We start from the raw sequence: 115,343 nt of genomic DNA on the forward strand, positions 1-115,343 counted from the left end.
TAACAGCCTGATCATGGGTGATTTTCTGGACCTTAGCTTTCAACTTGAAAGTGGCCGAACCCTGCCCGTTCTGTCCCGCTTCGAAGGCCCGATCACCGTCGGCGTCACTGGCCGGGCGCCCGCCCGGATGCAGGCGGATCTAGACCAATTACTGATGCGCCTGCGGCAAGAGGCTGGGATCGATATTCGGCGCGGCGCGTCTCCGTCGACCGGGCGGATCAGCGTTGAGCTTATCCCCAAGCGTAAACTGCAACGGCATGTGCCCCATGCAGCCTGTTTCGTCGCGCCAAACGTAACCGGGTGGGATGACTATTTGCGCAATCGCGGCACTGCGCACACCGATTGGACACGGCTGCGCCAACGCAAACAGATGGCGGTGTTCATCCCGTCAGATGTCAGCCCACAAGAAATGCGCGACTGCCTGCACGAGGAAATCGCCCAAGCGCTTGGCCCTGTGAATGACCTGTACCGGCTGGAAAACAGCGTCTTCAACGATGACAATTTCCACACGGTTCTGACCGGGTTCGATATGTTGATCCTGCGGGCTTACTATGCGCCCGAAATGCGCTCGGGCCTGTCGCGGGCGGAGGTGGCTCAACGACTGCCCGCTGTACTTGAGCGTCTGAACCCTGCGGGAGGGACAGGCACCCCGCGCCTGACTCCCGGCACCCCGAGCGCTTGGAAACAAGCCATCGTGGATGCCTTAGGGCAAGGTCGATCGCTTAACGCACGTCAGGCAGCCGCGCGGCGCGCAGTCTCGATTGCGCGCCAGAAAGGGTGGCGTGATACCCGTTTGGCATTCAGCCTGTTTGCATTGGGCCGCCTGAACATGAAATCCGATAGTCAGGCCGCATTCGCAGCCTTCAACGAGGCTGAGGCCATCTATCGTGACCGTGCTGGTACCGGCCTTCATGCCGCACATATGGGAGTGCAACTGGCGGCATATGCCCTATCAGCAGGCCATGCGGATCAAGCCATCACAACGATTGACCGTCACTTGCCCGCAGTCCGGCAGGCCCAGAACGCCGCCCTTTTGGCCACGCTTCTAATGATCAAGGCCGAGGCCCTGAATCATCTGGGACAATCAAGTGACGCTGCGCGCGTACGGCTCGACAGTTTGGGCTGGGCAAGGTATGGCTTCGGCTCGAACGCCCAAGTGGGTGCGCGGCTTCAGGAAATCGCAGCCATCGCACCCGGTTAGGCATGACGACAAGGCCTCCTGAAGGTTGAGGGGGCCGTAAGCCAGGGATGCGAAGATGATTGTGATTGTGGCCTTTCTTGCTGGCGCGGTGCTTGGCGCGCTTCGTGCAAAAAAACGGGGTGGAAACCGGCTGGACATGGCGCAATATGGCGCGGTCTATGGGATCGGCTTTGCGCTGATCACCATCTTCCTGACCATCGTTTTCGCCCGACCCTAAGGCCCGACCATGTTCCTTCCCTTCTTCGAAAACCTCCGCGCGGCCAATGTGCCGGTATCCTTGCGCGAATATTTGTCCTTTCTGGAGGCGATGAAAGCCGGGCTGGTCACTTATGACATCGAGGGTTTCTATTACCTCGCCCGCACCGCCATGGTGAAGGACGAGCGGAATCTGGACAAATTCGACCGCGCCTTTGCGGCCAGCTTTGAGGGGCTCGAAGCGATCAGCTCAGAACAGATGCTGGAAGCCGTTGATATTCCGCAGGAATGGCTGGAAAAGATGGCCGAAAAGTTCCTTTCCGAGGAAGAAAAAGCCGAGATCGAAGCGCTTGGCGGCTTCGACAAGCTGATGGAGACGCTGAAAGAGCGCCTGAAGGAACAGGAAGGCCGCCATCAAGGTGGCAACAAGTGGATTGGCACGGCTGGCACCTCTCCCTTCGGCGCCTATGGCTATAACCCTGAAGGCGTGCGCATCGGTCAGGATCGCTCGCGCCATCAGCGCGCTGTAAAAGTCTGGGACAAGCGCGAGTTCAAAAACCTCGACGACTCGGTCGAGCTGGGCACGCGCAACATCAAGGTCGCCCTGAAACGCCTACGGAACTGGGCGCGTGACGGGGCACATGACGAACTGGATCTGGACGGCACCATCCGCGCCACGGCCGAGCATGGCTATCTGGATGTGAAAACCCGACCTGAACGAAAGAACGCCGTCAAGGTATTGTTATTCCTCGATGTTGGCGGCTCGATGGATCCGCATATCAAAGTGGTGGAAGAATTGTTTTCTGCCGCCCGGTCAGAGTTTAAGCACCTGGAATACTACTATTTCCACAACTGCCTTTACGAAGGCGTGTGGCGCGATAATTCTCGCCGCTGGACCGATCAAATCCCCACATGGGACGTGCTGCGCACTTACGGATCGGACTACAAATGTATCTTCGTCGGCGATGCCTCGATGTCGCCCTACGAGATCGCCTATCGCGGTGGCGCCAACGAACATTGGAACGATGAGACGGGTCAGGTTTGGCTGGAACGCGCACGCGAGCAATGGCCGGACAACATGTGGATCAACCCCCTGCCCGAACAGCACTGGCGCTATACGCAATCAGTTCAGATGATCAACCAGATCTTCGAAGGGCGCATGGTTCCCATGACCATCGACGGGATCGAGCGCGGCATGAAAGAGCTGGGGCGCTAAACTGCGTCCTGCGTCCGGACGGCCTCTTCTTCCCGTTTCAGATACGGATCGTGCACGAAGGTTCCGAAGGGCAGAAGGCTGGCCAGAATGGCCCAGTTCACGCGCGCCATCGACAGACCACCGTATGAGGACGCAAAGACAAGCACGCCCATATAGGCGATGAACAACCAACCATGCGCCATCCCAACCATCGGGACGAACTGGGGCATTCCGGCCCAGTATTTCAAGGGCATGGCAACAAACAGCAGCAGCAGATAGCTCCATCCTTCGATAGAGGCGATTTTCCGAAACAACCAGATGGAACGGGCCTTGGTCACATCCATGATCCTTGCAAGTTGGGGTGTGGCGGGCATAAACGCGATAAGGGTTACGGAGAAATCTGGCGAAATGTCGCACAGATGGCGACGGAAAGTCTGACGACGCCCGTAAAACCATGACAGGAAGGAGAAACCCAGTGATCGCATCCCTTCGTCGCATGTGGACCGCTGCCCCATTCGCTACGGTCGTTCTGCTCGTTGCCCTTGCGGCTTCGGCTGTCTTTGGCGTGCGAACAATCGGAAACTGGGTTTACTGGAATGATCCCGATCATATTGATCAGCCGATGGCGGGTTGGATGACCCCGCACTATGTCGCGCATTCTTGGGACGTTCCGCGCAAAGTGATGATCGAAGCTTTGGCCATGAACGACAAAGACCCGAAAGGGCACAATCTAAAACACCTTGCTGAAGCACAGGGCATCCCGCTTGAAGAGCTGATCGCACGAATTGAAGCCGCAATCGAAGCGCATCGCGTTACCAAGCCCAATGATAGCGGGCAGCAATGATTTCAACCGAGCTCGTCTTCACGCTTTTGTCCGATTATGGCCCATGGGTGGTGTTCGCCTCGGCCTTTCTGTCCTGTCTCGCCCTGCCCATCCCGACCTCGCTGATGATGCTGGCGGGCGGAGCCTTTGCCGCAACCGGGGATCTAGAGCTAACAAATGTGGTTGCAGCCGCCTTTATTGGGGCCGTGATCGGGGACCAGACCGGTTTTGCCATCGGGCGATTTGGTGGCACCCCGGCACTTGAGAAACTGGCGCGCAACCCCGCCCGAAAGGCAGTGTTGGCCAAGGCCCATGCCTTCGTTGACCGGCGAGGCGGTACTGGCGTGTTCCTGTCCACATGGGCGGTTGCGCCGCTGGGTCCGTGGGTGAACTTCGCGGCAGGCGCGACGGGTCTTGGCTGGCTGCGGTTCGCCGTCTGGGACATCCTTGGCGAAACCATCTGGGTCACGCTTTACGTCGGTCTTGGCTTTGTGTTCGCTTCGCGGATCGAGAGCCTCGCAAGCCTGATGGGCAACATTGCCGGTCTGCTAGCAGCCCTTGTGGTTGCCGCTGGAGCGATGCTGTGGATCAAGGCCATGATCCGAGCACGCGAACGGCAAAAGTTGACCGATGCCACCGTTGCGAGCACCTCCTCATAACCTCTTCCATGGCGGACGGTTTATCCCCATATAGGGGACATGACCAAGCTTCTGCCCATCCTTCTTCCCATCCTTTACGGCCTGATCCTGTACCGGTTCTCGGTCTGGCGCACCCATCGCGAGCTGGACTCGAAATCCACACGGCTCGCAGACCCGAAACTGAAGGCGTTGACGGACCGGATGGCGGCCAGTTTGGACTTGGCGGACATCCCAGTACACATCTATGAAATCCAGCCTGTGAACGGACTGGCGGCCCCGGACGGCCGGATATTCATTACACGGGGATTCTATGACGAGTACCTGAAGGGCCGCGTCACGGGCGAGGAATTGGCCAGTGTCATTGCACACGAGCTTGGCCACGTCGCATTGGGTCATGCCCGCAAGCGGATGATCGACTTTTCTGGTCAAAACGCGCTGCGCACGGTGCTGACAATGATGATCTCTCGCTTCCTACCCGGTGCAGGCGCCTATGTGGCGCGTATCCTGACGCGTTTGGTGGCGGCGGGCCTAAGCCGCAATGACGAATACGAAGCGGACGCCTATGCGACGGCGCTGTTGATTAGGTCGGGCATCGGGGCCGACGGGCAGAAAAGCCTGTTTGGGAAGTTGGACGACCTGACCAAGGGACGTGGTGGTGTCATGCCCGCTTGGTTGATGAGCCACCCAAAAACCGCTGACCGCATCGCCGCGATCGAGAAAAATCAGGCGAACTGGGTGTAAGCGGCGTTAGGCCATTGCCTCCAGCGCTTTTCCCAAGCGGGGCAGCCGTGCCTTTTTCATTAGTTTGCGCAGGGTCCAACTGTCGTCACCCGACAGGCGGATGGCTTCGGACAGCACTTGCTGGGCAAGTGCCGCCATGTCACTTGGATGGCTGTCGACAAAGCCCCTTAGAAACAGATCCGGGCTTTCGCGACGCAGCCCTTCTTCGGCCAGCGTATGGCGTGGGAAATCGGCGTTGTTCAGGGTCAAAAGCACATCCGCCCCGCCCGTAACCGCTGCTGCAAGAACATGAATGTCGTTCTGATCGGGTAGCCACAGACGCGCCTCGACACCCGCGCCGGGCTGGATGCTTGCCTTGGGCCAGTGGGCGCTCAGAAGCGCGATCTCTCCGCGCGCGAAGGTCTCTTGTTCTGGGCCAAGACGGGCCGCTGCGCGCGCCCATTCCTCAAGAATACGGGGGGACCAAAGCGGGGTGAACAACCCCAGTTTCGCCGCGCCCAGCACCATCTCTCGCATGACGGTTGGGTAAAGGACGCAAGCGTCGATCAGAACCTTCACGGCAGGATCCGGAAGAACAGCGACTTCAGATAACCGCTTTCGGCCAGTTGCGGATGCATCGGATGATCCGCCCCCGCAAAGCCCGTATGGATCAATTGGCTGGCGCGCCCTGCTCGCCCGATGCCCCGTATCGAGGCATTGCGGAACTTATCGATCGTCGCCGCATGCGAGCAAGAACACAGACCCAGATAGCCCCCCGGGGCTACCAAGGTCGCCGCCAGCCGGGCCACACGTTCGTAAGCACGCAGGCCGGGTTCCAGCGCCTTCTTTGACGGCGCAAAAGCGGGCGGATCGCAGATCACCACGTCGAACTGTGCGCCCTCGTCATTCAGGGCCGTCAGCACGTCGAACGCATCACCTTGGCGGATCGAAAGGCGGTCAGACGCGCCCATCGCATCTGCTCCGCCTTCAGCCAATGCCAAGGCCGCAGCCGATCCGTCCACTGCCAAAGCCGAGGACGCTCCTCCAGCCAGTGCAGCCAGTGAAAACCCACCTACATGCGAGAACACATCCAACACCCGTGCATCTTTCGACAGGCCCGCCGCAAAGGCATGGTTGGGGCGCTGGTCATAAAACAGACCCGTTTTCTGCCCGCCGGTCAGGTCCGCAAGATAGGTCGCGCCATTCATTGGCACGTGAACAGGCGCGTCAGGAGCAGCGCCGCGTAACACGGCGTTTTCAGCGTCCAACCCTTCCAGCTGCCGTGCACGGCCCGAGGCGTTTTTCAGAACAGATGTGACACCCGTGACCTGCACCAACGCTTCGGTCATTAGATCCAGATGCGTTTCAGCCCAAGCTGCATTGGGCTGGATCACGGCGGTATCTCCGAACCGGTCGATGATAACGCCCGGCAGCCCGTCCGCCTCAGCATGGATAAGACGATAGAACGGCGCATCGAAAAGTCGTGCGCGATGGTCCAGCGCGGCCTGAAGCTTTGCTTTGAACCACTCCGCATCAATCTGCGCTGCGGGATCGCGATCTAGGATCCGCGCGAAAATGCGAGAGCTGGGTGTGACGGCGACAGTGCCGATCACTTCGCGCCCTGCATCTTCCAGTGTCGCAATGCTGCCTGCCGCAATCTTCTTGGTGCGGCGATCCGTGACCAGCTCGTTGTCATAGACCCAAGGTGCTCCGTGCCGAATGGCACGCGCGTTGGCTTTGGGCTTAAGGCGGATCACTGGGCGGTCAGTATCATTTGTCATTGGTGGCCTGCAAAGTTCAGTGCGTTGTTGGCCTTCCCTAGCGCGTGGTCGGGACAACGGAAAGGCAAATTCCATGACGCCCCTCCGCCCTACAATCTGCCCTCACGGCAAATCCAGCTATTGTTAGCGCTATCACTTTCTGTTATCTGGGGCGTGAACGCGGTATCCTGACCGTAATGCGCAACCGTAAGCACTTGGAAAGGCACAATATGGCCACCCATCCGACCCTTACAGCTATCACTGACCGTATCTCGGAACGCTCGCGCGACAGCCGCGCGACCTATCTGAAAAAGATCTCCAACGCGATCGAAGACGGCCCGCGCCGCGCGCATCTCAGCTGTTCAGGTCAGGCCCATGCCTATGCTGGTGCTGGCGTAGATCAGGCGAAGCTGGCGACAGAACGCGCGCCCAACATCGGAATTGTCACGGCGTATAACGACATGTTGTCGGCCCATGCTCCCTTTGCAGCCTACCCAGACCTGATCAAGCAGATCGCCCGTGAACAAGGCGCGACGGCTCAGGTCGCAGGTGGTGTGCCCGCAATGTGTGACGGGGTCACGCAGGGCGAAACCGGGATGGAGATGAGCCTCTTTTCCCGCGACGTGATTGCAATGGCTGCTGCCGTCGCGATGAGCCACAACACCTTTGACGCGGCCCTTTATCTGGGCGTCTGCGACAAGATCGTGCCGGGGCTGATCATTGCCGCTGCCAGCTTTGGGCACATCCCGACGCTGTTTCTGCCCGCTGGCCCCATGACATCCGGCATCTCGAACGATGAAAAAGCCGAGACACGTAAGAAATTTGCCACTGGAGACGCCACGCGAGAAGAGCTTATGGCGTCCGAAATGGCGGCCTATCACGGGCCGGGCACCTGTACTTTCTATGGCACTGCAAACACCAACCAGATGCTGATGGAGTTCATGGGGCTGCACCTGCCCGGCGCATCCTTTGTCACACCCGGCACGCCTTTGCGCGATGCTCTGACTGCCGAAGGCACCCGACGTGCGCTGGACATCGCCCACGGCACGGATCAGTTTACCCCCGTCGGACATGTGCTGGATGAGAAAGCCTTTGTGAACGGGCTGGTCGGCTTGATGGCGACCGGCGGCTCCACCAACCTTGTGTTGCACTTGCCCGCCATGGCGCGTGCGGCAGGTGTCATTTTGACGCTGGAAGACTTCGCAGATATCTCGGCGCTGGTGCCTCTGATGGCACGGGTCTATCCCAACGGACTGGCTGACGTGAACCATTTCCACGCCGCAGGTGGTCTGGGCTACATGATCGGAAACTTGCTCGAGGAAGGTCTGCTGCATCCTGACGCGACCACCAATGCAGGCGACCTGACCGCCTATGCGCAAGAGGCCAAGCTGGACGGCGACCGCGTTCGCTGGGAACCTGCGCCGCGTGAAAGCCTGAACGACAAGATCCTGCGCCCCGCCAGCGACCCCTTCCAGAAGACCGGTGGGCTGTCGCAACTGTCGGGCAATCTGGGTCAAGGTGTGATCAAGATCTCCGCCGTGGACCCCGAGCGCCATGTCATCGAGGCTCCTGCTCGCATTTTCCATGATCAGGAAAGCGTCAAAACGGCGTTCAAAGCCGGTGAACTTGAAGGCGACATCATCTTTGTCCTTCGCTTCCAAGGCCCGCGTGCCAATGGCATGCCCGAATTGCACGGGTTGACCCCGGTCCTGTCAGTCTTGCAATCGCGCGGACAGCGGGTTGCGCTAGTGACCGACGGACGTATGTCGGGCGCGTCGGGCAAGGTGCCCGCAGCCATTCACGTCGCCCCTGAAGCGGCAGATGGCGGTCCGATCGCGCGCATCAAAGACGGCGACATCATCCGGCTGGACGCCACAAACGGGACGCTGGAGGTCTTGACCGAAGGCGCCACAGACCGCCCCGCCGTTCAGGTGGACCTAAGCGGAAACGGCGATGGCTGCGGACGCGAACTGTTTGAAACCTTCCGCCGTGCTGCCCGCCCGGCGACCGAAGGCGCAACGTCGATTTTCTAACGGAGACAGCGACATGACCCCCGAAATGGCAAGTACTATCGCCGAAGAAATCTGCCGTCTGGCACCTGTTGTGCCCGTGCTGGTGGTGAAAGACGTAGCCCACGCAGCCCCGTTGGCACAAGCTTTGGTCAACGGCGGCCTTCCCGCCTTGGAAGTAACACTGCGCACCCCTGCAGCGCTTGATGTGATCCGCGAGATGGCCCAGATCAAGGGCGGCGTGATGGGCGCTGGTACGCTCCTGACCTCGGACGACGTAGAGAACGCTAAGAAAGCAGGCGCGACATTTGGCGTGTCGCCCGGTGCCACAGATCGATTGCTGGACGCATGCGAGGCCAACGACCTGCCGCTTCTTCCCGGTGCAACGTCTGCGTCTGAGAGCATGCGCTTGTTGGAACGTGGCTACTCCGTGCAAAAGTTCTTCCCTGCAGAAGCTGCAGGCGGTGCACCATTCCTGAAATCACTGTCCTCGCCCCTGCCCCAGATCCGCTTCTGCCCGACTGGAGGCGTCAGCTTGAAAAATGCTTTGGAGTACCTGTCGCTGCCAAACACGCTTTGTGTGGGCGGATCGTGGGTCGCTCCGGGCAACTTGGTTGAAGACGGCGATTGGGCCGGGATCGAAGCCTTAGCCGCAGAAGCCGCCGCGCTTACGGCCTGACAGCGTCGGCTCAACCTGATATGAACAGGCATGTCCGCAAAATATGACCGCATTGGCATAGATTATGCCCAGCTGCGCAAGCCTGATCCGCGTATTGGCGCACGGATTGAGGCCGCTTTGGGCGACGCGAAAACCGTACTGAATGTAGGCGCAGGCACTGGGTCTTATGAACCCGCTGGCCGCACCCTGACTGCCGTCGAACCGTCCGCAAAAATGATTGCGCAACGACCAGCCTCGCCCACCCGCGTCGTGCAGGGTGTCGCGGAAGATTTGCCCTTTGCAAATAACAGCTTCGACGCTGCGATGGCGGTCCTGACGATCCATCACTGGACAGATCAAGCCAAAGGCCTGTCCGAGATGCGACGCGTGACCAAAGGTCCGCTGGTGATCCTGACCTATGATCCGTCGTTTCGTGATTTCTGGCTTCTTGATTATGTCCCGCAACTGGCTGCGCTGGATGACGGGCAGATGCCCCCGATGGGGTCCTATGCAAAGTGGCTGGACGAAGTCGAAATTTCCGAGATACCCATTCCCCATGATTGCACTGACGGGTTTCTGGCCGCCTATTGGCGCCGGCCCGAGGCCTATCTGGACCCACGCATTCGCGCCGCTATGTCGTCATTCCATGCCATTGGAGATGTCTCGCGTGAACTGTCACAGCTGGCCAGCGATCTTGCCGACGGGACATGGGCACGCAATCACGCGGACCTATTAGAGCGAGACGAACGGGATTGCGGGTACCGCCTTGTAACAGCGCATTAACCCGCCATCGCTTCTGACCCTTTGCGCCGCAACCAGTTGCGAAATGTCGCGGCATTCTGGGTCAGAGCTCCGGGTCGGGTCACGATGTAATACCCAAGTTCGGTCTGCATAAAGCGGTGCAGCGACACGACTGTTCCTGCCTTAATCTGTGCCTCGATCAGAGATTTGGGTTGTACGGACACGCCCAACCCTGCAGTAACCGCCGACATCACCAACCCGCTGGTTTGCATGGTGGTCAAACTGACCAAATCCAGATCAATCCCTTCTTCTTCGACGATCCGGCGACGTTCCATCATGTGGCTTTCCATCACCCAGGGCAGGTCCACCAGATCTGACAGGCTGCTCACCTGCCGCCCCCGGACCAAATCAGGGTGGGCGACTACGACAAATTCGCCGTCGGTCAGAAGCTCTGTTTCCACACCCGGCCAGTTTCCGTCCCCGTAACGCACCGCCAGATCAACCCCATCCCGACGCAGATCAACCAAATCCATGCTGGGGTTGATATTGATCGTGACCTCGGGATACTCGGCCCAGAACGACCCGATCCGCGGCATCAGCCAGTGGGATGCGAAGGCGGGCGTGACCGAGATCTGAACCGCCCTGTCCTGTCCGCGTTGCCGGATCTGATCGACCCCGTCAGCAATGGTGGCAAATCCATTGCCAAGGCTTTCTGCCAGCAAACGCCCCGCATCGGTTAAGGCCATACCGCGCCCCTGTCGTAGCAAAAGTGGCTCGCCCAGTTCTTCTTCAAGCCTGCGGACATGTTGGCTGATCGCCGCATGGGTCACATTCAACTCGCGCGCAGCTTGGCTGAGGTTTTGGTGCCGTGCCGCGGCCTCGAACGCGCGCAGCGTGGCAAGGGATGGCAGAGACCTCCAATCCATATTGTTACCTCAACTTACATTTTGAAAATCATACTGCTTTGCCTGAAACAGCATTTCAACCCTATTTTCATAACAAGACACACACAAGAAGGAGAGAGAGTATGATCTCGATACTATCAAGTTCGTTTCGCACTGCCACCCGGATGGAACGCCGGACCGACGGTCAGAAACCTGTCTTTCGGGACGAACGGAAGACCCAAAACGACAGCCAAAAACGCGCCAAGCAAGAGCTGCGTCGCTGGCATCAAAGATGGTACATGGGCTGATTAGATGGTGTGCTTACCAGCCGCCGGTCAAACCCAGCCACACCATACGGCCGCGCCGGGTGATCTCGGCGCTGCCAAGCGCGCCTTCTGCCACAAGAACGGGCTGTTTGGCCGCTTGCTTCAGTATCCCTCGCGACCGCCACGCACTACGTAAGGCAGGGTTACCCCGACGCCCCAATACCGCGCGCGCTGCGTTAAGCCGTTCGAGGCTGCCTTCGCAGAGCGTCTGAATGGTGTCTGCATCCGGAACCACATGGCCCCGCCCTGCCTTAGTAAGCGCAGGCTGCGCCAGCAGCCAGTTGGCCAAACCCGCCGCTTCACCCAGATCTTCCAGCGCAGTATCGACCTCGAAATCGCCCGCGAATTCGGTCATTCCGCACAGCTGACCACCTGCCAGCATCAGTGCACCTGAGGTCGCGCGCAGATAGGCGCGGATCTGTTCCATGTCTTGGGGTTGGTTTCCCTGCACATCGCCTTCTCGCGCTTCGATAATCCGAAGCAAAGGGTCCGCCCTCATATCGCCCCAGATCACCAACTGAGACAGCGGCGTAGCCACATCGTGGCGTGGCGCCTCGGTCCCATCGGCCGCTGCTGTAACGACGTCACGCCAGAACTGAAGTCGGATCAAGGCCACCATCGGTTCTTGCGACATGTAAGGTGCGCGTGCGACTTCCAGATTAAACGCATAGAGAGGGAAAAGCCGCTTTCGTTCCTCCACCGTACCGCTCATCGCGGCCAGAAAACGATCCGGATCACCCTTCAGAACCTGCTCGGCACAGGCAGCAATGGGATCATAATCTTCAGGGGCGGATGTCATGCGGCTTGCGCCCCGTCACGCAGAAGCTTCCAGATGATCGCGTCCAACAGCGCCTCGAACGAGGCATCGACGATGTTCGGGCTGACACCGACCGTGGACCAGCGGTGCCCGGCCCCGTCTTCGCTGTCGATGATGACGCGGGTCTGTGCCTCGGTCCCGCCTTGGGTGATACGCACCTTGAAGTCGACCAGCTGCATATCTTCGATGATTGCCTGATACGGGCCCAGATCCTTGGCCAGAGCTTTGGCCAACGCGTTCACCGGACCACGATCGGTGCCGGACGCATCCATGCTTTCCGACACGGACAGCTTCTTGTCGTCGCCGATTTTCACCACGACGATGGCCTCGGACAGGCTGATCATCTGGTTGCGCTTGTTCTTGCGCCGCTCGACCGTGACTTTATAACGTTTCACTTCAAAGAACTGCGGCAGTTGGCCCAGAACGTCACGCGCGACAAGCTCGAAACTGGCTTGAGCACCGTCATAGGCATATCCCTGATCTTCGAGCTCTTTCACACGATTGAGGATGTCACCCAGACGCGGATCGCCCTTTTCGACCTCGATCCCGGCCTCTGCCAGACGGGCCCGCAAATTCGATTGCCCAGCCTGATTTGACATCGGTACGATGCGGGTGTTTCCAACGGTTTCGGGCGGGATGTGCTCGTAAGTCGTAGGGTCTTTCAGGATCGCGCTGGCATGCAGCCCCGCCTTATGCGCGAATGCCGAGGCACCAACAAAGGGCGCGGATTTGTTCGGCACACGGTTCAGGATGTCATCCAGCTGGCGCGACATGCGGGTCAATCCAGACAGCGCGTCATGGCCAACACCCGTTTCAAACTGGCTGGCGTAAGGTTCTTTGGTCAGCAGTGTCGGGATCAGTGTCGTCAGGTTGGCATTGCCACAGCGCTCGCCGAGCCCGTTCAAAGTGCCTTGCACCTGACGCGCGCCCGCGTCGATGGCGGCCAGCGAACACGCCACCGCATTGCCGGTGTCGTCATGGGTATGGATGCCCAGATGGTCGCCAGGGATTCCCGCAGCAATGACCGCCTTGGTGATCTCGTACACTTCATGGGGAAGCGTGCCCCCATTGGTGTCACACAGGACCACCCAACGCGCGCCCGCATCATAGGCGGCTTTCACACAGGACAGCGCATAATCGGGATTGGCCTTGTAGCCATCAAAGAAATGCTCGGCATCATACAGCGCCTCGCGCCCTTCCTTGACCATGTAAGCCATTGTCGCGCTGATGTTTTCGACGTTTTCGTCCAACGTGATCCCCAACGCCGTGGTGACGTGGAAATCGTGGCTTTTGCCCACCAGACAGACCGCAGAGGTGCCTGCGTTCATCACGCCCGCCAGCACGTCGTCGTTTTCTGCCGAGTACCCTGCCCGCTTGGTCATGCCAAAGGCAGTGAACGTCGCGCGGGTCTTGGGGGCGGCATCGAAAAAGTCGCTGTCGGTCGGGTTCGCACCGGGCCAACCGCCTTCGATGTAATCCACACCAAGCACGTCGAGAGCTTCAGCGATTTGCTGCTTTTCGGTCAGCGAGAACTGCACGCCTTGGGTTTGCTGCCCGTCTCGCAGGGTGGTGTCGTAAAGGTAAAGACATTCGGTCATAGCAGACCCTCCAGCTTGGAAGCATCAAAGCCCACACCGGGTTCAAGCTCGACCCCTTCCTTAGACATGCGGATTTGAACACCTGCCTCGGTCAAGGCGGCTTTCAGCGCATCCACACCCGAGAAGTCTTTGGTTTCCATCGCAGCCACTCGGGTCTCGTGGAGTTTTTCCGAAAGCGAATCCAGAACTTCTTTTTCACTATCGAGAATGACCGACCACATCTCATCGTCTATGGTTCGCAGCCCCATGATTTCCAGCCCCGCTAGCAAGCCCGGAATGTCTCCCTGCTTCTCGCATTCACGCAACGCAGTTATCGCCTTCGGAGTGTTTAAGTCATCACATAGAGCATTTAGAACACCAGCCGGGACCTGTCCGGGAGAGTTATCACCCTTCATGCGATGCCACTTTCCAAGTTCCTTTAGTGAGGACGCTGCTTTTTCCTCAGTCCAGTTCATCGGCTTTCGATAGTGGGTTTGAAGCAGGACATATCTGATCACTTCACCCGGATATTTGGCGTCCAACAGATCACGTACCGTGAAGAAGTTACCCAATGATTTGGACATCTTCTTGCCTTCGACCTGCAACATCTCGTTGTGCAGCCAATAATTGGCAAAGCCCGCATCGGGATGGCTGCATTTCGACTGAGCGATCTCGTTTTCATGGTGTGGGAACTGAAGGTCGTTGCCGCCGCCATGGATGTCAAAAGACGCCCCCAGCAGGTCATGGCTCATGGCGGAACACTCGATATGCCAGCCTGGGCGACCTCGGCCCCACGGGCTGTCCCAGCCGGGCAGATCATCCGTGGACGGCTTCCACAGCACGAAATCCATCGGGTCGCGCTTATTGTCCGCGATCTCGACACGCGCGCCGGCAATCATGTCATCGACGGAACGACCCGACAGCTGACCGTAGTCGTCATAGCTTTTCACCGAAAACAGCACATGCCCTGCCCCGTCCGGGTAGGCATGCCCCTTGGCAATCAGGTCCTCGATCATGTCGATCATCGGCTGGATGAACTCGGTCGCGCGCGGCATTTCGTTGGGGTCCATCGCCCCCAACGCGCGCATGTCGTTCAGGTACCACGCGATCGTCTCGTTCGAGCGTTCATGCACCAACTCTTCCAACGTGCCGGAAGCGCCTGCTTCCTTGCGGGCCAGCGCGGTCGCGTTGATTTTGTCATCCACGTCGGTGAAGTTGCGCACATAGGTCACGTGATCCGCCCCATAGACATGGCGCAGCAGGCGATAGAGCACATCGAACACCACCACGGGGCGCGCGTTGCCCAGATGGGCGCGGTCATAGACCGTCGGCCCACAGACATACATGCGGACGTTATTGGGGTCGATCGGGGTGAAGTCCTGCTTCGCCCGCGCCATCGTGTTGTAAAGCTTGATATCCGTCATGTTGTCCTCGTGCGTCCGCGCATACGTGTTCCCACAGAATTTCCCGTGCGGGCTTACCAAGTTCCTGACATGTATGGAATAGAAGAACGGCCCGCCTGACGATGTCAGTGGGTAATGCAGCAGATAATGATGATGCTTGTCCGTTTCATTGCAGCGACGCTATCACTCTTCCCCGCACCTGCCAAGCGGGTTATCGTCATGGTATGACACGTGATGCAGTGAACAAGATCTGTGCAGCCCTTCCCGGTGCGAACTGGTCCGAACCTTTTGGTCCAGGGAATGACGTGTGGAAAGTGGGCGACAAGATCTTTGCGGCGATCGGTGCGAAGACACCCGGCGTATCCGTCAAAACGCCAGATATCGAGACCGCAACGATGTTGATCGAGGCTGGCGTCGGCGTCAAAGCGCCCTATTTTCATCGCTCATGGGTGAACCTGCCATTTGATGCAGACCCGGATGAGTTAACTCACCGGATCCGCCGATCTTATGCACTGGTGCGCGGTAGCTTAACCAAAAAGGCTCAAGCCGCCCTGCCTGCGTTTGAAGATTAGGCCTGAGCGGCGTTGGTTTTCACGGCCAACACCCCTTTGGACCACATCATCAGCACTTTATAGACGATGGGCGGGATAATCAGGCTGGCCGCAACAAGGCTCAGCCCAGCTACAACGCGCAGAATATCAGATCCGGTGGTTACCGCAGCGATCTGCATTACGGTTGAAAATGCCGCCAGCGGGAAGGTGAACGCCCCCCAAAGCGGGCTGAATCCAGCGGCGGTCAACCAGCGCACACGCACAATCAAAACGCTTAGGATAACAACCGCCAAGACGCAGAGCGGGTACGCGACCTCAGGTTTTCCAAGAAGGAAAGCGACTGTGGGCAAAACGCTGGCAGGTGCCAAGTGAATGGCAAGCAGCGGTCTAAGCGGTGCGGGCACGTCAGCGCGCAGGAATTGCGCCAAGCTTGCCCCCCAAATCGCAAGCGCAGCTACGAAGCTGCCCCAAAAGACGATGGTTGAGTAGGTCTGAAGACCCAAAGGGAGCGCAGCCAACGGGCTTAGGATGAAGCCCACAAACAGCAGGTGCCAAACTGGCGTAACAGATCGCGCCTCGACCGGACCGGTGATCAGGGTGAATGCGACGCGCAGGACCACGATGACTTGCGCGAAGATCGCGATGGCCAGAATGACGCTGGCCACGGTGGTCGAAAACGGGATCATCGTTGCAGACAGAAGATAGCCAGACAGAACCATGGCGATGATGCCCGCACGACCCGGAAGGATCTTAAGGTCTTCGAAGAACGTGCCGGGTCTTTGGATTAACTTTGCGATGTAAGCAACTAGGCAGAATAGATAAAGTATGGTTACCGCGCCAAGGATTGCATCTCCAAACGCCATTGGAACACCAAACACATCCGCCGCGCGTCGCCATGCCAGACCAAGCCCAAAAGCCCCCATGATCGGCGGAAAGATCGCCGGAGGTGTACGCTGAAACAAGCGCGTCTTTTCGGGAATAGGCGGCGGGGGCGGGAAATATGGCGGTTTGGTCATCTGGGATCCTTTCGGCTTGCCTTGATGTAACGCGCGCCCATGATTTGCGAAAGCCCACCCAAGGCGCGCTATTGTCGCATCCCATCACGACTATGTCAGCCGGTCACCGCTTTGCGCGCGTCCGAGAGTGTTTGATGCACCGCCGCCCTTAAAAGCGAGGCCTCGGATCCGACACCAAGGAACGTCACACCAAGATCGCGGTAATAGGCAAAATTCGTGCTGTCATAATGCAGGATACCAGCAGCTTTTCCTGCCGCCCGGATCGTGGAAACGCCGTCCGCGATGGCTGCTTTCACATCCGGATGGCCGGGATTGCCGCGATGGCCCATATCGGCGGACAAATCCGCGGGACCGATGAAGACGCAATCGACGCCGTCCACAGCCGCAATTTCTTCGAGATTCTCCATTGCGACACGGGTTTCAGCCTGCACGATCAGACATATCTCGTCATTGATGTTGTCTCCATAGTCCGCATTGCGTCCCCAGCCCGAGGCGCGCGCCACAGCAGCGCCCATACCGCGACGCCCTTCGGGAGCATAGCGGGTGGCAGACACCATTTGACGGGCGTGCTCGGCGGTATCGACCATCGGAACCAAGACACTTTGCGCCCCAAGATCAAGGACTTGCTTGATCACCCAGTCTTCGCCGATTGGGACACGTACGATAGGGCTGCTGTCATACCCGGTCATAGCGCGCAACTGGTTCTGGATCGTCACCGGATCATAGGGCGCGTGTTCACCGTCGATCAGGCACCAGTCATACCCCGCCGCCGCCGCAATTTCTGTGGCCGAGACATCGCCAAGGTTTAGCCACAAGCCGATTTGCATATCGCCTGCGGCCAAATTCTTTTTCAGCCTATTGGGTGATGCCGGCATTGCGCCCTCCATTGCTTAACATCGCAACAATAAAGGTAGAGCATCCCCGCACCTGCGGCAAGCCCTTCTGAAATCAGTTCAAATAATCAGACCGCTGCAAACCGTATTTCGCCATCTTCTCGTTCAACGTCCGACGCGGCAGACACAGCTCGTCCATCACGCCCACGATCGACCCTTTGTGGCGACGCATCGTGTTGTCGATCAGCATCCGTTCGAACGCTTCGACGTACTCTTTCAAGGGCTTACCCTCGGTCGTCATCACAGGCTGAACTTCATCATGGTCCGACATCAGAAGCGACGAAATCGTGCCCGATCCGCGACGCGACTGAAGAACGGCACGCTCTGCGATGTTTTCCAGCTGGCGAATGTTGCCGGGCCACGGCGCTTGAAGAAGTTGGGCGGCCTCTTGCGCGCTGACGCCCGGTGCAGCACAGCCGTACTCGTCGGCAAACTGATCCGCGAAGACCGTGAACAACATCAGGATATCTTCGCCGCGCTGACGCAGAGGCGGCAGAGTGATTTTCATCGCCGCAAGGCGATAGAACAGATCCGGGCGCAAGCAATCCTCGCAGGTTTTGCCCTGCTCTTGCAGGTTGCAGATCGCAACCACGCGAGTTTCGGCCGGGCTGCCTTGGTCATTCATCCAAGTCAGCAAACGGGCTTGAAGTCCCATCGGCATGCTTTCGATATCTTCCAAAACCAGCGTGCCCCCGCGGGCTTCCTCGACCAGCGGGATCGCCCCGCCTTCGTCAATTGGACCGAAGAGACGCCGGGTCAGCTCGTCTTCCTCGACACCCGCGCACGACGTCACAACGAAGCGCTTACCCGCTTTGGCCCCGACAGCGTGCAGCGCGTGGGCCACAAGGGTCTTGCCGGTACCGGTTTCGCCCTCGATCAGCACGTGACCGTCCGACTGACCGATATCAAGAATGTCTTCACGCAAGCGCGACATGACCGGGGACGCCCCGATCAACTTTTTCATGATCGTTGACCCATCGCCCAGTTCACGCCGCAGGGCGCGCGCATCCATCGCCATACGCCGTTTATGGGTCGCGCTTTTCACCAGCTTGGTCAGCTGATCCGGGTTGAACGGCTTTTCAAGGAAGTCATACGCGCCGACACGCATTGCTTCGACTGCCATTGGCACATCGCCGTGGCCAGTGATCATGATCACTGGAAGGCTGCTGTCTTGGCTCATTAGCTTTTTCAAAAATCCCATGCCATCCAAACCGGGCATGCGAATGTCAGAGACCACAATACCCGGATACTCGGGTCCAATGGCCTTCAGGGCCTCTTCGGCCGAGGGGAAAGTGTCGGTCTCAAACCCCGACAGGGACAGCCACTGAGAAATGGACTGTCGCATGTCCTGTTCGTCATCGACGATCGCGACTTTAATTGCCTGTGCCATGGCGCCCTCCTGCGTGCGCTTCTTGTTTGCTATTCAGCAGCTTCAATATCGGCGTCTTCCGCTTTTAAGATAGGAAGTTCGACCTCAAATACAGCCCCCCCGTCCTGACCATTGCGCGCAATCAAGCGCCCGCCAAGGTCCGAGACGATGCCCGACGAGATCGCCAGACCCAACCCAACCCCGTCTCCCGGGGCTTTGGTCGTGTAGAAGGGTTCAAAAAGACTGTCCAAATCATCTACGCCGTTTCCGTTGTCCCGCACCGTGATCAAGGCGTAGTCACCAAGGCTGACAATGATGTCTACCTGCGGCAGCTCGACCGACTTGGTCGCGTCCAATGCGTTTCGCAGCAAATTGATCAGGACTTGCTCCAAGCGCAAGCGATCTCCCATGACCATCACCGGATCGCGCGGAATATTGCGCGTGATGCGGACTTCGCGGCGTTTCAGCTGCGGTTCCATCATCGACAGGGCTGAGGATACGCAGTCGCGCACGTCCATCGGCTCGAATGAATCGCCCCCTTTACGGGCATAGGATTTCAGTTGGCGCGTGATGGCGCCCATGCGGCCGATCAGATCATCGATCCGTTGGAAGCTGGACAATGCCTCATCCGGACGCTTGCGCTGCAACAAAAGGCGCGCGCCCGCCAGATAGGTCTTCATGGCCGCAAGCGGCTGGTTCAACTCGTGACTGACTGCTGCGGACATTTCCCCCAATGCTGCCAGTTTCGAGCTTTGCGCCAAAGTCTGCTCGGCCACCTGCAGGTTTTCCTCGGCGCGTTTGCGTTCAGCAATCTCGCGCTGAAGGGCAAGGTTAAGCTGGCGCAACTCGGCTGATTCCTGTGCAAACTCGGCGCTGCGCCATTGGGCGCGGCGGCTGATCAGGTAGAACAGCAGAGACAAAAGCATAGCGAAAGCCATGATTTCCAGGGACAAAACCGTGTTCACCTTTTCGCGCACGGATGCGTAAGAGGTGAAAGACGTCATCCGCCAGCCCTGAAACGGCACGCGGGTTTCGTGACGCATCACAGCTTCGCCCAGGTATAAAACGTCAGTTGGCAACCCGGACCAGTCTATGGCTTGGCGTGCCGAGCGACGGATAGCTTCGGGCGCGGACACAGTCGCCAGCGCTTCGCCCTCAAGCTTACCGCGCCAGCGCGGTTCGGTGGACAGAATCACATTACCTTCGCTGTCCGTGACCAAAACCGCGTCCGAAATCCCGGCCCAACTGGTTTCAAACTTGCGCAAATCCACGCCCACGACGATTACACCCAACAAGCGGCCCGCCTGCTCGATTTTGCGCGAATAGGTGAATACGTATTGCCCAGATTCGGTTTGAACTGTGGTGAACACAGTGTCGTTGCTGCGCAATGCCTCGATGAAATAGGGGTCGGATCGGTGTTGAGAGCCTAAGATTTCGCGGTTTGTCGTCGCCACCGCCCGCCCGTCACGGTCAAGAAGCAGAAGCGATGCGGCTTCAATCTCATCGAGATAGGAAATCAATCGCGCGGTGCTTTGCGAATAGTCCGAGCTGTTCAGCGCCGAAATCAAAGCCGGATCGCGTGACAGCAAAAGCGGCACGACGGAATTTCGCTGAAGTTCGCTGATCAGGTTGCCGGAATACAGCGCCACACGCAGCTCGGCGCGGTTGCGGGTGGTTTCAGTATAGCGCTCGGTCAGAAGGTTATTCGAGACATAGACCACCGCCACGGCGAATGTGATCAGGGCGATCAGCACCAGCCGTGCGCGCATGCTGACCCCGGGGCGCGGTGGCCGCGGGGCGGGCATGGTGTTTGTGGTCTCATCCCCCATAGGGGAAAGATAGGGCGCTTCAGGCCCCATCACAATCAGGCAGCGACGACGCTGTCCACCAACGAGCGGAACATTGCCACCCCGTCAGTGCCGCCATGAAGCTCGTCCACACAACGTTCCGGGTGCGGCATCATACCAAGAACACGGCGGTTCTTGGAAATCACGCCAGCGATATCGCCGGTCGAGCCGTTGGGATTGTCGGTATAGGTGAACGCGATGCGACCTTCGTCGCGCAGCTGTGCCAGCTTCTCATCCGTGACGTTGAAGTTGCCATCATGGTGCGCCACGGGGACGGTGATCTCTTGTCCCTGCTCATAGCCGGACAGGAAGTCACAATCGGTGGTTTCCACTTTCAAACCAACGGGTTTGCAGATGAACTTCAGGTTTGCGTTACGCATCAGAGCACCGGGCAGAATGCCGGTTTCAGTCAGCACCTGAAAGCCATTGCAGATACCGATGGCATAACCACCACGTTCGGTGTGCTTGATCAACGAACGGGTGATCGGCGACTGCGCCGCGATGGCCCCGCAGCGCAGGTAATCCCCGAACGAGAAACCACCGGGAACGCCGACGATATCCAGATCAGTCGGCAGCTCGGTTTCCTTGTGCCAGATCATCTGGACCTGTGCACCGGCGCGCTCGAACGCGACTGCTAGATCGCGGTCGCAGTTAGAGCCGGGAAAGACAATGACACCGGCCTTCATCACAGCACCTGAATGGCGTAGTTTTCGATCACGGTGTTGGCGAGAAGCTTCTCGCACATATCCTTGATCTGCTCTTCCGAGGTGCCGGGGGCGACGTCCAGTTCAATCACTTTGCCCTGACGGACTTTTTCGACGCCTTCGAAGCCCAGATTGCCAAGCGCGTGGCGCACGGCCTCGCCCTGAGGGTCCAGAACGCCGGTTTTCAGCATCACATCAACACGTACTTTCATCGGTACACTTCCTTAGTTGATCAGGGTCGGTTTGGTGGGGGCGTGGGTCACGTTTGAGGGCAGAACCCCCAGTCGACGCGCGACCTCGGTATAAGCATCGTTCAGGTTACCAAGATCCTGGCGGAATACATCTTTATCCAGCTTCTGGCCGGTCTCGATGTCCCACAGGCGGCAGCTGTCGGGGCTGATTTCGTCGGCAACGATCAAGCGTTGGAAATCGCCGTCGTAGACACGACCAAACTCGATCTTGAAATCGATAAGCTTGATGCCAACGCCATACATTGTGCCAGACATGAAGTCATTGACGCGCAGTGCCATGGCAACGATGTCGTCCATGTCCTGCTGCGAGGCCCAGCCAAAGGCAATGATATATTCTTCGGGCACCAGAGGGTCGCCAAGTGCATCATCTTTATAAGAAAACTCTACGATGGGGCGCGGCAGACGGGTGCCTTCCTCGAGCCCAAGGCGTTTTGCCATGGATCCGGCAGCATAGTTGCGCACGATCACTTCCAGCGGCACGATTTCGGCCGCACGGACCAATTGCTCGCGCATGTTCAGGCGTTTGATGAAGTGGTTCGGCACGCCGATCTGGGTCAGACCGTTCATAAAATACTCGGACAGGCGGTTGTTCAACACGCCCTTGCCGTCGATCACGTCTTTCTTCTCGGCATTGAACGCGGTGGCGTCATCCTTGAAATACTGAACGATGGTTCCGGGCTCGGGGCCTTCATACAGAACCTTTGCTTTGCCTTCATAAAGCTTCTTGCGCCGTGCCATGTGGTCCCTCACGTCAGGTTTGACGGGTATGCGCGTCCCGGGCCCCCTGCCCGGTCGCGACTCCGTTGTTGCCCGCCCTATACGGGAAAGGCCCATGTGGGGCAAGAATATCGCCCCCAAGAAACACCACAGAAACAACAAATACAGGAAATCACCCCCGTGAGAGCGCTAGCGGGGTTGCGATGCGCGCCTGTGATTGGCATATCAGACAGGAACGCGGACGCAGGCGCCTTTCGCTTGCGCACGGTAAGACCAGGACCCCGCCAGTTGATAAGGGAACACCATGACCACCTTTGACGATCGCGAAAGCGCCTTTGAAGCCAAATTTGCCCACGATGAAGAAATGATCTTTAAGGCCGAGGCCCGCGCCAACAAGAAACTTGGCCTTTGGGCTGCCGAGAAGCTGGGTAAGTCCGGCGACGATGCCGAGGCCTATGCCCGCGAAGTAATCGTATCGGATTTCGAAGAAGCAGGCCACGAAGACGTAGTGCGCAAGGTCACCGGTGACCTGAGCAGCGTCACGGCAGACGAAGTTCGCGCCAAACGCGCAGAACTGCTTGCTCAAGCCAAGAACGAGATCATGAACGAGGGTTAAGCCCACGTTTCACCGGTTTAGAATTCTGAAAGGCGCGTTCGCAAGACGCGCCTTTTTCACAAGCCGGGACCTATTTCGGCCGTCAATGCGCATGGCTGGCAAAGTCCTTAAACTTCGAGACGTTAAGACTTCCTTCGTCGCAATCCTTCATGCTGGTCAACGGTACGTGGGACACGAGTGGGGATTTGGGTATGAAACACGCAAGGGACACAACAGACGGCACCGCCAAACGCGGGCTGGCGGCAGCAATTGCGCGTGGAACTGAAAGCGGGCTGGACCTGCGCCGGGCCGCGCTGCGCCAACTGTTGCCCTTTGGTTTGACGATCGGACTTGTTGTCTTCCTGTGGCAACGTGCAGACGGGCTGGATCTGGACTATATCTATGCGTCGTTGAAAACCGTCTCTCCTGTGCAGTGGTTCGGAGCAGCTCTTTTCTCGGCCATCTCGTTCTGGGCATTGGGGAAATACGATGGCGTGGTGCACCGGTTGATCGGTACCGGTGTATCGTCCAAAGCTGCCGAACGCGCTGGGATCACCGCCATCGCGCTATCACAAACCGTTGGGCTGGGCGTAATCTCGTCTGCGTTCGTACGCTGGCGCATGTTGCCTGACCTGTCTTTGATGCAAGCCATGCGGATCTCGGCGATTGTGGCCGTGTCTTTTCTGTCGGCATGGGCCGTCGTGGCGGCGCTGATTGGCCTGACCGTCCCGATGACTTTGCCTTGGGCAGGCTGGATCGCCTGGACTGTACTGTCCTCTGCCGTCGTGTTTGCGGTCCTGTCGGTTATGCGCCCCTCATTCATGGCAGCGCTTCACATCCCCCCATTGCGCGCAATGGGGGCGTTTCTGGCGCTGGCCTTAATCGATACCGCTGCGGCAGGGGCTGCTCTTTGGATGGTCCTGCCTGACGGGTGCGAGGTTGCACTTTTGCCCCTTGTTGCGGCCTATCTTTTGGCTTTGGGTGCCGGATTGATCAGCAGTTCGCCCGGCGGTATGGGCGCATTTGAACTTACCTTGCTGGCGCTCCTGCCCAGCCTCGATGCCGAGCCGCTGTTGGCAGCCATTCTGGCCTTCCGCACCATATATTACGCCGTCCCTGCCCTGATCGCGGCGGCGATCACGATACGTGGTCCGTTGGCTAAGCGGCGTGAAGATGTTGATCAAAAGGAACCACGAATTCTGCCAACGAAATCTGCCCCCAATCTGCCAGCCCACATGACTCAGATCATTGCCGAAGCTCCCCGGGCCGAGGCCGGGTTGCTGCGTCACGGACGGTTGTCACTGTTATCCTCGCGCAACGGAGTTCCCGCTGCGATGGGGGCGTCCTCTGGACAAAGCCTTCTGATCTTGTCGGATCCGTTGACAGCAAGGGTTGACCACACAGCTTTGCTTTTAGATCTAAACAAGCTTGCCACACGCAGCTTTCTGTCTCCATTCCTATATAAGGCGGGTGGCCGCTGGGCCGCTGCCGCGCGACGCGCCGGCTGGCAGGTTTTGCCCATCGCACGCGAAGGATGGATCAACCCGACCGGTTTTACACTGGACGGATCAAACAAGCGCCAATTGCGTCGAAAACTTCGACAAGCTGATGCGGCGGGCCTTTCCCTGTGCGAAGCCGGTGCGGACCTCCCCCTAGATGAGATGCAGCAGATTGCCGATGATTGGCGCAAAGTCCGCGGTGGAGAGCGGGGCTTTTCGATGGGAAAATGGCATCCTGACCATCTGCCCCATGCCCGTGTTTACTTGGCGCGGCGGCAAGAATGTCTTGTGGGCTTCCTAACTCTTCATGAAAACGCAGCTGAACAGGCGTTGGACCTGATGCGATTGCGCGCCGATGCCCCCGATGGCACCATGCACGCATTGTTGAATTTCGCGATCACGCAAGCCCGGCAAGCGGGATGTACACGACTGTCGTTGGCAGCGGTTCCGTTGGATGAACAGTCGGGTGAACCTTGGGTGTTCCACCATGCACGTTTGAAGTTGGATCAGATCAGCGGGGCTGCCGGGCTGCGCCAATTTAAAGCTGCTTTCGCGCCGCGTTGGGAAACCCTCTACGCCGCAGCCCCCACCCGCTTGGCACTGGCGTTTGGCGCGCTGGATGTCACGCGTGAAATCTGCCGCAAGCTGGAAATCGGCATTTTGAAACGTCGCTCTTAGACGGTCTTGGCCAACCCAGAAGACGGGCAACCTGTACATGTCGCGCGCACCTTCTGTGCGCAAGCTTGAACGCGGCTCAGATGCAACATGAACGTATTGCATTTGCACCGACGGGCGTTCCGTGGCAGGTAGCGCTGAGACCAGCGGTGAACGGAGACACCCATGACAGATGCCCTAACGAAACTGATGAACGAACGCGATTGGCTGATGGCGGATGGTGCCACCGGGACCACCCTGTTCAATATGGGGCTGACTTCGGGCGACGCCCCCGAACTTTGGAACGTCGACAAACCGGACAATATCCGCGCGCTTTATCGTGGCCCGGTCGAAGCCGGATCGGACATTTTCCTGACCAACACATTCGGCGGCAATGCCTCGCGCCTGAAACTACACGATGCACAGGATCGCGTACGCGAACTGAACCGTGTGGGTGCCGAGCTTGGTCGTGAAGTCGCCGATGCTTCGGGTCGGACTGTCATCGTTGCTGGCTCGGTTGGTCCAACTGGCGAGATCATGGAGCCCATGGGCTCGCTGACTTTCGACGGCGCGGTCGAAATGTTCCACGAACAGGCCGAAGGCTTGAAAGAAGGTGGTGCGGATGTGCTTTGGGTCGAAACCATCTCGGCCCCTGAAGAATACAAGGCTGCTGCTCGCGCTGCCGAACTGACCGGCATGCCTTGGTGCGGCACGATGAGCTTCGACACCGCCGGACGCACCATGATGGGTGTTACCTCGGCCGATCTGGCGAAGATGGTTGAAACCCTGCCAAACCCACCACTGGCCTTCGGGGCCAACTGTGGCGTGGGCGCCGCAGACCTTCTGCGTACAGTTCTGGGCTTCGCTGCCCAAGGGTCGGAACGCCCGATCATCGCCAAAGGAAACGCGGGAATTCCGCAATATGTGGACGGTCACATCCACTATGATGGCACACCCGAGTTGATGGCAGACTATGCCGTTCTGGCGCGCGACTGTGGCGCTAAGATCATCGGCGGCTGCTGTGGCACGACACCCGAGCACCTGAAAGCCATGCGCGAAGCCCTAGAGACCCGCCCGGCAAGTGGCTCGCGCCCGACGCTGGACCAGATCTCGGAAGCGATTGGTGGGTTCTCGTCCGCCTCGGATGGTACTGGCGACGACGCGGGGCAACCCGCACGCCGCAACCGCCGCCGTCGCGGTTAATCGAAAAATATCCCAACTGGCCGGGCGCTCGCGCAGCGAGCGCCCCCTGCCCGCCGCAGGCGCTGGTCCGTCCGCGGAACTAGAACAAGCTCAACTGATCACCCTGCTGTAAGGGCGGCTTGAACAGATCAAAGCGCATGGCCGGCAAGTCTTTGACCAGCCCTAGCCGCTGACAGGCCTTTTGAAACCGCTGCTTTAAAAGATCGGCCACCACCCCGCGCCCAATAAAACGCTCGCCGAATTCGGACTGGTATTCCCGCCCGCCCCGCATTTCGCGGACACGATTCATGACGCGTTCGGCGCGATCTGGATAGTGCTCGTCCAGCCAATCCTGAAACAGTGGGGCGACCTCGCCCGGCAAACGCAGCACGATATAGCTGGCTGCCACCGCACCCGCGTCACGCCCGGCCTGCAAAATCGGTTCCAACTCATGATCGGTCAGCCCCGGCACGATCGGCGAGGCCATGACGCGCACCGGGATACCGGCCTCCGCAAGGTTGCGGATTATGCGCAAACGTCGCGCCGGACTAGGCACGCGCGGCTCCATCTTACGAGACAGATCCGCTTGCAGGCTTGTGACCGAAACCCCGACCTGCGCCAGCCCCTTGGCGGCCATGCGCGAAAGGATATCCAGATCCCGTTCAATCAGTGTGCCCTTGGTGATGATCAAAACGGGGTGCTGAAATTCTTCAAGCACCTCAAGTACCTGCCGGGTGATCCGATACTGTCCTTCAATCGGTTGGTAGGGGTCAGTATTTGTCCCCAAAGCCAAAGGAGCCACCTGATACCCCTTCCGTCGCAGCTCTTTTTCCAACTGGGAAGCTGCATCCGGGCGCGCGATTAGACGCGTTTCAAAGTCCAACCCGGCGGAGTACCCAAGCCACGCATGGGTCGGGCGCGCATAGCAATAGACGCATCCATGCTCACATCCACGATACGGATTCAGAGAGCGATCAAAGGCCAGATCAGGCGAACTGTTGCGGGAGATGACCGAGCGCGGCCGTTCGACAGAAACCTCGGTTCGGAAGGGCGGAAGAGGTTCTTCCGTCCAGCCGTCGTCGACACGCTCGCGCTGAAACTCCTCGAATCGACCCGCGTGATTTGTCGCTGCACCGCGACCACGTCGGCAATCTGCATCAATTCTGTCGGAACCCATCTTTTCCATGAGACCAAAATAGGAACATTTGCAGAACAATCAAATGAAATTCACATTAATAGCGCGGAATATTCATTTGCCATCAGGTCGGTGAAAGGGCACTCCATGTCGCAAATTGTCCAGACCTATCGCGCCAAGTTGTCGCATTAGGGATTATGAAACAGTCCTCCAGCCAGGGAAAGACGCACATGTCTGATCAAGAAGAAGATATCATCCTGAGCGAACTCAATGATGAAGAGTTGGTGCAGCAAATGCATGACGACCTTTACGACGGTCTTGCTGAAGAGATCGAAGAAGGCGTCAATATCCTGCTGGAACGGGGCTGGCAGCCCTATGATGTGCTGACCAACGCGTTGGTTGGTGGCATGACCATCGTGGGCATCGACTTCCGCGACGGCATCCTGTTCGTTCCCGAAGTGCTTCTGGCCGCGAACGCCATGAAAACCGGTATGGCGATCCTGAAGCCCCTGCTGGCCGAAACCGGCGCACCGCGCATGGGCAAGATGGTAATCGGCACCGTGAAGGGCGACATCCACGACATCGGCAAGAACCTTGTTTCGATGATGATGGAAGGCGCCGGGTTCGAGGTTGTGGACATCGGCATCAACAACGCTGTCGAAGCCTATCTGGAAGCCTTGGAAAAAGAAGAGCCCGATATCCTGGGCATGTCGGCCCTGCTGACGACCACCATGCCGTATATGAAAGTGGTGATCGACACGCTGGTCGAAAAAGGCATCCGCGACGATTATACCGTTTTGGTTGGTGGCGCACCGCTGAACGAAGAGTTCGGCAAAGCCATCGGCGCCGACAGCTATTGCCGTGATGCAGCTGTCGCCGTTGAAACCGCTAAGGAATACATGGCCAGCAAGCACAACCAGCTGGCCGCTGGCTGATCCCATGCGGGTTCATCCTGAGAATTTCGGCCTCGCCAATTGGCGGGGCCTTTTCTTTTGCCCTATCCGCCCCCAGATTGTTCCTATGAGCAAAATGCGTTTCATCTTTCTGATTTCGATGGTGATCCTTGCCGGGGGTCTAACGGTTCTGGTGGCCGGATGGGCGGCGACAGCAGGGCAGTTAAACGGTCAGCTGGCCATGGCGCTTTTGCCGCTGGTGATGCTGGCGTCCATCGCATGGCGGGCCTTAAGTGCAGGACGGGACGACTGATGCTGAGTGATGACGCACTTACCCATGATGGGCTGGATGTGACCCAAACGTCCGGTTCTGTCCTGATATTGGCCTGTGGCGCCCTGGCGAACGAGATCCTTGCCTTGATCCGAATGAATGGTTGGGACCACATGAGCCTGACCTGCCTTCCCGCCATCCTGCATAACTCGCCCGAAAAGATCCCTGATGCGGTGCGCGACGCCGTTGGGAAACACCAGGGCGATTATGATCACTTATTTTTAGCCTATGCAGATTGTGGCACCGGAGGACAGTTGGAAACGCTGTGCGAGGAGTTGGGGATCGAGATGATCAGGGGCCCCCATTGCTATTCCTTCTTTGAAGGGAATGATGCGTTCAACGCGCGTGCTGAAGGCGAGATTGATGTGTTCTATCTAACTGACTTTTTGGCACGTGGGTTTGAGAGTTTCGTAATTAAGCCGCTTGGTTTGGATCGGCACCCACAGCTGCGCGATATGTATTTCGGGCATTATACAAAACTTATGTACTTGGCGCAGACCGACAATCCCGAGCTGGATCGGATGGCGGAAGCTGCCGCCGAGCGCCTGGGGCTGGCCTATGAACGCCGTTTCACCGGCTATGGAGATCTTAAGATCGCGTTAGACGGGCTCACTTCGTGAGCCTGTGGGGCTCTGCCCCAGCGTCTTTGACGCTTCCCCGGGATACTTACTGTAAGAAAATAAGAGGTCAGGCGGCTTCTGAGGCGTATTGACGGATCCGCTCGACCATGGCGCGTAATCCGTTGGAGCGTTGCGAGGAGAGGTGTTCGTTCAGACCAAGACGGGCAAGTTCGGCAGGCGCGTCGGTCTTGACAACCTCGGACAACGGCAAATCGGTATAGAGCGCTGAAAGAACTGCGATCAGACCCTTTACGATCATAGCATCGCTGTCGCCTGCGAAGCCAAAGCGGCCATCAGTGATTTCCGGGTGCAACCAGACCTGGCTTGCGCAGCCTTCGACTTTGGTGGCAGGCACCTTCAGGGCGGGATCCATGTCCGGCAGAGATTTCCCCATATCGATTACGGTCGCATAGCGATCTTCCCAATCATCCAGGAAGGCGAAATCTTCGACAAGCTCTTCAAATGCCGGGCTGGCCATGGGGGATCCTTTCTTGCTTTTGCCATGACCTAAGCGCTGCGCGGCCAAAGGTCCACCCTTGGTGCGGATTGCTGTCTTTTCAAAGGCGCTTACATGGGCTAACCCTTTGGGCAGAGAAAGAGGAGCCGACATGATTTTCCGCCGATTTGCCGCCCCTGCCCTGCTGACCGCGTCCTTGTTGGCGCTGACGGCGTGCGGTGGAAATGTGAACGTGAACCCGTTCAACTGGTTCAACTCGAACCAGGTAGAGCAGGTCGCGTTGATCCCTGAAGGCGGCTTCTTGGATGATCAGGAAAACCGGGGGCTGGTGACCAATGTGGTAGAACTTCAGATCCTGCGTGCTCAGGGCGGAGCGATTATCCGCGCCAAAGGATTGCCACCGCGTCTTGGATATTGGGATGCCGAACTGGTACCTGAGAACTTCGAGCGGCCTGAAAACGGTGTTTTGACCTATATGTTCCGGATCACCGAACCGTACTATCGCACCCAAACCGGACGCCCGAAACAGCGTGAAGTTTTCGTGGGACACTTCGTGTCTGATATCAAGCTTCAGGGCGTGCGCACCATTCGCGTAGTCGGTGCAAACAACAGCCGGACCGCCCGCCGCTGATCTAGTCTTAGACTTCGAAAACCTCGACGCGTTGGCCTTTGGCGGCCAGCGCTAATTTGCCTTCGCACAAGCGCAAAGCGTCGTCGCCGAACACTTCGGCACGCCAGCCGGTCAAGGCTGTCACATCGCGCTTTCCGGCAGCCAAAGCGTCCAGATCTGCCGCCGATGCGATCAGTTTCTGAGCGACTTTCTCCTGCTCGCACCGCGCTTTCAAAAGCACGCGCAGAAGATCGGCTAAAGCAGGGTTCACTTGCAGCTTTTCTTTTGACCGATCCGGTGCCTTCGGCAATTGATCCTGCGGCATCTCGAGCCCTACTGCGATGGCTTTCAAGATTTCTTCGGCCACTTCACCTTTGCGCGCTTCGCGTAGAAGCAGGCGCGAGCGGCCAAGTTCCTGAATGCTGCGCGGCTTGGTCGAGGCCAGTTCTAGCAGCGCGTCGTCCTTCATCACCCGGTTACGTGGAATGTTACGCGACTGGGCATAGGCTTCGCGAAAGCGCGCAAGCTCTTTTGCTACACCGAGGAAACGGCCCGAATTGGTGCGCGTTTTCAAACGCTTCCACGCATCGTCCGGGTGAATAATATAGGTCTCGGGGGTGGTCAGACTGGACAGTTCTTCCTGAACCCAGTGGGCGCGTCCAGATTTTTCCAGCTCGTCGGCGAGGTATTCATAGATCCCACGCAGATGCGTCACGTCGCCTTGCGCGTATTTCTTTTGTGCGTCGGTCAGCGGTCGGCGCGACCAGTCGGTGAAGCGGCTGGATTTGTCCAGCTGCGCCCGTTCGATTTTGCGCACAAGGGTTTCGTAGCCCACTTGATCGCCAAAACCGCAGACCATCGCAGCAACTTGTGTATCAAACAACGGACGTGGGAATACGCCGGCTTCGACAAAGAAGATCTCGAGGTCCTGACGAGCGGCATGGAACACTTTGACAACGCGCTCATCGCGGAACAGCTCATAGAGCGGCTCTAGCGACAAGCCGTCCACCAAAGGGTCGACCAGAACGGCATCTTCTTCGTCATTTCCCGGCACGGCAAGCTGGATCAAGCACAACTTCGAGTAATAGGTGCGTTCGCGCAGGAACTCGGTGTCTACGGTCACATATGGGTGCGAGGTTGCGCGGATACAGAATTCTTCCAAGGCCTCGGTGGTCGTGATCGTGATCATAGATATCTACCTGCTTTTTACCGTACCAGATACGGGTTTCGCCCGGGTTTAAGGGGAAACGCATCGAAAGGGAAGCCTTGCGCCAAGAAGCCGACGTCCTGCGACTTTAGGGCAGCAGGATCGGGGTTTTGTCCCCGTCTGCAAAACGTCGCAGCACCGCCGGATACAGCTTGTGTTCCTGCACCAGAACCCGTGCGGCCAGCTTTTCCGCTGTGTCGCCGGCTTCGACCGACACACGGGCTTGACCAAGGATCGGGCCACCATCCAGTTCGGCTGTGACTTCGTGTACGGAACAGCCGGCCTCGGCATCGCCCGCATCCAGCGCCCGCTGGTGGGTGTGCAGGCCTTTGTATTTCGGCAGAAGCGATGGGTGGATGTTCAGGCAACGTCCGGCCCAATGGCCCGTAAAGCCTTCTGTCAGGATGCGCATGAAGCCCGCCAGACAGATAATGTCGGGATTAGCATCGTCCAGAACCGCGTTCAGAGCCGCCTCGAACCCTTCACGGTCCCCTTTGTAATCCCGGTGATCCACTACGGCGGTGGGGATGCCCATTGCTTCGGCCTTTGCAAGGCCACCCGCGTCCGGTACGTTCGATAAAACCAGACAGGGACGCGCCGGGTGATCGTCGATCATCGAGTTGGCCAGCGTCACCATGTTTGAGCCGCCCCCTGAAATCAGGATGGCGACCCGTTTCTTAGGGGTGTCGCTCACAGAAGCGATCCCAGATAGCTGACGCCCTCGCCCTTCTGGATACGGCCCAGCTGGGTCACGGTCTCGCCTGCGTTGGTCAGAAGATCGGTCAGCTGTTGCGCGGCCTGTGCGTCAACAACCAGCACCATGCCTTGGCCCGAGTTGAAGGTCTTCAGGATTTCGGCTTCGGACATCTGTCCGGTTTCCGCCAGCCATTTGAAGACGGGCGGCAGGTCCCATTCATCCAGATCAACCAGAGCACCCAGCCCTTCAGGCAGAACACGTGGCAGGTTCTCGGTCAGGCCACCGCCGGTAATGTGGGCCAGCGCATGCACGCCCCCTGCCCGTACAGCTTCCAGCGCCTGACGGACGTAGAGGCGGGTTGGGGCCAACAAGGCCTCTCCCAATGTGATGTCGCCATCCCACGGACAATCTGCATCCCAGCCAAGGCCCGAGACCTCGACCAACTTGCGCACCAACGAATAGCCGTTCGAGTGTACGCCGTCCGAGGCCAGCCCCAGCAGAATATCACCGTCTTTGACGCCTTTGGGCAGATCTTCACCACGTTCCATCGCACCGACCGAGAAGCCAGCGAGATCGAAATCACCGTCTTCGTACATGCCCGGCATCTCGGCGGTTTCGCCACCGATCAGCGCGCAGCCCGAAAGCTCACAGCCTTTGGCAATGCCTTCGATGATCCGCGCGGCCTTGTCGGTTTCCAGACGGCCCGTCGCGAAGTAATCGAGGAAGAACAGTGGTTCCGCGCCCTGACACACAAGGTCATTCACACACATGGCCACCAGATCGATGCCGATCGTGTCCACGTTGCCGGTGTCGATGGCGATGCGCAGCTTGGTGCCAACGCCATCCGTGGCCGAGACCAGAACCGGATCCTTGAACCCCGCGCCTTTCAGATCGAACAAAGCGCCGAAGCCGCCAAGCCCGGCCATCACGCCCGGACGGTTGGTACGTTTGGCGGCCGGTTTAATGCGCTCAACCAGCGCGTTACCCGCGTCGATATCCACGCCTGCGTCTGCGTAAGTGATGCCCTTGGATGCGTCGCTCATGTCTGTCCCCCATGGTGGCTGTGGTCGCGCGGCAAATTTTCTGCGCCTGCGATAGCGTAAGGGGCAGAAAGAGTCTACGGCTTGCTTGACGCTGGCGGCCAGTTTGCTAGCAATGGCGCCACCGAGAGTAACAGTGGGCCTGTAGCTCAACGGTTAGAGCAGAGCGCTCATAACGCTTTGGTTGGGGGTTCAAATCCCTCCGGGCCTACCACAACTTATAAAAACTCGGATTACGGATGCGAGACATCCAAAAGAAACTCTGACATGTTCTATTCTTTAAGCATCGAAACGGGCGATAGCTGCATTTCTCGCGTCAAGACAAACAGGAGCCAACCATGCCTCAATCCGGATCAATCAACCGTCGCATCGTCCTTGCCGAACGCCCAGTTGGGCTTCCCAATGAAAACACTTTGCGCCTTGAAGAGGCCAGCCTTCCGACACCCAAGGATGGCGAAATGCTGCTGCGAACTGAATATCTGTCCATTGACCCCTATATGCGCGGTCGCATGAACGACGCCAAATCCTATGCTGAACCGGTGAAAATTGATGACGTGATGACCGGACAGGTCGTCGCTGAAGTCGTGTCTTCAAACCTTGACGGTTTTGCCGTGGGGGACCGCGTGCTCGCGGGCAGCGGGTGGCAGGATTACGCGATTTCTGACGGGACTGAGGTCGTCAACCTGGGCGCTTCGCCCAGCAATCCGTCATGGGCGTTGGGTATCCTCGGCATGCCGGGATACACCGCCTATGCCGGGCTTCTGAAAATCGGTGAACCCAAACCCGGAGAAACCGTCGTGGTCGCTGCAGCCTCTGGACCGGTTGGGGCCACCGTTGGTCAGATCGCCAAGATCAAAGGCTGCCGGGCAGTCGGAATCGCCGGAGGAGCCGAGAAATGCGCGCATGTTGTAAACAACTTGGGATTTGACGTTTGTATCGACCACAACGCCGATGATTTTGCCGAGCAACTCAAAGCCGCCTGCCCTGACGGCATTGATGTCTATTTCGACAATGTGGGTGGCAAAGTGCTTTATGGCGTCCTGCCCCTGCTCAATCCGTTCGCACGTATGCCAGTTTGCGGCGTAGTGGCATGGTACAACTTGACGGGTCTGCCGGACGGTCCAGACTTTGGCCCAATGATCATGAGCACGATCCTGCGGATGAAGGTGAAAGTGCAGGGTTTCATCATTTTCGACAGCTTCCCAATCAGCACCTACAAGGAGTTTGTGCAGGATATGACTGGCTGGCTGTTCGAGGGTAAAATTCAGTATAAAGAACAGGTTATAGATGGAATTGAAAACGCGCCCCAGGCTCTGAATGACGTTTTGCTTGGCAACAGCTTCGGAAAAGTGGTTGTGAAAGTCGCCCAGTAATCTGCAAGTCAACCCCTTCGTGATGGCGCATCAAGCGCATCACGAAGGCCACTTATTCAGCTGAGTTCACGACGCGTAGTTGCTGCCATCCTCGTCCAGAATGGCCTTGAGTTCCGCCATATGCCGGTCCCCCTGCTCGGGGTAATTTTCCAGCTCCTGCGCGGTTTTCTCGGCGATCTGGTCTGACAGTACGCGCAAGGGCTGGCCGGTTTGCAAGGCGCGGATATAGGTCTCGGCCGCGCGTTCGAAATAGTAGAGCCGGTTGAACGTGTCCGCCACGCTGTCTCCGATCACAAGCACGCCGTGATTGCCCATGATCATGACCTTCACTTTCGGGTCGGTCAGAAGGGCCGCGCAGCGTTCGCCCTCGTCCTCGAACGCCAATCCGCCGTAACCGTCATCAATCACATAGCGGTTGAAAAACGTCGCGCAGTTCTGGTCGATGGGCGGCAGGTTGCTGTCTGCCAAAGACGCCAGAACCGTCGCGTGGATCGAGTGCACATGCATCACGCAGCGCGCGTGCGGGCAATGGCGGTGCACGCCCCCGTGCAGCCCCCACGCGGTGGGGTCCGGCGCGTCGGGACGGTCCATCGTGGTGGGGTCATCCGCATCAATCTCCAACAGATCCGAGGCCCGGATCCGCCCAAAATGCATCTGGTTCGGGTTCATTAGGAACTTGGTTCCGCTGTCATTCAACGCAAGGCTGAAGTGGTTCGCGACTCCTTCGTGCATGTCCAACCGCGCCGTCCAGCGAAAGGCGGCCGCCATATCAACACGTTCGTTCCAATGGGCGATATTGGGCATGGGGACAGTTAAGGTCATCTGGAATCCTTTCGATTGGGTCCAGAAAACAGATCTGATCACGACCTGTCGAGCTTGTTTGCGACCACCTTATAGCGGAAGTACCAGTTCCACTTTCAAACCGCCAAGATCCGCGCTTTCACCAAGGCGTAAATGCCCACCATGACCTCGGGCGATATCACTAGCGATGGAAAGCCCCAGACCAACGCCCGAGCCTTTGTTTTGATTGCGGGATTTGTCGAGCCGCGCAAAGGGTTTCAGCGCTTCTTCGCGGTCTTTAACGGCAATGCCCGGCCCGTCATCTTCGATGACAAACCTTAGGTCGCCGCGCCCTTGGATCAATGACAGACGCGCACGCGATCCATACCGTGTTGCGTTCCCCAGCAAATTGTCCAAAGCCCGTTCCAATGACGCCCGCCGAAGAGGTCGTTCACCGGGATCTGCGATCTCGCCCAGTGTTACATCCATACCCGCGCGCTGCGCGTTTCCGGCCAAATGATGGATCAGTTCGACAGGATCCACTTGCTCGGGCGCGTCTTCAAGCGCGTCGGCTTGCGCGAACCCCAGAAAGCCATCGACCAGACGCTCCATATCATCGACGTCGCGCTCAAGATCCTCGCGGGAGTCATCCTCGAGCATAGACAATCCCAGACGCAACCGGGTCAACGGGGTGCGCAGATCATGGCTGACGCCGGACAACATCAAGGTACGCTGTTCGATCTGCCGATCAATGCGGGAACGCATGTCCAGAAAGGCCTTACCCGCCGCGCGCACCTCGGTTGCGCCTGCCAAACGATAGGGCAGCACCTGCCCTTTCCCGAACGCTTCCGCCGCGCGGGCCAGACGCCGGATCGGACGCAACTGATTGCGCAGAAAAAGATAGGCGATAAGCGTCATCAAGAAGCCGGTCACGACCATCAGAACAAGCAACTGATGCGGATTCGTGGCTGAGACACGGTCGCGATCCAGCACAACGCGCAGGGTGCCGTAATTTGTGCCTACGGCCAGTGTCACTAAGGAACGATCACTGACCAAATCCACTCCGATCAACGTCGGCAACCCCTGCTCCAACGTGCGCTCGACACGCGATCCGGTGAAATCCGAAAATCGCCGTTGCGTTGTTATGAGATTGGCAGGTAATGCGACCCGTGCGTTCAGTGGTCCTGCAATTCTTTTGGCAGCTGAAAGCGCCTCGTCCACAGCTTCAGAATCATTTATCTGGCTGACAATCAACGAGACTTCGGCAACCACTGCTTCGGTCATCTGGACGGTAATCCGGTTGAAATGCCGCTGAATGAACACGACCGACACCACCAGTTGCAGCGTCACGATCGGTACAATCAAAATCAATGCCGCCCGCCCATAAAGCCCGCGCGGCATGAACTGCTTCAACCATGCAAAATCGCGCCAGCTGGCGCTATGGGGACGGTTCGTCTGCGACATGGCCTGACCCTATGACGCGGCGACGCGCTTGCCAAGCGATGGGTGCAGCGTCAGGAAGGTGAATACGCAAAGAAAGGAAAGCTGATGATATCCGACCCCACAGAGCGCCCCGCCGCAGGTATCATGCAGCAGATGGAATCTGGCATCCGGCGGATCATCGCCCCTAACCCCTCGCCCATGACCTATTGGGGTACAAACACCTTTGTACTGGGCGAAGGCGATGTGGCGGTAATTGATCCCGGCCCAGCAGACCCTTCGCACATGCAAGCCATTCTGGACGGATTGGAACCCGGCGAGCGGATTTCCCAGATTCTTGTCACCCATGCACATCTGGATCACTCGCCGCTGGCAAGGCCGCTATCCGAGGCCACCGGCGCACCGATTATGGCCTTTGGCGACGCGCTAGAGGGGCGCAGCACGGTGATGCGCGATTTGGTAGCACGCGGGTTGACGTCTGGAGGCGAAGGCGTGGATGCCAGCTTTACCTGCGACATCTCGCTTTCTGATGGCGAGCGTTTCACTGCCGGCGGATTGCAGATCGAAGCGATCTGGACCCCGGGACACTTCGCAAACCACCTAAGCTTTGCTGCGCAAGACATTGTTTTTACCGGAGATCACATCATGGCGTGGGCCAGCTCACTGGTCTCACCACCAGATGGAGACCTAACTGCCTTCATGGCGTCCTGTCGCAAGTTGGCTGCACGCCAGGACCGTGTGTACTACCCCGCACATGGCGATCGGATCGACGATCCGGCCGCGCGGATGAGCTGGTTAATCAATCACCGCCAGGCTCGCGAAGCCGAGATTTTAGCCACACTTTCAGACCTACAGGACACGACTGTCCCCACCCTGACCCGAGAAATCTATACAGAGACGCCCGACGCCCTGATCCCTGCCGCAGAACGCAATGTCTTTGCCCACCTCATTGATCTTGCCATCCGCGAAATCGTCACCGCCACGCCGCAGTTGGAGGCAAACGCAGTTTTTCGAATGAAGGACGAAAAAAAGTAATTTCGCCTCTTGCGGCCCGGAATCGCCCTTGCTATATCGCCCCACATGTTCCGGCGTAGCTCAGCGGTAGAGCAGTTGACTGTTAATCAATTGGTCGTAGGTTCGATCCCTACCGCCGGAGCCAAATCTCCCCTAAAGGGCTGATTTCAAAAGAAAAAGCGACCCAGCCTGGGTCGCTTTTCTCGTTTCGGGAACATTGAATGGCACTCCGCGTGGCACATGCTGGCACAAAAGGAGTCACACCATGCCTCGGAGTCGAAGAATCCCCCATCTCGAATACCGGAAATCCGGCTACGTCTGGCGCCGCCGTCTTCCGCGGAGTCTGCAACGGCTATCATTGCGGAGTTTTCGCGCGCCGACGTTCCAGTCGATTCGGACCAAACAGGACAAATCTTCGGAAATCCCCTACTTGCATTTATCCAGAAATGATGTCGCACCTGATTCAGAGCCCGAAATTTGCGGAAATCCCCTACTGGTGTTTTCCCTGAAAACCCATTCCTTTCCCGCAGCACAGGAGTTGGCCAGACGGCTGACGTCCTACAGCAATCTCGCTTTTCACTACGCGGCAATCGACATGACTCTGACAACAACTGAAGTCTCACAGATCCTTACAACCCTGGTCCGTTTCGATATCGCGGCAACTGATCAGGCTCGGGCTCTGGAAGACCTGCGCACACCAGAAATCGCAGAACAGGCTTTGCAGCGCGAACGCTCAATCCAGGATGTGCTGCGTCGGGCCCTGTTACTGCGTGACCGTGAGGTGGCCCGACAACCTCTTCGCAGAGTCGCAACGCATCTCGGTATCCAACTCCCCGAGAGTGGAGAAGATTGGAAACTGCTGGCCTATGAAGCCACCCGTGTCCTTCTCGATCTCAGCGAAGAGCGGGAGCGCCGGGAACGCGGCCTGTTCAGCGGCCCCAGCTCCTATTTTGCCCAAGGAATCGCCCAGCAAGCCGCTGATACCACGTCCTGTTCTCTGGACGCGGACACATTGGGTGGCGTTGCGTTGGCAACAGCCCAATCCACAGCACAGAAGCCACATATGAACCTATCCCCAAGAGCTCCCTGGCAATGCGCACCCGCCTTCTTCCCTGCGACACCGTCCGAGCAACCTGCCTTGAAACCGATGCAGGAACCGGTCTCAAAGCCCGTGGTGGCGGTCGAGAAAACAACCCCAGCTACAGCACCAAATCAACAAACCAAGTCCGAAGAAAACGGACCGCTCGCCATCGCGGCCACGCGAATTCTACTGAAGAAATGTCACCCCAAGACCATCGCGGCCTTGAAAAAGGGTCAGAATATCAGGATCGAGGAAGGCTTCGACGTGTACTTCGACCTTAAACTCCAGGGATATGGTGAGGATTGGGAAAAGCAGCAAAAGCCTAATGCTTGCGCGGGGAAGCGCTGGAAGGAAACGACCCTGCCGGGCCTGAGGGTCGGGAAAAAAATCTGGGTTGACCTTCAGCGCAACAAGCGCTTCCGGGACGTTCGGGAAGATGATGTGGTCGATTGCATCACCGTGATCCAAAGCATCCCAAAATTGCACGGCAAGTCCAGTGCGCTTTCTGCAAAGCGGGGGTTCCGAGACCTCGTGGAGCGGGTTCCCTTCATCGAGCAAAAGCAGATGAATGACGCGGAGCTGGCCCTAAAAAGGAAGGGCGAGTCCGACCAAACTGCGATTGAGGCCGCCCGACTAAAGGAAGCAATCCCTCCCCTGCGGGCTGAAACCTTCTTCAAACATGTGCGCGCGGTAAATAGGGTTGCCAAGATGCTGATCGGGTTGGGCGTCATACAGGAAAACCCATTTGCGAACTGCTCGTTCACGAATGCGGAGGAAAAAAGCTACAAGGCTGGTGAAGCGAAGATGGCACGGCAAAGCTGGGACGACCGCGCTAAAGACCTTTTTGCAACGCCCATGTTCCAGGGCGAAACCCGTGACGAGGGAGATCCCCTGTTCTGGTCCCCGCTGCTCGGCTTCCTTCAGGGCCTCCGCGGAGAAGAAGGCCTGCAACTTGGCCCGGATGATTTCGGCAAGAAAAATGGGATCGACTACATGCGCATCCACAATGGTGCGGGGAATTCGGTCAAGTCGGAAGCGGGAGAGCGCGTCCTGCCCCTCCACCCCGCCCTGGTCGAACTCGGGTTACTGGACCTCGTCGAGCTGCGCCGCAAGCAAGGCAAACGACGTCTCTTCAGCAACCTTAGACGCGGCAAGACTAAAAAGACCTACACCGAGCTCTTCACCAAGGAGTTCACGCGCTACCGTCAGGCTCAAGATGTCTACTGGCACGGTCTGGACCTGCATGCCACGCGGACAACCTTCCACCACGAACTGATGGATCTCAGCACGCCTGGCTACATCCGCCGCAAACTCATGGGCCACGAGCCGCTTGATGAGGGCGAACGCTCCTATGCGCAGAACGGGATTTCCCTGGCGACCTTGCACGAGCACGTTTCCCGGATCCGTTTTAATGCCGCGGCGATCCAGAGCCCGATCCGCAAGTGTGCGAAGTCCGGGACCCTGAAACGGGCCCAAGAACTCGGCCTTCGGGCGATCTGATCCTTGGGAGGCCCTGTACCAGGCAGGGCCTCCAAGCCTCACCACTCAAACACACCACAACCACAAATCTACCGACATGGGGGTGATCTCTCAGCAAGCAACACTCAGACCTTTGCCTGGTCAAACCTCAATCCAGGAGATCAAGATGAACGAAGTGCAAATCCGTGTAAACGCGAGCGACCACACACTCAAGAATGCTTTTGCTGAGATCATGTTAGACGACGGTGTACGCTTGAAGCTGGCGCTCTATTACAAAAGTGGAAAAATTGACGCTCTCTGTCACCAAGTGCTTCAAAAGGCCACTCGTTGACTTCCAGACGCTGAAACTCCCTCTGTTCGTAGACAGCAACTTCTCTGGCAAATTGCTTCGACTTCAGTGTTTTATCGATCGGTGCGAAGCGGTTTTGCCGGAGATAATTCGGTTCATGAGATCTTCTGCAAAACAACTACGACTGCCGGAAGTTCAATGCGGAGAACTCGTGGCAAACATCAGACTCCTGGAAAAGCTTAGCGACGACGATTTTGCTCTCAACCATCTTCGGCGAGAGCAGAATGTAGCTTGGAGCATCAAGGCTATTCAGTCAAAAAAGGACAACTTTTTGAAATCAACAATTGGAACAAAATCCAGCTTGCCGCTGCTCGACGCCACTAAACTGGACGAGTCTCTGGAAATTCCAGACCGCCCCACCGTTGGCAGGTTAGTTTTCGATGTATGAAAGATTAAAGCCTTAATTCACGAGATGGAGCGTCGAAAAAACTCCTGCCGCAAGAAGGAAATGCCGACTTAACCAGGTCTCCCGTGGAACTTCATTCGATGAAGTAGGTGTTTCATCGATCTAACCGCTGCCTATGCAATTACTAAATAACTTGAGAATAGAACGAGGCGCCGGGGATTTTGAATCTCCGGAGCCGTCTTAGTTTCGATAAAATCCGATCCCGTCCGGGCCTTACCCTGCGCCTTGTTTGCAGCGTGCTCTCGCATGGCACTCGAAGCAGGTTGGCGGTCGTGCACGACAAAGCATTGCTTCCTATGAAAACAACGGAAAACCAACTATATTTCAGTTATATCGCCCTGCCAGACTTAGCTGATGACTTTATCGTCAAAACCCAATGTGTTGGCGTTCTCTGTCAAGGTTCTTACCACCGATTTATCAAGTCCAGACGCCACCTCAGCATCTATTTCAAGTATCAGCGAGACCTTCGCTCCTGGAAGATCGGTAAGCTGTTCGACTATAGCCTCCACCACTTGGCGCATTTCATGGGCAGGTCGATCTGAAGAAATCTGAACACTGCCGGTAAAGCGCGTCGGCAAAGCCTCAACCTCCTCGCCTTTCGCACCATCGCCGGCCCCTTCAGAAGGCTTGTCCTCTGACCCTCCTGGGTTCGCTGGGCTTCCGCCGTCCTGGTCACCATCGGGTTTTTCTTGAGCCGCCAGCTTTCCAAATTCTTCTTCAGCAACATCGGCAGCGACCAAGACGCTTCGATCGTCAATAGCTACAATCGCGTGACCCGCGCTCTGCAAATGTAGGCCTTCGTAACCTGTTCCTTCATCATAGCTTTCAGCATAGGAAAATGGCCCTGGGACAATCCCTGAAATGGCGGCTTGAACACAGGCGATCAGAACCGTTCGGCTTCTAAGTCTCGGAAGGTAGATATAACGGTTAGAATACTCCCAGATGTCCTTTAGAGGCAGCTGGCTTCTTCCATTCCAAATGTACTTCTCGAGCTCGCGGTTTAGTCGAGCTGGCCCCAATTCTGTGAAAAGCCCTTCATCGCTGACAAGCTTCTTGCTGGCGCGGGCCAATAGCCCCTCTTGTGATGGAATCTTCGCAGATGACCATTCCATCTCAGAGGTTGCGCTGTCTTGGGTCGGGAACAGAAGGTAGCACCATGCTTCTTTGAGCCTTGTTGCAACAGTATCTTGAGCCTCGGACACCTTTTCTTTCGCCAATGAGATATCGCTCTGGCGAAGGTTGAGACGATCCGTTTCATTCAAAATGCTGTTCCAAGCTCGCGACAGCCGTATGGCTTCCTGAAGATTGTCCAATTGGCGCCGGTCTGCCGCAAGAAATACAAGAGTATTACTATACACTCGAGGCGAAGTTCCACGATGAGCCAGAATGTCCTTCGCTTCGACTTCCGCTTCCGAGCCAGGGCGACCGTTATGAGGGTGTTTGACTCCAAGGACAACAACTCTCACACCGCCAGGCTCATCGGGAACATCCAAAGAGTTACTTGGGCAAACCTGAACGGCGTCGAAGAAACCTCTATCGCCGATCCCACCGATATAGCCAGCCAATGCCTTGTCGACTTCTACCTGGATAAGAGCATCTTCGATCTCCGCTGCCCGGTCTGCTGCAAGCCTGTTGAGGCTGGCGGACATAGAATACCAATACCGCCCCATGTCTCCGTGCATAAATCTGGCGTTGTTGGCCAAACGGCGAAGTGCGTCACTGAAAATGGCTGCCTTTTCTCCAGGCTGCACAACACCCAAGTTTATCCGACGGTCATCAAGACCGCGATTCTCCTGATCTCTTGAAGGTGCAGTTGCCAGGAACACCGTTCGAGCAACTCGCCTGGTCGCGGAGAACCTGTTGAGATTTGGAGCGGATTGATCGATCTTGTAGGGCGTGGAGTTCACGCCATCGACGTCACCATCGATAATCGATTGCCAAGCAATGTCGAGATAATGAAGTAGCTCTGGTTCCACCCGCGGCGAGCTAATTGCAATACTGCCGGGCATGATCATTACCGACGGGTCATTGTTCATCCACAGCTCATGAATGACCTGTGCCATTAGGCGCAGCACGCCCCTTGTACGCTGGAATTTCTCCAATGCCCCCCAACTCGTGTAGAGCTGATCGAAGACCTCAGGGTGGATGGGATAGGCTTTTTCCAACTTTCGACGATAATCCTCGTCTGCACAACCTTGAGGGAAATCACTGGCGTTCTCCCGATAGAGCTTGGCAAATTGCTTCAACGTGTTGTCGCGATGGCGGAAGTTGTCGGCAGAAACCTCTTTGAACAGGCGGCGCCGTACGATCTCGTAGCTTTCTTCCTGAGACGCCGGGCGCCAGCCTGTTCCAACCCGAGAGAAGGTTTGCTTGAGACGAGCCAAGGCCTCTTCACCACCGGTTCCGCCCACTTCGATTTGGGATTGGGGCAGAGAGGCAACCAATAGCGTCTGGGGGCTGGTTTTTACTGCTTCGGTCAATGCTTGGACAAAGAATAGGTTGGCATCGAAAGATCCCGAAGGAAGACCCTCGACGTTGTAAATTTGACGAAGGTAGGCAACCCACTCATCGATCAGGATGAGCGAAGGCCCACATTTGCGGAACAGCGCTTCGAGAAGGTCGGAGCCGGGAGCAATGCCCTTGGCATCATTTTCCGCCACCATGGCAAAGGCCTCGGCACCTCCCAGCTGCCAAGCCATTTCCCCCCAGGTGGTCCGGATTTCCTGCCCAGCTTCGTTCTTGATGACCTCCTGAGGGCCTCGCGCCGTGCCAACCAGAACAGCCCGACTGATGCCATCAGGTACGGAGTTGCCCCCTTCGGACAGCAGTTGATCCAAGCCTGGAAGATCTGAAATCCGGGTCTTTCCGGCCATGTGGTACAAGGCCAGCATCGAGTGCGTCTTTCCGCCACCGAAATTCGTTTGGAGTTCGACAACCGGGTCTCCACCCGTCCCTGACAGGCGCTTAGCGGCCCCTACGAGCAACGCACTCAAACCGTCAGTAAGGTAGGTCCGACTGAAGAATTCCTTCGGGTCACTGTATTCAGAGGGGGCGCTGCCGGCGTGAACCTTTCCCAGATCAGCCGCAAACTCTGCTTGTTGGAAGTTCCCGGTGGCAACGTCCTCATGAGGTTCGACCACTTCACGCCAGGGCAAAAGCCCAGCCACTGTTTCCGCGGAGATCGAAGTGCTGGCCGTCTTCCGACGCTCTTCATTGCGCGCCTGTTCAGACAATTGGGTGCGGATGATGGTCTTCCTCATCGCACCGATGGTCTCTGCCGAGTTCAGCGCCTCGGTAGCCTCAAGAAGCCTCCGCATACTGTCCAGGGCACGCTCTGCATCGTCATAGGAGAACTTTCCATCATGGGCGAGCTTGTTACGCACATCGATCAGCTCGTTGACGATCGAGCGATGCGTCCGTTCAAGATCGTTCCGGAAAGCATCATTCCAGAACCGCTCCATGATCTTCAAAAGTTTCTGGGTATCGAGCGTGAATTTGCCATTCTGCTCTGGCCGCCATTCCGGAAAGCGGGAGATCACCTCCTGCGGCCAGCCTTTCCCAAGGCCAGCCTCAAGGGCTCGCATCACGAAGGGATGCAGCCCCTCTTGCATGTGCTCCATGCCTTCAAAGACATATTGGCGAGTACTCTTTGCCATCTCGAATTACCTCAGACTTCAAATCTCATTTGCCGGTCTTTGCCGACGTAATTGATGGTGGCGGCCTGACGGGTCAGTTCCGTCCAATCCGCGATCAGGGCGTTGTAGGAGCGCGCCTCGGCGGCATCCTGGCGCTTGTTCGCGCTGATGTCATACAGGCAGTAGGCCAGATCTTTGACAGCTTCAGCCTTCTCAGAGCCGATCCGCTTCAAGAGCTCAGCCGCCGCATAGGAGCCGTCATTTTCCAGAGAGCGGATCAGATACTGGCAGCATTCCCAGATGGTCAGGTGAGAGTCTGTTTCTGGTTCCCAGTCAGGATCCATTTCCTCACGCTTCAGGATCCGGACTTCACCAGCGGCACTTTCCACGATCCCTGCGTGTTTCACACTCTCAACTGCAATACCCCGAGCCATTGCGATGTTGTTGGCGGTGCCGTAGTCCCCCTTGCCCATACCGAAGAGCTCGAACCATTTGATGGCAAAACCCGTGTCAGCATCGAAGTCGCCGATCACACCATCCAGGTACTCGCTGAGTTCTCGGTTGATGAGCTGCAGAGCTGTCTTCACAGACATATGGCTATCGTCTGCTTCAAGAACGGCCTTGTAGCGCGAGAACACCCCCATACCAGGGCCAATGGCCGACTGCGGCATGTCCGCAGGAGAGATATTCGCTTCCTGAAGTTCTTCAATTGCAGGGGGCAACTCTCGCCGCAATGCTCGTACGAACTCAGCGCGTGTAATTACTTCAGCCGCAACCTCCCTCTTGCGACAAACAAGCACGACAGAGTTGGCAAGAGCATTAGTACCAGAAGCGACCATTCGGTTTGCCATTTCAGTGCGAAGCGGCCAAGTCCCTACTACAGCGAAACCGGCCTCAACTACCGCCTGCAAGAAAGTAGCCCAACCAGTCGAGCTAATGCCTTCTTGATCAATTTCGCTTTGTTTGAATGCGTAGTAAATCGTGGCGGGAAAGTCATCAGAAGACTGAGTTGCCATATTCAATATTGCGGAACTCATTCCGTTTAGGAAAAACTCTTCCGCTCTCTCCCGCCCTCCGTGCCGAAAGGCTGTGGCTACGAGTTCTTCGTCTTTTGGCGTCGCCAGAATACCAAATATCCTGGGAAACACGCTCTTTAGTTCTGGTTTCATCCAGCAAAAGAAAAAATCTGAGAGGTCAGCGTATCCAATATTGTCGTAATAAGGCGGATCTGAAGAGATCACCACGTTTTCTGGATAGGTCAGAGTCTGCGCATCATGCTGAATTTCCACCCCATTTGATGCTGGCACAAATCTTTGGATCGACTTTTGAACCCACTCGACATTGTTCAAAAAATTTCCGCTTGCCGATGAGAACGGGTTCCCCTCCGCAAAGTCCCAGGTCATTGGTAAGGCTTGTCGGCCAAACGTGTTTCTCAATGCCTCCATTTTGGGCGAAGAATCCCAGGTGCAAATCGTTGAACCGCGATCAACTGATCGGTTGATCGCAAACGCCAGATAGATGCTTATAGCTTCGGCATAGGCCCTTGCGGAAAATACTCCATCTTGCAAGCGCCCTTGTTCTCGAAATAATCCGGTGTTCAAAGCATCCGCTTCAACCCGATCTCGCAGGTCATCAAGCAATTCCACGAATGTTTTGAGGGAGACAATTTGTCGGTCAGTGAATAGTTTTCCCCAAGTATCCAAACCATACCCATGACACGTGCCTCCTGTCAGGCGCGCAGGTGTTTCTCCAGTCAGGAAGTGTTGTCGAAAATCTTCAGCGGTCTCGTGGAGCATTGGTGACTGCGCAGTACCAGAGTGCTGGTTTGAGGGTTGAACATAAATTCTTCGACCCTTGCCTTGCGCTACTATCGCAATCAACTCTTGGCCGAGTTTCCCGTTGATCGCGACCTCTTTGACATAATCAGTCGTGATTGCGGCACCGGAAATCAAACACCGAAAGCTTCCCCTGCCAGCCTTTGTGCCATTTTTGGCCAGCCTAATGTCCTCAGGTGTTCCGCCGTACCGGATTTTGTATGTAATCGTCTTACTCTGTTTGTCGACGATAGGTACAATGCTCGCTTCTTTGCCTTTTTTTGATCCCAACAAAAAGCTGGAAGCTATAGGAACTTGAACGTCTGAGAACGCAGGGTCTGGGCTGGGCACCGTGCGAGACCAAATCCAAGCAATTGCTGATGCTTTCCCACCCCCAAATTCTTCAGGAAGATCAACTTCTGGGTAAAGATGCCCTATGCTCTCGAGGGCTCTATCGCGCATCCACTGACCATAGAATTTCACGTCTTCCGCGAGACCTTCCGTGTTTCGGTAATGGTTCAGATTTTTCAACCCAGAGTGGATAGGATCCAGGTCTTTGAACATTGGCGGAATTTCAATCATCGCCTTCCCGATCATGACTGCGACCGGGTTCAGGTCTGACCCATAGGCAGGCAGCCCTAAGCGCTGTGCTTCGAGCGGAATTGAACCTCCACCCGAGAAGGGATCATAAATCGGTGGCAGTTCTCCCCCGCAACTCTTACGGATTTCGACCCGCGCCCGTTCCAAAACCTCATCGTTAGTCGAATTCTCCCACTTCACCAAATCTTCGATGATCTGGAATAGCCGGTTGCGCTCGGCCTCCTGATCTTCATGCGTCGTAAATTTGTCAGGGTGGCTGGAAGGGTCGTCCACCAACTGAGCAAACAAAACCGCCCTACAGGCCGCCAGAGGCCTCCTGGCCCACCACAGGTGCAATGTAGAGGGGTGACCATGCCTGATCGACTTCTCCCGCGCAGAGGCCGCATTGATGGCTTCCAGGGGGATGGCGACTTCGATCAGTTTCTTTTTATAGGGTTCAGTCATGGTCCGAATCTTTTGTTGTTATTGCCTCGGCTGGGCCATCAATAAATCAACGCCGAGCCCGATGCGAGCGAGTTCCCGGACGACCAAGAGCTCGGTCGTGGCGTGTTGGACCCGTTCTACGTCGTCAGGCCGAGCAACATCTTCCGCTCTTTCTTCAAGCGCAGAGCGCCTTTCCAGAATTCGACCTCGGAGTTGATCTTCCGCCTGGCGAATAGAGCTTGGTAGAAATCGATCGATCTTTCGCCTCACCTCTTGGATGCTGCCCTCGAAATCAGTGTCTTTGCGTTCTGTCAGCCGATTTGACAGCGTCAAATCAAGGTTGTCATAGGTGTTCAGTTTCACCTCTTTTGGTTCCGAGCAGCGCCATGCCAAGATCGACCCGGATGTATAGGCCACCGAATGAGACTTGTTGTCAGGAAGTGGGCCGATGTCATTAGGGGAGAAAAGCGCGGTTTGCTGATGAACGGAGCCCGCGCAATAGGCGGTGTTGAAGTCGCCGTTGGTTTCCAACAATGGGGATGCGTAGAACACAGCCCCTGGGAAGTCCCTCTCAAGCGCGATGAGATGGGCGTGCTGATCCGACTGATCCCGCCTCATGAGAGGCATTCGGAAGAACGGTGTGGACAGCCCCCGTAGTCGGAGGGTTGCAATCTCTTTTGCGGTGTCTCGGACCATCAGCTCAGGAAGCTTGAACTGGAAAAATACTGGCACGCCTGGGTAGTCGATCCGGACGTCGTACCCAAGCTGCGCCTCTTGCACCAAGTTGGGGAATACCGGTGCCCCAGACGGCCGTGTCGCCGAAGCCCGCACCAGGTTTTCCGTGAAGGCATAACCGAAAGAGAATTCCGTGTACCCGAGTTTCAATTCGGCACCTCCGATCGTTCCAGCAACCCCTTCAACTTGAACTGAATGGCCGTTGTATCGAAGCTGGGTTCATGCTCCTGGAGCGCGCCCCGAACATATCGTGGCTCTTGCGCATACCCCTCTGTGATTTTCACAATTGCGAGAATGTATTTGTCCGGCTCATGCAGAGAGGTGATGATTTCCTGCCTGGTAAGCATCACCGTGTCAGCACTGTCGATGCGACCTTTCACCTCGATGAACCTGAAATGACCAGTCGTTGGATCAAAGGATTCAATATCATACCCGACCTTCTGAGCCGAAACATCTTTCGGCTCGTTGCCGAGAGCTTTCTCAGCAGCCGTTACAGCTTCCATGGCTTTGAGTTCAATTTCCCGCCTTGCCACAGGATCTTCGGAGAACCCTCCTGTGGCCCCAAACGAAGAACCCTGTTGATTGGCAGCAATCAATCCCTTCGGCAGCACAAGCATGCCACCACGGATGTTTGGCGGAACCGACGATAGAAACTTCTCGCTCTCGAGCGCTTCCAGCCTTCTCTTTAGACGATCAGCAAGCTCCTCGGCCCGACGTTCAGCATTTCGCCAGTTGAGACGCGTTTTCTTTCCCGCTCTCTCATCTTCCCGAAGCTCAGCTGCACGATTGTCCCAAAAATTGATCTCCTTCCTGAGACGTGTTCTGACCTCACGCTCAACCTTCTCGATTTCAGGAATCTTTCTTTCTCGAACCTCTGACAGGTGTTTCTGGGCCAACTCCAACGTGGCGTATTCGATGACCTGGGTCTCGATGCCGCGCTTAAACCAATCAATCGCTCCAGCACCCTCTGCGATAGCAACCTCTTCATCGGTTGCAGGCCGAAAGTTGAGATGAGGAGCAATACCCGCACTCTCAGTAGTCCCCTCCTGATCTACCGAGACGAATTGAAGTTTTTCGGAAACAACATGAGGCACTCCGTCAGCGGTAAAACTGGCATCTTTCACAGCGTGATCGAGGAGGAAAATCGCCGAAGGCACATCACCTTCATCGGTATCGTCTATGAATATCGACCCCTGTTTCAGGACGTGACCGTACTTTTCACGCAGGATGCTAATCAAAGACTCGAGCAATGGATGTCCTGGGCAGACAAATTCCGCGACCGGCTGCTGATTGATTTTCGACTTCTCGAAACAAACCCTTTCATACTTCTTTTGCAGAGGTGCTCCCAGTCCAATCTGTCTATCACGTTCACGAAGTACAACTGGAACGTGGTGCAGTTCAAACCGACCTACTTCCCGCTCTGTCAGCTTCCCACCCAGCCTTCTGAAGCCTTCAACGAAGAAACTTTGGATGTGATGGGGCTGCAACCTCTGAGCCTCGGCTCTTTCGATCTCCTTGCGAATTTCTTCAACCTGCGCAGCAGGCATCGTTTCGTTGGTAAGAGCCCTACGTTTGAGTAGATCCAGAAGATGGCCTTGGTCTACTGCGCCGTCTACTTTTTGAAAGAGTTGGGCTTTCACATCTGGTCGTTCACCATACTGAATTGCTTCGAACAGCAGATCTCGAAGCGCTGTGCCCTCGAAGAGTTCACCCAATACGTCATACACTCGACCGCCAAGAGCTTCGCGGGCTGCCTCCAATTTGTCTAACAGCCGAGCATATACTTCACCCTCCCTGGTATCGGCTGCTACTAAATTCCAAAGATGGCAAACTTCTGTTTGTCCGATCCGGTGAATGCGCCCAAATCGCTGTTCGATTTTGTTGGGGTTCCACGGCAGGTCATAGTTCACCATTAAATGACCCCGTTGAAGGTTGACCCCTTCACCCGCCGCATCGTTGGCAATCAAGACAAGAAGATCCTTGTCCTGCATGAACCGCTCTGTGATTTTTCGCCGTTCTTCGCGTGTTACACCACCATGTATAACTTCAACCGCTTCAGGCTTTCCAATTCGTGATCTCACCTTTTCCTGGAGATAGAAAAGAGTATCTTTGGGTTCCGTGAAAATGATCAATTTTCGCCTGTTGCCTTCGTCGTCAGACATTAAATTGTCATCGAGGATCTTGTTGAGTTGGGACCACTTCGTATCTCTGCCCGAACTCAAGACTTGAAGAGCCTTTTGTTCCAGCCCCTTTAACGTCTCCACCTCTATTTCCAGCTGCTCGATGCTTTCAGCGCTTGTGGTCGACGAAGTCAGCTCATCCTCAATATCCTCAACTTCATCGTAGCTGAATTCATCAATGTTTCTCAGGACTTCTTCTGACGCGATCTCAACTTTCCAGCGTGCACGTGTTCCGCTCCGCTGAATTTTCGCCTCCCCCAACTCTGCTTCCAATCGCTCTCGGCGGCGTTTCAGTGATTGGAAGATTGCTGCAGGGGACGACGCCAATCGTCTTTGAAGAATCTGGAGAGCGAACCCCACATTGTTGCGTTTCTTCCCGTCCCCTTCAGCAAATCTCATGACTCGGTTCATCTCATTTCGAACGTAGTCCGAAACAGCTGCATAGAGACTCGCTTCGAGATCAGACAACTCGTATTTGACGGTGTAGGCGCGTCTTTCCGGAAACAAAGGCCGGCCGTCGAATTTAAGAAGTTCTTCTTTCGTCAATCGCCTCATCATGTCCGTGGTGTCGGCAAAATGAACACCATCTCGAAATCGGCCTTCAAAACGATCTCCGTCCAGAAGAGCCATAAAGAGTTGAAAGTCCTCCTCCTTACCGTTGTGCGGTGTTGCTGACATCAACAGAAAGTGTCGGCAAATTGTTCCCAGGAGTTGCCCTAACTGATAGCGCTTTGTGTATTTGACATCCCCACCGAAGAAGGTCGCGGACATCCGGTGAGCCTCATCACAGATAATCAGATCCCATTCCTCTGCCTTTCGCAGCTTGTCCTGGAGGTCTTCATTTCTGGCCAACACATCCAGCCGCGCAATGAGTCGTTTACGGTCGTTGAAGGGATTTCCTGAGCGCGACGTTTCGATCATGTCTCTCGACAGAATATCGAACTCGAGATGAAATTTTTCACCAAGTTCATCCTGCCATTGTTCGACGAGGCTTCCAGGAGCGACAACCAAACAACGGTCAAGATCACTTCTCGCAATCAGCTCCTTGATTAGGAGGCCAGACATGATGGTTTTTCCTGCACCAGGATCATCAGCCAACAGAAACCTGAGCGGTTGCCTGGGAAGCATTTCTCCATAAACCGCTGAAATCTGGTGAGGCAGAGGTTCAACAAGGCTCGTATGCATCGCCAGAAAGGGATCAAAATGATAGGCCAACTTGATCCGGTTAGCTTCTGTCAACAGACGGAGCAAAGAGCCGTCACCGTCAAGGGCCCATGGTCGACCAGCCGAAACAACACCTAAGCGGGCCTCGTCATCAGGGAACAGAGTTGTTTCCGAAACAACGCCACTTTCATCTCTGTACACAAGATTCACCGCCTGCTTACCGATCCACGAAACGGCAACCACGTGAACGGGAGCCTTGGGGTTAATCCCAGTTAAGACATCACCGGGCCTCAGATTGTTGAGTGCGTACATTTTTTGTTCCGAACAACATTACAACTATGGAGGCAAACTGACGCACAACCAGAAGATTATCCAGATCAAATTGAAGCACTGCGTCAGCACTGGAAGCGGCATCAGATCGCCCTATCACGTTGACACACCCCATGATGAATTCATCAAAGAAAGCCGTCAGCAATCGACAACACGAAGACTACCCCAGAGACGCTCGGCATTTTCTGCTAAGCCTTCTTCTCCAAAGAACAAAATAGCCGTTTCTTCACGTGCATAGCGAATTTTCCTCTTGAAGGAGATCGTTCCTATCCGCCCGTCGTCACAGAGCCATCTGCATCTTCCATCGTTAAACTCTTTCTGAGGCCGGTGCCTCTTTAGAAATGTACGGGCAGCTTCCAGACTCGTGAAGATTTTGGGTGCGGCATGAACTAATCCATCCGGCGACAACCTAATACCGCCCTTTTCGAGGAGACCATCCGTAACCGCCGCTTCAATCCTATGCGGAGACAAGTCCTGCCAGGAAATCAATTCATCAACCGGCATTCCTGGGATCGGTATGTTGCACCCAATGAGCACTCGTTTGCGATAAGACGATCGAGCCAAACGAAGGCGTTCAATCAACTGCCGAGAGGAGTATTCGCGCGACTGCAACTGCAAACGGCGGACGCGCCGGTCCGGGTGGCAAGGTGTCTGGACTGCCTTGGCCGATCCATCTGCCATTTCGTAGGCAACCTCTACGGCAGGCATGCGCATCAATCCTGTCTCATCTGGCTCTATTAGATCAAGGGGCATACCCGGTGTATCTCCCCAAAGCGCCCGTGCCTGATCCTCCAGCGCCGTTACCGGCAACTCCTCTCGTCCCATGACAACGACACTCGAGCAGTCCTTGTACCTGTTCGAACCAAGCGCGCGACCGCCGAACCAGAGCCAATCGGCCCCTTGCAGCTTTGTTTCGAGCATGAATTCGGAAACCTGTTCTTCGGTCATTCCATCGAAGGAGTGCCCGGCATCCTCGAAGAACGCACGGACGACCTTGCGTGTCGCGCCGACCAACACGCCACTATCGTGTCCCAACTTGTCGATGAGCACTTCCCGGGCGATGATCTGCCGCCAAGTTTCCCGAATGCCTGGCTTGGTCAGCAGGCTCCCATTCGTCATGCGACGATCATGAAGCTGTGTGATTTTTGCATTGGGACGAAGCGCGACTTCGTGCTTTGTGCGTACATCACAGCCGAGGGCAGAAAGGATGTCGTCGTCGGCATCCGCATCAAGCACCAGCATTGGTTCGGAATGGTATAGTTCCTTGCGGCGCAAGACCCGGATGAGATATCTTTCGCCATCCGTGCGAAGTCGAAGCCGCTCTGTTTCTGAAAGGCCGGCCTCCTTTGCAGCAGCTAATACAGACCAAATCGCCGCGAACCTGGAAACTTGGCGAAAGCAAAATTCGGCACGTTTCAGTAGTTGGTCTTGAAGAACACCGCTCTGATCAGGGGCCAAATTCGGGTCTGGCGCCTTTCCCTGCCACTCCAACGCGGCAAACTTTGAATAATCCTCGGATGAAAACGACAGGGATAGCGGAGAAGCCCCGCCAATCAACGCCGCCGCGACCTGCTTCGCTGCATCCAGAAGGTCCGCATGGTCGCAGGCCATCGATCTTGGAAAGAAGGTGCGGGGTTCGGTGAAGGCCGCAACTGGGACATCCCTGATCGACAAGAACTGCTGCCAAAATGTTTCATCGACGATCCGCAAATCGCATTTCTCAACCGGATCTGGTAGGGAAAGATAATTCGTGGCGAGGAAAGCGTGTTCCGCTTCGGTCCGGAATTGTTGCAGATACGCGCACTGGGAAAAGTGCTGACACCGTATTTCGTTCCCATCCTCTTCGACGCGCCTGCAAAAACTGTCACGGACACCGATACCCAATCGGCTGGCGCGTTCAACAAGATCGACCTTAACGCACATCGTTCCCAAGCCATCCTGGCGCTTAGCAGAACGGCCACGTATTGCTTGCGCCTTAAGGCCAAGATCGCAAGCCTCGTTGGCGGCTTCCTCGGCAAGATCCAAGGTTGGCAAGTGGAATGACACGCGGCATTCATCGCCCCGGCGCGCCTTTTCCGACATCAATAACCTTGCCAACCGGCTTTTCCCTGCACCTGGGCTTGCGCGACATACGACGGTAGCAACGCCACAGGTTGTTTCGGCACAGCTTGCGAGAACCTCATAGGCGCCTTCCAACGCTTCGCGCAGATCACCGTCCACCTCCGTGAGTGTGGTGAATTTTGTCATGGGTGCTGGCAAGCCGCTGTCGAATGCGCCCTGCCCCGTAAACCTTCCAGATCCGTCCCTCAGAGCGCCGGTCGAGGAGAAATTCGTGTTCATCGTCAGTTTTCCGTTTCATTTCAACTGACGGGGAAGTCGGTCTGTTGCGGAAACCACGGAAACAGCGGTTTGATCCGGAAGACTTGGGGCAGACCGGAAATAGGTTTCATATTACTGGCGTGACCCATTTTTCGGTCACAACAAAGCTCCGACAAACAAATCTCAGCGAACAAGAACGTAAACAATGCGCTGCAGTTATTTTATTTCTTATAAAATTTCCGCTCGGCGCTGCAGGGAACCATTTCCTCTCCAGAAAAAGGGAGGAAACCAATGAAAACACCAATGTACTATTCAACAAACGAAGTCGCCGAAATATTCAAGCGCGACCCGCACACGATCCGGGACTGGATCAACCACGGCTGCCCGACACCGAACGGGCCGGTCAAGCTGCAAGCGGCGAAACTGGGAAAATCCTGGACAGTCAAAGACGAGTGGCTCGCGGTCTTCGAGCTTCGAGTCCGGCCTGAGATCGGAAGGCCGGATCTCGACCTCGAATGACCAATCATCCTTTGAACTGGAGCAAGCAAGATGACACTCGTGCAAACCCTGAACGATTACCTCGAAACCAACGGTGAATCCAGGCGGTCTCTATCGCTGCGCGCGGGTCTGAACGCTAAGGCGGTGGCCGACATTCTAAACATTCCAGGCCTCCAACCCCGTCACACGACTCTCGTCGCCCTATCAGATGCAATGGGCCAGGACCTTTCCAAACTTGGAGCGGAGTCTCCACGGACTTATTCGGACCTGATCACGGAAGCCAAGGCCGCAGGGCAAAACACGTTGAGTTCGCGCCTGGGCTGGCTTTGCAGAAATGCTGGCTGGGTGCCGGAACTGAAAGTCGTCTGCAAGCAAGATGTGATCGACTTTTTCGACCACCACACACCTGCCAGCTTCAATTTGACCAAGGGCAGCATGGCGACTTACCGGTCTATGCTGGTAGGTGCCGCAAGTAGCGGGCAGTCACGTCGGCGCAATCGTCGTATTGATGATATCGGAGGGGTCTACAAAGAGGTCCACGAAGCGATCCGGGAAAGCGACCTGCCTGAATCTGCTCGACTGATTTCGGGATCGTTTCTCCTCTTCCTCAATGATGAAGGCATTCAGCCCAGCGAGGTCACAACAGAAACGTTGGCTGGGTACTATCGTCATCGAGTCAGGGTTTCTGCCAAAGGAGAAGCCCAATGCGAAAAACACGTCCGCGAGATTGCGAGCCTACTGCAAATCTTGTCAGGCCATCCCGAACTCTCGAAGTTCGGGTTTTCTGCCACTTCGCACCCATTCGAAGATGGCCGCGACAAGTTTGGTGTCTGTAGTTCCCAACTCACATCGTTGCTCGAAGAGTTCGACAATCGGGTTGCGCCTTGGGCCACTGGCCGAATGTCGCGAGACGGTCTGTCGCGAACCGACTTCATCGCTTCGCTCGACGCAATGGAAAATCCAGTGTCCGATAAGAAAGCGCGCCTCAGGGCCGCAAAGAAGAAACGGCATGTCCTCTCAGAAAAACCAAAAGAAACAGGCGCGCCTGCACTCATGGCTTCGAAAGGGTTTTTGACCGGCAAAAGCCGGTGGGCCGAAAAGACATTGGCTTGCCGCCGGGGCTATGTCCTCTCCATGGCCAAGGCTATTGTTGCCGCAACAGACGTTGTCCCGGAGACGCTCGAGGAACTGACAGACCCCGAGTTTCTCGAAATCGGTGCGGAAACGCTCGCAGATGGTAACAAGAGCGAATTTCCCAGCGGCTATGTTTCAAGTGTTCTGAAGGCAATGCGCAAGATCGCCTCCGATTTCATGGGGCGCTCGGCTGAGGATCTGGAAGAGATTTCCGATCTCATCGCGCTTCACAACCCTGGCTTCAAAGGAATTTCACCAAGAAATCGGGCAAAACTCCATCAGTTCACCGAGGATAAGATATTTCAGACCATGAACCTGACGGACACCGTGATCTTAATCGTGAACACTGAAATCGACAGGCGCCGGCGTCAACAAGGAAAGAAGACTGGCACACTTCCCGCCAAGGTCGATGTCATGGATAGCAACCTGATCCGCGACGTCATGGCGGCATTGGCCCACGACATCCTGATGAGCCGAGCTCCCCGAAGCGACAACGTGTTGCGTGCTCGGCTGGATTGGGTCTCTTGGCAAGACGACCGGGCCCGGCTTACCATCCCAGCCATCGAGGTCAAAATGCGCGACAAAGGCGATGCGGACCTGCCCATTCCGCTGAGTGAGCGAACAAGCCGTCTTTTGAGGAACTACCTCGAAGTTCTTCGCCCACGGATCCTCAGTGCCGAAGACAAGCAAAACCCCTACCTGTTTCCGTCACAGGGTGAGAAGGCGCGGGGCAAACACTTCAGCACGCTGCTCAAGCGTGTGACCCGTCTTTTGGAGAGGCATGTCGGGGTGAGCATTCACCCCCATCTTTACCGTCACCTGATCGGATGGATCTGGCTGAAAGACAGCCCGGATAATCTGCCAAAAGTGCAGCGACTGTTGGGTCATAAAAGCCTGCAAACCACCCTCGACTACTACGCCGAGATCGATGAAACGCTTGTTCTGGATGAGTGGCAGGAGAAACTGAACATGAATTTCGACGCCACCTCGCCAAGGAGGGGGTCAACAAGGAGCAAAAAATGACTGACAACCAGCATCTTCAGCTCATCGCGGATATCCGTTCTGCAACCCTCGAAGATCCAGTCCCCGGGAGGGCCGAACTGTCGGCCCACCTGCAACAGCGCGTTGATGAAGTCGGCGCAAGAGCCCTGGCCGAATTCGCTCATGTTCAACGCTTGGCGAGTGAAAAATGGGGGCCAAGCCCGACCGCGCATTTCGGGCAGATCCTGCGCAGCCATCGTGTCACGCCGAAACCGACCCGTAAATCTGCATGGAAAAAGGTCGAGGAAGCCATCTGGCACCTACCCGCAACGTGGCGGCATCCCATGGCCGAACACATGGCTTTGTCGAGGAAGGGAAAGCGGGTCACAGGAGGTAAAATCTGGAGCGCCAGCTATTTCATATCGGTCATCAACGCGATGAGGAGATGGAAAGACTTCTGCACTCATTCCGGTCTCGACCTGACGCCTACCGGTACAACGCTCGAAGCTTTCGGAAAGCATCTACTCGAAAGAGATAGAGCGCATGGACAGGCCGCGACCATTCGTTCGGTTTCAGACTACATGTTGCGTATGCTGGGTGGCGTTTCACTTGTAGAGCCAAGCTTCTCATCCCCTGCCTGCGAGTTCGTTGCGAACGACTGGCGCGAGCGTGCAAAGTCCGAAGGCCCGAGCACCAAGACGGGCGCGCAACTCGTCGGCGCATCTGCAATCTATGGGCTTGGATTTCATCACATCGAGGAAGCCAGATCGCGCTCAATGCGTGGTCTGCACGCTGCCCTGCAATTTCGCAACGGATTGATCCTGGCAACTGGCACGGCGGTGCCACAACGCGCTCGAGCCTTATCATGCTTCGAGCTCGACAGCACACTCAGGCTGCTCGACAGCGAGACCATCCAAGTCTGCATCCCCGCTTCGATGCTGAAACTCCCGGAAGACCGAAAACAAGGTGAACCTTTCATTCGGACATTCCGAAACGCCCAATTAGCAGTGGCACTCCTGGAGTACCGCCAATCATTTCGCCCAATCTTCGACGACGGTTTGGCACTGTTTCCATCCGTCAAATCTCGGAACGCGGCAATCAGCGAAGAGCAAATTGGCAGGCTAACCGGCAACATGACCGAGAAGGCCTTTGGTGTCAGGATCCCTATTCAGCGCTTGCGAGACAATGTTGCGACCGAAGCCAGCGAAACATTGGCCGGGGGTGGGCGGGCTGCCACGTCTTTGCTCGACCACAAATCGGCGGCAACGACGGCCCGCCACTACGACCATTCCGAAGGTATTGGAGCTGCCAAGGAATTCGGTAACTTTCTCACATCCTGCCGAGGAACCGGCGTGGACCTGGACATTTAATGGCGGCCGGCGGTACCCGTTGGCCACCACAAGCCCCTGTAATTTCCGTATTTTCCGCGTCATGTTGAGAACGGGGCATCATCACCCGCACGGGGTGATTAGAGCCCATTTTCAACAAAATCCGCTGTTCGCCCGAACTTCCTTGACACGCTGACACACGAGACAGCGCAACTCAACACAATGAGAATTAAAGAAAGAAGGCCTGATTGGAAGATCACCAGTTCAGCGCATTCCTCGGGGTAAGAACGCGCTGAACTGGCACATCCAATCAACAGAACATCAGGAAGAGACCATGAAATGAAACAACACCAAGACACCCCGCCGAACATCTTGATCGTCACATTCACAACCAAGGAAGGAGTTCTTTATGACGTATCAAGCCTCCCCAGCCATAAAGGCATTACTAATATTTCTCTACGACCGATACGAAGCGGTGCAAAATGCTGCGTTTCTTCTCGGCGGGAGAGAAGCACTAAAACGAGTTCAGCATCTGGTTGAGCACCTGCGCACCACCAGGCAGCTAAACCGTCATACCAAGATCGATCTGATAGAAATTCACAAGGTGCTTTCTCTACAATATGTGGGTGATCCTCAAAAAGTCGAAACAAGCCTGTTTGCCGATTTAGAACCAGATGATCCCGTCGTTGAGGAGATCTGTGTACTAACCGATGAGCTGACCACTCATCTTGAGGCCATCGCCGCTGAAGCAGTTGATAACAGCCTCGCACTTGAACTTGCAGCTTAATGGGAGGATCAAGAGTGACTCAATCTCAAGAAATCCTCCCTGACCTCGAGTTTTTGGCCCTTCAAGCCATCCGAACTGGTCGTCAACTTGCGAAATCATGGCGGGCAAGCTTTCCGGAAATAGACGGAAAACTCCACGCCAAATTCGGAAATACCCTTATCCGGTTGAATGAAGGCGAAGTCTTCTCGAGCTATGATGAGCATATCTGGCCAAAAATGGAACAGGCCCTCGTCAAAGATCTAAACGAGTATCGGGACGGATACGGGTCATACGCGCTGGAATCCGATACCCGCTACGACGATCTTTGGGATCGCGAGCTGGAAGAGAAGCGCCGGTTGATGGAATGCTGGAAAGCATTCAAGTCGGCACGGCAGATGCTAATAGATCGGCGGCGCAGCGTGAAATACGCGGCTTTCTTCGCGGGATAAATTAGGGAAGAAGCCGGCATCCTTTCGGATGCTGGCTTTTTTCATTTTGTAGTATCCACAAATCGTTTTGCTCGAAGCTCCTTGGCAGGTATTCAACGAAAACAAGTCACCCCTACCCTACAAAATATTTTTCGTGGGGTAAGAAATTGGCCAATATATACCCCACAACATTTGTTTCACGGGATATGTCACGATCAAGCATCACCCTGCAACCGGGGCCGCGGCCTGAACAAATCTTCTGCGATCCCTGAATGACAGATCATTCTCCAACCCGCCTCGTCATCCCATGTTTACAGCTTTTCAGGTGACAGACTCTTTCGAAGCATATCATAGAAAATATCCATGTTATCAGTGGGTTCAGACACAGCAGTACCGGATTCCCAGTCAGGCCCTACAACCTCATGAATAATCGGCATCTCTCCTGATCAAGCGCGCTTGCCAGCCCAATTCCGACAGCGACATAAAAGACTCGAAACTGAACATTCATTTGCGAAGAGCCGCAAACGCACCATCGGCCTTTCCTCCGCGAGCGACGGTTATCCGTTGGAAATGGCCTTACACATGAGATCCGACAAGAACTTCTGGACCGACATTTAGATTTCTTTGGTTCCACGGTTGTTATTGATGGACAGGAGATTTGATCATTGAACAATTTGAAAGAACGGTGTGTTTGATCAACTGGGCGAATGCGAAACTCTGCATCCAATGAATTCGTTTTCTTTCGCGAGGGCCGTTATCGCGCTGGAAGTAGCCTGTCCCAATTGGTATTCGCCTATTAGTTTACGACCATGATCCAATGCACTTAGATTCAAACAAAGTTATTTATCTTCTATTCGACAAATGGCGAGGAAACTCATCATCGCTTACTTTCGACGGAACGAAGATTTCGAGCCTTGCGCCACGAACAGTGACGATTGAGCTATCTGATCTGCTCAAAACTCCAAATATCACCCAGAAACCATTTGGTTCGGAATTGCTCCTAACAGCCGAGGCGGACAATCCATTCCTCCGCATTCGTTGTGGAAACAAACGCAATACAGAGCGGTTTTCAAAGGCCGTGGAGCAGGCTTGGCGCGCCCACAATGTATCCCAGTTGAGCGCCCAATCTGAGACGATTTCTGACGTCTTGGCTGTGATCAACGGGCTATCTGAACCTAAAAGTTACCCATCCGCCTGTCTTCTCAACCCGGTTCTAAACTCAGCCCAGGAGCTCGAGCAAAAGCTCTTCTGCAGGTTGAGAACAGAAGCACTTGATCAAACTCTCATCGCCGACATCAATACAATTAGAGGCTTCCTGTCCTCCCCCCAAAAACTCCGCAATGAAGCGATCGCAAAGTTTGAGAAACAGCAACTGGATCGATGGGCAGATTTCTTCGACAGCTTTGAGAAGAACCCCCTTACACCCGAACAGCGTCTTTCAATAATCGCGGACGAAGACGCGACGTTGGTGCTTGCCGGAGCGGGCTCAGGAAAAACAAGTGTCATCACTGCCAAGGCTGGCTACTTGATTAAGGCTGAAATCCGCAAACCTCATGAAATATTGCTTCTTGCTTTTGCGCGAGATGCTGCGACCGAAATGTCCGAGCGCATCGTGGAGAGATGTGGTGAACCTGTAGAGGCGTGCACATTCCACGCCTTGGCCTATGACATCATTGGCCAGGTCGAAGGAGGAAAGCCCGCTCTCGCAGCGCACGCGACCGATGACATCGCATTTCTGGATTTGATAAAGAACATCCTGATCCAGCTTGTTGCCAAGGTCTCAGAAGCCTCCAAGGCGATCATCAAATGGTTCTCCTCCGCGCGACTGGAAGGAAAATCTGAATGGGATTTCAAACGTAAACACGACTTCTACACCTATCTCGAGAAAGAGGACCTCCGCACGCTTCAAGGGGAAAAGGTCAAGAGTTTCGAAGAGCTTATGATTGCCAACTGGCTCTATGAAAACGGTATCGAGTATGAATACGAACCTGACTACGAGTTCGACACGTCTGACCCGACCAAGCGGAACTACTGCCCAGATTTTCGCCTGACGAAAAGCGGCGTGTATCTCGAGCATTTCGGGGTTAGAAAAAAACGAGAGCGTGACGGGACTGAAGGCCTCGCAACAGCCCCATGGGTTGATCGGGATGAATATCTCGAGGGTATGGATTGGAAGCGCCGTGTCCATCAGGAAAACGACACTTCGCTGCTTGAGACCTACAGCTACGAACGCCAAGAGGGTCGGCTTCTCGAAGCACTCGAGAAGAAGATTGAACCGTACGCCACCTTGCGTCCACGCCCACGTGAAGAACTCTTTGATCGCGTTGTCGAGATGAATCAGATCGATGGTTTTGTGCGTCTCCTGGGCAGCTTTCTCCGCAACTTCAAAAGTGGCGGATATACCATTGGGGATTGCGAGCAAAAAGCCTCCAAGGCGAAACTCGGAGGCCGTGCCACGGCTTTTCTAACGATATTCAAACCAGTTCACGAAGCCTATGAGCAGAGCCTTGGTGGTCGCATTGATTTTGAGGACATGGTCTTGCGAGCTGCAAAATATGCTGAAAACGGCCGTTTCAAGAGCCCGTTCGGGCACATCCTGGTGGATGAGTTTCAGGATATATCTCGCAGTCGCGCTCGCCTTGTCAAAGCGTTACTTTCTCAACGTGACGACGCTCGACTGTTTGCTGTCGGGGATGATTGGCAGTCGATCTACCGTTTTGCCGGGTCCGATATTCACCTGATGAGGAATTTCGGCTCTGAGTTCGGTGGGGAATTCGACGGTGCGACTGGCATTCACTGTACAGTGGATCTGGGCCGCACCTTTAGATCCGTTGACAAAATTGCATTTGCGGCGCGTCGGTTTGTCCTTCGGAATCCGACACAGCTGACGAAAACGGTTGTTCCTGCAGGAACCTCAAAGGGGCCAGCCATTCAGATCGTTTCGACGTTCCGACACGACAGTGAGCAAAAGTTGTCTACGGTTCTCTCAACCTTGCAAGCTCGAGCCAAATCCGAAGGTGCCTCTATCTCTGTTCTCCTCTTGGGGCGGTATCGGCACTCGGCACTGGGCAACCTCCGGAAGCAAAAGGAAGAGCACCCCAACCTCGACATCACCTTCAAAACGATACATTCATCCAAAGGCCTGGAAGCAGATCACGTCATCCTCCTGGAGGTTTTCAGCGGGAGAACCGGATTTCCCTCTGAAATTGTTGATGACCCTCTCCTCACCATGGTTTCGCCTGAGGCAGAGCCCTTCGAGCACGCAGAAGAACGGCGTGTCATGTATGTCGCAATGACCCGAGCGCGAGAAACCCTCACCATCATGGCTTCAGCTGCCCGGCAATCTGTGTTTGTCGGAGAGCTGCTGGACGACGTGGAATATGGGGTTGAAGCAAAGCAGACGACGGTCGCCAAGTCACATGCTTGTGGGGACTGCGGAGGCCATCTTTTCGCCGTTCCCAAAAAGGACGGCGGAATGTTCTATCGATGCGAACACACAGAACTGTGCGGAAACATACTCCCTGCCTGCACAGCCTGCGGTATCGGCTTCCCGGTAAGAGACAACCGAAGTAAACGTGCCAAATGCGTTTGCGGACAAGCGTACCGGCCTTGCCCCAAATGCAGCGAAGGTTGGTTAGTTGAAAGAAAAGGTCGTTACGGAAAGTTTCTGGGATGCGTGAAGTACCCAAGATGTAACGGCAAGGGAAAGCTCTAACTACGCGTTCCTATTCGACAGAAACTTTGGTTGTCCTTTTTCAGCATAACTCCGAATTAAAGCCTTGAATATTGGCAACTTTCCCGCAATGGTTGCTTGCAAAAACAGTGTGTCGAAACCAACAACATCGAACGACGAAACTACTGCTATCGATGAAAATTAGGAACAGGCGCACCTAATTTCAAAACGGCTTTTTCGAATGACCATTGTGTTTCGCACCTGGTGATTTTGCAGAAGATGAAAGGAGCACGAAGAACGGTGACCGCATCTGCTGAGCAACGAAATGAAACTGAGTTCCCCAAGGGCACACCACCCGATACAGCTCGTGCATTCAGGGAAATTGGTCTTGAGCGCAAACCCGGGCAACCTCTGAATTCCTACAGCATCACATCCGAACAAGTAGAACTTTTGCGCCACCATCTCGTCCACGCGGCACAGTATCGGCGTCTAACAAGCAATGCTGCTCCCTTTGTTCTTTGGGCCGCTGAGACTTTCAGAAGAGAATACGACGGAGGACAATATGCGTGGGAGTTTTTGCAAAAGCCTCTGAATTTGAAGACAGATTATCAATCTCTTCACGACCTCACACGTCGTGGTCTCCATTGGTTTGGTCGACAACTGACCGTAGACGATGGAGTAAACTACTATCTCAAGACCCTCGCCGCGGAAGGCGGTCTACCGGAAGCCCTTTTGGCGGATCCATCCGGCCTATATCGCAGGTCGGTTCGCGGCCTGATGGCGGATATTGAAAAGGTAGGAATTGCGGCTCCTCGAGACCTACTTGTGCAGCTCGCAGCTCAACGCATCTCATTTCTTCCACTCGGCTTCCGAACCTCCGAGTTTCGTGATCTGTTTCTTGAATTCTGCCTGACTCTTCTTGAGCGTCGGGCAGAAATACCGCCCTCAGTACCCTCCGAAGCTCGGCAGGCATGGCTCGATGCCAATAGCCCGGGATGGAAAGATGAACTTCCACTTCGCCTGGACAGTTTGGCAGCGCGAAGCCTTTTACTTGATGCTGTCACTTCCGATGCAGGAGCCAATCAACAGGAATTGGCCACACGCCTTCTCGTTAAAGTGAAAGACGCCTGGGTTCCAAAACTTTCAATCAGCAAAACGGCTGAAATTCCCGAATGGCAAATGGGGGATGTAGAGAGCCAAATCAACTCTATGAGGCTGTTCCCAGATGCAGCCTTAAGCCTTGCTGCCCCCAGTTTGGTTCTTTCTGCAGATAAAGAGACAGCATCCAAAACTTGGGACGTCCGAAGAGAAACAGCCGGTCGGCGAAGCGTTTTTTCGATGCCGCTGGACAGACCCATTTCGTTCCGTCTTTTGGCGGAGGGACGTCAGATTGGCACCTACACACCGCCCGGCGGGCAGGCAATCGACCCAAACGACATCCCAACAATTTGGAAGCTTTTTGAGAAAGGACAGGATGGAGCGGCACCCATTCTCAAAAAAGTGGGTGCGAGTGCACTTCGAACAAGGGAACCTGAACTTTGGGTTCTTGCTGGAAAGGAAGCTGCGCGTTTTGACGGTCTGGATGTGGAGCAAGAAGGCGATGTCCAAGGAGCGACACTCTGGCGCGTCTCTGGCCGTGGTCGAGTCTTTGGCGATGGTTGGAGCCTTTCACTGACAACCGACGCCGATCAGGAAAACACTGATCGGATCATCGCTCATGGCATCACCGTACCCGGAATGCGAGATGTAAGAGGTATGGAGGTCCACCAAGGGCTCCCGAATTTTTATTCTCAAAGTGAAGAGGGCATCGGTAGGCACCTTCCACCGAAAAACCTCTGTTGGCGTCCCGTTGGACAACGCAATTGGAAAGTCGGATTGCCCGACGCAAAAACATCCATGGGGTTGTTTCAATTTGGTTGGCGGGATGATCAAAGCGCCACCAGGGCCTTTACTTCTTTGCGGCTTCTACCGGAATCCGCTCGCTTTACATTGCGCGAAATGGGCGAAGGTCAACTCAGCTTTTCCGCTGAAGGAATTCCTCCCGGAACATCCATCACACTACTCGGCCAAACCACCGGGATGGTTTCCACCGAAGGAAGTTTGAGCCTCCCCCTCGCGCATACAGCCGAACACCTTGGCAGAATATCTCTTCACATTCGCCCCCACGATGGAACGGGTCGGCCATTCGATGTCAGCCTTCCCCGTCCGAGCACCCGAGGGTTCTTTTTAGACCAGGATGATCGGGTTCTTATGGAAGACCTTTCACTCGATCTGGGGATGCTGGCGGGATGGCGAGTTTCAGTTCCTCCCGATCGAATAGCCGAGCTCAGAATTAGACTTCTGGGCGACAGCCACACCAATCAGCCAGTCACCTTAAAAATCCAAAACGAGACTGCCCTCAGTTCATTCATTCCGCGCTTCAGGAGATTGATGACGATTGGAGGCCCCGACAGTGAATTGCGTCTTCGCGTTCTTGTCGGCGCCAATCAAAGTCGCAGAATTACACTCCGGCGACATCTACGCGACGGCAATTGGCACGGATCATCCCTTACCGTGCCTGGGGCAGAAGCTGAAATTGATCCTGACGGAATGAACCTCCATTGTGTGAACCTTCTGGCGCCCGAAACAAGCTGCGACATGGACGGCATCCAGCCTGAAGATGATATCGAATGTCGTTTGCCTAACCATCCTGGGCCTTGGCTCGTCTTCGCTCGGGATTCTTCTGGCCTCATCCGTCCGCCAAGGCCAATTCGCAGGAACGTTCAAGAAGAGCCACTGCACCCCCCACAGTTCTCAGAGAGCTTTGTTTTGGCTGGCAAATCGAGCCGCCGCTCAGAACGAATTAGGGCTTTCGCAACAGTCCTGCAGGATTTGTATAATCCACTAAGCATTGGAGACCTATCGCTGTTCGAACAGCAGATCGATGATCTGGGAGGAAGTGAAGCTCTTTCAAGCCTCGACTCGGTGGTCGCGCTCTCCAATGCTCCGGAACTCGCGGCACTCCTTGTTCTGAGAGGAAATGCCGAAAGCCTTCCAGGTCGCATGGAACTCGAGAATGCAAGCCCATTTTCATGGACTACACTTCCGATATCGGCTTGGAAAACAGCCATCGAGCGGCAGGTTGCCCTTCTGGTCTCCCGTATGATCTCGGCAAACATCGGTGCCGATGATGCTCGAAAATTCGCAAATGATGCTGTCTTGAGCAGACTACGCGGCCTTCGTGATCGCCGCCCCGAGATTTTTGGGCAGATTTTCCTGGCTGCAAGCGAAACCGGACTGCTTCGTACTTGGAAAGAGTTAGGGGCTGTTCCAACGAGCTTCTCAGATCCAAAGAAGGCGTTGATTGAAGCAGCTCGAAGAGCCATCTCGAAAAATGAAGGTGCGAGGCAAGCTTTCGATCTTCGATCCCCTTTTGCGCCTGTGGAATTCAATCAGTTTTACGAACCGATCAGAGGTCTATTGGATGCACCGATTGTCGCTGCTGAGTTCGCCTTGTCTCGTCGCAACCATCCCGTAGACCCAGCCACGGCAATTGCGCTCCTTCACTATAGGTTCCACGATCCAGACTATTTCGAAACTGCGATGCCTGCAGCCATCGCCCTCATCCAGCAACAGAATTGAACACCCATGAAGACTTCCGGCTTTGGTAAAACCCTTTCTGAAATCGCAGAACGCGCAGCATCTGCCATCGTTGCCAGAGGGCATATTCATTCGGATTCTGCCCGCAAACTACTGTTACGGCGCCTTGCTTCTGAGCCCGGGCATCCGGACAGTCTAATCGCTCCTCCAGTCTATGAGGCAGCCCGAGTATGGCAATCTGCAGAACCCAGTATGGCTGATCTTGCTGGAGATCTATTGCGGACCGATTTGGTAGAAGCTCTGGACAGTGCAGGCGAGCAAGCAATCCCTCGCAATCGTCATCCATATTGGCATCAGTTTGAAGCTTGGAAACAAGCCGCTGCAGGCAAAAGCTACATGGTCACCAGCGGCACCGGTTCCGGAAAGACCGAGTGCTTCATGGTTCCGATGCTCAATGACCTTTTGGATGCCGCTGAAACAGGATCTCGTCACGGAGTACGCGGAATTATCCTCTACCCGCTCAATGCACTGATTGACTCGCAACGCGAACGCCTCGCTTCTTGGATTGCACCATTTGACGGTCGACTCTCTTATGCACTCTACAATGGCGACACCCCTGAAACACGTAAACCGCATGTTCGCCCCGCGCCGGCCGAAATCGCAGACCGAAAAACCCTTCGCGGCAATCCCGCCAATCTGCTTGTGACCAACGTCACGATGCTGGAGTACATGCTGACCAGGGCACAGGATCGAGGCATCCTGGAGCAATCACAAGGGCAATTGCGTTGGATCGTCCTTGACGAAGCACACACGTATGTAGGCGCCCAGGCTGCGGAAATGGCCCTGCTTTTACGCCGTGTGCGCCAGGCCTTCGGGGTCAAGCCCGAAGATGTGCGACTGGTGGCGACATCGGCGACGATCGGGGAAGGTGCAGAAACCGAAGATGCCCTGCGGAAATTTGTCTCCCGGCTTGGTGGCGTATCCGAAGATCAGGTCGAAATAATAATGGGGCGCGAAGAAAAAATGTCGCTTCCTGGCATTGGCAAAGATGGCCCGATACAAGCGGAAACTCTTCGTGACCTGGATGCGTCTGAACTCTGGCAACAGCTCGCCTCCCACCCAAGAGCGCGAAAGGCACGCGCAGAGATTCGGGATGGTGGTGCAAGGCTTTCCCAGCTTGCCCAGATTCTTTCACCGGAATTGCCGCCCAATGATGCAACGGCTGCCTCACGCATCATTTTGGATGCCATGGCACAAGCTGCACCTTCAGGTGACTCAGCAGCTCTTTCTCCTTGGCGTCTCAATGTCTTTCAACGATCTCAAGCAGGGCTCTGGGCCTGTGTGGATCCGCAATGTCCCTGTCGCTCTCCGGAGTTGAAAGAAGAAAAATCGGATTGGCCATTCGGGGAAATCCACCTTCACCAAACAGATCGTTGCCCGGAACCCTGTGGAGCACCGGTATTCGAGATTGGCGCCTGCAATGAATGCGGCACGCCATGGTTGATGGCACATCGTGAAATGGGCGAGCATCGCCGACTTGTTCAAGGGGGTCACGGTGACGAGGAAGATGACTTCTTCCTGGATGCAGAACCCGATGACGAGGCAAGTTCCACTGTTCTCGAAGAGGTCACACTCATCAGGCCAACCGACGGTTCTCATCCCGTAGAAATGTTACGACACGAGGATTCAGTCCTTAGGGATATCCTTACAGATGAGTCCGGGCACAGCAAGATTTTCACCACGGCACCGTCGGATAGAGGTTGTTGCCCAGAGGCGCATCACGCCCGAAATCGGGTTGGTGTCCAACGCTTCGGGGCACCCTTTCTGTTAGGCAACGCCATCCCGCAGCTTCTGGAAGCAACCCCTCGGCCAGAAGGGGGTAAGTCGCCCCTGCCGCTCGGCGGGCGGCGCCTTCTCTCGTTCACCGACAGCCGCCAGGGCACCGCGCGATTTGCAGCCAAGCTCCAACAAGAAGCAGAGCGAAACCTGATCCGGGCCGCGGTCTGGCACGCGGTACAGGAGAATTCGGCCGGAGATCCCGCCAAAGCAGAGGAACTTTCCAGGCAAATTTCCCAGCTGCAAGGCATGGCTGGAATGGAAAGCGTTGTCGAAGACCTGAAACCCAAGTTAGCCGAAGCTCAGGGAGGGTTCTCCTCGGTCTCGTGGCGCGACATGGTCAACGCGATTGCAAGCAATCCCGAACTCGTCAACTTTGCTGGTATCGTCTGGAGAAGCAGACCATACGGTGGCAAAACCCTTTCCGAAGAACCAGCCAGGCTCGCTGAATTCCTGCTTCTGCGCGAGGTATTCCGTCGACCAAAACTGCAAAACAACGTCGAAACCATGGGGCTTGCGCGCCTTTGCTGGCCCGAACTGGAACGACGCATGGAAACTGGATCCTTACCCGCTCCTCTTGCGGAAGCGGGTCATAGCCAGGCGGACTGGGTAAATTTGGGTCTGGCGGCCGTAGATTTTGCGTTCAGAAGCCGCCTTTCGGTGAAGCTCGAAAAAGAGCCTGTCGATTTCGCTCACTGGATCAGCCCAAGGCAGGCCAGCGCGCAGGTCGCGGAGCCGGGAACGGAATTTGACGCCACATCCGCCAGCCGCCGGACACATTCGTGGTACAGTGCCCTTTCCGATGCACGATTGGTCATGATGATTTATCGACTGATCGGTGGCTCAAAAGAATCCGCGACGGATCGGGAAAGATGTCAGGAGGTGTTGGATCAGCTTTGGGGTCATTTGAGGCAATCGGGAATTCTCTTCCGCGCGGATCCAGGTTGTTGGCAATTGGACTTCAGCAAGTCTGGTTTGAAAGGCATGGAAACCTTGTGGCGCTGCCCTGTAACACAGCGCCTGCTGCCCTACAGCGTCGCGGGACTGACGCCCAACGCACCGCTGCACGAAAAGCCTGTCACACCCGTCTCCTTCCCTCGCCTGCCAATTGCCAGTGTCACCGGCCTCACGGCCTCCGAACGAGACGAGATGGATGGCTGGTTAAAATCCGATCCGGATGTCTTTGCATTAAAAACACAAGGTCACTGGACAAACTGGCACAATAACGCCGCCAGCTTTGCCCCCTTCCTGCGCGCCCAGGAGCACTCCGCCCAGATCGATCGGGAAAGCCTGAAAAGTTACGAGGACGAATTCAGGGCTGGCAGGATCAACATCCTGAATTGCTCCACCACGATGGAGATGGGAGTCGACATTCCCAATGTGGGCACCGTCGTGAACACCAACGTCCCTCCCGCCCCTTCAAACTACCGCCAGCGCATCGGGCGCGCCGGTCGGCGGGGCGAGCCCTGGGCCCTTTCTTATACCTTCTGCAAGGACAAGCCACTTGACTGGCAGGTCTTCCGCCAGCCGGAAGCACTTCTTCGTGCCGACATCCCCGCCCCAGGTATTCGACTCGACAGCCCGGTTCTTGTGTCGCGGCACGTGAACGCCCTTCTTCTCGGCATGTTTTTGCGCCGCGAAGGCGGGGTCAAGGTTTCTACCAAGATCGGCACGTTTTTCGGCGCGGCCGAGTTTAAGTCTTCCGATCAACTCAATGAAATCTGGGTGGAAAACTCCCTGGCAGACCAGTTCCAGGCGGAATTGGATGGCGGCTGGGCTGACGAACAGGAGATCACGGAAGCAATGGGCCATGTGGTTCGAGGAACCGTCCTCGAAGGAAAAGCAGGGCTTGCCGCTGGAACAGCCTCAGCCTTCGCCGATCTTCGCCGTCGGTGGAGAGCAGAATACGAACAACTTGTCGACGGCTGGCGTGCTTCACCAGAGAGGGATCCAACGAGAGCCTTTTTCGCCAATCGTGCAGGACGCATGCGCCGCGATTTCATGATGACAGAGCTTGCTCGCCGCGGATTCACTCCCGCCTACGGCTATCCTGTTGATGTAGTGTCATTCGCCCATATCCAAGACAAGACCGGAGGCGCTGGTCCCTCCCGGCAACTTGACATTGCCATCCGTGACTACGCCCCCGGGTCGGAGGTTGTGATTGATGGTCTGGTGCACAAATCCGACGGCATATTGCCAGCTTGGAGCAATCGTGCCGATGCAGACAACATCGAAGATCTTCGCACTCATTGGCACTGTGACAACTGTGCAGCCTTCGGATTATCCCGCAATCCTGTCGAGACCTGCCCTGAATGTGAAACGCCCACCAAACAGGGCGAAGTGCTTCGCCCGTCTGGTTTCCTGGGCCGTTCCAAACCCCATGCAGGGTACGAGCAGGTCAGTTTTGTTTCGCCAGACCGTCCCCGTGTCTCTTCCGGCGCCTCCCCGTGGATCACCCTTCCAGATCCAACGGTCGGGCGTGTGCGAAACTCCAGACAGGGCCAGGTTTTATTCACAGCGTCTGGAGGCGATGGGAATGGCTACGCTATTTGTCTGGCTTGTGGCCAATCTGAACCTGAAATTGGCCCTGCGGAAGAAAATCCTCTCTCAAAGCGTATGAAGACCCATTTTCCGTTACAGCCTCTGAGAGACAATCCTCGGCATGACGGGAGGTGCCCTGCGTGTGATGACAGCTCCCGAAAAATCCGCCGCAATGTTGTGTTGGGAAACGAAATCACCACTGACACATTTGAATGGCAGTTGAGGGATTTGGGCTCCACCCGCACTGATCGTGCGCAAGCAATGGCGATTGCCGCTGCCTTGAGAGAGGCTCTTTCGAAAGAGCTGGGGATCGAAGCAGAGGACATGGGTGTAAGCGCAGCACCAAGTCTCCTGGAGGACGGCAACCGATGCATGTCCGTTTTCCTTTTTGACCGGGCTTCGGGCGGGGCCGGTTTTTCGCCCCTCGCGCTCGATCGGCTGGCAGGCCTTGTGGCGCGCGCCGTAGAGATTCTCGATTGCCCTGCTCATTGCGAGGCAGGGTGCCCGGAATGCGTTCTCAGGGGAGACATTCAGTATGACCAGAACATACTCGACCGACGTGGCGCTTTGGACACTCTAACCTCAATCCGCCAGCGCCTCCGGTTGCCGGATGAGTTACAATTGTTCGGCAAGAAAAGCAGGGCCCTGCAACAAGACCTGCCAACCTGGCTTCTTCCCAGGCTTCGAGGTGGACAGGTCGCCGATCTGACAATTTTCCTTCATGGAAAGCCAGACCACTGGGATTTGCGCGACCTTTCCACACTCTTGCCGCGACGAGACGAAGCAAAGGTTTCGAAAGTGGTTCTACCGAAATCCCTTCTCACTCTCATGGAAGCAGCATCAAAAGTAGATCTTGTTCGCTTCCTCGCGGAATGCGGAGCTCGACTTCACATGGTGGATACACTTCCGATGAAAGGAAATGCGCCGATTATTTGCCAGTGCACCTACGAAGGTGTCACTCAGGGATTTGCCGCTCTCGACGAGAATGCGGCAGTTGCGGATGGTCGATGGGGATCACCGGAGGGCGGTGTCATCATTTTTGGCCCGGATGAAGCAGTCGAAATTGGCCAACCTCTGTCTCCCGAAAAGCTGGCTCTCTTCAAAGAGGGCAACTCCGTTCATGCCGATGTCGCCCAAAAGCTTGATGGTCCTGTCGGCAAGTTCGGCGGCGCATTCTGGAGGATGGTCAAAGAAATGCGCCCCCAGCTTTTCCAGGATGTTCCGCTTGCCAGGGTCACATACTCTGATCGCTATTTGCGCAGCCCCCTTACCGTAAGACTACTGCAGGAAATCCTCCGAACAATGCCCGACCGCTCCAACACCACAAGGGTTTCGGTTATTTCATCTGGCCTTGACCGTAGTGCTCCTTGGCAGAATCACAATATCGAAGACAATTGGGCAAGCGACTCGGTACGCCTCAAGGCAATGCAAACACTCTTGGTGGGGGCCAATGTCCAACTACTGAACAAGCGTGATTGTCCGCACCCAAGGTGCCTCAAGCTCGAATGGGAAGATGGAAGAAAGGCTCTTGTAAATCTCGATCAAGGAGTGGGCACCTGGATCCCATGCGGTTCGGGCTCAACACGGTTCGACGTCGATGGCGATCCGGTTCAGCAAGCGTCAAAGCTGAATTCCATGAAGTTTGATGTCCGCAACAGGCAACCTGCTGGGATCGGATCTCCTGTTTGGGTGACATGGTAATTAACTTTTTTTGAAAGAATACAATGGGATGAATATCGACGAACTCATCTGCCGTGTTTCGGCCTACCCCGACGAGCCCGAATGGACAAAGAAACTCGAACAGGAAATCCAGATTGGAACAGGGTTTCACGGAAAATGGTATCGTTCCCAACGTGAGCACATGTTGGGATGGCTGGTGTTTCAACAATGTGAGGCACGCCGGAAGGGAATAGAGCGGGAAAACAACCTGGCGAAGCCGATGTGGAACCGGCTCAAGTGTAGTCCTCTGATGTTCTGGTTGGCTGAGGTTTCAGGCGTTGAGGCTCAGGTCCTTTCCCAAGCCCAAAGCGCTGCTATCCAGGCAACGGCAATCAATCCGAAAGACGGCAACCCACATGGGAAGATGATACGAGAGTTCCTGCCATGGGATGTGGTAGAACCAGCGATTTCGACTGGCTCGAAACCGCTGCCAACAGAACAAGCGCTTGTGGTTGCCAATAGAGCTTTCGATCGCCTCACACAAATGCGCCCCGAGTTCAAGAAAGCGAGGGCATTCAAAGCCTAACAGACTGGTGCCTTAGACAATATTAGCTTCCTGCACATCGGTTCGAAACAATCTCTTCCCCGTTCCAAGGAAGGATGGCGGTGTCTTCTATAGATGCGAACACACCGAACTGTGTGGTAATTTACTGCCGACCAGTACCAGCTGCGGTATGGGATTTCCAGTTAGAGACAGAACCAAGGGGCTTTGTGCGTGTGATTGTGGAGAAGAGTACAGCCCTTGCCCCAAATGTCGTGATGGTTGGTAGAGCGAAAAGGTCTCTACGAGAAGTTTTTCGGGTACGCAAAGTTTCCGCGATGTGACGTAAAAGGTAAACTTTGAAAGCGAATTCTGTTCGTCTTGGGTGTTGGCTTACGAGGTTGACCGAGACCTTCGCCGCGATGTTACCAAAATCCCGGGTTGCGCCGCCAGAACACTTCAGCACCTCCTACGAATAAGGCGGGGAGTGGTCGTTCCGCGCCTCAAACGAGATCAGCTATTGCTTGCTCTTGCAGAGCAGTTTCTACACGATGCACTACGATGTCATAATCCTCTTCCGGTTCGGACCGTTTTAAGTGCGGCACCAACTCTTCAAAGTGCTGGTGAATTTGTCTGCGTGTGAACGCCCTTTGGTTCAAACACTGCTGCAGCGCCAGGATCTCCAAATTGTTGAAGCCTGCCCGAATGCACCGCGACAGATTTGCAATCACCGACGGTATTTCCTTTGGTTCGTCAGAATTTGCCTGCTGATACTCGAGCAGTTTTGCCGGAAGGCTGAACGCATAAGACAGATCCGGGATGCATCGAAGCGCAAAACGTCTGGCCGCCAAACACTTTCCAAGATCCTGGTCTTTACCCTGAAACTTGGCTTCCAGTGCTTTCAGAGGGTGTCCTGCAATCCAAAGATTTGTCAGCTCCTGAAGTATCGGCACAGCAATGCCCCGGCGTATTTCTAAGTCCTCAATTTCTTCAAACTTCTTCCCCAACAATCTGTTGAGATTTTCTGCGCGGAAGCAGGCGGCAAATGCAGCCGTATCTTGCGACAACCAGCCAAACAACAAATCACTCCACATTTGAACATCTGAACTGGCAACATCTGTCCGTTCTGCCAGAAAGGTCTCCAACGATTTCACCACAGAAGTCGGGAAGCCAAACAAGGCCGCAACATTTTGTACCGCATCCAATTCCGCATCGGATGTCAAACCCGCTTCAGCCGCAAAGTTTGTAACCGCCTCAACTCGTTCTGCGACCCAGTCATCATCCCCATCACGTCGGGCCCGAAATCCGGATAACGAGCCGACAACGACTCGATCCAAATCGGCCACACCTTCCGAGCCTCCTGAACTGACCAATCGGGAGATACAGTATTTTGCAAGCTCATTCTCTTGATCCGCGCCCTCATGAATGCGGTCCATTACGTCCATTAGCGGATCATCGATGTCCAAACATTGATCGGACTGGCCAAAAATTGACAGTAGAGTTGTCCAATGATTGCCGATTGCCTTCTCACCAATATCGATGCCCACGACACGCCCGGGCACCACCAAAACCATCCCGTTCGCAATCATGCCCGCCCGTCCAGCTCGCCCCGCCGCATTCAGCAACTCTTGCGCTTCAAGCACCTCGCGCTTTTTCAAAGTTTCATCAAAGCGACTGTCTTCGGCAATGATCACCATCTCACTGGGGAGATTCATGCCCTGAGCAAGCGTCGAGGTTGCGCACAGAACCGATAAACTGTTAGGACGCTTGTAGAGAGACTCCACAAGCCTGCGTTCCTCCGGCAGCAGCAGACCATGATGGATCGACGCTCGGGACTCCACATTGCCATCCTTGCACGCAAGAAAGAGACAATCGCTATCGCCAAATTCTTGAACCGCTGCCCGGTGCAGGCTTGCCTCATTGGGATTAAGTTCAATTTTCGCCTTGGCCAGCCGATCATTAACCTTGTTGGCCGCGCTATTGGCGTTTTTTATCGTTTGAAAGAAGATCAGGGTTTTCACCCCCATCTGCGCACTTTTCGATCCGATCGCCGCAGAGATTTCTCCAGAGTTTGGGGTAAGTTTCCAAGTCTTATTGACACCCAATAAAACATCTTCCTCTAAAAGTGGCTGCAAACTGTAATCATCAGCGTTTCGGGTTGCCCAGGTTTGGTGCAAGCTAAAAAAGCCAAGAGACTTTGCGCCAACTGCCCTCTTGGCATGAGACGGCACACCCTTTGTCTTAGCCCCTTGCCTTAGCCATCGTAGTCGCGCTTTTAAGTTGGACAAATCCCCTTCATCGTACACCAAACAGCCACGAATTTGGCGTGTCGGCTTCCAGGCGAGTGACAATGACAAGCAAGGTCTGCCAGTTAGCTCTGCCACCCACTCCGCCAACTCGTCTGTGTTCTTCATCATCGCGGACAACAACAGCACATCGATCTGATCCGCAAGTCGGATCAGATTGAGCAGGCAAAGCATCGCATCTATAGGGCGACGATCTTCTGGACGATCAGAAGGGTGCAGCAAATGACATTCGTCAAAGACAACCAGACCAACATTGGCAAACTCATCCCGATCAAAGCTCATTTGAGCCAAACAAGCCTCAGGCGTCAGAACAAGAATTTCTGCGACATCCTCGCCGCCAAAGCCTGCCAGAAAGGGATCGGATTGCTCCCTTCCAATTTTCGCCGCTGGGAATGCCTTTGACAAAGACGTGGCTGTTTGATCAACCAGAGCCAGTGTCGGAGCGAGGAAAACAACTTTGTTACCTGCCAATAGCGCGGCGTTGATTTTCAGCTCCGATAACGTGGATTTCCCCGCACCTGTTGGAAATCCGACAACCGACGATGTACCAGTTTGCAAATACCCTTCTTCAATCGCCTGTCTGTGATTTCGCCACAAGAAGGGACGCTCGGCGGCCACTTTGCGCAAGCTTTCTTGCCATTGGACCCCATCCAAACCATCAGGCGGATCGATCCCAACAACAGAGCTGTCCAGCAAGTCCCTCGATAATGCGGCCATCAAAGTTGCCAGATGGAATGGCCCAGCAAATGTGACCACCTCGTCGAGTTCCTCATCCTCGAAAACATCGACCTTTTCGGAAATGCACAAATTCCGTAGTGACAAAAACAATTCATGCGCATCTTCTGCGGCTTCGCCCGGTCGCCCACTAAGCTGACGTGCCAAGATTTGAATGCCAAACAAGATCTGGCGATAGAGTGCAGCTACAGCGACATCAGAAATATCTTGCCCCTCGAGATAGTCGAGACCCGGACAATCAGCATCAATGATCGACTGCAGTTTACCACAGGCAAGCGACCGGATCGCCGCAATCAACGCGCGCCGAATACGATCTTCATCATCCAGCCGCAAATGGTCTGCAGCCTCACAGGCATCCGCCGTCGCTTCTGCAATCAAAAACAACAGAACCGTCGATATGTCAGACGATATGCCGCTGCTTGCCAGCACGGAGCTTTCCTCCTGGCGTTCCTGAAGCTGCTCCGCCTTGAAGACCAATTGATGCGCCGTGCCAGCAACAAAGGCCGCAGCCGCGCGATCCTCTCGGTCCAAATCCACACTGACGAACGCTTCGTTTGTGCGCGCCAAACGCCGCATGTCTTCGATGACCGCATTCAGTGTTTCATCTTCCTCTGCATCCTCAAGCGAATTCAATCGAATGCGTGCAGATGAGATTTTCGCAAAGGATTCAGACAGTGTCTTTGACAGATTATCGCGATCCAAATCCGGTAGTTCCGGTACTTCACTGATCAACTGCGTTGTTTGCGGATCAAACATGTGCAGCCTCCAGTTCATCCAAAACCGCTAAGGCCTTCTCAACAATACACTCCATCCAAGTTCTAAGGTCTTTCACGTGCAATGTTTCTGCACGTCTGCGCTCAACATCCCCCCGCACATTATCCTCGTAGCCTTTGAACAGCCTGTTCAACCCGTCTTCAGAATTGTGTTCATCCCCGATCGTAACTGCGACACGGTACGATCGTGTGTCATCCCATAGAACACCAGCAATCGCTTTGTCGGGGTCAATGTCTCGCTTGGTCTCAAGAAGCGACGTTACACGCGACACCAACTCATGATCCCGAGTACCAGCTTCGAAGGACAAAAACTCCGGCCAGACCTGACTTTGCACCTTATTGCGCGAACTGGTCGTCGCCTTGTCTTCACACAGCACAGCCTTACAAACTTTTCCGGTCTCTTCGTCGATATGCAAATGCAGGCCGTCAAAGCCTTTATCTGCATGTTGCATGTGGGGCGGCGTGATGAGTTCACCTTCACTGTTGAGATGGGCCGCGATCCACGAAATGACCTGAAACACCCAGCCATCACGATGCCAAGGATCTTTTTGTTTTGAAACCAGAAGAGAACGGGCACCATCAAAGGCACTTGAAAACGGGGTTATATCACCTGCTTGTGTCGCTGAAAGAACCTTCGCGACATGCCGATATTGACCGAGCGCTACTTTGGCCAAGTGCCTTGCCAGTGCGTCAGTGTCCTCGATTCTCCAATCACAACCGGACCACTGGTCTTCGTTCCCTATTTTTTTGAAAGATATTGGCAAAATTATTTCCTGCTCATTACTGGAGCATCACGTAAATAGTTGAAGAGATTTCGTATGTGCCCAGTTAGGCGTTTCGTACGGATGACCCCATAATGCAACCTTCGGCTGTAGGTGCAAGCCCTGACATTCGGCACCTTCGAAATTGCTGTGCCGCAACGCGGACGCACACAGCCGAGGTCGGCATTGGGTCGCCCCATACCTCCGGAAGGCCTGATGCATCCGCTCGTGCGCTGTTTCGCTGGGATCGGCACATTTCAGGGCCTTGGAACTCTGAAAAGATGCGCGACGTGTTCTGAAGTGAGTCCGTGAGCGTTCTGGCTTGAGGGGAACCTAAAGCCACGCACACTTAGGTTCTCGCGCGAACCATCGAAACTCTATAGGCGTACGAACTCACCGCTTCGATCTTCACCTGGTCTCCTGCACGGGCTAAACTCCGTTCAAAGAACTCTCTTACCCAACCCCTTCGGCGAAACAGCTTCTTCTTACCGTCGATATCCGTGATCGCTGCCGATTGCCCGCCCCAATCGACCGTGAGCGTCCTGGCGGCTGCCGAGGCATAGTTGCCTCCCCCGACACAGTCTTCAGGAAAAGCGTGCAGGACCTCTCGAAGGTAGAAATGATGGTTGTTGATGTTCCCCTGGGTGAGCGTCACGAGCCCAAGGACACGGCCGCCTTCATAGGGTCCGCCTCGTCTGCTTGTTTCTGAAGCGGATTGCGCGGATGCAAGCCTTACAGAGGCGATTTCAGGAAATTCTTCGATCAGCTCGGATGCTTCCTCGAGGCGCGAGGGCTTGCGAAGTGCACAAGAACCTTCAGCGAGCAACACGACCTCGGCAGCCGCGCGCGCGTCCTCACCCGCATCGTGGTGATCGAACGAGAGGCCCAGGTAGGTCTTGAGTGACGCCAGCCCATGGCCACCGTTTCCCTTCAGTTCCGGCCAGGCTCGGCGAGCAACGGTCACGCTGTTTTGCCAGTCCCAATTCGGTTCTGACCGATCGGCGTTTGCGCAGGCGGCCCGGATGGCACTGCGATCGAAACCGGAATGCTGGTAGACGGTAAGGCCTTCGAGAGCTTGCTCGAGCACAGGCAAGACCTGTTCGAATGTCGGCGCTCCCGCGACCATCGCGTTGGTGATGCCGTGGATATTGGTGAAAACCCAGCGGGGTGTTTGCGGATCGACATATGTTACCCAGGTCTCGACCTCGTTGTCCGGGCGCACGCAAGCCACGCCAACCTGGCATATGCTGCCGCGATCATGGTTCGCCGTTTCCACGTCAAGAGCGACGAAACGGAACGGTCCCTCGGGGAAAGGCGGTACATTCCCCGTCCCTCCCACGCTGACAGAAGCAGATACCGGTTCATCGCCCAAGAACCGCGCTTTCTGGCGTTCGAGGGCGGCCCTTTCAGCGTCACCAAGCCCCAAGCTATCAATGACAAGGTCCACGAGGCTTTCCGGCTCCTCATAGGGCTCCATGCCACGGCCGTTCCAGGCGACGACATGAGCCGGGGCGAGCGCAATCACTTCCTGCTCCAGGCGGGCAATGTCCAACGCGTCCGCCAGCGGCACCCAGACTGCCTTGCAATACTTGGCGACAAATTCATTCCGCAGTTTCTTCGCGATGTCACCGTCGGCCTTGGTCGCGGGGTCGTTCCGCTCCCGCCACATCCTGCCGGTGTTGTACATGCGCGAGAAGTAGTGGCTGGTTGTCTCGGAGCCCGTGCGATGGCGCTGGTGGATCCGCTTGTAGAAGGTTTCACTCTCGGACGTCGTGGAGCCGATGTAGCGGAGCTCTCCGAAGTGGTCGACGAGGCCGTAAATCCCGCGACAATTCCTGGGCGCCATCGCGGTCGGTTGAGGCGTGGCCTCGAGAAGTTGCTCCAAGATTTCCTTTGCATCGAGCTCGCCCGATCCTCGTCGAGAGAAATTCGTCATACTGTAGAACCTATGCACATTGTTGCGCCCCTTTCTTGGCAATGAATTCCAAACCGATCACGCACTAACAATCCTGTTTTCGGTTCCAATCGTCATATTTCACCCTCATGAGACATGCCCGTATTTCATATTAGCTTTGATTCAGGCCCACCACTTCATAGCGTCTTCCTCAGCTCACCCAACCCTCATTAGTAGTACAACTTAAGGATTGATCTCCCAACATGAACACTTCAGTTGCTTTACCTAAACTCGTCAACTCGCTGATTCTATTAACTTACCAACAGACCGAACGAAAGGCATCTGATGAAAACCTCACAACCCTTGAGAGCAAAGAGAATTTCCTATGGCACTCAATTCTTGTTGCTAAGTGTGGTGGCACTGGCCGTGTATGGATTTCTGTTTCTACTGCTAAACAATGATCTTCTCGGAACAATCGGATTAGAAGCTGATACGAGTGGGTTTGAGTGGGCGGATAAAATACTGGGTGTAACTGTCGCTCTGGCAGGAGCTTGGGTAACACTCGCAATTGCTCAACGAACGCTCCGCAACTCGGAAGAGATGGAAATCCTTCAGTTGAGAGGGCATGTCAAAGAAGACATCCAAGCCTTTCACGACTTCTTTGAATCCTTGAATAAACTCTATGCCAAGGCCGAGGATATCGCAGCAAAGGCGATGCAGGCCTACCTTGACGGTCTGGATGGGCAAAAGACCGAAACGGCGCTGAACCGCCCCGATCAGGACGCATTGCAACCACTACGCCTGTCAATGTCATCGAATGATTTCGCGGAGCTCAAACGCCTGCGGGACGAGCTCCTCGCACTCAATCGCACCCTGGAAATTCATTCTACCGATGGGCGCGGACCTCTTGCATTGGCATTTGCGGGGAGTTCTCTAAGCCGCGAAATTCTGACCCACAACGATTGGGTTGAAAACGCCAAGTTGGTTTCCAAGAAGAAGAACAGCGACCAGGGTTTCCCAAATTTCGATCCAGACGCAATCACGACTGAGATCGCTTACGAGGAATTCAAGGCGAAACGCCTTGTAGAGGACGACCTAAACCTGGTTCTCGAAGACCTCGCTCCGATCTTCCGCCGAGAGTGGCTTGTCTTGATGCGCGAGATTATCGGCCACGAAGTCCTGGAAATGGAGAAAGACAAAGAGCGCATTCACGCTGCCATGATTCAAAATCGTGACGCTGAATTTGCGAAAGACACAGCGCAGGAGCTTGAAGACAGCGAAAAGGAGTATGAAGCTCTTGTCGAGCTGCGTCTCAGGCTAATCGACTTGGCCAAAGACAATGATGATCTCGGCCTGACAGAGGAACAGAAAGAGTTGCTGCTCACTTGCCCAGACTATTCGTCCCGAGCTTCCCACCAGGAACAGTTTGACGCTGTGGAAAAGGAGGTCAACAAAATGCTCTGGCGCATCCAACAGTTAGAGGACGAGCTTGAGCATCACAGCATCAATAGCGACGATCATCTTCAATCCCTCAGAGGGGAACTTGTTTTGGGCCTTACCGGCTACTATGCGGATGATCCGAACCAGGAACGGGGAAGCTATCGGAAATATGTTGCTCGCCAGATGAAGAGAAAAAAGAGCAGGCTGTTGAGCGCTGTTCAACAACGAGATGTCGAGGATAGGGACTTTTTCCGCAAGTCCATCTCAATGATCCTTGGAGAGGTGTTGTTTCCGCACCACCTGCCCAAGCCCGGCGACCAGGAAAGAAGAGAAACCAACCTGAATCTTGGGATGGCCTACCTTCACGATCTTCTGGCGGCGCTGCCGGAAGACTTTGCAAGCATGATGTCCTCCATTGCCGAACTGGGCAAAGACTCCCGGATGCACGATGTCCTCATGGCAGACATTCTGAACAGACCGTTGCCGATCCAGGTTTCCTTGCACCGATTGGTCGAGACCGCCGACATGGATCCTGATTTTTTTGTTCAACAATACGGTGACGGTTTTGAACAGGCATTGGCTGACAGTTTCGACGAAACGTTCGCTGCCGAAGCCGTCTCAGGCGCCATGGAGTTTGCTCGCAGGGATCTTCTTGAAGAGCTTCAAGAAGAGTTGGCCGAAAGAAAAAAGAAGCTCAAGGAGAAGAATGTGAAAAATGCGAGCAGGGTTCAATCCATCGAACCTCCGCGTGATGGCAACGATCAAGGAGACCAGATCCCCTTTTAGAAGCCCTGAATCTCTTGGATTGGCGGAGTTTTTCGCCAATCCACTTTTTCTGGCATGTCTGATTGAGCATTATCCTGTGGCATCGGTAGAAGGCCCCCGGCGCGTGCGTCCACTGATACCTCCTTACTGATTCAGCCATTTTTTCGTCTGGCTTCAGTAGAAAGTTCGCCGCTCAGGTTTCTGTACGGGCATATGGCCACGATCCTCATGTTTTACGAAAATCCCGCACAGCTCCTAATCCTGTCCCTGTACGTCCGATTGCGTCGCAAAATGTTTTCGAATCCATCAAACCGGTTTCACGGTCGGAAGTGACACAACCATCGAACTTCCGGATCGAAATTAAATTGAAACCAATCTTAGGAGACAAACATGTCCAATCCACGACCGGAAAACGGCCCCTCAACCACCGGCAATCCCTCGGGTGGCGGGCGCGGGAACAACCCGCCGAGTAGTAAATAACACCAGCACAAGGTGGCAGGGCCAGACCGGCCCTGCCGCATTTCAAAAATGAAACTCCAAAGGAACCAGACGTTTCATGGCCACCTTGCCCAATTCTGAATCCGCGCTTTTGACGCTATCTCAACTCATCGCCCCGCTTGATTGGCAAAAACAAACATTGATCAAGAAGCGTTTCAAAGCTGGCGAAATGCCGTTCGCCAACCAACAGCAAAAAGTCGAAGAGATCCTTACATCCCTCTCGAACGCTCTTGGATTGACAGAGCAAGACAAGATCTGGTGGGAGATTTTGAATCAGATTGCGCATCACCTTCAGTATTTTGATGCTCTTGCGGCCAACACCCGTAGCTTTCAGGCGAATGAGCAGCATATCCTCTGGCAGTGCTTGGCATATGACATCTTGCCGGGCCTCGGACGCACCTGGGGTTTCTGGAGCCTCGATGTACCATTCATGCCGGAGATGTCGGGAGGGGATGTCTGGTTCTTGCCTAAAATCGATCCGAATGACCCAGAGCGGTTAATCCTACCAGTGCAAACGGTCGCGCAATGGTGGCGCGACCTACTCGGTGGACGGATTTCGCATACCTGGCCGAAGGCCGAAAACGAACGGCTGCGCAGTTTTCAGAACTGGGCCTCAGGCGACACCACACCGGCAATCGAAAAACTGCATGCTTGTTTCCCGGATAAAGCTGAATTCAATTATGTAGGCACCTTCACTTTGCCGGAGGATCCCAACGACAGTTTCGAGGCCGCGCGCGGATTTCTTCGGGACATCAAGGCACTTGACCCCGAGGGGATCGCAGCCACCTGCCCACAGTTGCCCCTCGAGTTGGCCAGCCGCGCGCTGGCAGGAACCGCAAGTCCAGACGAACAGAAGGCCTTTGTGGATGCTGTCTGTCGCCGTTGGGCGCAGCCTTCGGATCGCACCGTGCGGACGATGTTCCTCGCAGCCCGTGGGTTGGAACAGGGGTTTAAGGATCTCGTGAGCATCCTGACCCCGGGAGTTGATCCGCATGATGCTGATCCGATGCGGAACAAGACGCTTCAACTGGTCGAGCTATTTCGGCTGGCCTGGGAACATACGGCAAAAACCGGTACGACCGATCCGATCGCCTCGGACAAGGCATTCTGCGCCAGCGTTCCCTCCTGGCTTGCCTCAGGTCCTTTCGAAGGGATCATGCCCGGACGAAACGGCCCGCCCGCACCTGAGAAGTTGGCGAAGCGAATGACGGAGCGATTCATGCGGACCACTCCTGACGCAAATCTTCCAGATCTATTTGCGGATTCCACGCTGACATTGCCGGCAAGCCCAAAAGGCGACGAAACCATCGCCGAAGAACGTGCCCGTATGTTGGCAAAAGTCGAGGAAGCGTTCGCACTTCAGCGGTCCTCAGGGAAGGATCGTGCGCACCGAATGGCGAAGGCGATTACAGATCTTAGGCTGATGCCTCGAGCAGCAGAAATCGAGGCGGATATTCTTCATCTCGAGGCACTTGATCACATCAATCATGGGAGTTTCGATGAGGCTGAAAAGCTGCTTGATAGAGCTCTCACACTATCTACAGACACCTCTTTCGGTGAACGTCGCCTTCTGATCGCAAGGCATGCTTTTGCCTTCTCGGCCGGCCGCATGGCGTTTGACAAAGGGTTCGAGCGGCACTTCAGGATCTTTGTGCGATCCCTAACCGAAGAAGAGGTTCATAGATGGGAAGTCGGATTTGCGCCTATCACGCATTCTCTGCGCCTTGCCGCCAGAGACATGTCCGAATACTTCTGGACCAACCTGCTCCGCCCCTATCATGGGGTGCAGATCGACCACCCGCTTCAGGCTTCCTCCGAGATGATGCGTGAGTACGTTCAACTCGCTCGGCACGGTGCCGAAGGCAAATCCGTCAAGGAATTCCTAAAAAGTCACAAACGTGAACTCCGCCGGAAACTTCGGGATGTCCGTGGGGACACGTTTTTCGGAATGATGCTGAAAGCTACGCCCGATATCGTTGATCTGTTTCAACGGACTGGCGCGCAGTACGGCTTGGCTGGTATGCCTTCGGGTGCAGCAAGGCCCGGCAGGCTCGCCAAGAATGTCCGCGCGACCTTTCTGAGCCTGGCCAAGACACTTCCGAGCGACTTTCTAACTATCAAGGATTATAGGAACCAATCCCCATTGATCCTGGCAGCAGACCAAGGAGATGTTGACCTGGTACGCATTCTGCTCAGCAAACTTGTTGATCCGGACGTTCAGGACACCTTGGGTCGTACGGCGCTACATGCGGCGGCAAAGAAGGGGAATACTCAGTGTTTTCAAATGATCCTGAAGAAGGGAGCCGACCCCAATCGGCGCACCTGCGAAGGCAGAACTCCTGCGCTAATTGCCACACAATTCGGGAGCGTAGAAATCTTCGGACTGTGTTTGAAGAATGACCGGGCTTTCGAAGGCGAAGACCTTACTGCAGCCTATGAGATGGCCAAGAGGTGTTTCACCGACTACGCGCATTTCCGAGATACCTACGAAGAGGCCGGGCAGAGAGTTGGCACCCGGGAAGATTATCAGGCCATTATGGAAATGGCAGAACGAGCTCTCCTTGCCTCCAAAACCACGAATTCCTCTCGTACACACGTTTGACGACGCTAAATCAACATTATGCCAGCTCAGTTCAAAGTAACGCGCTGCGATGGCACAGTACCTGTTGCACGCGACTCCACATTGTGGCACCGTCAGTGGCACACGTAGAGTCCACGATGATATCGGTCGAGATTTTTCGTTTGGAATCATAAGGTTTTGCAGCAAGGATGATGTCCCTACCGCCGGAGCCAAATCCTCTCTAAGAGGTTGAAATAACAACAAAAGCGCTCCAATTGGGGCGCTTTTGTTGTTTTACCACAGGCTGTCATTTTGCGCGGGATGCTCCGCTGCAATCCACAACCCAAGACTTTGATCTAGATACAGCGCCCGCGGCTGTATGATGAGCTTCAAGATATCTTCTCCATCTTAAATAGATTTCTGGTTTTATTCATTCCTTTTGGTTAAACTCCCGCCCAATATGCATTTTTTAACTATTCGACCTTTCTTATTCGCTGTCGCTACACTGTGTTTCGCTTTGTTCCTTGTCGCCGGATTTTCTGACGGTGCAAGCGCGAATTTCAACCATACTTGGGCTGCGGAATTTGGTAGCTCCCTGAGTTTCTCCGACATTTACCCAAAACACCTTCCCGGGCTTTGGCACTCACTTGGGGGCTACGACTTTTTCTTCTATGGGCCATTGCCGTTCTGGGTCGCGGGTGGGTTGATTGCGCCGCTATGTCCAAGTTGCAGTACGAGCACCGAAGTCCTTTTGACGGCGTCGTTCTTCTGGCTTCTGAGCGGAGCGACATTCTTTGTTTTTGCGCGGCGGTATTTCAGCGTCAACATCTCGCTACTTGGTAGCCTAGTGTACCTTCTGTTGCCGTATCACTTGTGGATGGATTGGTTCATTCGCCAAGCCATCGGTGAATTTGCAGCCTTCGCATTCCTACCCCTTATTGCGTTTGGCATTGACTCTGTTCGACGCAATGATGGACACGGCTGGACCGTCGCAATCGGGGTTGCAGGTCTAATGCTGTCTCACCTGCCTACAATGCTGCTTGCAGCACATGTTTTTGCCGTCATCATGCTTGCCATTGCCTTCGAAAAATGGCGCCAGAAAGAGGCGTATGGATCCTTCATTTTCTCCATCTCCCTGTGGGTTATTCTGGGCGCGTTTGTAACTAGCTTTTACTGGATGCCTGCGCTTGCACTCTTGGACACGGTATCCCCTAACATTTTGTTTTCAGAGTTCTTTAGGGCAAGCAATTGGCTTTGGGGAACGACTTCCAGTTCCCCGCAACCTTACACATCAATGGTGTTACTGAGCGGCTTTTTTGTAACCCTTCCAACAGTGCTTCTGTCACTCTATTTTGCACGCGGCACTTTACTGATCTGGATCGTGATCCCGTTTTCCCTGACCGTATTGATGAACTCCGGATTGTCTGCACCGGTCTGGAACAACTGGGTCATCCAGAAAGTTCAGTTCCCTTGGCGGTTTTTGGTGTTCAGTGATTTCGCGGCGGGCGTCGCAGTTATGGTTGTTTTCTCTAAAATTGCGACTCCAACCCGCGCCAAGCTTGCCGTAACGCTGTCTTTCATGGCTCTGGTACCGTTCTACAAGATTGCACTGCCAGCGGTAGGCGCCATCATGACCAGCTTTGACGAGTCCACTATGCCGTACGGCGCAATTGAGTACCTAAGCCCAGAGACAAGAGTTGCCATCGAACGTCGTTTCGGTGTGACGCTGACACATGACAAGCACATTCTAATGGTCCCTAAAATGCTCGAGCTAATGGCGCAAGACGTACAAAAGCAACTGCCTGCGGAGGTCACACTCGAGGCCTCATCGCGCTCCTACACTGTCGAGAACGTGCCTGATCAGCAAAGCCTGGTGCTTCCAATCCAATATTGGCAGTTCTGGACCGGGCAACTTGAGGATGGGACCCCGCTACAGCTTTCTGCGAATCCGGATTTCGGAGTGATCGAGGTTCTTGCCCCCGAAGATGGCTTCAACGGGCAGACAATCCACCTGTCGCTTCCCTATCATATCAGTGAAAAGATCAGTTTGATCTTGTCGCTCGTCTCAATTGCGGGTTTTGCGTATTTGATGAAGGGCACGCGCTCTCGACGGCGAGACCGCACCCAAAACCAGAAAACCAAGCTACAGCACATCCAGTGAGCATTTCACACGGTCCATCACAATCGAGGTTTTGAACCGGCTGATGTTGGACGCATCAAAAAAGTGTTCTTGGGTGAACGCCTCATATTCCTTGATGTCGCGGACCGTCAGGATCAACAAGAAATCGGCTTCGCCTGTGGTGTAGTAGCATTGCTGCACAGACGGCGCAGTGCGCATCTTTTTCTTGAACGATTCAAGCTGCTGGCGATTCTCGCGCTCCAGTATGACTTCGACAATCACGGTCAGGTCACGGTCCAGTTTCTTTGGGGACAGAACCGCGATCTCACGTTCGATCACGCCGGTTTCTTTCAACTTTTTCAAACGCTTCTGAACAGCCGCAGAGGAAAGTCCCACCCGCTCGCTGATGGTCTCGGCAGTCAGGCGTGCGTTGCCTTGAACCAGCCGCAAAATATGCAGATCTTTGTCATCCATGATCTGAAAATCATCACTTATTCCACGAAATGCAATCGGATTCAGAACGATCAAGCAGAACTAAGACGTATACACTCCCCTCAGACCCGCTAGGATAATTCCGAGAGAATTGGGAGGTATGCGTGGATCACTTGACCGAGATACGGCGTCAGTTTCATCGTCGACCGGAGCTGGGCTTTCAGGAAGAGAATACCAAGGCGCTAGTCGCCAATCACCTTCGCAGCCTCGGGATCGAGGTGCATGAAGGCGTGGGGGTCGTTGGTGTATTGCGCAAGGGTAATGGCAATCGCGCCATTGGATTGCGGGCGGATATGGATGCGCTTCCGATCATGGAAAACACCGACCATGACTACCCATCCGAGACACCCGGCGTGATGCATGCCTGCGGCCATGACGGGCACATGACCATGTTGCTGGGTGCTGCCGAGATGCTGGTAAATGATGCCGAGTTCGACGGGACTGTGATCTTCCTGTTCCAACCGAACGAAGAACACGGGCTGGGTGCGCAAGCCATGATCGACGAAGGCGTCCTGACCCATTTCCCAATGGACGAGGTCTATGCCATTCATAACTTACCCGGCGCGCCTGTCGGTCAAGTGTCCACCCGTCCGGGTCTGATTTGCAGTAGCGAAAGCCTGTTTGAAATCACAATCCATGGACAGGGCGGTCATGCCTCGATGCCTCAGGTCGGCGTGGACGCAATCACAGTCGGGGCCGAGCTGGTATCGGCGCTGCAAACCATCGTGGCGCGCAAACTGTCTCCGGGTGCGGGCGTGGTCGTCTCGGTGACCGAGTTTGTGACCGATGGGCAGCGCAACGTACTACCGGGTCAGGCAGTGTTGAAAGGCGACGTCCGCGCCCGCGCGCCCGAGGATCGTTTGGCGGTTGAGCGCTTCATGCGACAGATTACAGATGGCGTGGCAGCGGCGCATGGTGTCACCGCGACGGTCCAGTTCCAAACCGAATTCATCGAAACCATCAACGCAGACGCCCCAACGCAGGCCGTCTGTCGCGCTGCCTTAGCCGCCGAATGCGATGTGATCCCAGACCGCCAACCAATGAGCTTTTCCGAAGATTTCGCCCATTTTGCGGCGGCTGTTCCTGGTTGCTTCCTGCTTCTGGGCAACGGCACCGTGGGCGCGCATGGCCAGCCCCTGCACGCCTCGGATTATGATTTCAACGACGCGCTTTTGCCCATCGGGGCCGCGTTCTGGACCCAACTTGTGCAGGACCGCCTGCCCACCAGAAAGGACTGATCATGAAAGACATTTTCAGCACGGCAACCTTGCACCACACTGCTGGCTCGCCTGCCCAATCGAAAGCCGCTTTCAGCGTTCTGTCAGAACAAGACTTCACCAACGCCTGCAATGAGATCATGGCATGGGACGGATATGAAGCCACACCGTTGGTGGCGCTCTCTGGTTTGGCGGAACAGCTGGGCGTTGCTCGGATCGATTATAAACACGAAGGCCCACGCTTTGGGCTGGGCAGCTTCAAGGCGCTTGGCGGGTCTTATGCCGCGCTGCGGGTCCTGCAACGCGAGCTAACCGCAAAACTGGGGCGCGAAGTCACCCTTGAAGAGATCCGCAATGGCGAACACCGTGACGCCTGCGCCCAGATCACGCTGGTTTCGGCCACGGATGGCAATCACGGGCGGTCCTTGGCGTGGGGCTGTCAGCGGTTCGGAGCCCCCTGCCGCATCTATATCCATGCCGAGGTCAGCGAAGGCCGCGCGGAAGCGATGCGCGACTTGGGTGCTGACGTGATCCGCATCGATGGCGATTATGACGATTCAGTCGTCTTGGCGAAAACTGAAGCTGACGAAAACGGCTGGTTCGTCGTCTCAGACACCTCGTGGGAAGGCTATACCGAGCCACCCCGCGACGTGATGGCCGGTTACGGCGTGATGACCCGCGAGGTCTGCGAGACGTTGGTCGAAGCGCCAACCCATGTCTTCCTGCAAGGCGGCGTAGGCGGGCTTGCCGCCTCGGTCGCAGCAGGTTTGCGTCAGTTCTATAAAGACGCTTCGCCGCGCGTTGTCATCGTCGAGCCTGATCTAGCCGCTTGCCTGTTTGACAGTGCAAAGGCGGGTAAGGCCACCAATTTCGCGATTGCCGAAGAAACCATCATGGCTGGGCTGTCCTGCGGTGAACCCTCGGAAATGGCGTGGGAAATCCTGACGGAAGAGGCATCGGACTTTTTGACCATCCCCGACAGCATCGTCGCCCCAACCGTACGCCTGTTGGCGAACGCTGAATCCGGGGACGCGGTGGTCGAGGCCGGGGAAAGCGCTGTGGCCGGGCTGGCGGCAGTCATCGCTGCGCGTCAGGATCCGGCACTGTCAGACACGCTGGGGTTGGATGCAACGTCACGTGTGTTGCTGGTTGGGTCCGAGGGCGTCACCGACCCCGCGATCTTCAAAGCGATCATGGCAGGGGCCGATCATGTCTGATCCGCGTCTAACCCTTGGTTCGCCAGACACGCCCACACGGGGGTTTGCGACATCAGAATTCGCAACCCGCACGGAGAAAGCGCAGGCACTGATGGCGCAGCAATGTCTGGACGGGATGTTGTTGCTGACCGAACCCGAGGTTCGTTATTTCAGCGGCTTTCACACGCTGTTTTGGCAAAGTCCCACCCGGCCTTGGTTCCTCTTCATCCCCGCCTCAGGCAAGCCAATTGCGATCATCCCGGAAATCGGCGCCGAACTAATGCGCCAAACTTGGATCGAGGACATTCGCACATGGAGCGCCCCTGCCCCAACCGACGACGGGATCAGCCTGCTGACAGAGCTTCTGTCGCCGCTTGCTAAGGCGGGTGGGCGTCTGGGCGTACTGAAGGGACACGAGACCTCTTTGCGAATGCCTCTGGGCGATTATGAACGCCTGATGGCCGCCCTGCCCGGCCTGCAGGTTAATGACGCGACCGGTCTGATCCGCGCCTTGCGCATGGTCAAATCAGAAGCCGAGATCGAAAAGCTGGCCCATATCTGTCAGATCGGTTCACGCGCCTTTCACGAAGTGCCCAATCTTGCCCGCGAGGGGCTGCCCTTTGAAAACCTGTTCAGACTTTTCCGCCGTGAGACGCTGTTTCGAGGGGCGGATGACGTGCCCTATCTGGTGGGCGGTGCGGATCAGGGCGGATATCACGACGTGATCTCGCCGCCCTCGCCCCGACCTTTGCAGCATGGAGATATCTTCATGCTCGACACTGGTGCCACATGGGACGGTTATTATTGCGACTTCGACCGGAACTGGGCCGTTGGGCAGGCCGACGATGCCTCGCGTCGCGCATATGATGTGTTGTGGCGGGCGACCGAGGCAGGGATTGAAGCCGCCCGCCCGGGCACCACCTGCCGCGAACTGTTCCACGCCATGCAATCCGTCATCGCCGAGCTGGACGATCAGGGCGGCGATGTTGGGCGGCTGGGGCACGGGCTGGGCATGCAGCTGACCGAGTGGCCATCTCATGCCGCGTTTGACGACACGGTGATCGAAGAGAACATGGTGCTCACGCTGGAACCCTCGCTTTCTTATGGCGATGGGCGCATCATGGTGCATGAAGAAAACATCGTTGTGCAGGCCGATGGCGCAAAGCTTTTGACCACGCGCGCGCCGACAGAGTTGCCGGTGATTTGAGGGCCATATGCTGAAGCTTGATTTTGACACGGATGACGGGATCGGAACGCGCGCCAATCTGGGCATGATCGTTTTGGAGACCGACGAAACACTGGAAACCGAGTTTGCCCGCATGGCGGATTTTGACGGCGTTGCGCGTTATCACAGTCGCATCCCGATGGTGACAGACATTCGTCCTGACACGCTCGCCCGGATGCAAGATGACCTCCCTGCATCGGCCAAGTTGTTCCCGTCCTCGCTGGCGCTTGATGTGATCGGATATGGATGCACCTCGGCGTCGACCGTGATTGGCTCAGATAACGTCGCGGCAGCTATTCAAAGCGTGCGCCCCGGTACGAAAGTGACAGATCCTCTGGCCGCGCTGATTGCGGCTGGTCGCTCGCTCGGCGTGAAAAACCTTGGCTTCATAACGCCTTACATTCCAGAAGTATCCCAGCAGATGCGTGAAAAATTGGAAAAGGCTGGGTTTCACATTGCAGCCAGCGGGTCGTTCGAGGAAAGCGACGACCGCGTGGTTGCTCGGATCACGGAAGACTCCATCCACAAGGCAGGTCTCCAAGTTGCTTCAACCACAGGGGGCCAATGCGAAGCCCTTGTGATTGCCTGCACCAACCTGCGCTGCCTGAATGTCATTCCAATGCTCGAAGACGAGCTGGGCATCCCTGTTCTGTCCAGCAACACGGCCCTAGTGTGGCATATGCTGCGCCTTGCCGGGATCAACGATCAGATGCCTCAGATCTGCCGCCTATTCGGCACTCAGATGATCCCCTAGACCCAACCGCGGGCGCAAGGCGGAAAGCTGCCGACCCCGCAAAACCGGTGGTGCTTGACCCAGCAAGGGGATAGGCTTCTGGCCATTGGGGATTATTGTGCTGCTCACAAGGAATCTGGGTTTGAGAAAGTTGGGTTTCGCGCCTGTTTGGCGACGGATTTGCGTGTCTGCCGCGCTGGCCCTTTTGGGGCAATCTGCGCTGGCGCTTGAGGATGTCCAGATTACGGTTCTGGGGACCGACAAGGATCTGGAAAGCGCGATCACTTCAGCATCACTTGTGCAAACTGCTAAGAATGACGGTGAAACCGACCCCCGCGATGTGATCGCCGCCGCACTGGCCGAGTATGGCCGCCTGACCGAGGTGCTTTATGCCAACGGCTATTATGGCGGCGTGGTGCGTGTCAGCGTCGATGGGCGCGAGGCCGGGCTCATTCCCGTTTTCAACCTGCCCTCCCGCATCAATACAATCGCGATTACTGTGGATCCGGGTGCGCCGTTCACGTTTGGCACAGCACGCGTGGCACCTTTGGCCCCCGACACTGACCTGCCCGAAGGGTTTCGCACTGGTGCACGCGCTGAAAGCACACAAATTCAGGCCGCTGCGGATGCCGCCCATCTGGCGTGGCGACAAGCCGGGCACGCCAAGGCCGATCTGACAAACCAAAGCATTACGGCTAACCACAACCGTCACACCCTGTCGGCAGACCTTCAGTTCGCGCCAGGCCCGAAAGTCCGCTTCGGTCGCATGACCCAGACCACTGACAGCACTGTCCGTGCGGATCGTGTGGCCCGGATTGCCGGGTTCCCGACCGGGGAAACCTACTCGCCCGAAGCACTGGACAAGGTTGCCAACCGCCTGCGCCGCACCGGGGCCTTTTCGTCTGTCGCCCTGACCGAGGCCGAAGTCCTGAACCCGGACGACACTCTGGACGTGGGTTTGGCGCTGGCCGATGAGAAACCGCGCCGTTTTGGCGTTGGCGCAGAGCTGTCATCGTTGGAGGGCATTGGCCTGTCTGCCTTCTGGATGCATCGCAATTTTCTGGGCGGGGCAGAACGCTTCCGGGTCGAAGGTGAAATAACGGGCATCGCCGGCCAGCATGGCGGCGTCGACTATCGCCTTGGCACCCGGTTGGAACAGCCCGCTACGTTCGGTCCTGACACCACGGCCTTCGGTTTCGCCAACGCTGCGTATGAAGATGAACCTGCCTATATCTCGCGCAGCGTTGATATGGGTCTGGGGATGACGCGCATCTTCTCGGACACTCTGAGCGGAGAAATTGGCGTGGGCCTGCATTACTCGGACACAACGGACGTTTTTGGTGATCGCGAGTTCTTTCACCTGACTTTGCCAATCGGTCTAACGTGGGATCGACGCAACGACATGTTGGACGCCACTTCGGGCAGCTTCATCCGTGCCGAACTTACACCGTATCTGTCCCTAAATGACGGAGGCAGTGGGGCCCGCGCCTTCGTGGACGCCCGTGCCTATCGCGAATTGGGCGCAGGGGATCGCTTTGTGCTGGCTGGGCGTGTGCAAGCGGGCTCGGTCTATTCAGACAGCGTCCAAGACATCCCGCCGGAGTATCTTTTCTTCTCGGGCGGCGGTAACTCTGTCCGCGGACAGCCCTATCAATCGCTGGGCATCCCTGTGGGATCGGACGGACTGCGCGGTGGGCGGTCCTATCTGGCAGTTTCGACCGAGCTGCGCGCGAATATCTCCGACACGATCGGTGTCGTCGCCTTTGCCGACGCCGGTCATATCAGCGATGACAGCCTGTTTGCAGGCGACGGCAACTGGCATGCCGGTGCGGGTCTTGGGCTGCGGTATAAGACCCCGATTGGTCCGCTGCGTCTGGATGTCGCCGGCCCTGTCTCAGGAGACACCGGGGACGGCGTGCAGATATACCTAGGCATTGGGCAGGCGTTCTGAACATGATCCGTTTCCTGCTCCCCCTTATCGCTCTGCTTACTCAACCCTTTGCGGCTTTGGCGCAAAGCTCCGACGCCACCTCCGATGATGATCGTGGCTATCTTCAGGCGCTTCTGGAAGACAATCTGTCGGACACAGGGCGCGAGATCAAAATCATCGGCTTTCAAGGCGCGTTTAGCTCTGAAGCCACTGTCGACGAGATTACCATCGCGGATCGCGAAGGCGTCTGGCTCAGCCTGCGAGGTCTGACCCTGACATGGACCCGGAGCGCACTGTTGACCGGGAACGTCAAGATCGACGCCCTTGTGGCCGAAGAAATCACCCTGTCACGTCAGCCGATCCCGGAACCCGGCCTGCCGACACCCGAGGCAACGGGTTTTGCCTTACCCGAATTGCCGGTGTCTTTGAACATCGGCAGCATTCGTGCGGCGCGCGTCAATCTGGGGGAAGACGTCTTGGGGTCGGCGGCGGCGATCACGCTTCAAGGGTCTGCATCACTAGAGGCAGGCGCAGGCTCGGCTGATTTAAGCGTTACTCGGCTGGACGGGCCAAAAGGCGCGCTGGAGTTTGCGGGCAGCTATGACAACACCGATCGGATCTTGTCGCTGCTTCTGTCACTTGAGGAAAACGCAGGCGGTTTGGCCACAAGCATTCTGGGAATTCCTGACCGCCCTGCCCTTGGACTGAAAATCGACGGCACCGGTCCTTTGTCTGATTTCACAGCCCAGATCGCGCTGGCGACCGACGGACAGGACCGGCTGAACGGAACGGTCACGTTGCTTGAGACACCGGCGACAACTGGGACCACCAACGACCGGCAGTTCGCACTGGACCTGTCAGGGGATATCTCTCCTTTGTTGCATCCTGATTATCACGCCTTCTTCGGGAAAGCCGTTGATCTGACTGCACGGGCCGCGCAATTTTCGGATGGATCAACGCGCGTTGACGCGCTGTCGATGCAGTCAGCATCGCTGGATATCACGGGCGACTTGGTGTTGGCCCCAAGTGGTTGGCCCCAGCGCGTGGCATTGCGCGGAAAGATTGCGGCCCCTGACGGGAAACCTGTTCGCCTGCCCATGTCCGGCCCCGGCACGAAGGTTTCCTCGGTCGATCTGAACATCGCCTATGATGTCAGTACCGGGGATCTTTGGACCGCGAGTGCGAACCTCGCAGACCTCGCTCAGGATGATCTGACCATCGAGACGGCCAAGCTGACCGGTTCAGGGCGGCTGCGCGCGGGCGAAGATGGGGCAGCCCCAGTGATCGACGGCGCTGTGCAGTTTGACACCCATAACATCCAACCGAAAAGCCCCGAGCTTGCCACCGCCCTTGGGACTGATCTGACCGGACAGTTGCAGTTTGACTGGCAGAACGACGATGTGCTGCGAGTTTCGAACTTGAAACTGGCGGGCGAAGACTACGACTTGTCGGGCGGACTCACCTTGTCTGATTTCGCCGAAGGTGTGATCGCCCGCAGCGATAATTTGCGCCTGACAGCCAGTGATCTATCCCGCTTCTCGGGTGCTGCAAGCGCGCCCTTGTCGGGCCGCGTTGCGCTTGATCTGACCGGCGAAGGTAACCTTCTTGGGGGCGCGTTTGACCTAAGCTTGAACGGGCGCGGCGCGGGACTGGGTATAAACCAACCGCAATTGGACAGTTTGATCGGCGGAGACAGCACTTTGGTGCTGCACGCCGTGCGCGATACAAACGGCACACGGATCGAGGCGCTGGACCTGAAAACGGCCAAAGCACAGCTTGAGGCCACGGCGAACTTGAAAACCCAAGGTTCGACAGCTGAACTGTCGTTGAACCTGCCAGACGCGGGCGCGATCGATCTCAAGCTATCTGGCCCAGCCCGATTGACGGCATCTCTGATCCAAACCGGGGATGATTGGCAGGTAGATGCAGATTTCGAAGGACCGGGTGAAGCGAACTTGAAGTCCTCGGCCCTGCTGCGTCTTGTGGATGGTGCAGCTCAACAAATTGACGGCACGCTTAGCGGAGTGATCGCCCGCCTTAGCCCCTATAGCGGCTTGGCACAGCGCCCGCTTTCTGGCGGTTTGCGCTTTGACGCCGCGGGCCAAATGGCGCCGGAAAGTGGCGATTTCACTGTTGAACTGGACGGCACCGCACAATCGCTTGGCACTGGTATCGCTCAGGCCGACGCATTGCTGCGCGGAACCACTACACTGGCGTTGAAAGCCCATCGCGACGGCGACGCCCCGGTGTTGCTCGACCGTTTGACCGTGAACAATAACGCGCTGTCGCTGTCGGCCGAAGGCCAACCCTCAGACAGCGGCACCCACGTGACGTTCCAATCGCGTCTTGCCGATCTTGGTTTGGTTGCCGATGGCATGACTGGCCCAGCCGAAGCTCAAGGCAGCGCCGAACTGACCGCTGATAAATGGCGCGTGTCGATGAATGCCACAGGACCTGCCGGTGTAAATGGGCGCATGGATGGCACGGTTAGCGCGGATGGCACTCAGGCCGATCTGACCCTGTCCGGCTCCGCACCTCTGGCACTGGCCAACCCGATGATCCGCCCTCGTTTGGCCACAGGCACTGCGAGCTATGACCTTGCCCTGAGCGGCAAGCTAGAGCTTGCCTCACTTTCCGGGACGATCACGACGCAAAACGCGCGCGTTGCGCTGCCGCGTTTGAAACAATCCATCGACATTGACAGTGGACAGGTCACATTGACCGGGGGCTCTGCCACGTTGAACGTCCAAAGCTCGATCCCTGCCGGGGGTCGTGTCACCACAACGGGGACAATCGGTCTGACCGCACCCATGCAAGCAGACCTGTCGATCCTGCTGGATCAGTTGCGCCTGACGGACGGAGAACTGTTTGAAACCACTGTGGATGGCAACGCCAACCTGCGCGGCCCAATTCAAGGCGGGGCTACACTGCGCGCCAATCTGACCCTTGGCCGGACCGAATTACGGGTTCCGGAAACCGTGTCCGGCACGTTGCCCGTCATGGAGGGGCTGAAACATGTGGGCGAGCCCGCATCCGTGCGCCAGACGCGGCAATTTGCCGGTCTGATCGTTGATACAAGCACAACAGACCCAGGACGACCCTATCCGCTGGACATCACGCTGAACGCACCCGGCCAGATCTTTGTACGTGGACGCGGTCTGGATGCAGAATTGGGCGGCGCGCTGCGCGTCACTGGAACCAGCGCCGATGTGATCCCGCAGGGCGAATTCAACTTGATCCGAGGCCGTCTGGACATGCTGGGCAAGCGCTTGACCCTGACCGAGGGCGAAGTCAGCCTGCAAGGTGATTTCAACGCCTATCTTCGCTTTCTGGCCGAAGCCAAGGCGGAAGACACCGATATCAGGATCGGCGTAACAGGCCCAGTATCAGCGCCTGAAATCAGCTTCACCTCGTCCCCCGAGTTACCGGAAGACGAGGTTCTGGCGCGACTTCTGTTCGGCAAGGACATCACCCAGATCTCGGCCATCCAAGCGCTGCGACTGGCGGCAGCTGTGCGCACTCTGGCCGGTAAAGGTGGCGAAGGTGTGCTGGGTCGCCTGCGCGGAAACTTCGCGCTAGATGACTTGGATGTCACCACGGATGAGACCGGCGCGGCCTCGGTCCGGGCGGGCAAATACATCTCGGAAAACATCTATACCGACGTCACCGTTGGGGCCGAGGGCAAGGCCGAGGTTAATTTGAACCTGACCCTGACCCCATCTCTGACCGCGCGCGGTACGTTGGGGTCGGATGGCAATACCGGCGTCGGGATATACTACGAACGCGACTACTAGACTTAAATTACATTACTTTTCTGATAGTTAAACGATAATCGCGCCGAAAGAACATGGCTTCTTGGGCATTTTCGTTGCACTCACCCATGTCGCAGCCACGCCACACCTTTTCACTTTGGAAACAATTTGTGTACAAATTTTTACGATTATTGCGCGGCCATATGTTAACATGTGAAGGCCGAAAGGCTCCTGTGGGGAAAATGGTGCGTTTATTTTCACGCACGCTAATGAGTAACGGAGCAAGGATATGGCTGGGGAAAAAACCGAAGAAAAGCATAAAGCACCGTCTGGCGGCACACGTTACGTGCATGTCAAGGCACCGCCCAAGCGGGATCGCACCCGCACGGACGAGCCGAAAGAGCCGACGGTTCTATTTACCGATTGGGCCAGCATTTAAGATTTGGTCTTGATACGGGTTTAAGAAATTTTCTGTACCGATTAACTTCGGCGCATGAGCGATCCTGTATCATCCATCCGAAATCTTGGCGAAGCCTCGGACGCGGTCTATGCCCGCGCAGGCATCCATACGGCCGAAGAGCTGCACACGTTAGGTCCGGACGAGGCCTATCGCCGCTTACTGGCCACAGGATCCCGCCCCCATTTCATCGCCTATTACGCCATGGTCATGGGTCTTCAGGGTCGCCCTTGGAATGACTGCCAAGGCAAAGAGAAAGACGCCCTACGCAAGCGATTTGACGCGTTGAAGGCCGAGGCCACTGCGAAGAAACCTCCCGAAGACAAAATGGAAGCGATTTTGGACGAGATTGGGATTCGAGCCACGCAGAGTTAGCCCCCAACCCATTGAAAAGCGTCCAATTCATCCCCATGTTAATATCATGAACATTGACAGGGACGAAAAGCTTAAATCACTTGAAAAACTAGCCTATCGGCTGGAAAACCTTATCCCCATTCCGGGAACAGAGCTCAGATTTGGTCTGGACGCCGTCATGGGACTTGCCCCCGTGGTAGGAGACTTCATGTCCCTGATCCCCGGCGGCTACATCATGAATGAAGCACGAAAGATGGGGGCCCCGAATCTCATATTGGCGCGCATGGGGCTCAACCTGGCCACCGACGTGGTGATTGGCCTTACGCCAGTCATCGGCGACGCATTTGACATGGCGTGGAACGCCAACACCCGCAATGTGCGCCTATTGCGCGACCACCTTGAAACGCAAACCGCCCATGCTGATCACAGCACGGGCGGCGCAAAATTCATAGAAACGGCTGAGGCTTAGCCAACCAGTTCCAGACCCGAGAAGAAGAAAGCGATTTCTTCTGCTGCGGTTTCCGGAGCGTCCGAACCGTGGACCGAGTTTTCGCCGATCGACAGAGCGAACTCTTTACGGATGGTGCCTTCAGCAGCTTCAGCAGGGTTGGTTGCGCCCATAACTTCGCGGTTTTTCGCGATGGCGTCTTCACCTTCCAGAACCTGAACAACGATCGGCTCAGAGATCATGAATTCACACAGTTCGCCAAAGAAGGGGCGTTCGGCGTGTACACCATAGAACTGCTGGGCTTGGGCCAGGGTCAGTTGGATGCGCTTCGAGGCAACGATGCGCAGGCCCGCTTCTTCGAACTTGGCGGCGATTTGGCCGGTCAGGTTACGTTTGGTTGCATCGGGTTTGATGATCGAGAATGTGCGTTGGATAGCCATGATGGTCCCTTTTACGTTTGAGGCAACGGGACCCCTGCCCCATGACAGTTCCCCGCGCGTATGTGATTTGCGCCCCCGTAACATGGGATCGTCATTTTGAAAAGCGGCGATTGACGGGCTGGCGCAGGTCAGGCACATGGGGTCATGCTTAAAATCTCAGACATCACATATTCTATCTCTGGTCGCACCTTGGTCGAAAACGCCTCGGTGACTATTCCGACGGGTCACAAAGTGGGCCTTGTGGGGCGCAATGGCTCGGGCAAAACGACGCTGTTCAAGGTCATCCGCGGCGAGATGGTGTTGGACACCGGCAATGTGTCATTGCCCAAAGGTTGGAAGATCGGTGGTGTCAGCCAAGAGGTGCCCGGCAACGAGGTGTCGCTGATCGACACAGTCTTGCGCGCGGACACCGAACGCGAAGCCTTGATGGCGGAAGCGGAAACTGCCACCGACCCGACCCGGATCGCCGAGGTCCAGACCCGCTTGTCTGACATCGACGCGTGGTCGGCCGAAGCGCGGGCAGCATCAATCCTAAAAGGTCTTGGGTTTACCCATCAAGAACAGCAAATGCCGTGTTCAGCCTTTTCTGGTGGCTGGCGGATGCGTGTGGCCCTTGCAGCCGTGCTGTTTTCCGAACCAGACCTGCTGCTGCTGGACGAACCGACCAACTATCTGGATCTGGAAGGCGCGTTGTGGCTCGAGGCCTATCTGGTCAAATATCCCCACACGGTGCTGATCGTTTCGCACGACCGCGAGCTGTTGAACCGCTCGGTCGGCGGCATTCTGCACCTCGAGGACAAAGGCCTGATTTATTACACGGGCACCTACGACATGTTTGCCAAGCAGCGCGCGCAGAAGCGTGCCCTGCTGGCATCTGCCGCCAAAAAACAAGACGCGCAACGAGCACATTTGCAGGCGTTTGTGGATCGCTTTAAGGCCAAGGCGTCAAAGGCAAAACAAGCGCAATCGCGTGTGAAAGCGCTGGAACGGATGGAAACCATCCGCGCGCCTGAAGATGCGGCGCGCACGGTATTTACCTTCCCCAAACCAGAAGAGCTTTCGCCCCCCATTATCGCTACCGAGGCGGCGGCTGTGGGTTACGGCGAAACCGTCGTTCTACGCAATCTGAACCTGCGCATTGACCAAGACGACCGCATCGCGCTGCTTGGGCGAAACGGCGAGGGAAAATCCACGCTTTCCAAACTGTTGTCAGGTCGCTTGGATCTGATGGAGGGCAATATGGTGTCCTCGAACAAACTGCGTATCGGATTCTTTGCACAGCATCAGGTGGACGAGCTTTACGTCGACGAAACACCCCTACAGCACTTGATGCGCGAGCGTGCCTCTGAAGGGCAAGCAAAGCTGCGCGCGCGTCTGGCGGGGTTTGGCCTTGGCCCGGATCAAGCGGATACCGAGGTTGGGCGCCTGTCTGGCGGACAAAAGGCACGCCTGTCGCTGCTTTTGGCAACTCTGCCCGCCCCGCATTTGCTGATCCTTGACGAACCTACCAACCACTTGGACATCGAAAGCCGCGAGGCGCTCGTGGAAGCGCTGACCGCCTATAGCGGCGCGGTCATTCTGGTCAGCCACGATATGCATTTGCTGTCGATGGTCGCGGACCGCCTGTGGCTGGTGAAAGACGGCCATGTCGCCCCTTATGACGAGGATTTGCAGGCCTATCGCAAGATGTTGTTGGCACCCGACACGGCGAAAAAGACGGACAAGAAAGCCGCCTCAAAGCCCAAGCCAAAGCGGCCAAGCCGGGATCAGATACTCGCCCTACGCGCCGAGGTGCGCAAATGCGAAGCCCGCATGGCGAAGATCGAAGAAATGCGCGACAAGCTTGCCAAGAAACTCGCAGATCCAGAGCTTTATGAAAACGAACGTGCCGGGGATCTTGGGGTGTGGCAAAAGAAATATGCCGAGGTGATGGAGGCCATGGACAAGGCCGAGGATCTCTGGGTGAACGCGCAAGATAAGTTGGAAAAAGCAGAGGCTTAGCGATGGATCTTGATCTATTTGTTCCGTCCTTTGTGACGCTTTTCGTGGTGATGGACCCCATCGGCATCTCGCCCTTGTTCATGGCCCTGACCCAAGGGATGAGTGCTGCCAAACGCCGTGCCGTCGCCATCCGCGCCTGTATCATCGCAGGCGTGCTTTTGACGCTGTTTGCCTTCCTTGGCGAAGGCGTTTTGAACTTCCTCGGCATCTCGATGCCGGCCTTCCGCATCGCGGGTGGGATCCTTCTGCTTTTGACCGCATTAGATATGCTGTTTGAACGGCGCACTCAGCGCCGCAAGGACCAATCTGAAGAAACCGAAAGCGACGATGACCCTTCGGTCTTCCCGCTCGCAATGCCGCTGATCGCCGGTCCCGGCTCGATTGCCACGGTGATCTTGTTAGCAGGTCAAGGTGACGGCTTGGCGGGCGTTGGATTGGCGCTGGTCGTGATGTCTCTTGTCTTGGTTATCGCGTTTGTCCTGTTTAACGCGGCCCCTCTCCTGGAACGCTTGCTGCGGGAAACAGGGATTAAGGTGGTTACACGGCTTCTGGGCATGCTTTTGGCCGCATTGGCGGTACAATTCGTGCTGGAAGGGCTGCGTGATTTCGGGCTGATGGGGTGACCTAATACCCGACGCGTCATGCTGACCCGGTGACATTCCCAAATAGCGTGCCTATATCGAGAATATGACCGGAGACGATATCGCCAGATTTGCCTATCTCGCCCTGCTTTTGACAGCCGTGGGCGGCTATGTCGTGGCAGAAAGCCGCGCCAATCTGGGGCGGAACCTGCGGTACGCGCTGATCTGGGCACTGATTTTCGTGGGCGTTCTGGCCGGGGTCGGTCTGTGGAGCGACATTCGCGACGACATCTCTCCGCGCCAAGGGGTTATTCAAGACACGGGCGAAATCGTGTTGCCGCGTGCCTTTGATGGTCACTTCTATGCGACCTTGAAAATGAACGGGCAACCAGTTGATTTCATTGTCGATACCGGGGCAAGCAACATCGTCCTGACCAAGGAAGATGCTGCCCGTATCGGCGTTGAGTTAAACGCGCTACGCTTCTATGGCCGCGCAATGAGCGCCAATGGCGAGGTGCGCACCGCTCCCGCCCACATCGCCAAGGTCGAGCTTCTGGGTGTTCACGATTTCGGAGTTCAGGTCTGGGTGAACGAAGGCGATATGCCGCGCTCGCTTCTGGGCAACGACTATCTGCAACGGTTCGAGAAAATCGAGATCAGCCGCAAACAACTGATCCTCACCCGCTAGGCAATCAAGCGTCTTCAGGTGCGGTGCTGGCTTTCATCTCCCACCGGCCACTTTCTTGGCTCCAGTATTTCGCTGTAACGCCCGCGCTTTTCACCGCCATCCATTGGGTCCGCGCATGGGCCACCGCGTCGGGATCATTCCCGTCGAACACCACGAAGACGCGGGTATGTCCGCGCATGTCGCCCTCGGAAATCTCGGCCCCGTCGATCGCCATCAGCGCTTGCGCGTCGTTGGGGTTGTCGGAGTTGCTGGTCAACAGGATCGGTTGCTGCGCGTCTTGCGGTCCGCCCGTCTGACCGTGGGGCAAAAAGCCGTCTTCTGGGTGCAGCCAAAGTCGTTCGTCCAGCCAATTCAGCCGCGCCGCATTTGGGCCGCGCACGCAAACGCGCCAGCCCGCTTGCAGGCTGCGGTCCAGCAGCATCGGCAGCGCGACTTCCAGCGGGGACCGGGTCAGGTGATAAAAGAAGACCTCGCCTTGCGATGCGCCCTCTTTCACTGTCTCTTCTTCGGTCCCGGCTGTATCCGTCATGCGCTTAGCCTTCGAACTGGTCTTTCACCAGACGGTTCAACGCCAGCACACCCCAACCGGTCGCCCCTTTGGGCGCAAGGGGGCTTTCGCTGGACAATTGGGCAGTGCCCGCGATGTCCAAGTGGATCCACGGCTGGTCTTCTTTCACGAAGCGTCCCAAAAACTGAGCCGCTGTGACCGAACCTGCGGCACGTCCACCGACGTTTTTGATGTCGGCCTTGTGCGACTTGATCAGCTTATCATATCCCGGTCCCATCGGCATCCGCCAAGCACCTTCACCTTCGGCGGAGGCAGCGTTCAGGAAGCTGTTGCAGAAGCTGTCGTCATTCGAGAAAACGCCTGTGTTTTCATGACCCAAGCCGATGATGATCGCACCGGTCAGCGTGGCCAGATCCACCATCGCGGCGGGTTTGTATTCTTCCTGCGCATGCCACATCACGTCACACAGAACCAAGCGGCCCTCGGCGTCGGTATTGATCACTTCAATCGTGTCGCCCTTCATGGATTTTACGATATCTCCGGGACGCTGCGCACGCCCATCCGGCATGTTTTCGACCAGACCAACAAGCCCAACCACGTTGGCCTTGGCCCCGCGCAGCGCCAGCGTTTTCATGACGCCCGAGACCGTACCAGCCCCGCCCATATCCATGGTCATATCCTCCATGCCCGCGCCGGGCTTCAGGCTGATGCCGCCCGTGTCGAACACGACGCCCTTACCGACCAGAGCCAGCGGAGCCGCGCCTTTTTCGCCCTTCAGCCATTCCATGATGACGATCTTCGAGGGGCTTTCCGACCCCTGCCCGACCCCCAGAAGCGCACGCATGCCAAGGGCTTCCATCTCGTCTTCTTCTAGCACTTTGATCGTAACGCCAAGGGCCGACAGCGCTTCAAGACGGGCGGCAAACTCGACTGTGGTTAGGACGTTGGCAGGCTCGTTCACCAAGTCACGGGTAAAGAACACGCCTTCAGACAGGGCATTGATGCTGGCCGTCGCACCCTCAAAGCTTTCGGGTTTTGATACCATGACCATCAGGCTGCCACCTTCCGGTGCGTCCTCATTCGTCTGGTGATCATCAAACGCATAGGCGCGCAGGGTGGCCCCAAGCGCCAGTTCATCTGCGTATTTCAGAGACCCCGCCAGAACCAGAACGTCTTTGCCCAAAAGCGCCTTGCCGATTTTACCACCCGCCTTGCGGGCAGATGTCTCGTCAGCGCGCGGCGACAGGCGGATGACCTGAACGGCCTCGGCCTCCATTCCAACAGGCCATGCCAGATCCTGCGCATCGCCGTCTTTCATCTTCTCAAACGCTTCGCTTTCGGTGAAGCGCACTAGCGCCCCGCGCATCAGCTTATTCACGCGCCGCGCGGCGGGATGCAGCTTGCCGGGTTCGGACAGAACCACGGTGACGCGGCCCTTATGGGCACCGATCGCATCAAGGTTGATCTCGGTGAAACTTGGTAGGATCGGAGCGGTCATGACGGGTCCTTTATCTGGCAGGTTTCTGCCATTGGTAGCGGCCCTGTACAGGTTTGACCAGATAGCAGTTTTCCCCGCCCGCCGGATGGTTTAGAAACCAGACCACAAGATATTGGGTTCTCAGGGGGGAACGTGGCCAGATTCGACCGTTATATGCTGTCGCAGCTTGTGGTGTTGTTCGGCTTCTACGGGCTTGTCCTGGTGATGCTCTTTTGGGTGAACCGGGCGGTTCGGCTGTTTGACCAGCTGATCGCCAACGGCCAGACCGCACTGGTGTTTCTTGAGTTCTCGGCCATGATCCTGCCCGGCGTGATCGTGTTCATCATCCCGATTGCGTCCTTTGCGGCGTCAGTATCTGTCACTAACCGACTGAATTCCGAAAGCGAGCTGGTGGTCGCACAGGCTGCCGGTTACGGCCCCTTTCGGCTGGCCCGCCCAGTTCTGGTGTTTGGCGTCCTAACTGCTCTTTTCATGCTTGTTCTGACCCATATCCTTGTTCCGATGAGCCAGCTTCGGTTCGCCGAGCGACAGGCCGAGATCGCCGAGAACGTCACCGCACGGTTTCTGACTGAGGGCAGCTTTGTGCACCCTGCCGAGGGTATCACGCTTTACATCCGCGAGATCAGCCCAGCGGGCGAGCTGTTTGATATTTTCCTGTCGGATGAACGCGATGAAGAGCAGAGCTATACTTATACCGCCCGCCGCGCCTTGATCGTGAAAACCGAACTTGGCCCACGTCTTGTGATGTTCGACGGGTTGGCGCAGGTAATCAACATCGAAAGCCAACGCCTGACCACCACCGGGTTCGAGGATTTCACCTATAACATCGCGACGCTGCTGACCGGGACCGAGGAAGGCGTGCGCACCCTGAGCCAAATCTATACGACCGAGCTGTTAGACCCGCCTGCTGCGACACTTGCTGAAACTGGCGAAACCCGTGCCGCTTTGCGCGCTGAAGGCCATTTCCGCAACGCTCAGGCACTGTATTCGATTGTGACAGCCATGGCGGGGTATTCCATGCTAATCGTGGCCGGTTTCAGCCGATTTGGACTGTGGCGTCAGGTTGTGATCGCGTTGGGCGTTGTCGCGTTATTGCAGTCATTGGACAATACCATGTTGGATATGGCGCGCCGAACCGAAGGTGGCGTCTGGCTGGTCTATTTGGCAACTTTCGTCGGGATCATTTTCAATTTCGCAGTGCTGTTCATGGCCACTCGGCCATCCATCTCGGATCTGCGCCGCCGGCGCCGCACGCTGCGCGACCGTAGCCGTCAAATGTCCGAGGCAAACACATGAGGTTGCATCTCTATATCGCCCGCCGCTTTTTGCGCTCTTTCCTCAGCATGCTGTTCGTGCTGGCGATGATCTTTGTCCTGCTGGACATGGTCGAGAGCATGCGCAAATTTGATGCGGCCTCGGTCGGGTTCATGAATGTGCTGGGGCTGACGCTTCTGAACGCGCCGGTCTGGATGTATCGGATCCTGCCCTTGATCGTGATCCTGTCCACGCTGTGGATGTTCCTCAGCCTTGCCCGAAGCTCGGAAATGGTGGTGACGCGGGCCGCGGGGCGATCAGCGTTGATGACCTTGATCTCGCCCGTTTTGACGGTGTTTCTGTTTGGCATTCTGGCCGTCGCTATCGGCAATCCAATCGCCGCAGGTACGACGAAGAAGTACGAACGTATTGCCGCCCAATACGAAGGGCGCGGCGCGTCGGTTCTGTCGATTGCATCTGATGGCGTGTGGTTGCGTCAGGGCAATGAAACAGGCCAGACCGTGATCCGTGCAGACCGGTCGAACCTTGAAGGTACCGAGCTATTTGACGTCACCTTCTTTTCCTTCGCACCGGAAGGTCCGCCCACCCTGCGCATCGAAGCCGCCAGCGCCAAGCTGGAACCCGGATACTGGGCCATTCGGGGCGCGAAAGTCTGGGATCTGGTCAGCGAGACCAATCCCGAAACGACGGCCATCCAGTACCCCATGTTCACCTTGGCCTCGAACCTGACGCAGGAACAGATCCGCGACAGCTTCGGAAAGCCAAGTGCCATTCCGATCTGGGACCTGCCGAAGTTCATTCGACAGCTTGAAGCCGCTGGCTTCTCGGCGCGCGCGCATCGCGTCTGGTTGCATATGGAACTGGCCATGCCGGTCTTTCTGGTCGCAATGGTCTTGATCGGAGCCGGCTTCACCATGCGCCACACCCGTTTTGGCCGCACCGGGATCATGGTGCTGTTTGCCTTGATGATGGGTTTCGGTGCCTATTTCATCCGAAATTTCGCACAGATCCTAGGAGAGAACGGCCAGATCCCAATCCTTCTGGCGGCTTGGGCGCCCCCGATTGCCGCGATCCTTATGCCTCTGGGCATTCTTTTGCACTTGGAGGACGGATGATGGGTCTGTCAAAGCACTTACGCGCCGGACGGCTGGCCTTGGCCCTGTTGGCAGGGTCTGTCAGCGCCGTAGCTCTTGGCACGGGCCCCGCCACGGCCCAAACCGCAAGCTTGATCGCGGATCATGTGCGCGTTGTTGGCAATGGCGGGTTGGTCGCCGAAGGCAATGTGGTGGTGCTGTTTGACGGCACACGCCTTACGGCCACGCGCGTCAGCTATGACAAGGCGACGGATACGTTGTCCATCACCGGTCCCATCACAATCACGCGCCCTGATGGCACCATTCTGGTCGCAGACGAGGCGCAGCTGTCTGCCGATCTGCGCAATGGCATCCTGACCAGCGCCCGTCTTGTACTGGACGAGCAATTGCAGATCGCTGCCGCTCAGATCAACCGCGTGCAGGACCGCTATACGCAGCTGTCACGGGTCACGGCCTCGTCCTGTCAAGTCTGCAAGAAGAACCCGGTGCCTTTGTGGCAAATCCGAGCCGAACGCGTTGTGCATGATGAAGAGGCCCGCCAGCTTTATTTTCATGGCGCTCAACTTCGGGTCGCCGATGTGCCGGTGTTTTATCTGCCGCGTCTACGCCTGCCCGATCCGACACTGACTCGTGCCACTGGGTTCTTGCCACCCAAGATCCGCACGAATACGACGCTGGGGTTCGGTCTTGCCGCTCCCTATTTTATCAAGCTGGGTGATCACGCTGACCTGACCGTATCGCCCTATATCGCCGACAAAACCCGCACGCTGGAACTGCGCTATCGGCAGGCCTTCCGTACAGGCGACATACTGGTCGAAGGGGCCGTCAGCCGAGACAGCATTATCGAAGACACCACGCGTTTCTATGTGTTCGGCGAAGGTGAGTTCCAGCTGCCGCGTGACTTCACCCTGTCCTTCCAGCTGCAAGAGGTCTCAGACGCGGGGTACTTGCTGGACTATGGCTATTCTGACCAAGACCGGCTGCGCAACGCGATCGAGGTGATGCGCGCCCGCCGGGACGAGTTCGCCTATGCAGGCATCACCCGCTATGACACGTTGCGCGCCTCTGAGCTTCCGATCTCGGATCAACTGCCCTTTGCCCAAATCGACGCCTTCTATGAACGCCGCTTCCATCCCGGTGGATTTATCGGGGGCGAGCTGCGCGCAAACCTGTCGTGGCAGGCCCATTTCCGCGAAAGCAAATTGGATGTTCTGGGGCGGGACGTGGCGCGCATCGGGGCCGGCCTGAACTGGCGGCGCGACTGGATTGGCCCAGCGGGTCTGGTGATTGAAAGCCAAGCCGCCCTAGATGCGGACATCTATTGGATCGAACAAGACAGCCGCTACCTGACTGAACAAAGCTTTGCGACGCCCTCGGCTGGTGTCACCCTGCGATGGCCTCTGTCGCGTGTCACTGCTGGTGGCGCTGTGGATGTTCTGGAACCCGTGGCCGCGTTGGCATGGTCCGAACAGGTGGGAGCCGACATTCCCAATGAAGACAGCCAGTTCGTCGAGTTCGACCAAGGCAATCTGTTTGACCTGAACCGCTTCCCCGGCAGTGACCGGCGCGAAGAAGGGCTTCGGGGTGCATTGGGTCTGAGCTGGACACACAGCGCTCCGTCTGGCTGGGGCTTCACACTGGCGGCCGGACGCGTTTTCCGCGAGGTCGATCTGGGTCAGTTCACCGATGCATCGGGGCTTGCCGGTCAACAGTCTGACTGGCTGTTGGGGGCGGCGGTCAATCTTGGCGGGCGTATTTCGGTTCAGGGACGCGCTCTTCTGGACGATGATTTCGGGCTGACAAAATCCGAAACCCGCGCCGCATGGCTGACCGACGAATTCCAGTTGGGCGCAGCCCACATTTGGGTGATCGAGGATACAGCCGAGAACCGCCCCACGCCCACCCACGAGCTTCGCTTGGACAGTGCTTGGAAGGTTGGCGACTTCTGGACAATTTCGGCCGATGGAAGCTTTGACGTCGAGGCAAAACAGGCCACCCGAGCCGGTATCGGCGTGGAATATCGAAATGAATGTCTTTCAGTTGATCTTTCCCTCTCGCGTCGCTTCACAACCTCTATTAATGTAGAGCCGACAACGGATTTTGGTCTGCAGTTTGAACTGATCGGATTTGGAAGCGGCCGCGGCGCAGCAGTGAATAAATGCAGTGGCTAACAATGATGCGATTGAAGCAGGACAGATTGAAGTCAGGGGATACGAGCTTTATGCGAAACAGGAAAACGCCCATGGGATTTCTTCGCCAAACTAAAGCGCCGCAAACGCCGCGCAAATCGACCGCTTCGGCATGGACCTGTGCCGCTTCCGGGCTGGTGCTGGGGCTGGCAACGCTGGTTGGCATGGGTGCAACCCCTGCCGAGGCGCAAAACCTGTTTGCCCCGGTTAAGAAGGTAAATGACAGGGTTATCACCGCCTACGAGCTGTCCCAACGGATGGCGTTCCTGACCATCCTGCGCGCGCCGGGCAACCTGCGTGAACTGGCGATGAAACAGCTGACGGACGAGGCGCTGCAACGACAGGCGGCCGAGACTGCCGGCATTGCGATCAACGCCGAAGAGGTTTTGGCCGGGATGTCCGAGTTCACAGGCCGCTTCAATCTGAGCGTCGAAGAATTCAACAAGATCATCGCGCAGGCTGGCATCGCGCCAGAAAGCTTCCGCGATTTCGTCTCGGGTGGTCTGGCGTGGCGCTCGGTTGTACGCGAACGCTGGCAAGGTCGCATTAGCGTGACTGATGACGAGATTGATCGCCAGCTGTCTCTGACAGCTCCGGGTCAGAACGTTCGTGTGCTGCTGTCCGAGATTATCCTGCCCGCCCAAACACCCGAAGCAATGCAAATCGCCAATGCGCGCGCCGCGGAGTTGTCCGAAATCACCACATTGGGGGCCTTCGCATCGGCCGCCCGAAATTCTTCGGTTGCCCCGTCGCGTGGTCGCTCGGGGCGTCTGAACTGGACCGAACTGTCAGACTTGCCACCCGCTGTTGCGGGACAGGTCGTCACGCTTGAGCCCGGCCATGTGACCGATCCGGTCCCCGTGAAAAACGGTGTCGCCGTCTTCCAGCTGCGCGCGATCGAAGAGCTTGACCGCCCAACACCGCAAGACGTTACCGTCGAATACTCCGCGCTGATGATCCCTGGCGGGCGTAGTGCCGAAGCCCTGACTCAAGCCGCCGAAATCCGCGCGAAAGCGGATAGCTGCAACGACCTGTTTGGCCTGTTCCCCGGATCGACCGAAGCGCAAATTCAGAACGAAACTGTGACGATCGGCGAGCTACCCACCCGCTATGCTGTGGAGCTGGCCCAATTGGATGAAGGCGAGGTATCGACCGCTCTGACCTCGGCCAATGGGCAAAGCCTTGTCTTTCTGATGCTATGTTCGCGCAGCCGCGAGCTGCCTGAAGAAGTCAGCCGCGACCAGCTGCGCCTGCGCCTTCAGAACCAGCGTTTGCAAGCCTATTCCGTCGCCTATCTGGAAGAGCTGCGTGCTGCCGCGTTTATCGAGGAATTTGACCCGCAATGACCGCTGAAGGCAGCGTGTCTGGCATGGTTCCGCCGGTGGCTCTGACCATGGGGGAGCCTGCGGGCATCGGGCCCGAGATCGCCGCAAAAGCCTTTGCTGCCTTGCAAGGAACTTTGCCCTTCTTTCTGATTGGCGATCCGCGACATCTGCCCGAAGGCGTTGCGTTCACTCGGATCGACACCCCTGATAACGCCCATGGGGCCGCATCTCTGCCCGTGTTGCCGCATGATTTCCAATCTCCGCGTGTGCCGGGCGTCGCACAGACTGAACACGCGCAACCAGTAATCGACGTCATCGCCCGTGCGGTTGATCTGACCCGTCAGGGTCAGGCGCTGGCAGTCTGCACCAATCCGATCAACAAGAAAGCCCTGAAAGATGGGGCGGATTTCCCGTTCCCGGGCCATACAGAATATCTGTCGCATCTGGCTGGGGGCGCAGATGTCGTGATGATGCTGGCCTGTGACGAGCTGCGCGTAGTGCCGGCCACAATCCACATCGCCTTATCCGAGGTTCCTAAGACTCTGACCCGCGAGACGCTGACCCAAGTCATTCGCACCACCCATGCCGCTCTGATCCATGATTTCGGACTGGACGCTCCACGGTTGGCAATTTCGGGCCTGAACCCCCATGCCGGCGAAGGCGGTGCGATGGGGATGGACGAGATTGACATGATCACCCCCCTGCTGAACGATCTGCGCAGCGAGGGTCTGGACCTGCTGGGCCCCCTGCCCGCCGACACGATGTTTCATGCCAGTGCGCGCGTGGATTATGATGCGGCGATCTGCATGTACCACGACCAAGCGCTGATCCCGATCAAGACGATCGACTTTGCGGGGGGCGTCAACGTTACCTTAGGCCTGCCCTTCGTGCGTACATCACCCGATCATGGCACCGCGTATGACATCGCAGGTACGGGCAAGGCGGATGCGACGTCCTTAATTAACGCCCTACGTATGGCCCACCAGATGGGCCTTGCCCGCCGACAGGAGAGCACCTCATGAGCCAGATCGATGGACTGCCGCCGCTACGCGATGTGATCAACACCCATGGGCTGGTTGCCAAGAAATCTCTGGGCCAAAACTTTCTTCTGGATCTGAACCTGACCGCCAAGATCGCTCGGATGGCGGGTGATCTGTCTGGCTGTGACGTGTTGGAGGTCGGCCCCGGTCCCGGCGGATTGACCCGTGGTCTTCTGGTCGAAGGCGCGCGCAAGGTATTGGCCGTCGAGAAAGACAGCCGCGCCATGGCGCCATTGGCCGAAATTGCGGCGGCCTATCCAGGTCGGTTGGAAGTGGTGAATGCGGACGCGTTGGAGCTGGACCCGCTCGAACATCTGACGCCCCCCATCCGTATCGTCGCCAACCTGCCCTATAACGTAGGCACCGAGCTTTTGGTGCGGTGGCTGACACCCCCCAGCTGGCCACCCTCGTGGACAAGCCTGACATTGATGTTCCAAAAGGAAGTGGCCGAGCGCATCGTGGCTCAACCGGGATCGAAGAAATACGGACGACTGGCCGTTCTGGCCCAATGGCGCACCACTCCGCGTGTGGTGATGGAGCTTCCGCCCGAGGCCTTCACCCCTCCGCCGAAAATCCATTCGGCCGTGGTGCATCTTGAGGCCTTGCCTGCCCCCCGGTTCGAAGCTGATGCGAAGAAGCTTCAAGCAGTTGTCGCCAAAGCCTTTGGGCAGCGGCGGAAGATGCTGCGCGCTTCCCTTAAGGGGCTGCACCCGGAAATCGAGGACGTTCTGACCTCGGTCGGAATCAAGCCCACGTCGCGCGCGGAAGAGATCGATGTGGAAGCCTTCTGTGCTTTGTCGCGGGCTTTGGGCTAGACGTATAATTGGCAGCGCTGTTTAGGGGCTCTGCCCCCGGGATATTTGTGGTAAGAAAATGTAGGGGAACCGGTCAGGAATGCTCTTCTGCAGCAGTTTCCGATAGCGCGCGATTGAAGGCTTTCAGCGCATCCACATGGAAGACGGCACCCCAAAGCTCGGGCGGATCACCTTCGCCGCCAAGGGTGACAACCGGGATGTACCGTTCACCTGTGGCTTCAAAAATGGGCATCACGACTTCCAACGTCGTGTTGCCATCCACATAGACGCCTGCCTCGATCAATTCCCAGCAGTGTTCTTCGCCGGCGGTACGGGCGTGTTCCAGGTCGCGCATCACTTGCGCCACGCGCACTGTGGACAGCAAATAAGCTTGCGGGCCAGCGGCAAGGTGGATGTTGCGGCGTTCCAGTTGGGTTAGGAAGAAACTGCGGTCCACCAACTGGCTCGACAGCGCGGTAGACAACGATACGGCTGACATCACGGCAATCCCGGTCTGCCAGTCTCCGGTCAGTTCGAACACGATCAACGTTGTCGAAATCGGAGCCCCCAGTACGGCCGCCGCGACCGCACCCATGCCAGCAAGGGCATAGAGGGTTTCAGACCCTGATACGTCTGGGAAAATAGCCGTGGCGATGATCCCGAAGGCGAGCCCAGTCAGCGCGCCCACCATCAATGCCGGAGAGAATACACCACCCCCCATGCGTCCGGCCATGGTGATGGCAACCGCGGCCACTTTGACAGCGACATATAGAATGGCGACACCAGCGGTCAGGCTTCCCGTCAATGCAGCCGAGGTCGTTTCGTACCCCACGCCAATGATGTGCGGAAAGTAGATCGCGATTGCTCCGAGCAGGAAGCCCGATAGCGCTGGACGGAGAATACGCGGCAGACGCAGGCGATCCTGCACGGTGTTGCCCAAATCCTCGGCCCAAAAAATCGAGCGCATCAGGATCACGGCAACAATGCCCGAGATAAGCCCAAGGATCAGGAAGGCTGGAAGCTCGATATAAAACGCCAACGTGCCCTCATCGGGCAGCGTGAACTCGGTCACGCCACCATATTCAAGGCGATTGATCACCGTCCCAGAAACGGCAGCAATAGCGATCGGAGCGAACGCGTGGACCGCGAAATGGCGCAGCACGACCTCTAACGCGAAAAGAGCCCCCGCGATTGGGGCATTGAAGCTGGCCGACACCGCGCCCGCTACGGCGCAGCCCAACAGATCACGCCCGGTGATGCCATTGGCGTTGATCCGCGCTGAAATCCAGCTTGAGATTACGGCGGCCAGGTGCACAACGGGGCCTTCTCGTCCTGACGACCCACCGGTAGACAATGTCACCAACGACGCCAATGCAGAGCCAAGACCCGCACGTTTTTCCACCCGACCTTCCCAAAGCGCGGCCCCCTCGATTACATCTGCAACCGAGCGCACGCGACCGTCATGGGTAAACCAGTTCAAGATCAGCCCAACAACCAGCCCGCCCAAGGTTGGCAGGATCAAGATCCAGTACCACGGCAGTGTTTCGGCAAAGCTGTGCAAATGGGTCAGATCATCCGTTCCGTAAAGCGAAGCTTGCAGTATCTCGATCCCCTTACGGAACCCAAGTGCAGCCGTTCCCGATGCCACGCCGATGATCAGGGCAATCAGCCAAAACTGCATTTGGCTTGGGCCTTTTTCTATCAGGACACCCCACGCATCACGCGCATTCCCGCAAAGGTTTCGGGCGCGCTGAATCATTATAATTTTTATCTGTTTTATCATTGCGCTGCGCGTGTAGAACCCTTCCCAAGGCCCGTCATTTACCATAAGTTGTTCCGGTTTCTCAGGGGAGGATGGGATGGCCATCGACACCGCGTTCACCGAGCTTTCGTCATTTCTAGGCGATCGCATCAGCCGGTCCAAGCCTGTTCTGGATCAACATGGCGGATCCGAGACTCATTTTGCCCCTGCTCCGCCCGATATCGTGGTTTGGCCCGAGAATACCAATGAAGTCAGCAGGATCCTGAAGATCTGCAATCAGGCCGGTTTGCCTGTGGTCCCCTTCGGCGCCGGAACCTCGTTGGAAGGGCACACAAGTGCAGCAAATGGAGGTGTGTGCCTGGATATGGCGCGGATGAACCGGGTGTTGTCGCAGGATCCCGGCGACATGATTGCCCAAGTCGAAGCGGGCCTGACGCGCGAAGAGCTTAACCAAGAATTGCGCACATTAGGCGTTTTTTTCCCGGTTGATCCGGGGGCAAACGCAACGTTGGGGGGGATGGCTGCGACGCGTGCGTCCGGGACAACCACGGTCCGCTATGGGTCGATGCGTCAGAATGTTCTTGGGCTTACCGTCGTCCTTGCGGATGGGCGCGTAATCCGCACAGGATCGCGCGCGGCCAAGTCTTCCTCGGGCTATGACTTAACCGCACTGTTTCTTGGGTCCGAGGGTACTTTGGGGGTCATCACCGAACTCACCCTACGCCTGCATGGGCAGCCTGAAGAGATCCGTGCCGGGATCTGCGCCTTTCCTAACATGAGTGCAGCAGTTGGTGCGGTTCAACAGGTGATCCAATTGGGCCTGTCCGTCGCGCGGATCGAATTCGTGGACGACGCTACCGCGCGCGCCTTCAATCAATATGCTGGAACCGAGATGGCGGAGTGCCCGCATCTTTTGGTCGAGTTTCACGGCAGCCCCAACAGCGTCGACGAAGCCAGCGACATTTTCGGCGAAATCGCCCGTGACTTCGGCGCCACCGGCTATGAACACGCCACAAAGACCGAGGATCGCAACGCGCTTTGGAAGATCCGGCATCACGCCTTTTATGCGGTGCAAAGCCTGCGCCCCGGCGCGCGCGCCTTGGTCACAGATATTTGCGTACCGATCTCGCAACTGGCGCAGGCGGTCGAGGATACCCGCGCGGATATCGCAGCCTCGTCCCTGCCCGGCCCG

At 56.3% G+C, this 115,343-nt stretch carries 88 protein-coding genes and 2 tRNA genes (2 of these 90 only partly in view); 56 read left to right on the forward strand and 34 right to left on the reverse strand.

What is annotated here, in order from left to right:
* The 3 genes in view from ACP15F_RS06760 to ACP15F_RS06770 are tightly spaced (at most 55 nt apart) and all read left to right on the forward strand, a layout consistent with a single transcriptional unit that may run on beyond the window.
* Window positions 1-1,201 carry the 3' portion of a DUF2927 domain-containing protein gene (locus tag ACP15F_RS06760; RefSeq protein ID WP_424940053.1) on the forward strand. The gene continues 215 nt to the left of window position 1, outside the view, so only the last 1,201 of its 1,416 coding nucleotides appear in the window; its start codon lies off the left edge, out of view; its stop codon occupies window positions 1,199-1,201.
* 55 nt (window positions 1,202-1,256) lie between these two features.
* The gene (locus tag ACP15F_RS06765) at window positions 1,257-1,418 is read left to right on the forward strand and encodes a hypothetical protein (protein ID WP_424940054.1); all 162 of its coding nucleotides are present in this window, start codon (window positions 1,257-1,259) and stop codon (window positions 1,416-1,418) included.
* A 9-nt stretch (window positions 1,419-1,427) separates the two neighbouring features.
* A complete protein-coding gene (locus tag ACP15F_RS06770; protein WP_424940055.1) occupies window positions 1,428-2,612 on the forward strand; it encodes a vWA domain-containing protein in 1,185 nt (394 codons plus the stop codon).
* Here the strand turns inward: ACP15F_RS06770 and ACP15F_RS06775 are convergent.
* The gene (locus ACP15F_RS06775) at window positions 2,609-2,929 is read right to left on the reverse strand and encodes a DUF3817 domain-containing protein (protein ID WP_424940056.1); all 321 of its coding nucleotides are present in this window, start codon (window positions 2,927-2,929) and stop codon (window positions 2,609-2,611) included. The genes ACP15F_RS06770 and ACP15F_RS06775 overlap by 4 nt on opposite strands.
* Before the next feature lie 137 nt (window positions 2,930-3,066).
* On the opposite strand from ACP15F_RS06775, the gene ACP15F_RS06780 reads away from it, so the two are divergent.
* The 3 genes from ACP15F_RS06780 to ACP15F_RS06790 are packed head-to-tail and all read left to right on the forward strand — an operon-like array spanning window position 3,067 to window position 4,793.
* Window positions 3,067-3,435 (forward strand): hypothetical protein, encoded by a 369-nt coding sequence (locus tag ACP15F_RS06780; RefSeq protein ID WP_424940057.1) that lies wholly within the window; start codon window positions 3,067-3,069, stop codon window positions 3,433-3,435.
* Window positions 3,432-4,073: a DedA family protein gene (locus ACP15F_RS06785; protein WP_424940058.1), complete on the forward strand. Its 642-nt coding sequence runs from the start codon at window positions 3,432-3,434 to the stop codon at window positions 4,071-4,073. The genes ACP15F_RS06780 and ACP15F_RS06785 overlap by 4 nt, the downstream gene beginning before the upstream one ends.
* Window positions 4,074-4,112: 39 nt before the next feature.
* The gene (locus ACP15F_RS06790) at window positions 4,113-4,793 is read left to right on the forward strand and encodes a M48 family metallopeptidase (RefSeq protein WP_424940059.1); all 681 of its coding nucleotides are present in this window, start codon (window positions 4,113-4,115) and stop codon (window positions 4,791-4,793) included.
* 6 nt (window positions 4,794-4,799) lie between these two features.
* Here the strand turns inward: ACP15F_RS06790 and ACP15F_RS06795 are convergent, their stop codons facing one another.
* Both ACP15F_RS06795 and ACP15F_RS06800 read right to left on the reverse strand, forming a co-directional pair.
* Entirely contained in the window at window positions 4,800-5,351 is a 552-nt protein-coding gene (locus ACP15F_RS06795; protein ID WP_424940060.1) for an RSP_2648 family PIN domain-containing protein, read from the reverse strand.
* The gene (locus ACP15F_RS06800) at window positions 5,348-6,553 is read right to left on the reverse strand and encodes an RSP_2647 family RNA methyltransferase (protein ID WP_424940061.1); all 1,206 of its coding nucleotides are present in this window, start codon (window positions 6,551-6,553) and stop codon (window positions 5,348-5,350) included. Before ACP15F_RS06800 ends, ACP15F_RS06795 begins: the two co-directional genes overlap by 4 nt.
* A gap of 209 nt (window positions 6,554-6,762) precedes the next feature.
* Between ACP15F_RS06800 and edd the strand changes: the two genes are divergently transcribed.
* The 3 genes from edd to ACP15F_RS06815 are packed head-to-tail and all read left to right on the forward strand — an operon-like array spanning window position 6,763 to window position 9,982.
* Entirely contained in the window at window positions 6,763-8,565 is a 1,803-nt protein-coding gene (gene edd / locus ACP15F_RS06805) for a phosphogluconate dehydratase (RefSeq protein ID WP_424940062.1), read from the forward strand.
* 13 nt (window positions 8,566-8,578) lie between these two features.
* Window positions 8,579-9,220, forward strand: a complete 642-nt coding sequence (gene eda / locus ACP15F_RS06810) for a bifunctional 4-hydroxy-2-oxoglutarate aldolase/2-dehydro-3-deoxy-phosphogluconate aldolase (protein WP_424940063.1) — start codon at window positions 8,579-8,581, stop codon at window positions 9,218-9,220.
* Window positions 9,221-9,250: 30 nt separating this feature from the next.
* Window positions 9,251-9,982, forward strand: coding sequence for a class I SAM-dependent methyltransferase (locus ACP15F_RS06815; RefSeq protein WP_424940064.1), 732 nt, complete (start codon window positions 9,251-9,253; stop codon window positions 9,980-9,982).
* On the opposite strand, the gene ACP15F_RS06820 is transcribed toward ACP15F_RS06815, so the two are convergent.
* Window positions 9,979-10,866 carry a LysR family transcriptional regulator gene (locus ACP15F_RS06820; protein WP_424940065.1) on the reverse strand — a complete coding sequence of 296 codons (888 nt, stop codon included), beginning with the start codon at window positions 10,864-10,866 and terminating at the stop codon, window positions 9,979-9,981. The genes ACP15F_RS06815 and ACP15F_RS06820 overlap by 4 nt on opposite strands.
* A 101-nt stretch (window positions 10,867-10,967) precedes the next feature.
* On the opposite strand from ACP15F_RS06820, the gene ACP15F_RS06825 reads away from it, so the two are divergent.
* Window positions 10,968-11,132: a hypothetical protein gene (locus ACP15F_RS06825; protein ID WP_424940066.1), complete on the forward strand. Its 165-nt coding sequence runs from the start codon at window positions 10,968-10,970 to the stop codon at window positions 11,130-11,132.
* A 13-nt stretch (window positions 11,133-11,145) separates the two neighbouring features.
* On the opposite strand, the gene ACP15F_RS06830 is transcribed toward ACP15F_RS06825, so the two are convergent.
* From ACP15F_RS06830 to cysS, 3 genes are read right to left on the reverse strand one after another with little or no spacing between them, the layout of a single operon-like run.
* On the reverse strand, window positions 11,146-11,949 hold the full coding sequence (locus tag ACP15F_RS06830; protein WP_424940067.1) for a squalene/phytoene synthase family protein: 804 nt from the start codon (window positions 11,947-11,949) through the stop codon (window positions 11,146-11,148).
* On the reverse strand, window positions 11,946-13,565 hold the full coding sequence (gene cimA / locus ACP15F_RS06835) for a citramalate synthase (RefSeq protein ID WP_424940068.1): 1,620 nt from the start codon (window positions 13,563-13,565) through the stop codon (window positions 11,946-11,948). Before cimA ends, ACP15F_RS06830 begins: the two co-directional genes overlap by 4 nt.
* A complete protein-coding gene (cysS, locus tag ACP15F_RS06840; protein ID WP_424940069.1) occupies window positions 13,562-14,968 on the reverse strand; it encodes a cysteine--tRNA ligase in 1,407 nt (468 codons plus the stop codon). The genes cimA and cysS overlap by 4 nt, the downstream gene beginning before the upstream one ends.
* Window positions 14,969-15,171: 203 nt before the next feature.
* On the opposite strand from cysS, the gene ACP15F_RS06845 reads away from it, so the two are divergent.
* Window positions 15,172-15,519, forward strand: a complete 348-nt coding sequence (locus ACP15F_RS06845) for an MmcQ/YjbR family DNA-binding protein (RefSeq protein WP_424940070.1) — start codon at window positions 15,172-15,174, stop codon at window positions 15,517-15,519.
* On the opposite strand, the gene ACP15F_RS06850 is transcribed toward ACP15F_RS06845, so the two are convergent.
* The 7 genes from ACP15F_RS06850 to purC form a co-directional block, all read right to left on the reverse strand.
* Complete coding sequence (locus ACP15F_RS06850; RefSeq protein WP_424940071.1) at window positions 15,516-16,514, reverse strand: tellurium resistance protein; 999 nt, start codon at window positions 16,512-16,514, stop codon at window positions 15,516-15,518. The genes ACP15F_RS06845 and ACP15F_RS06850 overlap by 4 nt on opposite strands.
* A 95-nt stretch (window positions 16,515-16,609) precedes the next feature.
* Entirely contained in the window at window positions 16,610-17,389 is a 780-nt protein-coding gene (locus ACP15F_RS06855; RefSeq protein WP_424940072.1) for an HpcH/HpaI aldolase family protein, read from the reverse strand.
* A 73-nt stretch (window positions 17,390-17,462) separates the two neighbouring features.
* Window positions 17,463-18,797: a sigma-54-dependent transcriptional regulator gene (locus tag ACP15F_RS06860; RefSeq protein WP_424940073.1), complete on the reverse strand. Its 1,335-nt coding sequence runs from the start codon at window positions 18,795-18,797 to the stop codon at window positions 17,463-17,465.
* Window positions 18,798-18,826: 29 nt separating this feature from the next.
* Window positions 18,827-20,581, reverse strand: coding sequence for a sensor histidine kinase (locus ACP15F_RS06865; protein ID WP_424940074.1), 1,755 nt, complete (start codon window positions 20,579-20,581; stop codon window positions 18,827-18,829).
* Window positions 20,582-20,640: 59 nt separating this feature from the next.
* Window positions 20,641-21,309 carry a phosphoribosylformylglycinamidine synthase subunit PurQ gene (gene purQ, locus ACP15F_RS06870; protein WP_424940075.1) on the reverse strand — a complete coding sequence of 223 codons (669 nt, stop codon included), beginning with the start codon at window positions 21,307-21,309 and terminating at the stop codon, window positions 20,641-20,643.
* A complete protein-coding gene (purS, locus tag ACP15F_RS06875) occupies window positions 21,309-21,539 on the reverse strand; it encodes a phosphoribosylformylglycinamidine synthase subunit PurS (protein WP_424940076.1) in 231 nt (76 codons plus the stop codon). Before purS ends, purQ begins: the two co-directional genes overlap by 1 nt.
* Before the next feature lie 12 nt (window positions 21,540-21,551).
* Window positions 21,552-22,316, reverse strand: a complete 765-nt coding sequence (purC, locus tag ACP15F_RS06880) for a phosphoribosylaminoimidazolesuccinocarboxamide synthase (RefSeq protein WP_424940077.1) — start codon at window positions 22,314-22,316, stop codon at window positions 21,552-21,554.
* 283 nt (window positions 22,317-22,599) lie between these two features.
* On the opposite strand from purC, the gene ACP15F_RS06885 reads away from it, so the two are divergent.
* From ACP15F_RS06885 to bmt, 3 genes are all read left to right on the forward strand, one after another.
* Window positions 22,600-22,911, forward strand: a complete 312-nt coding sequence (locus tag ACP15F_RS06885; RefSeq protein ID WP_424940078.1) for a DUF1476 domain-containing protein — start codon at window positions 22,600-22,602, stop codon at window positions 22,909-22,911.
* A gap of 191 nt (window positions 22,912-23,102) precedes the next feature.
* Window positions 23,103-25,067 (forward strand): phosphatidylglycerol lysyltransferase domain-containing protein, encoded by a 1,965-nt coding sequence (locus ACP15F_RS06890; protein ID WP_424940079.1) that lies wholly within the window; start codon window positions 23,103-23,105, stop codon window positions 25,065-25,067.
* Window positions 25,068-25,229: 162 nt separating this feature from the next.
* Window positions 25,230-26,246, forward strand: coding sequence for a betaine--homocysteine S-methyltransferase (bmt, locus tag ACP15F_RS06895; protein ID WP_424940080.1), 1,017 nt, complete (start codon window positions 25,230-25,232; stop codon window positions 26,244-26,246).
* Window positions 26,247-26,325: 79 nt separating this feature from the next.
* On the opposite strand, the gene ACP15F_RS06900 is transcribed toward bmt, so the two are convergent.
* Entirely contained in the window at window positions 26,326-27,402 is a 1,077-nt protein-coding gene (locus tag ACP15F_RS06900) for a PA0069 family radical SAM protein (protein WP_424940081.1), read from the reverse strand.
* A gap of 188 nt (window positions 27,403-27,590) precedes the next feature.
* Between ACP15F_RS06900 and ACP15F_RS06905 the strand changes: the two genes are divergently transcribed.
* From ACP15F_RS06905 to ACP15F_RS06915, 3 genes are all read left to right on the forward strand, one after another.
* Window positions 27,591-28,295 (forward strand): corrinoid protein, encoded by a 705-nt coding sequence (locus ACP15F_RS06905; RefSeq protein ID WP_424940082.1) that lies wholly within the window; start codon window positions 27,591-27,593, stop codon window positions 28,293-28,295.
* An 85-nt stretch (window positions 28,296-28,380) separates the two neighbouring features.
* Entirely contained in the window at window positions 28,381-28,566 is a 186-nt protein-coding gene (locus tag ACP15F_RS06910; RefSeq protein ID WP_424940083.1) for a hypothetical protein, read from the forward strand.
* Window positions 28,566-29,204: a DUF1638 domain-containing protein gene (locus ACP15F_RS06915; protein ID WP_424940084.1), complete on the forward strand. Its 639-nt coding sequence runs from the start codon at window positions 28,566-28,568 to the stop codon at window positions 29,202-29,204. Before ACP15F_RS06910 ends, ACP15F_RS06915 begins: the two co-directional genes overlap by 1 nt.
* A gap of 67 nt (window positions 29,205-29,271) precedes the next feature.
* Here the strand turns inward: ACP15F_RS06915 and ACP15F_RS06920 are convergent, their stop codons facing one another.
* Entirely contained in the window at window positions 29,272-29,682 is a 411-nt protein-coding gene (locus ACP15F_RS06920) for a SufE family protein (protein ID WP_424940085.1), read from the reverse strand.
* A gap of 130 nt (window positions 29,683-29,812) precedes the next feature.
* Here ACP15F_RS06920 and ACP15F_RS06925 point away from each other — a divergent pair, with 130 nt between their 5' ends.
* Entirely contained in the window at window positions 29,813-30,292 is a 480-nt protein-coding gene (locus tag ACP15F_RS06925) for a hypothetical protein (RefSeq protein ID WP_424940086.1), read from the forward strand.
* Between the two features lie 7 nt (window positions 30,293-30,299).
* On the opposite strand, the gene rnd is transcribed toward ACP15F_RS06925, so the two are convergent.
* The 3 genes from rnd to purM form a co-directional block, all read right to left on the reverse strand.
* Complete coding sequence (gene rnd, locus ACP15F_RS06930) at window positions 30,300-31,460, reverse strand: ribonuclease D (RefSeq protein WP_424940087.1); 1,161 nt, start codon at window positions 31,458-31,460, stop codon at window positions 30,300-30,302.
* A 106-nt stretch (window positions 31,461-31,566) separates the two neighbouring features.
* On the reverse strand, window positions 31,567-32,172 hold the full coding sequence (gene purN, locus ACP15F_RS06935) for a phosphoribosylglycinamide formyltransferase (protein ID WP_424940088.1): 606 nt from the start codon (window positions 32,170-32,172) through the stop codon (window positions 31,567-31,569).
* The gene (gene purM, locus ACP15F_RS06940; protein ID WP_424940089.1) at window positions 32,169-33,218 is read right to left on the reverse strand and encodes a phosphoribosylformylglycinamidine cyclo-ligase; all 1,050 of its coding nucleotides are present in this window, start codon (window positions 33,216-33,218) and stop codon (window positions 32,169-32,171) included. Before purM ends, purN begins: the two co-directional genes overlap by 4 nt.
* Window positions 33,219-33,353: 135 nt before the next feature.
* Here purM and ACP15F_RS06945 point away from each other — a divergent pair.
* Together ACP15F_RS06945 and ACP15F_RS06950 are read left to right on the forward strand one after the other, a co-directional pair.
* Window positions 33,354-33,429, forward strand: a tRNA-Ile gene (locus tag ACP15F_RS06945).
* A 124-nt stretch (window positions 33,430-33,553) separates the two neighbouring features.
* A complete protein-coding gene (locus tag ACP15F_RS06950; RefSeq protein WP_424940090.1) occupies window positions 33,554-34,588 on the forward strand; it encodes an NADP-dependent oxidoreductase in 1,035 nt (344 codons plus the stop codon).
* Window positions 34,589-34,654: 66 nt separating this feature from the next.
* Here ACP15F_RS06950 and ACP15F_RS06955 read toward each other — a convergent pair whose 3' ends face one another.
* Window positions 34,655-35,410, reverse strand: coding sequence for a class II aldolase and adducin N-terminal domain-containing protein (locus tag ACP15F_RS06955; protein WP_424940091.1), 756 nt, complete (start codon window positions 35,408-35,410; stop codon window positions 34,655-34,657).
* Window positions 35,411-35,479: 69 nt separating this feature from the next.
* A complete protein-coding gene (locus tag ACP15F_RS06960) occupies window positions 35,480-36,832 on the reverse strand; it encodes an ATP-binding protein (protein ID WP_424940092.1) in 1,353 nt (450 codons plus the stop codon).
* Window positions 36,833-36,916: 84 nt separating this feature from the next.
* On the opposite strand from ACP15F_RS06960, the gene ACP15F_RS06965 reads away from it, so the two are divergent.
* The 5 genes from ACP15F_RS06965 to ACP15F_RS06985 all read left to right on the forward strand — a co-directional run bounded on the left by ACP15F_RS06965 (window position 36,917) and on the right by ACP15F_RS06985 (window position 41,119).
* Complete coding sequence (locus ACP15F_RS06965; RefSeq protein WP_424940093.1) at window positions 36,917-37,843, forward strand: MBL fold metallo-hydrolase; 927 nt, start codon at window positions 36,917-36,919, stop codon at window positions 37,841-37,843.
* Between the two features lie 49 nt (window positions 37,844-37,892).
* Window positions 37,893-37,967: transfer RNA gene (locus ACP15F_RS06970), tRNA-Asn, on the forward strand.
* A 120-nt stretch (window positions 37,968-38,087) separates the two neighbouring features.
* Complete coding sequence (locus tag ACP15F_RS06975) at window positions 38,088-40,403, forward strand: hypothetical protein (protein WP_424940094.1); 2,316 nt, start codon at window positions 38,088-38,090, stop codon at window positions 40,401-40,403.
* A gap of 145 nt (window positions 40,404-40,548) precedes the next feature.
* Window positions 40,549-40,713, forward strand: coding sequence for a hypothetical protein (locus ACP15F_RS06980; protein WP_424940095.1), 165 nt, complete (start codon window positions 40,549-40,551; stop codon window positions 40,711-40,713).
* 115 nt (window positions 40,714-40,828) lie between these two features.
* A complete protein-coding gene (locus tag ACP15F_RS06985; RefSeq protein ID WP_424940096.1) occupies window positions 40,829-41,119 on the forward strand; it encodes a hypothetical protein in 291 nt (96 codons plus the stop codon).
* Window positions 41,120-41,484: 365 nt separating this feature from the next.
* On the opposite strand, the gene ACP15F_RS06990 is transcribed toward ACP15F_RS06985, so the two are convergent.
* The 5 genes from ACP15F_RS06990 to ACP15F_RS07010 form a co-directional block, all read right to left on the reverse strand.
* Complete coding sequence (locus tag ACP15F_RS06990) at window positions 41,485-44,793, reverse strand: DUF499 domain-containing protein (RefSeq protein ID WP_424940097.1); 3,309 nt, start codon at window positions 44,791-44,793, stop codon at window positions 41,485-41,487.
* 11 nt (window positions 44,794-44,804) lie between these two features.
* Window positions 44,805-47,630 (reverse strand): DUF1156 domain-containing protein, encoded by a 2,826-nt coding sequence (locus ACP15F_RS06995; protein ID WP_424940098.1) that lies wholly within the window; start codon window positions 47,628-47,630, stop codon window positions 44,805-44,807.
* A gap of 18 nt (window positions 47,631-47,648) precedes the next feature.
* The gene (locus ACP15F_RS07000; protein ID WP_424940099.1) at window positions 47,649-48,494 is read right to left on the reverse strand and encodes a hypothetical protein; all 846 of its coding nucleotides are present in this window, start codon (window positions 48,492-48,494) and stop codon (window positions 47,649-47,651) included.
* Complete coding sequence (locus ACP15F_RS07005; protein ID WP_424940100.1) at window positions 48,491-52,000, reverse strand: protein NO VEIN domain-containing protein; 3,510 nt, start codon at window positions 51,998-52,000, stop codon at window positions 48,491-48,493. The genes ACP15F_RS07000 and ACP15F_RS07005 overlap by 4 nt, the downstream gene beginning before the upstream one ends.
* Before the next feature lie 156 nt (window positions 52,001-52,156).
* Complete coding sequence (locus tag ACP15F_RS07010) at window positions 52,157-54,358, reverse strand: hypothetical protein (protein WP_424940101.1); 2,202 nt, start codon at window positions 54,356-54,358, stop codon at window positions 52,157-52,159.
* Between the two features lie 270 nt (window positions 54,359-54,628).
* On the opposite strand from ACP15F_RS07010, the gene ACP15F_RS07015 reads away from it, so the two are divergent.
* The 9 genes from ACP15F_RS07015 to ACP15F_RS07055 all read left to right on the forward strand — a co-directional run bounded on the left by ACP15F_RS07015 (window position 54,629) and on the right by ACP15F_RS07055 (window position 73,346).
* The gene (locus ACP15F_RS07015) at window positions 54,629-54,856 is read left to right on the forward strand and encodes a helix-turn-helix domain-containing protein (protein WP_424940102.1); all 228 of its coding nucleotides are present in this window, start codon (window positions 54,629-54,631) and stop codon (window positions 54,854-54,856) included.
* Window positions 54,857-54,886: 30 nt separating this feature from the next.
* Window positions 54,887-56,992 carry a tyrosine-type recombinase/integrase gene (locus tag ACP15F_RS07020; RefSeq protein WP_424940103.1) on the forward strand — a complete coding sequence of 702 codons (2,106 nt, stop codon included), beginning with the start codon at window positions 54,887-54,889 and terminating at the stop codon, window positions 56,990-56,992.
* Entirely contained in the window at window positions 56,989-58,320 is a 1,332-nt protein-coding gene (locus ACP15F_RS07025; RefSeq protein WP_424940104.1) for a hypothetical protein, read from the forward strand. The genes ACP15F_RS07020 and ACP15F_RS07025 overlap by 4 nt, the downstream gene beginning before the upstream one ends.
* A gap of 367 nt (window positions 58,321-58,687) precedes the next feature.
* A complete protein-coding gene (locus ACP15F_RS07030) occupies window positions 58,688-59,065 on the forward strand; it encodes a hypothetical protein (RefSeq protein WP_424940105.1) in 378 nt (125 codons plus the stop codon).
* A gap of 14 nt (window positions 59,066-59,079) precedes the next feature.
* A complete protein-coding gene (locus ACP15F_RS07035) occupies window positions 59,080-59,493 on the forward strand; it encodes a hypothetical protein (protein WP_424940106.1) in 414 nt (137 codons plus the stop codon).
* Window positions 59,494-60,289: 796 nt separating this feature from the next.
* Window positions 60,290-63,187: a UvrD-helicase domain-containing protein gene (locus tag ACP15F_RS07040; RefSeq protein WP_424940107.1), complete on the forward strand. Its 2,898-nt coding sequence runs from the start codon at window positions 60,290-60,292 to the stop codon at window positions 63,185-63,187.
* Window positions 63,188-63,445: 258 nt separating this feature from the next.
* A complete protein-coding gene (locus ACP15F_RS07045; protein WP_424940108.1) occupies window positions 63,446-66,766 on the forward strand; it encodes an STY4851/ECs_5259 family protein in 3,321 nt (1,106 codons plus the stop codon).
* Window positions 66,767-66,976: 210 nt separating this feature from the next.
* On the forward strand, window positions 66,977-72,802 hold the full coding sequence (locus tag ACP15F_RS07050; RefSeq protein ID WP_424940109.1) for a DEAD/DEAH box helicase: 5,826 nt from the start codon (window positions 66,977-66,979) through the stop codon (window positions 72,800-72,802).
* A gap of 28 nt (window positions 72,803-72,830) precedes the next feature.
* Entirely contained in the window at window positions 72,831-73,346 is a 516-nt protein-coding gene (locus ACP15F_RS07055; protein ID WP_424940110.1) for a hypothetical protein, read from the forward strand.
* 458 nt (window positions 73,347-73,804) lie between these two features.
* On the opposite strand, the gene ACP15F_RS07060 is transcribed toward ACP15F_RS07055, so the two are convergent.
* The 3 genes from ACP15F_RS07060 to ACP15F_RS07070 all read right to left on the reverse strand — a co-directional run bounded on the left by ACP15F_RS07060 (window position 73,805) and on the right by ACP15F_RS07070 (window position 79,812).
* Window positions 73,805-77,098, reverse strand: a complete 3,294-nt coding sequence (locus tag ACP15F_RS07060; protein ID WP_424940111.1) for a DEAD/DEAH box helicase — start codon at window positions 77,096-77,098, stop codon at window positions 73,805-73,807.
* A complete protein-coding gene (locus ACP15F_RS07065; RefSeq protein ID WP_424940112.1) occupies window positions 77,091-77,879 on the reverse strand; it encodes a hypothetical protein in 789 nt (262 codons plus the stop codon). Before ACP15F_RS07065 ends, ACP15F_RS07060 begins: the two co-directional genes overlap by 8 nt.
* Window positions 77,880-78,225: 346 nt before the next feature.
* A complete protein-coding gene (locus tag ACP15F_RS07070; protein ID WP_424940113.1) occupies window positions 78,226-79,812 on the reverse strand; it encodes an exonuclease domain-containing protein in 1,587 nt (528 codons plus the stop codon).
* A 303-nt stretch (window positions 79,813-80,115) separates the two neighbouring features.
* Between ACP15F_RS07070 and ACP15F_RS07075 the strand changes: the two genes are divergently transcribed.
* From ACP15F_RS07075 to ACP15F_RS07085, 3 genes are all read left to right on the forward strand, one after another.
* Window positions 80,116-81,996: a hypothetical protein gene (locus ACP15F_RS07075; RefSeq protein ID WP_424940114.1), complete on the forward strand. Its 1,881-nt coding sequence runs from the start codon at window positions 80,116-80,118 to the stop codon at window positions 81,994-81,996.
* A 535-nt stretch (window positions 81,997-82,531) separates the two neighbouring features.
* Complete coding sequence (locus ACP15F_RS07080) at window positions 82,532-85,075, forward strand: ankyrin repeat domain-containing protein (protein ID WP_424940115.1); 2,544 nt, start codon at window positions 82,532-82,534, stop codon at window positions 85,073-85,075.
* A gap of 475 nt (window positions 85,076-85,550) precedes the next feature.
* The gene (locus ACP15F_RS07085) at window positions 85,551-87,194 is read left to right on the forward strand and encodes a hypothetical protein (RefSeq protein ID WP_424940116.1); all 1,644 of its coding nucleotides are present in this window, start codon (window positions 85,551-85,553) and stop codon (window positions 87,192-87,194) included.
* Here the strand turns inward: ACP15F_RS07085 and ACP15F_RS07090 are convergent.
* Window positions 87,177-87,626 carry an Lrp/AsnC family transcriptional regulator gene (locus tag ACP15F_RS07090; protein WP_424940117.1) on the reverse strand — a complete coding sequence of 150 codons (450 nt, stop codon included), beginning with the start codon at window positions 87,624-87,626 and terminating at the stop codon, window positions 87,177-87,179. The genes ACP15F_RS07085 and ACP15F_RS07090 overlap by 18 nt on opposite strands.
* A 122-nt stretch (window positions 87,627-87,748) precedes the next feature.
* Here ACP15F_RS07090 and ACP15F_RS07095 point away from each other — a divergent pair, with 122 nt between their 5' ends.
* From ACP15F_RS07095 to ACP15F_RS07135, 9 genes are all read left to right on the forward strand, one after another.
* The gene (locus tag ACP15F_RS07095) at window positions 87,749-88,882 is read left to right on the forward strand and encodes an amidohydrolase (RefSeq protein ID WP_424940118.1); all 1,134 of its coding nucleotides are present in this window, start codon (window positions 87,749-87,751) and stop codon (window positions 88,880-88,882) included.
* 2 nt (window positions 88,883-88,884) lie between these two features.
* The gene (locus ACP15F_RS07100; protein ID WP_424940119.1) at window positions 88,885-90,078 is read left to right on the forward strand and encodes a diaminopropionate ammonia-lyase; all 1,194 of its coding nucleotides are present in this window, start codon (window positions 88,885-88,887) and stop codon (window positions 90,076-90,078) included.
* Window positions 90,071-91,264, forward strand: coding sequence for a M24 family metallopeptidase (locus ACP15F_RS07105; RefSeq protein WP_424940120.1), 1,194 nt, complete (start codon window positions 90,071-90,073; stop codon window positions 91,262-91,264). The genes ACP15F_RS07100 and ACP15F_RS07105 overlap by 8 nt, the downstream gene beginning before the upstream one ends.
* Before the next feature lie 7 nt (window positions 91,265-91,271).
* Complete coding sequence (locus tag ACP15F_RS07110) at window positions 91,272-92,036, forward strand: maleate cis-trans isomerase family protein (protein ID WP_424940121.1); 765 nt, start codon at window positions 91,272-91,274, stop codon at window positions 92,034-92,036.
* A 121-nt stretch (window positions 92,037-92,157) separates the two neighbouring features.
* Window positions 92,158-93,966, forward strand: coding sequence for an autotransporter assembly complex protein TamA (locus ACP15F_RS07115; protein WP_424940122.1), 1,809 nt, complete (start codon window positions 92,158-92,160; stop codon window positions 93,964-93,966).
* A gap of 2 nt (window positions 93,967-93,968) precedes the next feature.
* Window positions 93,969-97,739, forward strand: coding sequence for a translocation/assembly module TamB domain-containing protein (locus tag ACP15F_RS07120; protein WP_424940123.1), 3,771 nt, complete (start codon window positions 93,969-93,971; stop codon window positions 97,737-97,739).
* 247 nt (window positions 97,740-97,986) lie between these two features.
* A complete protein-coding gene (locus ACP15F_RS07125) occupies window positions 97,987-98,136 on the forward strand; it encodes a hypothetical protein (protein WP_424940124.1) in 150 nt (49 codons plus the stop codon).
* Between the two features lie 54 nt (window positions 98,137-98,190).
* Entirely contained in the window at window positions 98,191-98,529 is a 339-nt protein-coding gene (locus ACP15F_RS07130; RefSeq protein WP_424940125.1) for a TfoX/Sxy family DNA transformation protein, read from the forward strand.
* A gap of 46 nt (window positions 98,530-98,575) precedes the next feature.
* Window positions 98,576-98,977, forward strand: coding sequence for a DUF4112 domain-containing protein (locus ACP15F_RS07135; protein ID WP_424940126.1), 402 nt, complete (start codon window positions 98,576-98,578; stop codon window positions 98,975-98,977).
* Here ACP15F_RS07135 and ndk read toward each other — a convergent pair.
* Window positions 98,974-99,396 (reverse strand): nucleoside-diphosphate kinase, encoded by a 423-nt coding sequence (gene ndk / locus ACP15F_RS07140; RefSeq protein WP_108856499.1) that lies wholly within the window; start codon window positions 99,394-99,396, stop codon window positions 98,974-98,976. The genes ACP15F_RS07135 and ndk overlap by 4 nt on opposite strands.
* A gap of 144 nt (window positions 99,397-99,540) precedes the next feature.
* On the opposite strand from ndk, the gene ACP15F_RS07145 reads away from it, so the two are divergent.
* From ACP15F_RS07145 to ACP15F_RS07155, 3 genes are all read left to right on the forward strand, one after another.
* Window positions 99,541-101,397, forward strand: a complete 1,857-nt coding sequence (locus ACP15F_RS07145; protein WP_424940127.1) for an ABC-F family ATP-binding cassette domain-containing protein — start codon at window positions 99,541-99,543, stop codon at window positions 101,395-101,397.
* A 2-nt stretch (window positions 101,398-101,399) separates the two neighbouring features.
* Window positions 101,400-102,020 carry a MarC family protein gene (locus tag ACP15F_RS07150; protein WP_424940128.1) on the forward strand — a complete coding sequence of 207 codons (621 nt, stop codon included), beginning with the start codon at window positions 101,400-101,402 and terminating at the stop codon, window positions 102,018-102,020.
* Window positions 102,021-102,084: 64 nt separating this feature from the next.
* On the forward strand, window positions 102,085-102,666 hold the full coding sequence (locus ACP15F_RS07155) for a retropepsin-like aspartic protease family protein (RefSeq protein WP_424940129.1): 582 nt from the start codon (window positions 102,085-102,087) through the stop codon (window positions 102,664-102,666).
* Window positions 102,667-102,670: 4 nt separating this feature from the next.
* Here the strand turns inward: ACP15F_RS07155 and ACP15F_RS07160 are convergent, their stop codons facing one another.
* Both ACP15F_RS07160 and ACP15F_RS07165 read right to left on the reverse strand, forming a co-directional pair.
* Window positions 102,671-103,195 (reverse strand): DNA polymerase III subunit chi, encoded by a 525-nt coding sequence (locus tag ACP15F_RS07160; protein WP_424940130.1) that lies wholly within the window; start codon window positions 103,193-103,195, stop codon window positions 102,671-102,673.
* Between the two features lie 4 nt (window positions 103,196-103,199).
* Window positions 103,200-104,672 (reverse strand): leucyl aminopeptidase, encoded by a 1,473-nt coding sequence (locus ACP15F_RS07165; protein ID WP_424940131.1) that lies wholly within the window; start codon window positions 104,670-104,672, stop codon window positions 103,200-103,202.
* Between the two features lie 132 nt (window positions 104,673-104,804).
* Between ACP15F_RS07165 and ACP15F_RS07170 the strand changes: the two genes are divergently transcribed.
* The 6 genes from ACP15F_RS07170 to rsmA all read left to right on the forward strand — a co-directional run bounded on the left by ACP15F_RS07170 (window position 104,805) and on the right by rsmA (window position 112,410).
* Window positions 104,805-105,968 carry an LptF/LptG family permease gene (locus tag ACP15F_RS07170; protein ID WP_424940132.1) on the forward strand — a complete coding sequence of 388 codons (1,164 nt, stop codon included), beginning with the start codon at window positions 104,805-104,807 and terminating at the stop codon, window positions 105,966-105,968.
* Complete coding sequence (gene lptG, locus ACP15F_RS07175) at window positions 105,965-107,062, forward strand: LPS export ABC transporter permease LptG (protein ID WP_424940133.1); 1,098 nt, start codon at window positions 105,965-105,967, stop codon at window positions 107,060-107,062. The genes ACP15F_RS07170 and lptG overlap by 4 nt, the downstream gene beginning before the upstream one ends.
* The gene (locus ACP15F_RS07180) at window positions 107,059-109,212 is read left to right on the forward strand and encodes an LPS-assembly protein LptD (protein WP_424940134.1); all 2,154 of its coding nucleotides are present in this window, start codon (window positions 107,059-107,061) and stop codon (window positions 109,210-109,212) included. The genes lptG and ACP15F_RS07180 overlap by 4 nt, the downstream gene beginning before the upstream one ends.
* Window positions 109,213-109,283: 71 nt before the next feature.
* Window positions 109,284-110,576, forward strand: coding sequence for a peptidylprolyl isomerase (locus ACP15F_RS07185; protein ID WP_424940135.1), 1,293 nt, complete (start codon window positions 109,284-109,286; stop codon window positions 110,574-110,576).
* A 23-nt stretch (window positions 110,577-110,599) separates the two neighbouring features.
* Window positions 110,600-111,577 carry a 4-hydroxythreonine-4-phosphate dehydrogenase PdxA gene (pdxA, locus tag ACP15F_RS07190; RefSeq protein WP_424940954.1) on the forward strand — a complete coding sequence of 326 codons (978 nt, stop codon included), beginning with the start codon at window positions 110,600-110,602 and terminating at the stop codon, window positions 111,575-111,577.
* On the forward strand, window positions 111,574-112,410 hold the full coding sequence (rsmA, locus tag ACP15F_RS07195; protein ID WP_424940136.1) for a 16S rRNA (adenine(1518)-N(6)/adenine(1519)-N(6))-dimethyltransferase RsmA: 837 nt from the start codon (window positions 111,574-111,576) through the stop codon (window positions 112,408-112,410). Before pdxA ends, rsmA begins: the two co-directional genes overlap by 4 nt.
* 73 nt (window positions 112,411-112,483) lie before the next feature.
* Here the strand turns inward: rsmA and ACP15F_RS07200 are convergent, their stop codons facing one another.
* Window positions 112,484-114,172 (reverse strand): chloride channel protein, encoded by a 1,689-nt coding sequence (locus ACP15F_RS07200; RefSeq protein WP_424940955.1) that lies wholly within the window; start codon window positions 114,170-114,172, stop codon window positions 112,484-112,486.
* A gap of 76 nt (window positions 114,173-114,248) precedes the next feature.
* Between ACP15F_RS07200 and ACP15F_RS07205 the strand changes: the two genes are divergently transcribed.
* Window positions 114,249-115,343 carry the 5' portion of an FAD-binding oxidoreductase gene (locus ACP15F_RS07205; RefSeq protein WP_424940137.1) on the forward strand. It continues 282 nt past the right edge of the window, so the window shows 1,095 of its 1,377 coding nt (coding positions 1-1,095); its start codon is at window positions 114,249-114,251; its stop codon lies off the right edge, out of view.

The sequence above is a fragment of the Aliiroseovarius sp. S253 genome (genome assembly GCF_049800855.1).
GTDB lineage: Bacteria > Pseudomonadota > Alphaproteobacteria > Rhodobacterales > Rhodobacteraceae > Aliiroseovarius.

What these genes read in the sequence shown, in the direction of transcription:
- ACP15F_RS06765 (WP_424940054.1), top strand. Translation starts at nt 1,257, where the DNA reads ATGATTGTGATTGTGGCCTTTCTTGCTGGCGCGGTGCTTGGCGCGCTT.
- ACP15F_RS06770 (WP_424940055.1), top strand. Translation starts at nt 1,428, where the DNA reads ATGTTCCTTCCCTTCTTCGAAAACCTCCGCGCGGCCAATGTGCCGGTA.
- ACP15F_RS06785 (WP_424940058.1), top strand. Translation starts at nt 3,432, where the DNA reads ATGATTTCAACCGAGCTCGTCTTCACGCTTTTGTCCGATTATGGCCCA.
- ACP15F_RS06790 (WP_424940059.1), top strand. Translation starts at nt 4,113, where the DNA reads ATGACCAAGCTTCTGCCCATCCTTCTTCCCATCCTTTACGGCCTGATC.
- ACP15F_RS06800 (WP_424940061.1), bottom strand. Translation starts at nt 6,553, where the DNA reads ATGACAAATGATACTGACCGCCCAGTGATCCGCCTTAAGCCCAAAGCC.
- edd (WP_424940062.1), top strand. Translation starts at nt 6,763, where the DNA reads ATGGCCACCCATCCGACCCTTACAGCTATCACTGACCGTATCTCGGAA.
- eda (WP_424940063.1), top strand. Translation starts at nt 8,579, where the DNA reads ATGACCCCCGAAATGGCAAGTACTATCGCCGAAGAAATCTGCCGTCTG.
- ACP15F_RS06815 (WP_424940064.1), top strand. Translation starts at nt 9,251, where the DNA reads ATGTCCGCAAAATATGACCGCATTGGCATAGATTATGCCCAGCTGCGC.
- ACP15F_RS06820 (WP_424940065.1), bottom strand. Translation starts at nt 10,866, where the DNA reads ATGGATTGGAGGTCTCTGCCATCCCTTGCCACGCTGCGCGCGTTCGAG.
- ACP15F_RS06825 (WP_424940066.1), top strand. Translation starts at nt 10,968, where the DNA reads ATGATCTCGATACTATCAAGTTCGTTTCGCACTGCCACCCGGATGGAA.
- ACP15F_RS06830 (WP_424940067.1), bottom strand. Translation starts at nt 11,949, where the DNA reads ATGACATCCGCCCCTGAAGATTATGATCCCATTGCTGCCTGTGCCGAG.
- cimA (WP_424940068.1), bottom strand. Translation starts at nt 13,565, where the DNA reads ATGACCGAATGTCTTTACCTTTACGACACCACCCTGCGAGACGGGCAG.
- cysS (WP_424940069.1), bottom strand. Translation starts at nt 14,968, where the DNA reads ATGACGGATATCAAGCTTTACAACACGATGGCGCGGGCGAAGCAGGAC.
- ACP15F_RS06845 (WP_424940070.1), top strand. Translation starts at nt 15,172, where the DNA reads ATGACACGTGATGCAGTGAACAAGATCTGTGCAGCCCTTCCCGGTGCG.
- ACP15F_RS06850 (WP_424940071.1), bottom strand. Translation starts at nt 16,514, where the DNA reads ATGACCAAACCGCCATATTTCCCGCCCCCGCCGCCTATTCCCGAAAAG.
- ACP15F_RS06855 (WP_424940072.1), bottom strand. Translation starts at nt 17,389, where the DNA reads ATGCCGGCATCACCCAATAGGCTGAAAAAGAATTTGGCCGCAGGCGAT.
- ACP15F_RS06860 (WP_424940073.1), bottom strand. Translation starts at nt 18,797, where the DNA reads ATGGCACAGGCAATTAAAGTCGCGATCGTCGATGACGAACAGGACATG.
- ACP15F_RS06865 (WP_424940074.1), bottom strand. Translation starts at nt 20,581, where the DNA reads ATGCCCGCCCCGCGGCCACCGCGCCCCGGGGTCAGCATGCGCGCACGG.
- purQ (WP_424940075.1), bottom strand. Translation starts at nt 21,309, where the DNA reads ATGAAGGCCGGTGTCATTGTCTTTCCCGGCTCTAACTGCGACCGCGAT.
- purS (WP_424940076.1), bottom strand. Translation starts at nt 21,539, where the DNA reads ATGAAAGTACGTGTTGATGTGATGCTGAAAACCGGCGTTCTGGACCCT.
- purC (WP_424940077.1), bottom strand. Translation starts at nt 22,316, where the DNA reads ATGGCACGGCGCAAGAAGCTTTATGAAGGCAAAGCAAAGGTTCTGTAT.
- ACP15F_RS06885 (WP_424940078.1), top strand. Translation starts at nt 22,600, where the DNA reads ATGACCACCTTTGACGATCGCGAAAGCGCCTTTGAAGCCAAATTTGCC.
- ACP15F_RS06890 (WP_424940079.1), top strand. Translation starts at nt 23,103, where the DNA reads ATGAAACACGCAAGGGACACAACAGACGGCACCGCCAAACGCGGGCTG.
- bmt (WP_424940080.1), top strand. Translation starts at nt 25,230, where the DNA reads ATGACAGATGCCCTAACGAAACTGATGAACGAACGCGATTGGCTGATG.
- ACP15F_RS06900 (WP_424940081.1), bottom strand. Translation starts at nt 27,402, where the DNA reads ATGGGTTCCGACAGAATTGATGCAGATTGCCGACGTGGTCGCGGTGCA.
- ACP15F_RS06905 (WP_424940082.1), top strand. Translation starts at nt 27,591, where the DNA reads ATGTCTGATCAAGAAGAAGATATCATCCTGAGCGAACTCAATGATGAA.
- ACP15F_RS06910 (WP_424940083.1), top strand. Translation starts at nt 28,381, where the DNA reads ATGAGCAAAATGCGTTTCATCTTTCTGATTTCGATGGTGATCCTTGCC.
- ACP15F_RS06915 (WP_424940084.1), top strand. Translation starts at nt 28,566, where the DNA reads ATGCTGAGTGATGACGCACTTACCCATGATGGGCTGGATGTGACCCAA.
- ACP15F_RS06920 (WP_424940085.1), bottom strand. Translation starts at nt 29,682, where the DNA reads ATGGCCAGCCCGGCATTTGAAGAGCTTGTCGAAGATTTCGCCTTCCTG.
- ACP15F_RS06925 (WP_424940086.1), top strand. Translation starts at nt 29,813, where the DNA reads ATGATTTTCCGCCGATTTGCCGCCCCTGCCCTGCTGACCGCGTCCTTG.
- rnd (WP_424940087.1), bottom strand. Translation starts at nt 31,460, where the DNA reads ATGATCACGATCACGACCACCGAGGCCTTGGAAGAATTCTGTATCCGC.
- purM (WP_424940089.1), bottom strand. Translation starts at nt 33,218, where the DNA reads ATGAGCGACGCATCCAAGGGCATCACTTACGCAGACGCAGGCGTGGAT.
- ACP15F_RS06950 (WP_424940090.1), top strand. Translation starts at nt 33,554, where the DNA reads ATGCCTCAATCCGGATCAATCAACCGTCGCATCGTCCTTGCCGAACGC.
- ACP15F_RS06955 (WP_424940091.1), bottom strand. Translation starts at nt 35,410, where the DNA reads ATGACCTTAACTGTCCCCATGCCCAATATCGCCCATTGGAACGAACGT.
- ACP15F_RS06960 (WP_424940092.1), bottom strand. Translation starts at nt 36,832, where the DNA reads ATGTCGCAGACGAACCGTCCCCATAGCGCCAGCTGGCGCGATTTTGCA.
- ACP15F_RS06965 (WP_424940093.1), top strand. Translation starts at nt 36,917, where the DNA reads ATGATATCCGACCCCACAGAGCGCCCCGCCGCAGGTATCATGCAGCAG.
- ACP15F_RS06975 (WP_424940094.1), top strand. Translation starts at nt 38,088, where the DNA reads ATGCCTCGGAGTCGAAGAATCCCCCATCTCGAATACCGGAAATCCGGC.
- ACP15F_RS06980 (WP_424940095.1), top strand. Translation starts at nt 40,549, where the DNA reads ATGAACGAAGTGCAAATCCGTGTAAACGCGAGCGACCACACACTCAAG.
- ACP15F_RS06985 (WP_424940096.1), top strand. Translation starts at nt 40,829, where the DNA reads ATGAGATCTTCTGCAAAACAACTACGACTGCCGGAAGTTCAATGCGGA.
- ACP15F_RS06990 (WP_424940097.1), bottom strand. Translation starts at nt 44,793, where the DNA reads ATGGCAAAGAGTACTCGCCAATATGTCTTTGAAGGCATGGAGCACATG.
- ACP15F_RS06995 (WP_424940098.1), bottom strand. Translation starts at nt 47,630, where the DNA reads ATGACTGAACCCTATAAAAAGAAACTGATCGAAGTCGCCATCCCCCTG.
- ACP15F_RS07005 (WP_424940100.1), bottom strand. Translation starts at nt 52,000, where the DNA reads ATGTACGCACTCAACAATCTGAGGCCCGGTGATGTCTTAACTGGGATT.
- ACP15F_RS07010 (WP_424940101.1), bottom strand. Translation starts at nt 54,358, where the DNA reads ATGAACACGAATTTCTCCTCGACCGGCGCTCTGAGGGACGGATCTGGA.
- ACP15F_RS07015 (WP_424940102.1), top strand. Translation starts at nt 54,629, where the DNA reads ATGAAAACACCAATGTACTATTCAACAAACGAAGTCGCCGAAATATTC.
- ACP15F_RS07020 (WP_424940103.1), top strand. Translation starts at nt 54,887, where the DNA reads ATGACACTCGTGCAAACCCTGAACGATTACCTCGAAACCAACGGTGAA.
- ACP15F_RS07025 (WP_424940104.1), top strand. Translation starts at nt 56,989, where the DNA reads ATGACTGACAACCAGCATCTTCAGCTCATCGCGGATATCCGTTCTGCA.
- ACP15F_RS07030 (WP_424940105.1), top strand. Translation starts at nt 58,688, where the DNA reads ATGACGTATCAAGCCTCCCCAGCCATAAAGGCATTACTAATATTTCTC.
- ACP15F_RS07040 (WP_424940107.1), top strand. Translation starts at nt 60,290, where the DNA reads ATGCACTTAGATTCAAACAAAGTTATTTATCTTCTATTCGACAAATGG.
- ACP15F_RS07050 (WP_424940109.1), top strand. Translation starts at nt 66,977, where the DNA reads ATGGCTGATCTTGCTGGAGATCTATTGCGGACCGATTTGGTAGAAGCT.
- ACP15F_RS07055 (WP_424940110.1), top strand. Translation starts at nt 72,831, where the DNA reads ATGAATATCGACGAACTCATCTGCCGTGTTTCGGCCTACCCCGACGAG.
- ACP15F_RS07060 (WP_424940111.1), bottom strand. Translation starts at nt 77,098, where the DNA reads ATGTTTGATCCGCAAACAACGCAGTTGATCAGTGAAGTACCGGAACTA.
- ACP15F_RS07070 (WP_424940113.1), bottom strand. Translation starts at nt 79,812, where the DNA reads ATGACGAATTTCTCTCGACGAGGATCGGGCGAGCTCGATGCAAAGGAA.
- ACP15F_RS07075 (WP_424940114.1), top strand. Translation starts at nt 80,116, where the DNA reads ATGAAAACCTCACAACCCTTGAGAGCAAAGAGAATTTCCTATGGCACT.
- ACP15F_RS07080 (WP_424940115.1), top strand. Translation starts at nt 82,532, where the DNA reads ATGGCCACCTTGCCCAATTCTGAATCCGCGCTTTTGACGCTATCTCAA.
- ACP15F_RS07090 (WP_424940117.1), bottom strand. Translation starts at nt 87,626, where the DNA reads ATGGATGACAAAGATCTGCATATTTTGCGGCTGGTTCAAGGCAACGCA.
- ACP15F_RS07100 (WP_424940119.1), top strand. Translation starts at nt 88,885, where the DNA reads ATGAAAGACATTTTCAGCACGGCAACCTTGCACCACACTGCTGGCTCG.
- ACP15F_RS07105 (WP_424940120.1), top strand. Translation starts at nt 90,071, where the DNA reads ATGTCTGATCCGCGTCTAACCCTTGGTTCGCCAGACACGCCCACACGG.
- ACP15F_RS07110 (WP_424940121.1), top strand. Translation starts at nt 91,272, where the DNA reads ATGCTGAAGCTTGATTTTGACACGGATGACGGGATCGGAACGCGCGCC.
- ACP15F_RS07120 (WP_424940123.1), top strand. Translation starts at nt 93,969, where the DNA reads ATGATCCGTTTCCTGCTCCCCCTTATCGCTCTGCTTACTCAACCCTTT.
- ACP15F_RS07125 (WP_424940124.1), top strand. Translation starts at nt 97,987, where the DNA reads ATGGCTGGGGAAAAAACCGAAGAAAAGCATAAAGCACCGTCTGGCGGC.
- ACP15F_RS07130 (WP_424940125.1), top strand. Translation starts at nt 98,191, where the DNA reads ATGAGCGATCCTGTATCATCCATCCGAAATCTTGGCGAAGCCTCGGAC.
- ACP15F_RS07135 (WP_424940126.1), top strand. Translation starts at nt 98,576, where the DNA reads ATGAACATTGACAGGGACGAAAAGCTTAAATCACTTGAAAAACTAGCC.
- ndk (WP_108856499.1), bottom strand. Translation starts at nt 99,396, where the DNA reads ATGGCTATCCAACGCACATTCTCGATCATCAAACCCGATGCAACCAAA.
- ACP15F_RS07145 (WP_424940127.1), top strand. Translation starts at nt 99,541, where the DNA reads ATGCTTAAAATCTCAGACATCACATATTCTATCTCTGGTCGCACCTTG.
- ACP15F_RS07150 (WP_424940128.1), top strand. Translation starts at nt 101,400, where the DNA reads ATGGATCTTGATCTATTTGTTCCGTCCTTTGTGACGCTTTTCGTGGTG.
- ACP15F_RS07155 (WP_424940129.1), top strand. Translation starts at nt 102,085, where the DNA reads ATGACCGGAGACGATATCGCCAGATTTGCCTATCTCGCCCTGCTTTTG.
- ACP15F_RS07160 (WP_424940130.1), bottom strand. Translation starts at nt 103,195, where the DNA reads ATGACGGATACAGCCGGGACCGAAGAAGAGACAGTGAAAGAGGGCGCA.
- ACP15F_RS07165 (WP_424940131.1), bottom strand. Translation starts at nt 104,672, where the DNA reads ATGACCGCTCCGATCCTACCAAGTTTCACCGAGATCAACCTTGATGCG.
- lptG (WP_424940133.1), top strand. Translation starts at nt 105,965, where the DNA reads ATGAGGTTGCATCTCTATATCGCCCGCCGCTTTTTGCGCTCTTTCCTC.
- ACP15F_RS07180 (WP_424940134.1), top strand. Translation starts at nt 107,059, where the DNA reads ATGATGGGTCTGTCAAAGCACTTACGCGCCGGACGGCTGGCCTTGGCC.
- ACP15F_RS07185 (WP_424940135.1), top strand. Translation starts at nt 109,284, where the DNA reads ATGGGATTTCTTCGCCAAACTAAAGCGCCGCAAACGCCGCGCAAATCG.
- pdxA (WP_424940954.1), top strand. Translation starts at nt 110,600, where the DNA reads ATGGTTCCGCCGGTGGCTCTGACCATGGGGGAGCCTGCGGGCATCGGG.
- rsmA (WP_424940136.1), top strand. Translation starts at nt 111,574, where the DNA reads ATGAGCCAGATCGATGGACTGCCGCCGCTACGCGATGTGATCAACACC.
- ACP15F_RS07200 (WP_424940955.1), bottom strand. Translation starts at nt 114,172, where the DNA reads ATGATAAAACAGATAAAAATTATAATGATTCAGCGCGCCCGAAACCTT.